The sequence below is a fragment of the candidate division KSB1 bacterium genome, assembly GCA_034506255.1.
Classification (GTDB): Bacteria; Zhuqueibacterota; Zhuqueibacteria; order Zhuqueibacterales; family Zhuqueibacteraceae; genus Coneutiohabitans; species Coneutiohabitans thermophilus.
Map to the genome: position 1 here is coordinate 1 of JAPDPX010000002.1, position 115,343 is coordinate 115,343.

At 60.9% G+C, this 115,343-nt stretch carries 85 protein-coding genes (1 of these 85 running past the window's edge); 56 read left to right on the plus strand and 29 right to left on the minus strand.

The annotated features are described in order from the left end of the window. Positions 1-62: 62 nt before the first annotated feature. From ONB52_03670 to ONB52_03725, 12 genes are all read left to right on the plus strand, one after another. Positions 63-800 carry a hypothetical protein gene (locus ONB52_03670; protein MDZ7415241.1) on the plus strand — a complete coding sequence of 246 codons (738 nt, stop codon included), beginning with the start codon at positions 63-65 and terminating at the stop codon, positions 798-800. Between the two features lie 793 nt (positions 801-1,593). Further along, complete coding sequence (locus tag ONB52_03675; GenBank protein MDZ7415242.1) at positions 1,594-2,142, plus strand: hypothetical protein; 549 nt, start codon at positions 1,594-1,596, stop codon at positions 2,140-2,142. Between the two features lie 9 nt (positions 2,143-2,151). Next, a complete protein-coding gene (locus ONB52_03680; protein ID MDZ7415243.1) occupies positions 2,152-3,006 on the plus strand; it encodes a formylglycine-generating enzyme family protein in 855 nt (284 codons plus the stop codon). Between the two features lie 268 nt (positions 3,007-3,274). Beyond that, positions 3,275-5,794, plus strand: a complete 2,520-nt coding sequence (locus ONB52_03685) for a lamin tail domain-containing protein (protein MDZ7415244.1) — start codon at positions 3,275-3,277, stop codon at positions 5,792-5,794. A gap of 128 nt (positions 5,795-5,922) precedes the next feature. Further along, positions 5,923-6,618 carry a YggS family pyridoxal phosphate-dependent enzyme gene (locus ONB52_03690; GenBank protein MDZ7415245.1) on the plus strand — a complete coding sequence of 232 codons (696 nt, stop codon included), beginning with the start codon at positions 5,923-5,925 and terminating at the stop codon, positions 6,616-6,618. 102 nt (positions 6,619-6,720) lie between these two features. Then, positions 6,721-7,410, plus strand: a complete 690-nt coding sequence (locus ONB52_03695; GenBank protein ID MDZ7415246.1) for a DivIVA domain-containing protein — start codon at positions 6,721-6,723, stop codon at positions 7,408-7,410. A gap of 109 nt (positions 7,411-7,519) precedes the next feature. Beyond that, the gene (locus tag ONB52_03700; protein ID MDZ7415247.1) at positions 7,520-8,047 is read left to right on the plus strand and encodes a hypothetical protein; all 528 of its coding nucleotides are present in this window, start codon (positions 7,520-7,522) and stop codon (positions 8,045-8,047) included. 128 nt (positions 8,048-8,175) lie between these two features. Then, on the plus strand, positions 8,176-8,997 hold the full coding sequence (locus tag ONB52_03705; protein ID MDZ7415248.1) for a purine-nucleoside phosphorylase: 822 nt from the start codon (positions 8,176-8,178) through the stop codon (positions 8,995-8,997). A gap of 106 nt (positions 8,998-9,103) precedes the next feature. Further along, positions 9,104-12,244, plus strand: coding sequence for an isoleucine--tRNA ligase (gene ileS / locus ONB52_03710; protein ID MDZ7415249.1), 3,141 nt, complete (start codon positions 9,104-9,106; stop codon positions 12,242-12,244). 165 nt (positions 12,245-12,409) lie between these two features. Further along, positions 12,410-12,793 (plus strand): TraR/DksA C4-type zinc finger protein, encoded by a 384-nt coding sequence (locus ONB52_03715; GenBank protein MDZ7415250.1) that lies wholly within the window; start codon positions 12,410-12,412, stop codon positions 12,791-12,793. A gap of 79 nt (positions 12,794-12,872) precedes the next feature. Continuing rightward, positions 12,873-13,439, plus strand: coding sequence for a signal peptidase II (gene lspA / locus ONB52_03720; GenBank protein MDZ7415251.1), 567 nt, complete (start codon positions 12,873-12,875; stop codon positions 13,437-13,439). 39 nt (positions 13,440-13,478) lie between these two features. Next, positions 13,479-14,459 (plus strand): RluA family pseudouridine synthase, encoded by a 981-nt coding sequence (locus tag ONB52_03725; protein MDZ7415252.1) that lies wholly within the window; start codon positions 13,479-13,481, stop codon positions 14,457-14,459. Here ONB52_03725 and ONB52_03730 read toward each other — a convergent pair. Both ONB52_03730 and ONB52_03735 read right to left on the minus strand, forming a co-directional pair. Next, a complete protein-coding gene (locus ONB52_03730) occupies positions 14,456-15,007 on the minus strand; it encodes a hypothetical protein (protein ID MDZ7415253.1) in 552 nt (183 codons plus the stop codon). The genes ONB52_03725 and ONB52_03730 overlap by 4 nt on opposite strands. A gap of 85 nt (positions 15,008-15,092) precedes the next feature. After that, a complete protein-coding gene (locus ONB52_03735; protein MDZ7415254.1) occupies positions 15,093-17,921 on the minus strand; it encodes an insulinase family protein in 2,829 nt (942 codons plus the stop codon). A gap of 125 nt (positions 17,922-18,046) precedes the next feature. Between ONB52_03735 and ONB52_03740 the strand changes: the two genes are divergently transcribed. Continuing rightward, a complete protein-coding gene (locus tag ONB52_03740) occupies positions 18,047-18,334 on the plus strand; it encodes a hypothetical protein (GenBank protein MDZ7415255.1) in 288 nt (95 codons plus the stop codon). 62 nt (positions 18,335-18,396) lie between these two features. On the opposite strand, the gene nagB is transcribed toward ONB52_03740, so the two are convergent. From nagB to fumC, 3 genes are read right to left on the minus strand one after another with little or no spacing between them, the layout of a single operon-like run. Then, entirely contained in the window at positions 18,397-19,140 is a 744-nt protein-coding gene (gene nagB, locus ONB52_03745) for a glucosamine-6-phosphate deaminase (GenBank protein ID MDZ7415256.1), read from the minus strand. 12 nt (positions 19,141-19,152) lie between these two features. After that, positions 19,153-19,647, minus strand: a complete 495-nt coding sequence (locus ONB52_03750) for a DUF1572 domain-containing protein (protein ID MDZ7415257.1) — start codon at positions 19,645-19,647, stop codon at positions 19,153-19,155. Positions 19,648-19,700: 53 nt separating this feature from the next. After that, positions 19,701-21,092: a class II fumarate hydratase gene (gene fumC / locus ONB52_03755; GenBank protein ID MDZ7415258.1), complete on the minus strand. Its 1,392-nt coding sequence runs from the start codon at positions 21,090-21,092 to the stop codon at positions 19,701-19,703. Between the two features lie 563 nt (positions 21,093-21,655). On the opposite strand from fumC, the gene gatB reads away from it, so the two are divergent. The 8 genes from gatB to ONB52_03795 all read left to right on the plus strand — a co-directional run bounded on the left by gatB (position 21,656) and on the right by ONB52_03795 (position 33,652). Next, complete coding sequence (gatB, locus tag ONB52_03760; protein MDZ7415259.1) at positions 21,656-23,107, plus strand: Asp-tRNA(Asn)/Glu-tRNA(Gln) amidotransferase subunit GatB; 1,452 nt, start codon at positions 21,656-21,658, stop codon at positions 23,105-23,107. 195 nt (positions 23,108-23,302) lie between these two features. Next, the gene (locus ONB52_03765) at positions 23,303-24,469 is read left to right on the plus strand and encodes a threonine synthase (protein ID MDZ7415260.1); all 1,167 of its coding nucleotides are present in this window, start codon (positions 23,303-23,305) and stop codon (positions 24,467-24,469) included. 1,034 nt (positions 24,470-25,503) lie between these two features. Further along, positions 25,504-26,484 carry a PEGA domain-containing protein gene (locus tag ONB52_03770; GenBank protein MDZ7415261.1) on the plus strand — a complete coding sequence of 327 codons (981 nt, stop codon included), beginning with the start codon at positions 25,504-25,506 and terminating at the stop codon, positions 26,482-26,484. A gap of 234 nt (positions 26,485-26,718) precedes the next feature. Beyond that, entirely contained in the window at positions 26,719-27,537 is an 819-nt protein-coding gene (locus ONB52_03775) for a cytochrome c biogenesis protein (GenBank protein MDZ7415262.1), read from the plus strand. A 71-nt stretch (positions 27,538-27,608) separates the two neighbouring features. Continuing rightward, positions 27,609-29,603: a sigma 54-interacting transcriptional regulator gene (locus ONB52_03780; protein ID MDZ7415263.1), complete on the plus strand. Its 1,995-nt coding sequence runs from the start codon at positions 27,609-27,611 to the stop codon at positions 29,601-29,603. A 552-nt stretch (positions 29,604-30,155) separates the two neighbouring features. Beyond that, complete coding sequence (locus tag ONB52_03785) at positions 30,156-31,280, plus strand: TRAP transporter substrate-binding protein (GenBank protein MDZ7415264.1); 1,125 nt, start codon at positions 30,156-30,158, stop codon at positions 31,278-31,280. A 183-nt stretch (positions 31,281-31,463) separates the two neighbouring features. After that, positions 31,464-33,128 carry a methylmalonyl-CoA mutase family protein gene (locus ONB52_03790; GenBank protein ID MDZ7415265.1) on the plus strand — a complete coding sequence of 555 codons (1,665 nt, stop codon included), beginning with the start codon at positions 31,464-31,466 and terminating at the stop codon, positions 33,126-33,128. A 122-nt stretch (positions 33,129-33,250) separates the two neighbouring features. Further along, positions 33,251-33,652, plus strand: coding sequence for a cobalamin B12-binding domain-containing protein (locus tag ONB52_03795; GenBank protein ID MDZ7415266.1), 402 nt, complete (start codon positions 33,251-33,253; stop codon positions 33,650-33,652). A gap of 258 nt (positions 33,653-33,910) precedes the next feature. On the opposite strand, the gene ONB52_03800 is transcribed toward ONB52_03795, so the two are convergent. Next, on the minus strand, positions 33,911-35,116 hold the full coding sequence (locus tag ONB52_03800) for a PP2C family protein-serine/threonine phosphatase (protein ID MDZ7415267.1): 1,206 nt from the start codon (positions 35,114-35,116) through the stop codon (positions 33,911-33,913). Between the two features lie 166 nt (positions 35,117-35,282). Here ONB52_03800 and ONB52_03805 point away from each other — a divergent pair, with 166 nt between their 5' ends. From ONB52_03805 to ONB52_03875, 15 genes are all read left to right on the plus strand, one after another. Next, the gene (locus ONB52_03805; protein MDZ7415268.1) at positions 35,283-35,969 is read left to right on the plus strand and encodes a haloacid dehalogenase-like hydrolase; all 687 of its coding nucleotides are present in this window, start codon (positions 35,283-35,285) and stop codon (positions 35,967-35,969) included. A 296-nt stretch (positions 35,970-36,265) separates the two neighbouring features. Next, the gene (locus ONB52_03810) at positions 36,266-38,587 is read left to right on the plus strand and encodes a thioredoxin domain-containing protein (protein ID MDZ7415269.1); all 2,322 of its coding nucleotides are present in this window, start codon (positions 36,266-36,268) and stop codon (positions 38,585-38,587) included. 139 nt (positions 38,588-38,726) lie between these two features. Beyond that, entirely contained in the window at positions 38,727-40,223 is a 1,497-nt protein-coding gene (gene glpK / locus ONB52_03815; protein MDZ7415270.1) for a glycerol kinase GlpK, read from the plus strand. Between the two features lie 903 nt (positions 40,224-41,126). Further along, positions 41,127-41,774 carry a cytochrome c family protein gene (locus ONB52_03820; GenBank protein MDZ7415271.1) on the plus strand — a complete coding sequence of 216 codons (648 nt, stop codon included), beginning with the start codon at positions 41,127-41,129 and terminating at the stop codon, positions 41,772-41,774. Positions 41,775-41,779: 5 nt separating this feature from the next. Continuing rightward, entirely contained in the window at positions 41,780-44,761 is a 2,982-nt protein-coding gene (locus ONB52_03825; GenBank protein ID MDZ7415272.1) for a TAT-variant-translocated molybdopterin oxidoreductase, read from the plus strand. A gap of 90 nt (positions 44,762-44,851) precedes the next feature. Beyond that, positions 44,852-46,234: a polysulfide reductase NrfD gene (gene nrfD / locus ONB52_03830; protein MDZ7415273.1), complete on the plus strand. Its 1,383-nt coding sequence runs from the start codon at positions 44,852-44,854 to the stop codon at positions 46,232-46,234. 72 nt (positions 46,235-46,306) lie between these two features. Beyond that, complete coding sequence (locus ONB52_03835) at positions 46,307-46,864, plus strand: DUF3341 domain-containing protein (GenBank protein ID MDZ7415274.1); 558 nt, start codon at positions 46,307-46,309, stop codon at positions 46,862-46,864. A 51-nt stretch (positions 46,865-46,915) separates the two neighbouring features. Further along, entirely contained in the window at positions 46,916-47,512 is a 597-nt protein-coding gene (locus ONB52_03840; GenBank protein ID MDZ7415275.1) for a cytochrome c, read from the plus strand. After that, on the plus strand, positions 47,509-48,693 hold the full coding sequence (locus ONB52_03845; protein ID MDZ7415276.1) for a hypothetical protein: 1,185 nt from the start codon (positions 47,509-47,511) through the stop codon (positions 48,691-48,693). Before ONB52_03840 ends, ONB52_03845 begins: the two co-directional genes overlap by 4 nt. Positions 48,694-48,751: 58 nt before the next feature. Beyond that, positions 48,752-49,186 (plus strand): hypothetical protein, encoded by a 435-nt coding sequence (locus ONB52_03850; GenBank protein MDZ7415277.1) that lies wholly within the window; start codon positions 48,752-48,754, stop codon positions 49,184-49,186. After that, positions 49,183-50,043 (plus strand): SCO family protein, encoded by an 861-nt coding sequence (locus tag ONB52_03855; GenBank protein MDZ7415278.1) that lies wholly within the window; start codon positions 49,183-49,185, stop codon positions 50,041-50,043. The genes ONB52_03850 and ONB52_03855 overlap by 4 nt, the downstream gene beginning before the upstream one ends. A gap of 66 nt (positions 50,044-50,109) precedes the next feature. After that, positions 50,110-51,039, plus strand: a complete 930-nt coding sequence (coxB, locus tag ONB52_03860; GenBank protein MDZ7415279.1) for a cytochrome c oxidase subunit II — start codon at positions 50,110-50,112, stop codon at positions 51,037-51,039. A gap of 236 nt (positions 51,040-51,275) precedes the next feature. After that, the gene (gene ctaD, locus ONB52_03865) at positions 51,276-52,952 is read left to right on the plus strand and encodes a cytochrome c oxidase subunit I (GenBank protein ID MDZ7415280.1); all 1,677 of its coding nucleotides are present in this window, start codon (positions 51,276-51,278) and stop codon (positions 52,950-52,952) included. Next, positions 52,945-53,592, plus strand: coding sequence for a cytochrome c oxidase subunit 3 family protein (locus ONB52_03870; GenBank protein MDZ7415281.1), 648 nt, complete (start codon positions 52,945-52,947; stop codon positions 53,590-53,592). Before ctaD ends, ONB52_03870 begins: the two co-directional genes overlap by 8 nt. After that, a complete protein-coding gene (locus ONB52_03875) occupies positions 53,592-53,900 on the plus strand; it encodes a cytochrome C oxidase subunit IV family protein (GenBank protein ID MDZ7415282.1) in 309 nt (102 codons plus the stop codon). Before ONB52_03870 ends, ONB52_03875 begins: the two co-directional genes overlap by 1 nt. A 234-nt stretch (positions 53,901-54,134) precedes the next feature. Here ONB52_03875 and ONB52_03880 read toward each other — a convergent pair whose 3' ends face one another. The 5 genes from ONB52_03880 to ONB52_03900 all read right to left on the minus strand — a co-directional run bounded on the left by ONB52_03880 (position 54,135) and on the right by ONB52_03900 (position 65,872). Next, the gene (locus ONB52_03880; GenBank protein ID MDZ7415283.1) at positions 54,135-55,868 is read right to left on the minus strand and encodes a fibronectin type III domain-containing protein; all 1,734 of its coding nucleotides are present in this window, start codon (positions 55,866-55,868) and stop codon (positions 54,135-54,137) included. 332 nt (positions 55,869-56,200) lie between these two features. After that, positions 56,201-62,320 (minus strand): DUF4038 domain-containing protein, encoded by a 6,120-nt coding sequence (locus tag ONB52_03885; GenBank protein MDZ7415284.1) that lies wholly within the window; start codon positions 62,318-62,320, stop codon positions 56,201-56,203. Positions 62,321-62,746: 426 nt separating this feature from the next. Further along, positions 62,747-63,619, minus strand: coding sequence for a DUF4384 domain-containing protein (locus ONB52_03890; protein ID MDZ7415285.1), 873 nt, complete (start codon positions 63,617-63,619; stop codon positions 62,747-62,749). A gap of 438 nt (positions 63,620-64,057) precedes the next feature. Continuing rightward, positions 64,058-65,005, minus strand: a complete 948-nt coding sequence (gene meaB, locus ONB52_03895; protein ID MDZ7415286.1) for a methylmalonyl Co-A mutase-associated GTPase MeaB — start codon at positions 65,003-65,005, stop codon at positions 64,058-64,060. A 33-nt stretch (positions 65,006-65,038) separates the two neighbouring features. Beyond that, positions 65,039-65,872 (minus strand): glycosyltransferase family 2 protein, encoded by an 834-nt coding sequence (locus tag ONB52_03900; protein MDZ7415287.1) that lies wholly within the window; start codon positions 65,870-65,872, stop codon positions 65,039-65,041. A 261-nt stretch (positions 65,873-66,133) separates the two neighbouring features. Here ONB52_03900 and ONB52_03905 point away from each other — a divergent pair, with 261 nt between their 5' ends. Continuing rightward, complete coding sequence (locus tag ONB52_03905) at positions 66,134-66,472, plus strand: hypothetical protein (protein MDZ7415288.1); 339 nt, start codon at positions 66,134-66,136, stop codon at positions 66,470-66,472. Between the two features lie 435 nt (positions 66,473-66,907). On the opposite strand, the gene ONB52_03910 is transcribed toward ONB52_03905, so the two are convergent. Next, positions 66,908-68,119 (minus strand): glycosyltransferase family 9 protein, encoded by a 1,212-nt coding sequence (locus ONB52_03910; GenBank protein MDZ7415289.1) that lies wholly within the window; start codon positions 68,117-68,119, stop codon positions 66,908-66,910. 168 nt (positions 68,120-68,287) lie between these two features. Here ONB52_03910 and ONB52_03915 point away from each other — a divergent pair, with 168 nt between their 5' ends. Continuing rightward, positions 68,288-69,226, plus strand: coding sequence for a hypothetical protein (locus tag ONB52_03915; protein ID MDZ7415290.1), 939 nt, complete (start codon positions 68,288-68,290; stop codon positions 69,224-69,226). 46 nt (positions 69,227-69,272) lie between these two features. Here the strand turns inward: ONB52_03915 and ONB52_03920 are convergent, their stop codons facing one another. Both ONB52_03920 and ONB52_03925 read right to left on the minus strand, forming a co-directional pair. Further along, entirely contained in the window at positions 69,273-70,106 is an 834-nt protein-coding gene (locus tag ONB52_03920) for a hypothetical protein (protein ID MDZ7415291.1), read from the minus strand. A gap of 10 nt (positions 70,107-70,116) precedes the next feature. Next, positions 70,117-72,135: a HEAT repeat domain-containing protein gene (locus tag ONB52_03925; GenBank protein MDZ7415292.1), complete on the minus strand. Its 2,019-nt coding sequence runs from the start codon at positions 72,133-72,135 to the stop codon at positions 70,117-70,119. Positions 72,136-72,421: 286 nt separating this feature from the next. Between ONB52_03925 and ONB52_03930 the strand changes: the two genes are divergently transcribed. Continuing rightward, positions 72,422-73,417 carry a Gfo/Idh/MocA family oxidoreductase gene (locus ONB52_03930; GenBank protein ID MDZ7415293.1) on the plus strand — a complete coding sequence of 332 codons (996 nt, stop codon included), beginning with the start codon at positions 72,422-72,424 and terminating at the stop codon, positions 73,415-73,417. A 67-nt stretch (positions 73,418-73,484) separates the two neighbouring features. On the opposite strand, the gene ONB52_03935 is transcribed toward ONB52_03930, so the two are convergent. Continuing rightward, a complete protein-coding gene (locus ONB52_03935; GenBank protein ID MDZ7415294.1) occupies positions 73,485-75,017 on the minus strand; it encodes an AbgT family transporter in 1,533 nt (510 codons plus the stop codon). A gap of 463 nt (positions 75,018-75,480) precedes the next feature. On the opposite strand from ONB52_03935, the gene ONB52_03940 reads away from it, so the two are divergent. After that, positions 75,481-76,116, plus strand: coding sequence for a glycosyltransferase (locus ONB52_03940; GenBank protein MDZ7415295.1), 636 nt, complete (start codon positions 75,481-75,483; stop codon positions 76,114-76,116). Between the two features lie 81 nt (positions 76,117-76,197). Next, positions 76,198-77,253 carry a flippase-like domain-containing protein gene (locus ONB52_03945; GenBank protein ID MDZ7415296.1) on the plus strand — a complete coding sequence of 352 codons (1,056 nt, stop codon included), beginning with the start codon at positions 76,198-76,200 and terminating at the stop codon, positions 77,251-77,253. Here the strand turns inward: ONB52_03945 and ONB52_03950 are convergent. From ONB52_03950 to ONB52_03960, 3 genes are all read right to left on the minus strand, one after another. Further along, complete coding sequence (locus ONB52_03950) at positions 77,246-78,646, minus strand: sigma-54 dependent transcriptional regulator (GenBank protein MDZ7415297.1); 1,401 nt, start codon at positions 78,644-78,646, stop codon at positions 77,246-77,248. The genes ONB52_03945 and ONB52_03950 overlap by 8 nt on opposite strands. 209 nt (positions 78,647-78,855) lie before the next feature. Beyond that, on the minus strand, positions 78,856-79,920 hold the full coding sequence (gene lpxK, locus ONB52_03955; GenBank protein ID MDZ7415298.1) for a tetraacyldisaccharide 4'-kinase: 1,065 nt from the start codon (positions 79,918-79,920) through the stop codon (positions 78,856-78,858). A gap of 10 nt (positions 79,921-79,930) precedes the next feature. After that, on the minus strand, positions 79,931-80,671 hold the full coding sequence (locus ONB52_03960; GenBank protein MDZ7415299.1) for a lysophospholipid acyltransferase family protein: 741 nt from the start codon (positions 80,669-80,671) through the stop codon (positions 79,931-79,933). A 132-nt stretch (positions 80,672-80,803) separates the two neighbouring features. Between ONB52_03960 and ONB52_03965 the strand changes: the two genes are divergently transcribed. Further along, the gene (locus tag ONB52_03965) at positions 80,804-81,169 is read left to right on the plus strand and encodes a hypothetical protein (GenBank protein ID MDZ7415300.1); all 366 of its coding nucleotides are present in this window, start codon (positions 80,804-80,806) and stop codon (positions 81,167-81,169) included. A gap of 23 nt (positions 81,170-81,192) precedes the next feature. Further along, a complete protein-coding gene (locus ONB52_03970) occupies positions 81,193-83,406 on the plus strand; it encodes a S8 family serine peptidase (GenBank protein MDZ7415301.1) in 2,214 nt (737 codons plus the stop codon). Positions 83,407-83,560: 154 nt separating this feature from the next. On the opposite strand, the gene ONB52_03975 is transcribed toward ONB52_03970, so the two are convergent. The 9 genes from ONB52_03975 to ONB52_04015 form a co-directional block, all read right to left on the minus strand. Beyond that, positions 83,561-84,772: a DUF819 family protein gene (locus tag ONB52_03975; protein MDZ7415302.1), complete on the minus strand. Its 1,212-nt coding sequence runs from the start codon at positions 84,770-84,772 to the stop codon at positions 83,561-83,563. Between the two features lie 13 nt (positions 84,773-84,785). Further along, positions 84,786-85,832 carry a YfiM family protein gene (locus tag ONB52_03980; GenBank protein ID MDZ7415303.1) on the minus strand — a complete coding sequence of 349 codons (1,047 nt, stop codon included), beginning with the start codon at positions 85,830-85,832 and terminating at the stop codon, positions 84,786-84,788. 33 nt (positions 85,833-85,865) lie between these two features. Beyond that, complete coding sequence (locus ONB52_03985) at positions 85,866-86,894, minus strand: galactose-1-phosphate uridylyltransferase (protein ID MDZ7415304.1); 1,029 nt, start codon at positions 86,892-86,894, stop codon at positions 85,866-85,868. Between the two features lie 290 nt (positions 86,895-87,184). Then, positions 87,185-87,610, minus strand: a complete 426-nt coding sequence (gene ybeY / locus ONB52_03990) for an rRNA maturation RNase YbeY (GenBank protein MDZ7415305.1) — start codon at positions 87,608-87,610, stop codon at positions 87,185-87,187. Beyond that, positions 87,561-89,963, minus strand: coding sequence for an HDIG domain-containing protein (locus tag ONB52_03995; protein MDZ7415306.1), 2,403 nt, complete (start codon positions 89,961-89,963; stop codon positions 87,561-87,563). Before ONB52_03995 ends, ybeY begins: the two co-directional genes overlap by 50 nt. Before the next feature lie 18 nt (positions 89,964-89,981). Beyond that, on the minus strand, positions 89,982-90,944 hold the full coding sequence (locus ONB52_04000) for a PhoH family protein (protein MDZ7415307.1): 963 nt from the start codon (positions 90,942-90,944) through the stop codon (positions 89,982-89,984). Between the two features lie 107 nt (positions 90,945-91,051). Then, the gene (locus tag ONB52_04005; protein MDZ7415308.1) at positions 91,052-91,801 is read right to left on the minus strand and encodes a LysM peptidoglycan-binding domain-containing protein; all 750 of its coding nucleotides are present in this window, start codon (positions 91,799-91,801) and stop codon (positions 91,052-91,054) included. Between the two features lie 168 nt (positions 91,802-91,969). Continuing rightward, on the minus strand, positions 91,970-92,251 hold the full coding sequence (locus tag ONB52_04010) for a hypothetical protein (GenBank protein MDZ7415309.1): 282 nt from the start codon (positions 92,249-92,251) through the stop codon (positions 91,970-91,972). Between the two features lie 1,052 nt (positions 92,252-93,303). After that, positions 93,304-94,035: an alpha/beta hydrolase-fold protein gene (locus ONB52_04015; GenBank protein MDZ7415310.1), complete on the minus strand. Its 732-nt coding sequence runs from the start codon at positions 94,033-94,035 to the stop codon at positions 93,304-93,306. Between the two features lie 269 nt (positions 94,036-94,304). On the opposite strand from ONB52_04015, the gene ONB52_04020 reads away from it, so the two are divergent. Continuing rightward, positions 94,305-96,434 carry an N-acetylmuramoyl-L-alanine amidase gene (locus tag ONB52_04020; protein ID MDZ7415311.1) on the plus strand — a complete coding sequence of 710 codons (2,130 nt, stop codon included), beginning with the start codon at positions 94,305-94,307 and terminating at the stop codon, positions 96,432-96,434. Between the two features lie 15 nt (positions 96,435-96,449). Here the strand turns inward: ONB52_04020 and ONB52_04025 are convergent, their stop codons facing one another. Further along, a complete protein-coding gene (locus ONB52_04025; protein ID MDZ7415312.1) occupies positions 96,450-98,147 on the minus strand; it encodes a glycosyltransferase family 39 protein in 1,698 nt (565 codons plus the stop codon). A 164-nt stretch (positions 98,148-98,311) separates the two neighbouring features. Between ONB52_04025 and ONB52_04030 the strand changes: the two genes are divergently transcribed. Beyond that, complete coding sequence (locus tag ONB52_04030) at positions 98,312-99,103, plus strand: PhzF family phenazine biosynthesis protein (GenBank protein MDZ7415313.1); 792 nt, start codon at positions 98,312-98,314, stop codon at positions 99,101-99,103. A gap of 81 nt (positions 99,104-99,184) precedes the next feature. On the opposite strand, the gene ONB52_04035 is transcribed toward ONB52_04030, so the two are convergent. Further along, positions 99,185-100,132: a PDZ domain-containing protein gene (locus tag ONB52_04035; protein MDZ7415314.1), complete on the minus strand. Its 948-nt coding sequence runs from the start codon at positions 100,130-100,132 to the stop codon at positions 99,185-99,187. A 270-nt stretch (positions 100,133-100,402) separates the two neighbouring features. Between ONB52_04035 and ONB52_04040 the strand changes: the two genes are divergently transcribed. The 11 genes from ONB52_04040 to ONB52_04090 form a co-directional block, all read left to right on the plus strand. After that, on the plus strand, positions 100,403-100,954 hold the full coding sequence (locus tag ONB52_04040; protein ID MDZ7415315.1) for a sigma-70 family RNA polymerase sigma factor: 552 nt from the start codon (positions 100,403-100,405) through the stop codon (positions 100,952-100,954). A gap of 62 nt (positions 100,955-101,016) precedes the next feature. Further along, positions 101,017-101,607, plus strand: a complete 591-nt coding sequence (locus tag ONB52_04045) for an anti-sigma factor (GenBank protein MDZ7415316.1) — start codon at positions 101,017-101,019, stop codon at positions 101,605-101,607. Between the two features lie 26 nt (positions 101,608-101,633). Further along, complete coding sequence (locus tag ONB52_04050) at positions 101,634-102,521, plus strand: hypothetical protein (GenBank protein ID MDZ7415317.1); 888 nt, start codon at positions 101,634-101,636, stop codon at positions 102,519-102,521. A 198-nt stretch (positions 102,522-102,719) separates the two neighbouring features. Further along, the gene (locus tag ONB52_04055; protein ID MDZ7415318.1) at positions 102,720-105,344 is read left to right on the plus strand and encodes a tetratricopeptide repeat protein; all 2,625 of its coding nucleotides are present in this window, start codon (positions 102,720-102,722) and stop codon (positions 105,342-105,344) included. 51 nt (positions 105,345-105,395) lie between these two features. After that, positions 105,396-106,133, plus strand: a complete 738-nt coding sequence (locus ONB52_04060) for a DUF4159 domain-containing protein (protein ID MDZ7415319.1) — start codon at positions 105,396-105,398, stop codon at positions 106,131-106,133. Between the two features lie 6 nt (positions 106,134-106,139). Further along, positions 106,140-106,895 (plus strand): DUF4159 domain-containing protein, encoded by a 756-nt coding sequence (locus ONB52_04065; GenBank protein ID MDZ7415320.1) that lies wholly within the window; start codon positions 106,140-106,142, stop codon positions 106,893-106,895. A gap of 20 nt (positions 106,896-106,915) precedes the next feature. After that, positions 106,916-107,941, plus strand: coding sequence for an AAA family ATPase (locus ONB52_04070; protein MDZ7415321.1), 1,026 nt, complete (start codon positions 106,916-106,918; stop codon positions 107,939-107,941). A gap of 42 nt (positions 107,942-107,983) precedes the next feature. Beyond that, on the plus strand, positions 107,984-108,631 hold the full coding sequence (locus tag ONB52_04075; GenBank protein ID MDZ7415322.1) for a hypothetical protein: 648 nt from the start codon (positions 107,984-107,986) through the stop codon (positions 108,629-108,631). A 220-nt stretch (positions 108,632-108,851) separates the two neighbouring features. Continuing rightward, positions 108,852-109,769: a DUF58 domain-containing protein gene (locus ONB52_04080; protein MDZ7415323.1), complete on the plus strand. Its 918-nt coding sequence runs from the start codon at positions 108,852-108,854 to the stop codon at positions 109,767-109,769. Positions 109,770-110,013: 244 nt separating this feature from the next. After that, positions 110,014-112,044, plus strand: a complete 2,031-nt coding sequence (locus tag ONB52_04085) for a BatA domain-containing protein (protein MDZ7415324.1) — start codon at positions 110,014-110,016, stop codon at positions 112,042-112,044. 211 nt (positions 112,045-112,255) lie between these two features. Continuing rightward, positions 112,256-115,343: the 5' portion of a hypothetical protein gene (locus ONB52_04090; protein MDZ7415325.1), read on the plus strand. The gene runs 251 nt beyond the window's last position; the window shows 3,088 of its 3,339 coding nt (coding positions 1-3,088); the start codon lies at positions 112,256-112,258; its stop codon lies off the right edge, out of view.

Genomic DNA, 115,343 nt, shown 5'->3' on the forward strand with positions numbered 1-115,343 from the left:
TGTTGCGCCGCTTTGGCGAGGCCACGGAACTGCCGCTGCGCGAGCAAGTGGCAAGGGCGTTGGTGAATAAAGGCTACAGACTCGGCCAACTCAATCGCAGCGAAGAAGAGCTTGCGGCTTATGACGAAGTGTTGCGCCGCTTTGGCGAGGCCACGGAACTGCCGCTGCGCGAGCGAGTGGCAAAGGCGTTGAGGAATAAAGGCATCACGCTTGGCCAACTCAAACGCAGCGAAGAAGCGCTTGCGGCTTATGACGAGGTGTTGCGCCGCTTTGGCGAGGCCACGGAACTGCCGCTGCGCGAGCAAGTGGCAACGGCGTTGGTGAATAAAGGCTACAGACTCGGCCAACTCAAACGCAGCGAAGAAGAGCTTGCGGCTTATGACGAAGTGTTGCGCCGCTTTGGCGAGGCCACGGAACTGCCGCTGCGCGAGCAAGTGGCAATGGCACTGAATGGTATCGGTTTCAAACTGCTCTGTGAAGCCAAACAGATTTGGGCCAATGGTGAAGCCGGGAAAGCCAAACAGCACTTGCTGCTCGCACAAGAAAAGATCGTGGCATCGCTCGAACGCCGCCCGCAGGAACCGGTTGCCCTTGGCAACTACGGGTATATCCAATTCCTCCTGGGCGAAAAAGAGCACGCCCGCGAGCTACTCACACAAGCAATCACCATCGGCGGAGAAAAGATTCGGCAAGGTGAACTCGAGGACGCAGATATCCATCCGTTGCCGCAAGATGAGGAATTTCGCGCACTCGTACAGATCATCCCCTTGCAACAAAAAGGGCAAGTAGGCAGCGCCTGATGGTTTGATCCGCTGCCATCCCGCTTTCTCAATGATCATGGCGGCTCCTTAAACGCCAAATTCCTGGTCATGACTTCTATTATCAAGAACAAACGACTGGTAGTTATAGCGAACAAATTCGGGACGGTTTTCAACACATAAAGGACCGGGCTCGACAGTGCGGCTATGAGCCTTCAGCCCAAAAAGCAAATGGTATCCCACGTACCATCGGCGCTCAATTAGTCGGTTATGAGTGCGCATTAGAAATTTCTGAAGCCATTTCCTGCTTGCAGAATAGCAGTAGACAATATTGCAGCGTTGTATAAGGAGTATCAGCAAGCAGGGGTTATCCATCCAAACGGGACTTTAGAAGAAAAGTCTTGGGGCAGGAAAGAGTTTGTCGCGCTTGATATGGATGGAAACGGGCTCTTTTTCTTTGAAGATGATTAATTCCTGAAAGAATGCCGCCCAACACGCACTCGCACCTGACGCCGCGCAGCGCAGCGGAGCGGCGCAGGTGAAGCGCAAACCGTTGAATTTAAACCACAATGCTGTTGAAACCATTGCGGAATGACTCGAATTCGACAAGAATGCAATTGGGGCCGGCAGCGACGAAGGCGCGGCTATCCGCGAATCCTCATACCGGCGTTGAGGCGTTGCAGAGACGTGGTGATGCCCCGCCGCTGATTTGATGCGCCGCGGGGCCGGCCCGGCTGCGTCGCTACCTCAACACTTTTCCCTTGCACGCCACCGGCAAATGAGGCATATTCTCTGCGCGCATGCCACTCACGCCCAATCCCAGGCAGGAAAAATCATGAACGTGCAAGTGTTGCTGATCCTCATCACCGCGGCCGGCATTCTCATCAGCTTCGCGGTGATCCTTTCCATTTTTCTCGGCAAGAAGATCGAGGATACCGCGGGCCGGCAGAAGCTGAGCCTGTTCGGCAAGCTGGAGCTGGAAGCCAACACTTTGGTGATGCTGCTGGCGCTCGGCATTCTGCAAACGCTCGCACCGGTGGCCGTGATGGTATGGAAGCCGGAACTGTTCCGGCCCGCCGGCGGTGTGATGCCGCTGACGCTCAACATCACCGGCACCGTCAGCACCGCGGATGACGGCGTACCCAGTCCCAATGCGCCGGTGCTGGTGCGGCTCTTTCGCCGCGAAAGCGCGGATTCGCTGCAGTTGCTGCGCCAGGAGGAGGCCGATCCCACCGAGTATGCCTTTTACTTTCAGGAAATTCCCATCCTGAGTGAGACCGACCGCTTTCGCATTGTCGCGCAACAGGGCGACAGCCTGAAGGATTTGAAGGAACTGCGCATCGCCCTGCAGCATGTCAAGATGCAACTGAGAAGAGTGAATTAGGAGCGCGCCATGAGATTGCTCATGCTCCCGGTTGTGCTGCTTACCGGCTGGTTGTGGCTGGCCGGCGGGGAAAAATCGAACCCGCGCAGGGTGCAGCCGGCGCCGCAGACTTATCCCGCCGCCATCCTCGCCAAAGTGGACAGTGTCGAAATGCGGCTGGTGAGCGCGGGGCCTTTCATCTACGGCAGCTCGCCGGCCGAGGTGGAGAATTTGCCCGCCGCCAAACAGCGCGCTTTTTTCAAGACTGAGACCCAGGCGACGGCACGGCAACAGGCGCGCACCGGCGATTTCTACATCGACATTCACGAAGTCACCAACGCGCAGTATGCCAAATTCCTGCAGGCCACCGGGCATCGCCAGCCTGCATTTTGGAATGACCGGCTGCTGCGGCAGCCGCGCTATCCGGTGGTGGGCATCGGCTGGGAAGATGCCCGTGCTTATGCGGCGTGGGCGGGCAAGCGTCTGCCGACGGAGTGGGAGTGGGAGAAGGCGGCGCGCGGCACGGACGGCCGCCGCTGGCCATGGGGCAATCAGTTCGGGGTGGGCAACTGCAACTCCGAAGAAATCGGATTGGGCACCATTGCGGCGGTGGGCAGCTACAAAGGCGTGAGCCCCTTCGGGTTGTTCGACATGGCGGGCAATGTGTGGGAAATGTGCGAGGGCCAGTGGTCGGACGGCCGGCGCAGCGGGCCGGTGATGCGCGGGGGCTGCTTCAACAATGATCGCTATGGCGTGCGCACCACCGTGCGCTGGTCGCCGCGCAGTGAAGCGCAGATTCAGAACGGCACGGCCTGGCTGGGATTTCGCTGTGTGATGGATGCCGCGCAGGTAAAGTTGGGCGTGAACGCAGAGATCGTGGAATAGCGCCGCGCTGCTGAAGTGTTTTGCTGCAGCGTTTCAACTTGGAAACAACGGGCGTGTTTTCGCCATGGCCAGGAAACTCTGCGGCAGGTTTGTCTCTTTGGAGTGAAATCGTTGTTCCAATTGCAATAATCTCCTCCAGCGGATTGACACAACTCAACTGATAAATGGCTTTTTCATCCGCCGGGTTGTTTCTATCCTTTGGCGATTTCCCTTGAGTTGCGGTTGATTCATGTTGGGAGCTTGCTGTTGAATCAAGTCGGGGGTGGGTATGAAGCGCGCGCTGTTGGTGCTGGGGCTGTTGGCCGCCAGAGCCGGGGCCCAGGTCATTCTCTCCGAAGTGATGTTCAATCCCCGCGGCAATGAAAACCACAACGAGTTTGTCGAGTTGTTCAACGCGAGTGTGACCGATTCGGTCAGCCTGGCGGGCTGGCGCATTGGCGACCAGGCGGCTGTCGATAACATCGTGGCCTGGCGGGCGGGCTTGGTGTTGCGGCCGCAGCAATTCGCCGTCATTCTGGATCCCACCTATTTCAGCTCTTCGACGCAATATCAAACTCTCATCCCGGCGGAGGCGCTGGTGGTGACGATCAGCGACAATGCCTTTGGCAGCGGCGGCTTTTCCAACAGCACGGCGGAGACGGTGATCTTGCTGAATGCCGCAGGCGACACGGTGGCGCAATATCTCTACTCGCCCGGCAACCCTGACGGCATATCGGATGAGAAGATCGAGCTGACCGACGATGACGGTCCGGCGAACTGGGCGGATGCTTTGTCGGCCGATGGCACGCCGGGCGCCCGCAACTCCGTGATGCCCGGCCTGCACGATGCCGGCCTGGTGCCGGGCAGCCTGCAGATCGAGCCGGCGGCGCTGCGCGCGGGGACGGCGGCCAGAGTGCGGTTGCGGGTGCGCAATCACGGCCTCGCTGCCATCGCGACGTTCAAGATCACACTGCATCTCATGCCGGCGCGACCGGAATATTTCGCACCGGTCTCCCCGGGAGAGGCGACTTTCGGGCAGAGTCTCGGTCGCGGCGAGGAAACCGAGGTTGCGCTGATGACAGTGCCTCTGCCGGCGGGAGAATATATTTTGCAGGCGCGGTTGAGCTTGGCGGACGACAGCAATGCTCGCAATGATGCCCTCGATCTGCCGGTGGCCATTGGCTGGCCGCGGCAGACCATCGTGATCAACGAGATCATGTTTGCGCCCGCCGGCGGCCGGCCGGAATGGCTCGAGCTGTACAATCCGCAGAGTCACGATGTGCCGTTGCAGGACTGGTGGGCGGTCGATGAAGCGGGCAGCCGGGCGGCAGTCGTTGAAAACTACTCCATCCCGGCGCGCAGCTTGCGCGTGCTCACCGCCTCCCGGGGGTTGGCCGCGCTTTATCATCTCCCCGAACATGCCGTGTTGCTCACACCGGCATTTCCGCTGTTGAACAATGCCGGCGATCTGATCGTGCTGCGCGATTTCAGCGGCGCGGTGATCGACTCCGTCTTTTATGAAGGTGATTGGGGCGAGGCCGGCAAGTCGATCGAAAAGATCTGGTATGAACGCGACAACAGCCGGCGCAACTGGCTGCCGAGTCGCGGTGCACGGGGTGCAACCCCGGCGGATTTCAACAGCGTCAGCCCGCGGGAATACGATTTACAACTCGAGCTTCTGAGTTTTTTGCCAGCCCGTCCGCGCGCCGGCGAGCCGGTGCGGCTGACGGCGGGCGTCTTTAACCGCGGCCGCCGCGCGCTGGAAAATTTCACGGTGCACTTTTTCCATGACCCCGTCGGCACGCAGGATGCGACGCTGCTGGAAGAATTGGGCGCCGTCACCGTTTCGCAAGCACTGGCTGCCGAACAAACGATCATGGTCGGTCTCGACTGGCCGCAGCCGCCCTCCGGAATCAACCGGGTGATGGCGGAGGCGCGTGAGCCGCGTGATTTGGTGATGGACAACAACCGCACCATGGCAGAAGTGCCGGTGGGATATGCCGCGCACACGCTGGTGATCAATGAAATTTATTACGCCCCGCGCAGCGGCGAAGTCGAATGGTTCGAGCTGTTCAATCTCAGCAACGCGCCGGTCAATCTCCGCCGGTGGCGCTGGCGCGACGCGGACGCGGAGGAAACCGCCAGCCTGCCGGACAGCACTTTGATTCTGCTGGCCGGCGGCTTTGCGGTGGTCGCGGCGGCAGGCACTCTGCCCAACCCCGGGAACACGGCTGTGCATGTGGTTCCCAGCCGCTGGTTGACCTTGAACAACGATCGCGAACGGCTGAGCGTGTGGGATTTTAACGGCGGCTGGCAGGACAGTGTGGCCTTCCGCAGCACCTGGGGCGGAGCCGCGGGATTCTCGCTGGAACGCATCAATCCGAGGCTGCCGGCACAGGACAGCAGCAATTGGAGCACCTGTGTCGCAGCCGCCGGTGCAACGCCGGGGCGACAAAATTCGGTTTTCACCGCGATTCTGCCGAGCGCGGCCACATTGAGCATTTCCCCCAATCCCTTCTCTCCCGATGATGACGGCATCGCTGATTTTGCCATCTGCCAGTTGAACCTGCCGGTGGCAACCGCCAGTGTTCATGTCAAGATTTATGATCTGCGCGGCCGTCTGGTGCGGTGGTTGTTGAACAACCGGCCGGTCGGTTCGAATTTTCAGGTGGTGTGGGATGGCCGGGATGAGAATGGCCGGCTGCTGCGCTCGGGCGTTTATTTGGTGTTCCTGCAAGCCGTGCACGGGAATTCAGGCAGGTTGCTTTCGGCAAAAACCACGGTGGTGCTGGCCCGGCCGGTGGACTGAGTCCCGTGCCGGCGTCAATTGTTTGACGGAGGATGATCCGGCGGGCGTGGGAGCCTGAGGTGTCCGCTGCTGGTGCCAAAGAATTCATTGCATTTTAGGGATGTTGCGGTTATATTTTTCGCTCAATTATGGCATTCGCTCAGCAACTTGCCGCGGTCCAGCAGAGGATCGCCGACGCCTGCCAGACCGCCGGTCGTGATCCGGCAGAGATAACCCTGATTGGCGTCACCAAAACGGTTGCCTTTGAAGACATCCTGGCGGCGAGTCAAAGCGGCCTGCGGCACTTTGGTGAGAATCGGGTGCAGGAGGCGGCACGCAAAATCAGTGCGGCTCGTGCCGCCGGGCTGCAGGCGCAATGGCACCTCGTCGGCCATTTGCAAACCAACAAGGCCAAAGAGGCCGTGGCCTTGTTCGACGTGATTCAATCGGTCGATAGCGTGCGGGTGGCGGAGGCGTTGCAGCGCCACGCCGAGAAGGTGCCGCGCCGGCTGGAGGTGCTGCTGCAGGTGAATACTTCGGCGGAGGCGACCAAATTCGGAGTGGCGCCGGCCGAGGCGGCGAAGCTGGCGGCTGAGATTGCGGCGTTTCCCAATTTGCATTTGACCGGCTTGATGACCATCGGCGCACTGACCACCGACAGCGGGATCATCCGCCGCTGCTTTCAAACGCTGCGCGTGCTGTTGCAGGAGCTTGCCGCGCTGCACCTGCCCAACACCAATTTACATCATCTCTCGATGGGCATGACGGATGATTTCGAGCTGGCAATCGCGGAAGGCGCAACCATGGTGCGCATCGGCCGCGCCCTTTTCGGGGAACGCCGCTAGTCCCGCGGCAGCCGGCCGGCAGCGAAAAAGTCGCCGCCGGCGGTGCGCAAACGCAGCCGTGCGGACGTACTAAAGAATTCCACCCAACACGGGAGAAGGAACGTGCGACTCACACCGCTCGACATAAAAAAACAACAGTTCAAGCGCGCCGTGCGCGGCTATGATCGCGACGAGGTCAACACCTTTCTCGAGATGGTGGCTGAGGAGCTGGAGAGTCTGTTGCACGAGCGCAACCGTCAGTCCGACGAAATCATCCGGCTGCGCACGCAGTTGCAGGACTATCAGGATGTCGAACAGACCCTGAAGCATGCGCTGAAAAACACGCAGGAGACGGCACTGCAATCGCTGGAGAATTCCCGGCGCGAAGCCGAGATGATCATCCGCGATGCCGAATTGGAGGCGGAAAAGATCATTCGGGATGCCAAAGTCAGGCTGGCGGAATTGAAGAATGAACTGATGGTGGTAAAGGCGCAAAAAAGTTCGTTTGCACGGCGGTTGCGCCATCTCCTGGAAAGCCAGCTTGAATTGATCGGGGTGCTCGAGTTGGATGATTTGGGTTTCGGCGAAATTGATGCACCATCGGGGAGCACCCGTCCGGCCGCCGAGAATGCGTCGGTCAAAACCAGCCCGGCCGCCGCTCCCTCTGCCGCTCCGGAGGCGCCGCGCCGTGCGCCGGTGCGGCCCGTGGCAGGTCCGGCCAGGGAATTCCGGCCGGTAAGTGAAGCCGCCGCGGCCGCGACCCGCACCACCATTGACAAGAAGGAGACCCGCATTTCAGATTTCATCACCTGACCACCCGCTGCACCTTTCGACTACCGCTTGACACCATCTGGGCATGAATCTGGCAGTGTATGCCCCGCCAGATTTTTCATCATTGACTCTACAACACAAGGACTGCACCATGTCGAAATCGAGGATCCATTGGCAGTGGGGAGCGGTGTGTCTTTGCATCGGCTCTCTGCTTTTTTCCGGTTGCGCCGCGCGCCTGGCATTGCAGGATGATGCCGGCCAGCCGATCAAACGCAGCGAAGTTGAGGCCAAAAAGAAGAACAACAATTTTTGGCTTTACACCCTGGGGGGCGGTGCCTTGAGTTTTGGCGCGAGCTTTTTCACCGGCGCAATGATCGAGCGCGGAGTTGACAGCGACAATCGCGTGGCCCTGTGGTCGATCACCGGCGCCGGCACGGTGTTGGGAACACTGATTTTTTCCCACAATGGCAAAGTGCGTGATTTCAATCTGGCAGTGGAGGCGGTGAAGGATGCCCGCCAGCAGGAGCTGAACGCAAAGATCAAAAACGAGCATGAGCGCCAGGAAAAACTCGCCGCGGAACGCAAACGCATCGAAGAAGAGCGCAAACGCCAGGAAAGTGAACGCCAGCAGTTGCTCGAACAAATTCGTGATAAACAAAAAAAGAAAGACCAACCTTAAACTTTCCGCCGGCCACTCCCGCAGCGGGCAGGCGCCACCCCGCGCCAGCACATGCCCGGTCGGGGAGCCGCCGGCTGCACCTCGAGTCGGACACACAATTTTGATTTGAGGAGGGAAATCGCCTCGCCATGAGCCCCTTATTACAGCAGATCGATGAAGCGGTCGCTGTCATCCGCCAGCACAGCAAGACCCGGCCTGAAATCGGCATTATTTTGGGAACCGGTCTGGGCGCGCTGGCGCGGGAGATCAAAACCGAGGCGACCATCTCCTACGCTGATTTGCCCCATTTCCCCGTTGCGACCGTCGAAAGCCACGCCGGCCGCCTGATCTTCGGCACGCTCGGGAACAAACAGGTGATGGCCATGCAGGGCCGCTTTCATTACTATGAAGGCTACTCCATGAAGCAAATCACCTTCCCGGTGCGCGTGATGAAGGCGATGGGCTGCCACACCCTGGTGGTGTCGAATGCCTGCGGCGGCATGAATCCGCTTTTCGCACCCGGCGACATCATGATCATGACCGATCATATCAACCTGCTGGGTGACAATCCCCTCATTGGCCCCAATGAGGAGGCCCTCGGCCCGCGCTTTCCTGACATGTCGGAGCCCTACACCGCCTCTCTGATTGCGCTGGCCGAGCAGGTGGCCCTGGAAGCCGGCATCCGCGTGCAAAAGGGCGTGTATGTCGCGCTTTCCGGCCCCAATCTCGAAACCCGCGCGGAATACCGCTTCCTGCGCCTGATCGGCGCCGATGTCGTCGGGATGAGCACGGTGCCGGAAGTCATCGTCGCCGTCCATTCCGGCATGAAAGTGCTGGGCCTGTCGGTGATCACTGATTCCTGTCTGCCCGATGCCCTGGAGCCGGTCGATATCGCCAAGATCATCAAAATTGCCGGTGACGCCGAACCCAAGCTCACGTTGATCATGAAACGAGTCATCGAGCGGATGTAGGGAACACGAAGCCGCGCCGGCCGCCACCACCAACGCGCCGGCGTCCCGTGCCTGCGCAACACCTTATTGAATACCTCACGTTCGTTCAGCAACAAGGCAAATCAGGATGTACAAACCCTTTCCCCAGGAACTCAACCTGCCCGCGATTGAGGAAGAAGTGCTGCAATTTTGGCAGCAGGCTGACATCTTCCGCAAGAGCATCAGCTCCCGTCCGGCCGACCGGCCGTTTGTCTTCTATGAAGGCCCGCCCACTGCCAACGGCAGGCCCGGCATTCATCATGTGCTTGCGCGCACCATGAAGGATTTCGGCTGCCGCTTCAAGACCATGCAGGGTTACCGCGTCGAGCGCAAAGCCGGATGGGACACCCACGGCCTGCCGGTCGAGATCGAAGTCGAAAAACAACTCAAATTCACCAAAAAAGATCAGATCCTGTCCTACGGCATCGACAAATTCAACGCCCGCTGCCGGGAAAGCGTGTGGACCTACAAGCAAATGTGGGATCAACTGACCACGCGCATGGGCTACTGGGTCGATCTCGAACATCCCTACATCACCTACGAGAACCAATACATCGAGAGTGTGTGGTGGCTCCTCAAGCAGTTGTGGGAGCGCGATCTGCTTTATCGCGGCCACAAGATTGTGCCTTATTGCCCGCGCTGCGAGACCCCGCTCTCCAGCCATGAAGTGGCGCAGGGCTATGATGACGTCGATGATCCCTCGGTGTTCGTGAAGATGCCCCTGCAACAGGACCCGGCGACCTGCTTCCTGGTGTGGACGACGACGCCGTGGACGCTGATTTCCAACGTCGCACTCGCCCTGCATCCCCATGTCTTTTATGTCAAGGTGCGGCATCGCGGCGAGCAGCTCATCCTCGCCGAGCCCCGCCTGGAAGTGCTCGACGGCGAGTATGAGATTCTCGAACGCCAGCCGGGCCGGGCGCTGGCCGGCATCGCCTACCAGCCGTTGTTCCGCTTTCTGCACAGCCCGAAACGCTCGCATTACACCGTGCTGGCCGATTTTGTGACCACCACCGACGGCAGCGGCATCGTGCATTTGGCCCCCGCCTTCGGCCAGGACGATTATCAAGCCGGCGTGCAGTATGATTTGCCGTTCTTCCAGCCGATCGACAAGAGCGGCCGCTTCACCAGCGAGGTCACGCCCTGGCAGGGCCGGTTCTTCAAAGACGCCGATCCCGAAATCATTGCGACACTGCAGCAGCAGGGCCGGCTCTACAAGGTTGAAACCTACCGCCACAGCTATCCGCATTGCTGGCGCGACGACACGCCGCTGATCTATTATGCCAGGGAATCGTGGTACATCCGCACCACCCGTTTCAAGGATCGCTTCGTCGAATTGAACCGGCAAATCAAATGGTATCCACCGGAGGTGGGCGCGGGCCGCTTTGGCGAGTGGCTGGCCAACAATGTCGACTGGGCCCTGTCACGCGACCGCTTCTGGGGAACCCCGCTGCCGATCTGGCTGGATGAAGACGGCGCGGCGCACTGCGTCGGCTCGGTGCAGGAGCTCGCCGAGCTGAGCGGCCGCGATCTCTCCGGGCTCGATCTGCACCGCCCCCATGTCGATGACATCACCTTCCGCAACCCCAAGAACGGCAAACTCATGCGCCGCACGCCGGAGGTGATCGATGTCTGGTTCGACAGCGGCGCCATGCCGGTGGCGCAGTGGCACTACCCCTTCGAGAACCGCGAGCTTTTCGCACGCAATTTCCCCGCGGATTTCATCAGCGAGGCCATTGACCAGACGCGCGGCTGGTTTTACTCGCTGCTCGCCATCGCGGCGATGCTGTTCGACAAACCCTGCTTCAAGAACTGCGTCGTGCTCGAGATGGTGCTCGACAAGGACGGCAAGAAGATGTCGAAATCGCGCGGCAACGTCGTCGATCCCTTCGAAGTGATCAACCGCCACGGCGCCGATGCCGTGCGCTGGTATCTGATGACCGTGAATCCGCCGTGGCAAACCACCCGTTTCGACGTCAAGGGGGTCGAGGAAACGGTCAGCCGGTTCTTCGGCACACTGCTCAACACTTATGTGTTTTTCGCAATGTATGCCAACCTCGACCAGTATGTTTATCCGCCCTCGCCGCCGCCGGTAAGCGAGCGCCCCGAGATCGACCGCTGGTTGATTTCCACCCTCAACCGGCTGGTGGCACGGGTGGGGGAGAATTTCAACGCCTTCGAGGTGACGCGCGGCGGCCGTGCCATCGCCGATTTTGTGGTTGACGATCTTTCCAACTGGTACGTGCGCCGCTGCCGGCGCCGCTTTTGGAAATCCGGCATGGCGCAGGACAAGCACGCCGCGTTTGCCACGCTCTACGAAGCGTTGCTCACCGTTTGCAAGCTGGCCGCGCCGCTGGCGCCCTTCCTCAGCGAGGCCATCTATCGCCGTCTGCTCGCGCCGCAGCGGGAGGGCCGCGAGAGCGTGCATCTCTGCGATTTTCCCGCCAGCACGGACGCCGCGTTTCATTTTCGCCAACCCGAGCTGGAAAATCAGATGGAAGCCGTGCGGGCGGTGGTGAATGCCGGCCGGGCGCTGCGCGCCGAGCGCAATCTCAAAATCCGGCAGCCGCTCCGCCGCCTTTTCGTGGTCGCCGATGACGACGCCAGGCGTGCCGCGCTCACCACGGGCGCGCAGCTCATTCAGGATGAATTGAATGTCAAGGCGGTTGTCGTGGTTGCCAGCGCAGACGAGCTGACCGCGGTCAAGCCGGAACCGGTGTTCAAATCGCTCGGCCCGAAGTTTGGCAAGCTCGCCAACCAGGTCGCGGCGGCCATTCGCGCGCTGACGCCCGCACAACTAGACGTCCTGGCAGCGCACGGCCGCGTCGAGCTCGAGCTGGAGCAGCAAAAAATTGCCCTGACCCCGGAAGATGTCCGCCTGGTGCGGCAGCAATCCGAAGGACTGGTGGTGGGCAGTTCGGGCGGCTGGACTGTCGCGCTCGATACCGTTTTGAGCGAGGAATTGATCACCGAAGGTCTGGCGCGCGATTTTGTCAATCGCGTGCAAAACATGCGAAAGCAGGCCGGTTTCAACGTGGTGGATCGCATTCATATCCGCTACCAAGGTTCACCCCGTCTGCACCAGGCCATTCAGAAAATGGCGGATTACATTAAGCAGGAGACCCTGGCCGAACAACTGGAACCGGCGGCTGCCGGCGAGCATCTCGCCCATGTCGAAACCTGGAGTGTGGGCGAGGAGCAGGTTGTGCTCAGCGTTGCCCGCCGCTGAGCGTGCCGGCTGCCGGCGCAGGAATGAGGAAACCGGCAGGGTACATTTTCTGGTCAATGTGTTGTCGCTGTTCGGTTGCTGTGATCAGCAATCCAAACTTCCCGTGTCAGTGCCGGGGCCGCCACCTTACACGGCCGGGAAGGTCCAAACCGCAGGAGGGCGTTCATGAAATCTCAAGACCTGCAGTATTTCAAGCGGCTGCTGTTGGAGCGGCGCAGCGAGTTGCTGAAAGAGCTGGATCATTTCAAGAACGGGCAGGGCGCCACCACCATCAAGGACGCCTCGGGAGAAAACACCTCCTATGCCTTTCACATGGCGGATCAGGCCACCGACAACATGGAACGGGAGAAAGCCTACTACTTCGCCACCCGGGAAGGCCGCCTGCTTTATCATATCGATCAAGCGCTCGAGCGTGTGGAAGATGGCACCTACGGCCTGTGCCACAATTGCAACCAGCCGATTGCCCGGGAACGGCTGGAGGCCGTGCCGCATGCGCGGTTGTGCATAAGCTGTAAAATGAAAGAGGAAAGCGGCGTCTCTCTCGATTGAGGGCCGGGGGCGCCGCGCCGCGTTCGTCAGGCCGCTGCCGCCCCCGCACAGGATGGTCATCAACCGAACAAAGGCTGGCATGAACATATTGCAAGGCATGGGCGTGCTGTTGATCTCGGCGGTCATCGTGGCGCTCGATCAAATCACCAAGCTCATCGTGAAATCCCGCTTCTTTCTGGAAGAGAGCATGCCCGTGCTGGGTGACGTGCTGCGCTTCACCTACATCGAGAATCCCGGCATGGCCTTCGGCATCCGCTTCGGGGGCCGGTATTTCTTCACGGTTTTTTCCGCGCTGGCCACGCTCGTGATCCTGGTCTATTTGTACCGCATTCGCCGCGAGCGGCTGCCCGCGCGGCTGTCGCTTGCGCTGATTCTGGGCGGTGCAATCGGCAATCTCATCGACCGTTTTGCCTACGGTCAGGTCATCGATTTCATCGATGTCGGCCTCGACACGCTGCGCTGGCCGGTGTTCAACCTCGCGGACAGCGCGGTGTCCATTGGCATGGTGATGCTCGTGCTCCTGGTGTTTTTCGAGAAAGAAAAAGCCGGGGTCGCGCCCGCGGAGGTCCCTTCCTTTCCCAAAACCAAACCTTCGCCCAGCGAGGAACACGACAACTGGCAGGAGGCGCGCCCGCCCTCCGCCTGAGGGCTACGCTGAACCCCAATCTGCACCTGCGTTCGCATCGTGTCCACCCCCCGCTTTCAAATCCTCACCGTGGATCCGCATCAGCGCCGCCTGCGGCTGGACAAATATCTCGCCAACCAGGTGGCCGACCTGACGCGCTCACGGTTGCAGCAACTGATTGCCGCCGGTGAGATCACAGTCAACGGCCGGCCTGTCAAAGCCAGCCATCCGGTGGCACCCGGGGAAGTGATTCAAATCAACATTCCGCCCAAAGCGCCGGCCGAGCTGGTGCCGCAGAACATCCCGCTGCGCATCGTCTACGAAGATGCCCATCTCATCGTGATTGACAAGCCGGCGGGCTTGGTGGTGCATCCGGCTTATGGCCATGCCGACGGCACCCTGGCCAATGCCGTGTTGTATCACTTTCAGGAAGTTTCAAAAGTGGGGGGGAGTGAACGGCCCGGCATCGTGCACCGGCTGGACAAGGACACTTCCGGGCTGCTGGTGGTCGCGCGCGATGATCGCACGCATGCGGCGCTGGCTGCACAATTCAAGGAGAAGACGACGCAGCGCGAATATCTCGCGGTGGTGTGGGGCACGCCCTCCCCCGCGCGCGGCTGCATCGAGAGCTATCTGACCCGCAGCACCAAAGACCGGCGCAAAGTCACGGTCAGCAGGGAGCACGGCAAGTGGGCAGTCACTCATTATGCAGTGATCGAGCGCTTTCCCCGCCACAGCCTCCTGCGCCTGCGCCTGGAGACCGGCCGCACGCATCAGATTCGCGTGCATCTCAGCCATCGCGGCCATCCGGTTTTCGGTGATCCCACCTATCACGGCCGCACCAGCCAGCTCCGCGGCTTGAAGCAGGCGGAAACGCGTTTCCTCACAGAGTTGCTGGCGCATTTTCCCCGCCAGGCCCTGCACGCACACACCCTGGGCTTCGTTCACCCCGTCACCGGCGAAAGGATTTTTCTGCAAAGTGAATTGCCGGCGGACATGCAGGCATTGTTGCAGGCTCTGCGCACCACCACTCTGCGTTAGTCCTGGTGGCGGTGGGCGGGTGGCGGAGGAACGGCCGGGGCATAACCCCGCAGCTCATCATACTTCGTCACCTGCGCGGCAGTGAGAATTTTCCTAATTTCCACATGCGCCTGCAAATGGGCCAGCCGCAGTTCCCCCTGCAAGGTGGCGATCCCGGTGACCAGCGCGTGCAACTGTTGTGCGGTGATCGTTTGCGTCGCGAACAGGCTGTCCAGCGCCTGGTCGCTGGCGAGAATCATCGCGCCCAGCCGCACGGCACGCGCATGCATGTGGTCGTATGCCCGCTGCGCCTGTGCCAATTGCGTGGCGGAAAGCCCGAGCTGCCGGGCCAGCTCCAGCACGTGTTTCGGCCCGGGGTAGTGGTTCAACTCCGCAGCTTTGGCCAAACCCATGCCGTGCCCCTCCCGATAGCCCTGGATTTCCGCCGGCGAAAGTGCTTTCAAGCTGCGCAGATGCTGGCCGGCGTATGGCGAAGACGTCTGGTGCTGTGCCCCTGCCATCCACGGTGCCAGCAGCGCGCACCAAAACAGCAGAGAGATTTTGTTCAAGGTTGCTCTTGGCAGTTTATTCGAGCCGGGCGGGCGCGGCGGTTCCGTTGCACGCGCGCCTGCCCGGTATTGTTTGTGCTTGTTCTCAGTTCACAGGATTGCCGTCTTTGTCCAGCAAAATTGGATCGCCCAAGCCCAACTGCTTGAGACCCTCCAGTTGCGTGGCGGCATCGCCGACGACGAGATAAATCATGCGCTCGGGATCGATGTATTGCCGCGCCAGCGCCTGGTGCCGCGCCGGGCTCATCTCCGCCAGCATCTTTTCCCGTTGCTTGATGTAGTCGAAGGGCAGGCCATAGAGCGCGATTTGATCGAGCATGCCGCGCAGCGCGCCCAGGGTTTCGAAACGCAGGGCATTGGCATTCAGCAGGGCGTTCCTGGTGAAGGCGAAATCCTCCTGTGAGATGCCCTGGCGATACTTCGCCATCTCATCTTTGAAGATTTGCACCGACTCCTGTGTGGCGTTGGAGCGCACGCCGGCGGAGGCGACAAACGGACCGGGAACCAGGCTGCCCAGGAATGCCGAGCGCGCGCCATAGGTGTAGCCTTTTTGCTCGCGCAGAATGAGATTCAACACGCCGTTGAAACTCCCGCCCAGCTTGTAATTCATCACGGTGGCGGCATAATAGTCCGGGTGGGTGAAAGGCAGTGCCAGATAGCCGATGCGGATTTGCGACTGCTTCGCGCTGGGCATGTCCACGAAGTACAAGCGCGCTTTCTCCACCGCCGGCGGCAGGGGATAGTCGGGGAATCTCACCTCCTTCGCCGGCCATTTTTGTTCCAGCGGGGCAAACAGTTTGATCGCCCTGTCCCGGGAGAGGTTGCCCACCACGGCGATATGCGCAACCGTGGGGGAATAGTTGCGCTGGTAGAAGGCCTTCAAATCCGCAACGGTGATCTGTTCGACCATCGCCGGTTCGCCCAGCGTGGTGTGGGAGAGAATGTGGCGCGGGCCGTAGATCAGCTTGCGGTGCACTTTTTCCGCCACGCTGGCGGGATCGACATTGCGGCGGTTGATGGTCTCGAGGGTTTCCTGCTTGAGCCGGGCGAATTCCTTCTCATCCCAGCGCGGCTCCAGCAGCATCTCCTCGAAGAGCGCATAGGTTTGCTCGAGCTTGGAGGCAAGCGTGTTCGCCTGAATGACGATGGTTTCGTCCGTGGTGTACATCTGAATAGTGGCGCCCAGCGCTTCGATGGCCTCCTGGAGTTCCAGCGGCGTTTTGTTTTTGGTGCCCTCCATCATGAGGTCCGTGATCAAATTGGCCACACCCACCCGGCCGGGGTCATCCAGCAGCAGGCCGCCTTTGAGGGTGAGGGAAAAATCGACGAGCGGCAATTCCTTGTGCTCGATGCCATAAAGGCGCAGACCGTTCTTGTACGTGTGTGTCCAAATCTTCGGCAGCGTGAGAGCCGGCGGGGGGCCGGCGGGCGGCTCCACGGAGCGATCGAAACTCGAAGGCAGTTTTTCTGCGGGCACCGCCGCGGCCGCTGCCTCCGGCGTGGCGGGTTTCGCTTCGGTAATGGCCTCCTCCACCACCGGAAAACGTTCGGAGTTTTCCGCCACCAGTTCCACTTTGCCCTTCGGCACGAAGCTGGTCAGCACATAGGGTTTGTTTTTGAGATACTGGTGGTAGACGCGCCAGATGTCCTCCGTCGTGACGGCCAGCGAGTTTTGAATGTCCTGCGTGAGGAAATCCGGCGAGCCGGCCAGTTCGTTGTAGGTGGCGAGCTGAAAGGCCTTGCTCAGGATGCTCGCAATCCCGTTGTAAAAGTCGGTCTCGATTTTGGCCTTGATGCGCGCCAGATCCTGCGCGGTGAATTTCTCCTGCTCGAAACGCGCAAAGGCTTCGTGAATGGCTTTTTCGACCTCGGTCAGATTTTTGTCGGGAAAAGTGCGCACCCGGCATTGGAAGTAGCCGGCAATTTCCATGCTGCGCTGATTGGCCGAGACCGCGGGCGCGAGCTTCTTTTCCTCGACGATCACCTTATAAAGCGGCGCTTTCTTGCCGCTCGCCAGCAGCTCGGCCAGCAACTCCAGGGCATAGGCATCCCTGTGGTATTGCGGCACCGTCGGGAAGGTCATGGTCAATTCCGGCGAGCGGGCAAAATTGTCCTCGTGAAAGGCGCGTTTGGTTTTTTCCAGGCTCACCGGCATGGGCCGGGGATCGGCCACCGGCGGCGGGGAAGGCAGCTCGCCGAAATATTTCGCCACCCATCTTTGCGTCTGTGCCCGGTCGAAATCGCCGGCGATGACCAGCGTGGCATTGTTGGGGCCGTACCATTTCTGGAAGAATTTCCGCACATCTTCCAGCGTGGCATTTTTGAGATCCTCGAACGACCCAATGACCTGCCAGTTGTAGGGATGATCTTCCGGGAAAAGCAATTTGTGAATGACATAGCTGGTGTGGCCGTAAGGCACGTTGTCAACGCGCTGCCGCTTTTCATTCTGCACCACATCCTGTTGATTGGCAAAGGCGGCGGCCGTCACCGTGGGCAGCAGATAGCCCATGCGGTCCGACTCCAGCCACAGGCACATTTCCAAATGGTTGCGCGGCACGATCTCGAAATAGCCGGTGTAGTCGTGGGTGGTGAAACCGTTGAGGGTGCCGCCCACGCCCTGAATCTTTTTGAAGAACTGGTCCTGCCCGACATGCTGCGACTCCTGAAACAGCATGTGTTCGAACAAATGCGCGAAACCGGTGCGCCCCTTCTCCTCGCGGTTGGACCCGACGTGGTAGAAAATGGCCACCGCCACGATGGGATCCGATTTGTCCTCATGCAAAATGACTTCCAGGCCGTTGGGGAGTTTGTACTTCTCATAATCAATTTTCAGGGCCGGCTGGTCACCGGCGTGCAAGCCGGTGAGACCCAGCACCGCGACCAGCCCCACCGCCATCAATCCGGCATGTCGCATCTACTGCCTCCTCTCGGGAAGATGGGTTGAACAACGGGTCGTGATCTGTTGCATGCCCTCGCCAAAATGCGTTTTGGCTGTTGTGCTGCATGACAGGTGGTACAGTATTACCCGGGAAAACTATCATGACCGCGAAGATTTGTAGCGCAGGCATCCTGCCTGCATTGGTTTGCAGACAGGATGTCTGCGTTACGGCATTGCCACGCAAACGCTGTCGCGCAGGCTCCCGGCCTGCTGATTTTTTAGAAAGACAAAACCCCTGTTTTCACCGCGATGTCGCCATGTCGGCGAAGCGCAATGCCTGGTTGCAAGAGTTGTCATCAAACTTGGTTGGCCGGCTGGTCGCCCTCCCAACCAAACGAGACCGGGTTCTCGCAACCTTCGCATGTTGCGGCGGCGCGGTTCTGAAATAATTCCGGCAAAAAAGTCAGCGCCCTCGGACTGGCAGTCTGTTTGCGGGGCGGCATCACCCGGCTCAGTCCGTGTAGATCATTTTCAATTTCGAGGCCGCTGCCTTGTCGACGATCACGATCGCATAGCGGTGCAATTGTACGATGGAGGCGGGACAGGCGGCAGTGATGGGGCCTTCGCAGGTGGCGGCAATGGCGTCCGCCTTGCCCGCACCGCTGGCGAGCAGGAGCAACTGCCTGGCATCCATGATGGTCCCCACGCCCATCGTGATCGCGAATTTGGGCACTTCCTCCGGTTTTTTGAAGAAGCGCGCATTGGCTTCGCGCGTCGTGCCGGTGAGTGTTTTGATGCGGGTGCGCGAGCCGAGCGAGGAGCCAGGCTCGTTGAACGCGATGTGGCCGTTGGCGCCGATGCCCAGGATTTGCAAATCGATACCGCCCGCTTTTTTGATCCGTTCTTCATACCACTCGCAATGTGCCGCGATGTCATCGGCCATGCCCATGGGAATGTGCACGAAGCGCCGGTCGACATTGACGTGCTTGAACAAATTCTCCCACATGAAGTAGTGATAGCTCTGGTCGTGCTCGGGTGGCAGGCCGACGTACTCATCCAAATTGAAAGTCGTGACCTTCGAGAAGTCCAGGCCTTCGTTCTGGTGCATGCGAATCAGTTCCTTGTACAGTCCCAGCGGCGTGCTGCCCGTGGCAAAACCCAGCACACAATCCGGTTTGCGGCGCAGCAACTGCGCGACGATTTGCGCGGCGGCGCGGCTGAGCTCTTCATAGTTCTCTTTGATGTGAACCAGCATGGCGGCAAGCTCCTAAAGATTCCAAAATTTCAAATCCACACCGGTGCGCAACTTGGTCAGATAGATGATTTGGCCGGTGTGATAGGAAAAATGTTCGACCACGTGAAAAACCGCGCGCAGCACGGTTTGATCGAAGCCCTGAATGCGGCGCGGCTGCGGCAAATCCTCTGCGGTGAGGTGTTGCAGCACACCGTCGACTTCGGCGAGGGTGGTCTCGAGCTGCTGCAGCAATTCCGCTTTGGGCAGCGGGCCGGAGGCGGCAAACTCGGCCTCGCGCACGCGCACATCCGGCCGGCCGGCTATGCCGTGCAGAATCCATTGCCGCACATTGCCGCACAAATGCAGAAGCAAATTGCCCGCGCTGTTGCTGGCGGCATTGGGCCGCCACCAGATGTCCTCCTCCGGCAATTGTGCCAGGCAGGCGCGCAGCCAGGGCAAATATTGCTGCAGGAGGTGAAAACGGGCTGCTTCGAGGAAAAGCCGGGTGAGGGCGGTGGCATCGTTCATGGCAGAGTCCGTGAGTGAGGTCTGCAACCAAAGCATTCGCGGTGATTGTGGCTTCAGGCCTGCGGCCCCAGCATTTTTTCCGGACGGACGTAGGCATCAAACTGCTCGGCGGTCAACAGACCCAGCTCGAGAGCGGCTTCGCGCAGCGTTTTGTTCTCCTGGTGTGCCTTCTTTGCAATCCTGGCGGCATTGTCGTAACCGATATAAGGATTGAGCGCGGTGACCAGCATCAGGGAATTTTCCAGATGTTTTTGCAGGTTGCGGTGGTTGGGGGCAATGCCGGCGGCACAGTGTTCTTCGAAGCTCGCGCAGGCATCCGCCAGCAGCCGGATGGACTGCAGCAGATTGTAAATGATCACCGGCTTGAAAACGTTCAACTCGAAATTGCCGGAGGCGCCGGCGAGGTTGATGGTCACATCATTGCCCAAAACCTGCGCCGCCACCATCGTCATCGCCTCCGATTGCGTGGGATTGACCTTGCCCGGCATGATCGAGCTGCCCGGCTCGTTTTCGGGAATCGTGATTTCGCCGATGCCGCTGCGCGGGCCGGAGGCCAGCCAGCGGATGTCGTTGGCAATTTTCATCAACGAGCAGGCGATGGTTTTCAAGGCGCCGCTGGCCATCACCAGCGCATCGTGGCTGGCGAGCGCTTCGAATTTGTTGGCGGCACTCACGAAGGGGTAGCCGGTCAATTCCGCGATTTTGGCGGCGGCTTTCTCCGCGAATTGCGGATGGGTGTTCAGGCCGGTGCCCACCGCCGTGCCGCCCAGCGCCAGCTCATACAAATCCGGCAGCACGGCGTGAATCCGGCGCACGCCCTGATCGAGCTGCCGCACATAGCCGGAAAACTCCTGGCCCAGGGTGAGCGGCACGGCATCCATCAAATGCGTGCGGCCGATTTTGATGACGTCCTTGAAAGCCGCGGACTTGGCGGCCAGCGTGTCGCGCAGCCGCCTCAGGGCGGGCAGCAGCCGGTGATGCAGTTCGTGCACCGCGGCAATGTGCATGGCCGTGGGAAACGTGTCATTGGACGATTGCGCCTTGTTGACGTCATCGTTGGGATGAATCGGCTGCTTGCTGCCCAGCTTGCCGCCGCTGATTTCGATGGCACGATTCGAGATGACTTCATTCACATTCATGTTGGTCTGCGTGCCGCTGCCGGTTTGCCACACCACCAGCGGAAAATGATCGTCGAGCTTGCCGGCAATGACTTCCTCGGCGGCCTGCACGATCAGCCCGGCCTTTTCCGCGGGCAGCAGGCCCAGCTCCTGATTCACCAGTGCGGCCGCCTTTTTGAGAATGCCGAAGGCCCAGATCAATTCCCGCGGCATGCGCTCCGTCCCGATCTTGAAGTGTTGCAGCGAGCGCGCGGTTTGCGCGCCATAATACCGGTCGGCCGGCACCTGTACTTCTCCCAGGCTGTCGGTTTCAATACGATAATTCATGTTCTTCTCCATGAAGGGCAGGAAGGATGGCTCGCGTTGGTTCTAAAACGACGCAGGCAATATAACCAGGAAAGAGAGTGGGACACAAGCACGTTTTGCCGACCAGCGTGACGCTGCGGGTGTACGGCATTGCCCCCCGGATAAGCTCTCGCGACCGCGCCGTTTGGGATGACAGAGTTTTTCGCAGATGAGCGCAGTTGCAGAAATAAGTGTTGATCAACGTTCCTCCGATTTCGAATGCGGAGCAACGCCGACTGCGAAATTCGCCCGTTCGCCGAAGACGTCCCGTTTTTTTCCTCTCATCATGGAAATAGCCCGCCTGGCGGCCTTCGCCCAAAGTCTCCGGCAAAGCCGCTTCTCCCGGTGCACTCTGCGACGCGGAGAGGCGGACAGGGTCGCATTGCGCTTGCTGGCAACAACCGGCGTGCGTTGCACCGGCCGGGTTTTCGCGGGCAAGGCCGCGGCAGTTGCGCTGTACGATTTTCTTTTGTATGTTGCCCCACCGGCGAAACGGCAATTGGTGCCGGCGCCCGAGTTTCGCTCTTCAACACCGACGCAGCCTCATGCCCTACGAACCTGTCATTGGCCTGGAAGTGCACGCGCAACTGCTGACGGAATCCAAGCTGTTCTCGCCCGCCAGCACCAAATTCGGCGCGGCACCCAACACCCAGGTGACGCCCGTTTGCGCCGGCCTGCCCGGCGTGCTGCCCGTGCTCAATCGCAAGGCGGTCGAGCTTGCCATCAAAATGGGGCTGGCCACCCATTGCACGATTGCGCCGGTTTCCCTGTTCGCGCGCAAGCATTATTTCTATCCCGATTTGCCCAAGGGTTATCAAATCTCACAATATGAAGAGCCGCTGTGTGAGCACGGCTGGCTGGAGATCGAGCCGGAGGAAGGCGGCGGCAAGCGTGTGCGCATCGTGCGCATTCATCTCGAGGAAGATGCCGGCAAGCTGATTCACGCCGAGCCATTCGTCGACCCCGAGGAAACGCTGGTCGATCTCAACCGCTGCGGCGTGCCTTTGATCGAGATTGTCAGCGGGCCGGATCTCTCCTCGCCACGCGAGGCCGCGCTTTACCTGCAGCGCATCCGCCAGCTCGTGCGCTATCTCGGCATTTGCGACGGCAACATGGAGGAGGGCAGCCTGCGCTGCGATGCCAACGTCTCGGTGCGGCCCGCCGGTCAGCGGGAGCTCGGCACCAAAACCGAAATCAAAAACATGAACTCCGTGCGCCAACTCGAACGCGCACTCGAGGTCGAGATTCGTCGTCAAATCGATCTTCTCACGAGTGGCGCTACCGTGGCGCAGGAGACGCGGTTGTGGGATGCCGGCCGCGGCCAGACCATGGCGATGCGCTCCAAGGAGGAGGCGCATGATTATCGTTATTTCCCCGAGCCTGATCTTGTGCCGTTGCACATCGACGCTGCCTGGCGCCAGCGGGTGCTGGCCAGCCTGCCGGAGCTGCCCTGGACGCGGTGTGAGCGGTTCCGCGCGCAGTATCAGCTCTCCCGGGCGCACGCGGAGGTGCTCACCGAGGAACGCGAGTTGGCCGATTACTTCGAGGCGGTGGCGGCCGGCGTGCGGGAGGTGCAGCAGGCCGCCAATTGGGTGATGGGTGAAGTCCTGCGCGTGCTGCGCGAGCAGAAAATCGCAATCACCGCCTTCCCGCTGGCGCCCGCGGCGCTGGCTGAACTGATTCGATTGGTGGAGCAGGGCACCATCAACAACAAGACTGCCAAGGAAGTGTTCGAGCAAATGCTTTCGACCGGCAAAAGCGCGGCGGCGATTGTACAGGAGCGGGGATTGGAACAAGTCTCCGATCAGGCTGAGATTGCACAAGCCGTGGCAGCGGTGCTGGCGGCGCATCCCGGGGAAGTTGCGCGCTATCGCGCCGGTGAAACCAGAGTCTTTGGTTTTTTGGTGGGACAATTAATGAAGGCCACGCGTGGCAGGCTGAATCCCCAGCTCGCCAACGAATTGCTGCGTGCCAAACTCCTCACGCCGCCAACCTGACGCCCGTTGCCCCGCCATCGCAGACTCGCAAGTGCGGGGCCTCTGCCGCCGTCCGGCTGTTGCAGTACACTCTTGCGAGTTTCCGCCGTGCCCACAGTTGCTGAGGCCCGGCCCAGCCATGACGGAAATCTTTTGGGAGGCCAGCGTTTTGACAATCTCTCACCTGCCGCCCGCTGAGTGACAATGAGGCATTCTTTGCGATCTTTTTTCACCCATCTCGCCTGCACGCGTTGTGACCGAACTTTCGACCGGCACGAACGCTGCGAGTTGTGCGGGTGTGGCGCGCCGCTGTTTGCCTGCTATGACATTGCCGCCGCGCGCCGGCATTGGTCGAAAGCCGATTTGTTGCATGCACCGGCCAGTTTATGGCGTTACGCGCCCATGCTGCCGGTGTTGGAGGACAAGCACCGCATCTCCCTCGGTGAAGGCTGGACGCCGCTGCTGCCGGTGGAGAGGCTCGCCGCCCAGTTTGGTCTGGCGCATTTGTGGATCAAGGACGAATCACCGAATCCCACCGCCTCGTTCAAGGCACGCGGCATGTCTCTGGCGATTTCCCGCGCCCGGGAATTGGGGGTGCAGCAAGTCGCCGTGCCCTCCGCCGGCAATGCCGGCAGTGCCGTCGCTGCTTATGCCGCGGCCGCGGGCATGCCGGCGTATGTCTTCATGCCCAAAGACGTGCCTGCCGCCTTCCGCCACGAATGCGAATTCTATGGCGCGCATTTGGAGCTGGTCGAGGGGTTGATCACCGATTGTGCGAAGCAGGTGCTGGCGGGCAAAGCCACCCAGGGCTGGTTCGATCTCTCGACGCTGAAAGAACCCTATCGCGTGGAAGGCAAGAAGACGATGGGCTACGAACTGGCCGAGCAATTCGACTGGCAGCTTCCCGATGTGATCATTTACCCCACCGGCGGCGGCACCGGTTTGATCGGCATGTGGAAGGCCTTCGATGAGCTGGAAGGCCTGGGCTGGATCGGAGCCCGGCGTCCGCGCATGGTGGCGGTGCAGTCGCAGGGCTGCGCGCCCATCATTCGCGCATTCGAGAAAGGCCTGGATTACGCGCCGGAGTGGCCGCATGCCGCGACGGTGGCGTCAGGCCTGCGGGTGCCGCGCGCGGTGGGGGATTTTCTCATGCTGCACATTCTGCGCGCCAGCCATGGCACGGCGGTGGCCGTGGCGGAAGATGCCATTGCCCCGGCAACCCGCGCCTATTCGCGTGCCACCGGCATTTTCTTTTGCCCGGAAGGCGCCGCCGCGCTGGAGGCCGCGCGCATGCTTGCAGCCGCCGGCTGGATCAAACCACAGGAGCGGGTGGTGGTTTTCAACACCGGCTCCGGCTTGAAATATGCTGATGCCCTGTCCTGAGGGCGGCAGGGACACCAATCTCTTCGAAGTTGTTTCGTTGCAAAAAAGCAAAGATTTTTCGGTTCTATGTCGATTTGTGTGGGCAAATCGTAGCGCGGCACGCGGCCTTGAACCAATTGCCGGGACGCTGATCGACGCAGTGTCGCGCTGATTTTTATCAGTGGCAAACTGGACAAAGCGACGCCGCCAAAATCTCTGCGGCCAAAATGGTGTCTTTGAGGTGAGTTGCCATGCCGCATGCGGCAGCCATCAGAATGAAAATGAATTTTCGTAGTGATGCCTTCAGGCACTGACATCACGATGAAAATGTAGCGCAGACCTCTTGTCTGCAGGCAGACTGGAAGCCTGCGCTACGACATCTTCGTGGTAATTTGCCATGCCTGTGTGGCCTCCCATCGGGATGAAAGCGTCGCGCAGACCTCTTGTCTGCCTGCAGGTCGGCGGCCTGTGCCACGGCATTTTTACGGCATGCGATGACAAGGCAAACGCTGGTCTGGGGAAACACTCTTGTGCAGCACCCGCGGTCGAAGTCTTGCCATTCAGTACCCACAAAAATCAACATAGAGCCGATTATTCCAAGGATAAAATCTTTTCGGTGGGGTTTTGCACTCCGTTGGGGATTTTCTTTTTGGCGGTGGCGTGTTCACCTTGGCGAAGGGGATGGCAATCCCGCTCTCGTGACCGAGTCGTTTCATGCACTGTCCGCGGCGCAGCTTGCCTGGAACAACACCGGCAGCGCCGAGCGGCAGCATACGCAGAGAATGCCGGCCGTCATCCCGCAATAAAATGTGTGGCCTAGCACCGGTGTCCCTGCCTGCAATCAAGATGTTTGCGCCATGTCCCCACGCGTCACCGAGGCATTACCGCCGGCCGTCTGCGATCACATCAGGACGGTGCCTGAAGGCTAAAAAAGCCGCCCAAAATTCCCGTGAACTTTGACGGAAGGTGCGTTGTTCAATGGATGTCCGTTTCCCATTCCAGGGTTCGAGATGCCAGCCTGCATGACAATAAACTTCAACGCATCGGAGGATACCATGCCAGCCCCCAGCCGTTACGCCTTTCATGCTGTCACAGCCTGGTTCGCGACATCGCTCGTGGCGCTGCTGTGGTCTGCCGGACTGTTGGGATGTGCCAGCGGGCGCTTGACCACCGATCGCGCCTATGCCAGGCTCAAGCCCAAACAGCAACTGCCGGAACGCGAATTGCGCGAGCAGCCGGAAAATTTGCTGATCAAGATCACCAATGTCGCCGATGCCGGCAGGAGCTACCGCAACTTTGTGGTGCTGCGTATCAATGGCCAGGAAATCTCTCCCATCGAAAAACTCTCGAATTTCACTTCCACCTATACCTATCCGTTGCGGCTGCAGCACGGAATTTACGAAGTCAAAGCCGAGTATCATGTCGTGGGCTTTTGGCGTGAACAAGTGTTTGACATCGTCACGGATGAGGAAGTGAAGGTGCTGCCGGGACAGCGCACGGTTTTGCAGGTGGCGCTCGACAAAGACAGCCGCGGCTGGCTGCGCCAAAACCCGGCCCGCTTCCAACTGCGTTATGAGCCGTTGCTGGCGGACAAGAAACCCGTGGAAGAAAAGGCGTCCTCCGGGCAGGCTGCAGTCACGACACCACGGCCTTTCATCATTGAGCCCGCGCCCGAAAAGCCTGATCCCCGACCCATCATCACCCGGCCGGCACCCGAGGTGATCGCACCCGCGCCGAGCCAGCCGGTGGCACAAGCCCCGCAGGCGACACCCGCCGCTTCGCAACCGGCGCCTGCCGATGTCGTCACGGTGCAGATCAATACCAGCCCTGCGGGTGCCGAGGTGATCGTGGATGACCGCTATTATGGGCAATCGCCGCTGAAGATCACCCTGACCAACACGCAAAACCACATCCTGCAAATCTCGCGACCCGGCTACCGGGAAGTCGTGAAGATTCTCAATGCCGCGGAATTGCGGGAGCAGCCCTTGCTGCAGCTTCTGATCAAGATGGAGCCGGTCGAAAAGACCCGGGAGTAGGAGCGAGGCATCGGCGCAAGCCGCCGTGCTGATTCATGTGAAGAAGCCCCGGCCTTTGCCGGGTATGCTTCACCTCTGTTGAGCCAGCCTGTCAGGCGACGGGCTGGCTTTTGTGTTTGAATTCTTGCAAGTCAGAAATATTTGCCTATCTTTAGCCATCCTGCAGCCGCTGTGCCCGGACGGTGGTGACCTTTGCTCGACGCGGTTTGATGGCTTTGCAAGGCTGGTGTGATCATGATTCCATTGTTGCAGTGGCTGGTGGGTGTTCTCTATGCGGCCGCCGCCAGCCATTACATTTACACCTTTCGCCAGGCGAAGGAACAGGCGGGCCGCGGGCTGAATCCCTTCGCGGTGATGGCCGTGAGCGTGCATTTGGGGTATCTCGTGGCGCTCACTCTGAGGCTCGGGCATTTGCCTGTCACCAGCGTGTTCGAAGCCCTCACCACCTGTGCCTGGCTGTTCGGCGTGGTCTATCTCAGTCTGGAATGGCGGCTGCGCGAGCGCTCGCTGGGCATGTTTATCCAGCCGATCATCATCGTCCTGCACCTGTTTTCGAATTTCGGCATCGCTCTCGACCGCGAGCTGCCGGCCCTGCTGCTGCATGAAATCGTTTATGAAATCCACGTCATCGTGCTGCTGTTTGCCTATTCCGCCTTTGCGATTTCCTTCATCGCCAGCGTGCTTTATCTGTTGCTGTCACACGAGCTGCAAAAGAAAAGCACCGGCCTGTTTTACCGCCGGCTGCCCTCGCTCGCCTTCTTCGAATCTCTGAGCAATCGTGCCATCAACATCGGTCTGGTGTTTTTGACGGTTGGCATCGCGCTCGGCCTCTACGAGGCCAGCAAGATCGCCGAATATTTCCTGACCTGGGATGCCAAGTTTCTCGCGGTCGGGCTGACCTGGTTGATTTACTTCTGGCATTGGGCCAGCCGCCTGTCGGCGGGATGGCAGGGCCGGCGTGCGGCGCTGGTTTCGCTTTTCGGCTTTGGCTGGTTGATGTTTTCTTTTTTGATCGTGTCGCTCGCCTTCACCCGGGTTCACAGCTTTCACTGAGTCACCCAACTCGCGCCCGGCCGCGCTCCCCGGGCCTGGTTTGCGACCATCTCAGATTTGCCGTTCAACATATGTGGCTGCACGTTTTTTATCTCCCCTTTTCTTCCACACCGGCTGGCACACCGGACGAGGAAGCGCCAGCCGCGCCCGAGCTTGGCCGGCAGTTGCAGCAGTGCGGTGGCGATGAATGGCTGCTGGTGCGCGGCCCGGAGTTGCTGGAGCTGTATTTGGCCTGCAATGCCCGCACCGCTGTCGCTGCGGCACCCGGCGTGAAAAAAATCCATGCCGTTCTCCAGCCTCTGCTTGCCGGTGCCGCAACCGGGCCGGTCACCGCCTTGCAGGCAGGAGAGGCGGCTGCGCATTTCCTGCGTTCCGCACTGGGAGGGATGCCCGGCGGCCATGTGCAGCAGCAACACGCGGTGGCCCTGCGCAAGGCGTTCGCAACCGCGCAGGAGAACGGCCATGTCGGGGTCCTGCTCAATCGCCTGTTTCAACGTGCGCTGTGGCTCTCCGAAAAGGTGCGCAGCGAAACCGCCTGGTATGAAGGCACAACGGCGCTGGCTCCTGCCATTATCGAAGTCACCGGCAAAATTTTTGGCACATTGCGCGATCGCCAGGCTCTGCTGATCGGCAGCACCGCCGAAGCGATTGCCACCGCGCAGGCACTGCAGCAGGCCGGTCTCGGCCGGTTCTGTTTCGTTGCGGCTGATGCCCGCGAGGAAATGCGCATGAGCAGGACCCTGCCGGCAGCCGTGCCCGTCCCGCTCGAAAACGGCAACTCTCTGCCGCGCGTCGATCTGATCCTGATTTTTTCCGTGCCCCCGTCTGTGGTGGAGGGCAAATTGCTCTCCCGGCTGATCACGCAGCGGCAGCATGCCACCCTGCTGCTCGCCGATCTCACCGCCGAGCTGGCCGGCGAGGCGCTGGCGAAAGCGGATAATCTTTTTTACTTCACGCGCGCCGATCTCCATCGGATTTTGGAGCGCAGCCAGCCCGACCGCCGCGCCATCGAGCAAAAAGTCGCCGGCTGGATTGCGCGCGAGGCGGAGCAATTCCTGGCGTGGGCCAATTCGGATGAACCGTTTCATTTCGGCGCGATGGTGGGCAGCAGCCGGCCCATGCAAAAAGTGTTTGAGCTGATCGCACGGGTGGCCCGCACCGACATCACCATTCTGATTCAGGGGGAGAGCGGCACCGGCAAGGAATTGGTGGCGCGCGCCATTCATGACGAAAGCACGCGCGCCCGCCAGCCGTTCGTCGTGGTCAACTGCGGCGCCATTCCGGAAAACCTGCTGGAGAGTGAATTGTTCGGCCACGTGCGCGGTGCCTTTACCGGCGCCCTGCGCGACAAAAAAGGCCTGTTCGAGGAGGCCCATACCGGCACCATCTTCCTGGATGAAATCGGCGAGCTGCCGGTCGCGCTGCAGGTCAAGCTTCTGCGCTTTTTGCAGGAGGGCGAGATCAAACGCGTGGGCAGCAATCACACCCTGCTGCTCAACGTGCGCGTCATTGCCGCCACCAATCGCGATTTGGAGGAGATGGTTGAGCAGGGCCGGTTCCGCAGCGATTTGTTCTATCGCCTCAACGTCATTCGTCTGGAGTTGCCGCCGCTGCGCGAACGGCCGGAGGATATACCCCTGCTGGCCCGTCATTTCCTGCAGAAATTTGCCACCCGTTTGCGCCGGCCGGCGCGCGCTTTCACCAGCGCGGCGCTCGCCCGGCTCACCAGTTATGACTGGCCGGGCAACGTGCGCGAACTCGAGAACGCCATCGAACGCGCCGTCGCGCTCTCGCTCGACGAGGAAATCGACGTGCTCGAATTGCCCGAGTCCCTGCGGAAAAGCGCGGGCCGGCCCCTCGCCGCCTTGAACGGCCGGTTGACTTTGGAGGAAGTCGAGAAACGGCACATCTTGGAAACGCTGGACTATTGTCAGGGCAACTATGATGAAGCCGCGCGTTTGCTCGCCATCGGCCGCACCACCTTGTGGCGCAAGCTGAAAAAGTATCAGGAAGAGATGGCAAAGCCGGCTGCTTCCGCCGCACTGTCTGAAACCGGGCCCGGATGAAGCACGGCGGGCAAGCCCTTCAGAAGTGGCACGATTCTCACAGTTTGCAAACCCACTCGGCCGTGGCATTCCTTGCAGAGAGTATCTGCCGGATCGCAATATAAAGTCACGGTCAAACCGTGGCAGAACGGTTACCCTTTGTGAAACTCCCGCTGCTTTGCGCCTTTTCGTGTTTTGGATCTGGGATTCTTATCGCTTCGAAAAGGTTGGCAGCATTGGGCTGCAAGCCTGTGCTGCGGCATTGTCATGACAAAAGAAAGGCCGGTTTGTATTGCCTTGCGTTCCGCGCGTCTTTGCGGCTCAAGAAAACCGTTGCGCTTGTGATGGTTTTCCCGGAATCATTGTCATGTCCGCTGGCGCAGCCCTCGCCATGAAAATGCCGCGCTCCCTGCCATGCTGGCTGGAAGGCTGCGCCCCGGCATGTTTGGAGGCATTACAAACCGTCTTGCAAACATTCACGTGTCGGTCTGCTTATGCCGGCTTCCTGAACGATGCCGGTCTGCCTGCTTTGCTGTCTTGTCGTGGTTCCAAACTCTACTGACTGGATCTCCCATGAAAACTGTCGATCGTCGCGGCTTCCTCAAGCATGCTTCCTCCGCAGCCCTGGCCGGCGGCGCCTGGCTGGCAGGCTGCCGCTCCCGGCCGGAAACACAATCACCCGCCGGCGCGCCCGCTGTGCATACCCGCAAAGCCTACGAGTGGAAAATGGTGACGACCTGGCCGCCGCATTTTCCCGTGATGGGCGAAGGCGCCGATCTCATCGCACAATGGATCGCGGAAATGTCGGAGGGCCGCCTGCGGATTCAAGTTTATGGCGGGGGCGAGCTGGTGCCGCCGTTCGAAGCGTTCGAGGCGGTTTGGCAGGGCATTGCAGAGATGAGTCATGGCGTGTCCTATTACTGGACTGGCAAATGCCCGGCGGCGCCCTTCTTCTCCGCGGTGCCGTTCGGCATGAATGCCCAGCAAATGAACGCCTGGTTGTTTTGCGGAGGCGGCCTGGCGCTCTGGGAGGATGCCTATGCGCCGTTCAACCTCATCCCCATGCCCGCCGGCAACACCGGCGTGCAAATGGGCGGCTGGTTCAACAAAGAGATCAACTCCCTCGCCGACCTCAAGGGCTTGAAGATGCGCATTCCGGGTCTGGGTGGCAAAGTGATCGACCAGGCCGGTGGCAACGGTTTGTCGACGCCGGGTTCGGAAATCTACACCAATCTCGAACGCGGCGTGATCGACGCCACGGAATGGGTGGGGCCCTACCACGATTATCTGCTCGGCCTGCACAAGATCGCCAAATACTACTACTACCCCGGCTGGCATGAGCCGGGTCCGGTGCTGGAACTGGCCGTCAACAAGTCTGCCTTTGAAAAACTGCCGTCCGATCTGCAGGCCATCATTCGCACTGCCGCGGCCCGCGCCAATGCCTGGATGCTGAGCGAATTCGAAGCCAGGAACAACCTCTATTTGCAGAAGCTCATCCAGGAGCATCATGTCATCATCAAGAAATTCCCGGACGAAGTGCTCGCCTCCTTTCGCCGCCTCTCCGCCGAGGTCATCGACGAAATCATTGCACGGGACGCGATGAGCAGGAAGGTCTACACTTCCTTCGAGCAGTTCCGCAAGCAGGTCGCCTCCTGGGCGGAGATTTCCGAGAAAGTCTATTATCAGCTTGCCGGCTGAGGCAACCGGCGCGCTCGACGCGGTTTTGCCGCAACGAGGCGGGGAAGCCGGTGCCTTGACTTTTCCGGCGGTTTGGCGTATTTTAGCCGCGCCTGACCCGGGAAGCGCGCCGCCTTGCCCTGCATCCGTTCAAAATGCATCATCGCCTCCGGCGATCACCAACCCCTTGCAGCGGAGCCTGTCATGTCGAACCCAAAATCGCAATACGCGCAAGAACGCGAACGTTGGCAGCGGGAAACCCGGTCGAAGTTCAAAGACCGGCCGGGCAAATTCATGACCACCTCCGGCGTGCCGGTCAAGGATCTCTACGGTCCCGATGACATCGCGCACATTGATCCGCTCCGCGACATCGGTTTTCCCGGCGAGTTTCCCTACACGCGCGGCATTCACGCCAACATGCACCGTGGCCGGTTGTGGACCATGCGCCAGTTTGCCGGCTTCGGCACGCCGGTGGACACCAACAAACGCTTCAAATATCTGCTCGAAAACGGCCAAACCGGCCTGTCCGTTGCCTTCGATCTGCCCACCCTCATGGGCCGCGACTCCGATGACCCGCTCTCCGAAGGGGAAGTGGGTGTTTGCGGCGTCGCCATTTCCTCGTTGCGCGACATGGAAGTGTTGTTCGACGGCATTCCGCTCGACAAGGTCAGCACCTCGATGACGATCAACTCGCCGGCGGCGGTGTTGCTGGCCTTTTACATTTGCGTCGGCAAAAAACAGGGCGTGCCCGAGAGCAAATTGCGCGGCACCCTGCAAAACGACATTTTAAAGGAGTACATCGCACAAAAGGAGTTCATCTTCCCGCCCGAGCCCTCGATGAAGATCGTGGTGGACACCATCGAGTATTGCACGCGCCATGTGCCGGAATGGAACACCATCTCGATCAGCGGCTATCACATTCGCGAAGCCGGCAGCACCGCAGTGCAGGAGCTCGCCTTCACCCTGGCGGACGGCTTTGCCTATGTCGAAGCGGCGATGAAGGCCGGCCTGGCGGTGGACGAGTTCGCGCCGCGCCTGTCCTTCTTCTTCAATTCCCATCTCGATTTCTTCGAGGAGATCGCCAAGTTTCGCGCCGCCCGCCGCATATGGGCGCGCCGCATGCGTGACCGCTACGGCGCCAAAGACGAACGCTCCTGGAAGCTGCGCTTTCACACCCAAACCGCGGGCTGTTCCCTCACCGGCCAGCAGCCGATGAACAACATCGTGCGCACCGCTTTCGAGGCGCTCGCCGGCGTGCTGGGCGGCACGCAGTCACTGCACACCAATTCGCTGGATGAAACCTGGGCGTTGCCCACGGAATTCGCCGCCAAAATCGCACTCCGCACCCAGCAGATTATCGCGTATGAAACGGGCGTGACCAACACCGTCGATCCGCTCGCCGGCTCCTACTTCGTCGAGCAGCTCACCAGCCAGATGGAGCAGGAGGCGGAGGAATATTTCCGCAAGATCGACGCGCTCGGCGGCGTGATTCCCGCCATCAAGGAGGGTTTCTTCCAGCGTGAAATCGCGGCCGCCGCACGGCGCTATCAGGAAGAAATTGAAAAGAAGGAAAGGCTGATCGTGGGGGTGAATGCCTTCGTCGAGCCGGACGAAAAGCTGGAGATCCCGATTCTCAAGATCGATCCCAGCGTTGAGAAGCTGCAGGCGCAAAATCTCGCCCGGTTGCGCGCCGAGCGCAACAACACCGCGGTGCGGCAGACCCTGGCGAAACTCAAAGAAGCGGCGCAGGAGGGCCGCAACATCATGCCGGCCTTGATTGACTGCAGCATGGCTTACTGCACACTCGGCGAGATCATCAACGAGCTCAAAGCCGTCTACGGCACCTGGCGGGAGGAACCGGTGTTTTGAGATTGCCGCGGCGCTTCCTGCCGGTGACCGGGCAGCCAGAGGGGAAGTTGGGGGCACAACATTGAAGAAAACATTCTGGAAAAAAGAAAACACCATTATTTGAACAGGGAGCATGCCGTTTCATGGAGCGCAAAATTCGTGTGCTGGTGGGCAAGCTCGGACTTGATGGTCATGACCGCGGCGCCAAAATCATCGCCAGCGCCCTGCGGGATGCCGGCTTCGAAGTGATCTATTCCGGGCTGCATCAAACCCCGGAGATGATCGTCGAAGCCGCGCTGCAGGAGGACGTCGAAGTCATCGGCATCTCGATGCTCTCCGGCGCGCATATGACGCTGTTTCCGCGTGTGCTGGAGCTGATGAAAAAGAACGACATGTCCGACGTGCTCCTGCTTGCCGGCGGCACCATCCCGCCGGATGACGCGGCCGCGCTGGAGCGCATGGGTGTCGCACGCGTTTTCGGCCCGGGCACCGACACCCGTGACATCATCGCCCTGATCCGCGAGTGGGCGGCCAGGCGCAATTGAAGTGTTGCCGACTGCGCAACGGTCCGTGTGCCATGCGATGAAAAGCATGTGCGCCCGGCAGCCGTGGCCCGAAGCTCTCCAGAGTCATGTGTTATCGCAGAAGGAATGCCGCAGATCCCGCAAAAGCAACAGGGCCTGAACGTGCGGTTGTCCAGTCCTCTGCATTCCCCCTCGTGACCGTCGCCGCGCCGGCGACTGAATGCGCGGCTGCCATTTTCCCGCGCGTGCAGATGGGAATGCGGCAGCAGCGGTTTGATTTCACGCCGCCAGGCGTTTGATGATCACCAGCGTGGCGTCGTCCTCCCACTTGGCGTTTTCGCCGAATGCGAACACGGTATTGAACACCGTCTCGAGAATTTCGGCAGCGCTTTTTTCCTGGTTGGTCATGATCAAGCTCTGCAGCCGTTCCAGGCCGAACGCCTCGCCCTCGGGGTTGCGGCGTTCGAAGATGCCGTCGCTGTACATCGCCATGACCGCGCCCGGCTCGAAGTTGGCCAGGGAACGATGAATCGCGAGCTCGGGCAGCGCACCCAGAATGATGCCGGTGGGCCGCAGTTCCGTCACCGCGGTGCCGCGAATGAGCAGCGGCGAAGGATGGCCGGCATTGGCATAGATGATGTGGCCATTGCTTTCGATTTCACCATAAAACAGCGACACGAAGCGGGTGGAATAAGTGCTGCGATGAATCACCCGGTTGAGCTTCTTGAGCGTGTGCACCATTTTCATTTGCTCTTCCAAACCCATGCGCAAGCCGGTCACCACATCCCGCACCAGCAGCGCGGCCGGCAGGCCGTGGCCGCTGGCATCGCCAATGCTGACGCCGAACATTTCATTGCTGAACGGAAAATAGTCGAACAAATCCCCGCCCACCAGCTCCGCCGGCTGGGAACGGCCGGCGATCTCATAGCCCTGAATGTGCGGCGGGGTCTGCGGCAGCAGGCTGTTCTGAATGTGCGCCGCCTGCTCCAGCCCGCTTTTGACGGCATCGGAGAACAGGCGGTAATTCAACGCCGCGCGCACGGCATTCATGCAGAACTCGATTTCCTCGCGCACCCAGCCGGCCTTGAGCTCGAACACCACGATCCAGCGTTCGTTGGGGCTGCGCCCCACGGTGAAGGCCGCGGGAATGGCGTATTCCTCCTGCTGGCTGATGGCGCGGTCGATGCTGAGCGCGGGATCATCATAAATGTAGCTGCCGTATTTGAGCAGCAGTTTCACCGCCTCGGCGTCGGCGGCCAGCCGGACCGCGCCGCGCATGCTTTTGGACTGTCCGGGGCGACGCACCTGGACGAATTCATCTCCCACTTCTTCATAGATGCGGCCGTTGCTGATGTGCAAATCCACACTGAAATTCTGTTCGATGGCGCGCAAAATGGTAAACAAAAAATTCTTGCCGGATTTCTCCCGGCCAATGGTAGTCAGCAGGGCATCGAGTTTGCGATAAAATGTCTTTGGCTCGAGCATGACATTCCTTTCGTGAAAGCATCGGCAGCAATGGTATCATTTTTGGCCGCCACATGCAAGCAGCAAAAAGCCGTTTTGCTTCGCCCTGCAATGTCTTATATTGCTGGCCATTCGTGTCATGGTAAACAGCTTGCTCGTTTCTGGCAACACAGGAGTCACAGCCGAGGTGAAGATTCTTCTGTTCGATATCGACGGTACGCTCATTCATTCCGGCGGCTCGGGCATGCACGGCATGACCCTGGCCTTCGAAGAGCTGTACGGCATTGCCAATGCGTTCGACGGCATCGTGGTCTCCGGCCGCACCGACACGCTGATTTTCCGTGATGCGCTCGCGAAACATGGCCTGCCCTGGCGCGAGCAGGAGCTGGAACGCTACAAACAACGCTATTTCATTCATCTCGCCGCCGACCTGCAGCGGCCGCGGCCCCAACGCCGCCTCATGCCGGGCTTTCCCGAAGTGCTCGAACGCTTGCGCGCCCTGCCGCAATTTCATCTCGGCCTGCTCACCGGCAATTGGTACAAGGCGGCTGAAATCAAGCTGCAGCATTTCGATTTGTGGAAGTACTTTGAGTTTGGTGCCTTCAGCGATGACGAAAGCGACCGCAACAAGCTGGTGCCGCATGCGCTGCGCCGGGTGCGGGAGCGATACCACTTTGTTCCCCGCAATCATGACGTTTATGTCATTGGCGACACCCCGCGCGACGTCGCGTGCGCCCGGCCGCATGGCGTCGTCGCCATCGCAGTGGCCACCGGCGACTACAGCCTCGAACAACTGCGCGCCGCGGAGCCTGATCATTTGTTTCAGGATTTCTCCCGGCCCGGGGAATTCCTGAAGATTTTTCTGGACGGGTAACTTGACCGGGCCTGTTGGCATGCGCCGTCTGTGGCGCCGCGCCAGGGAGGCGTGGCGGCTGCCCAACGTGTTGCTGTTTCGACCCGGCCGGAGGCAACACGACGAAGACCTGGGGAAACGTAATGCTCGCGAAGGGACGGCCGGTTTATTGCGGGAACCCTGGCGACAAGGGTCGCACCCAAAACACCACCGTCCGGGCGCTTCCTCAAGAGCTGGCTTTGCCGGGCGTGTGTGAACTTCGGGGCTGAGCGCCCGGGTGGTTTCTGCCTCACCGATCGGACTCTTGCAAGGTGCTCGTGAGAATTTCAAACGGACACGCGGTCGTCTTCGCCTTTGCCGTGCTCGCGCTTGCCGGTCTGGTCGCGAGCCATTTCAAGCTGCATCACGTGGTTCTGCCGCCCCCGCCACTTGCCGTTGCTCAACAGCTAGCCGAGGATGACATGAACCCTTTCGCTGCCGACTTTGCCGAACATCTGGCGCATGGCCGCAAACCCAACCGCCTGATTCATGAGAAAAGCCCCTATCTCCTGCAGCATGCCTTCAATCCGGTGGACTGGTATCCCTGGGGCGAGGAGGCGTTCGCCAAAGCGCGGCGCGAGAACAAGCCCATCTTTCTCTCCATCGGCTATGCCACCTGCCATTGGTGCCACGTCATGGAGCGCGAGTCCTTCGAGAACGACAGCATTGCGGCCCTCATGAACGAGCACTACGTCTGCATCAAGGTCGATCGCGAGGAGCGTCCGGATGTCGATCGTGTTTACATGGCAGTGGTGCAGGCCCTGACGGGCGCCGGCGGCTGGCCGCTCTCGGCGTGGCTGACACCGGAGCTCAAGCCGTTCTACGCCGGCACCTATTTCCCGCCGGAGCCGCGCCATGGCCGGCCGGGTTTCCCGCAGCTTTTGTTGCAGCTCAGCCGTGTCTGGCGGGAGCAGCGCGCACAGGTGCTGGCGACGAGCACGCAAATCATTCAGGCCATGCAGCAGGAGGTTGCCGCGGCAGAGGCGGCGCGGCCGGTGGATTTCGCCGCCCTGGCACGCCATGCTTTTGCACAATTCCGTCAAAGCTATGATGAACGTCTGGGCGGTTTTGGCGGCGCGCCCAAATTTCCGCGGCCGGCGGTGTTCCATTTTCTCCTGCGCTATTATGCCCGCACGCAGGAGAAAAGCGCGCTCGCCATGACGCTGCACACACTGCGCTGTATGTGGGCTGGCGGCATCTATGACCATCTCGGCGGCGGCTTTCACCGCTACGCCGTGGATGCCTATTGGCGCGTGCCGCATTTCGAAAAAATGTTGTATGATCAGGCACAACTGGCATGCGCTTATTTGGAAGCTTATCAGCTCACCCGGGAGGAATTTTATGCCCGGGTGGCCCGCGAGGTGCTGGATTACGTGCTGCGCGACATGACGCATCCCGAAGGCGGCTTCTATTCGGCGGAGGATGCCGACAGCGCGCCGGATCCCGCGCATCCCGCGGAAAAGGAGGAAGGCGCATGCTATCTGTGGCGCAAGCAGGAAATTGTGAACCTGCTCGGCGGTAAACAGGCCGAAATTTTCTGTTATCTCTACGGCGTGAGTGACAGCGGCAACACGATCAGTGATCCCCACGGTGAGTTCCGCGACCGCAACGTGCTGTATGCCGCCCGCACGCCGGCGGAAGCGGCGGCGCATTTTGCCCTGCCGGAAACGGCGATCAACGAAATCCGCGCACGCGGCCGGGCGCAATTATTCGCTGCGCGTCTGCAGCGACCGCGGCCGCTGCGTGATGACAAGATCATCACCGCCTGGAACGGCCTGATGATCTCGGCATTTGCCCGCGCTTATCAGGTGCTGGAGGAGCGCGTTTACCTCGAAGCGGCGCAGCGGGCAGCCGCATTCGTGCTCGCCCGCAACTTTGACCCCGCCGGCGCCACACTCAAACGCCGCTACCGGGACGGCGAGTCCAGGCACCCGGCGCAGCTCGAGGACTATGCCTTCTTCGTGCAGGGGCTGCTGGATTTGTATGAAGCCGGTTTCGAAATTGCCTGGTTGCAACTGGCCGAGCAGTTGACGGAAACGCAAAACCGCATTTTTTACGATGCCGCGGGCGGCGGCTTTTTCGATACGGCCGGGGATGATGACCGCATCCTGCTGCGCATGAAAGACGAGTATGACGGCGCCGAACCTTCCGGCAATGCGGTGGCGGCGGCCAACCTTCTCCGTCTCGCGCAAATGCTCGACAAACCGCAATGGTGGGAACTCGCCCTGCAAACCCTGCAACGCTTTGCCACCCGGCTGGAGAAAATTCCGCAGGCCGCGCCACAAATGCTCGCCACCATGGATTTCAGCCGGAACCAACCGGCGCAAATCATTCTCGCCGGCGATCCGCAGGCGGAGGATACGCGCACGCTGTTGCGCGCGGTGCAGCAACGCTTTCGACCCAACAAGATTTTGTTGCTGGCCGGCGGCGACGGGTGGGAGTATTTGTGCGAAAAATTGCCCGTCTTGAACGCGATGACCATGCACGATGGCCGGGCGACGGCCTACGTCTGCGAAAACTACGCCTGCCAGTTGCCGACCACTGACGCGGCCGTGCTCACCCGGCTTTTGTCAGGATCGGAAAAGCCGGCTGCGGAATGACCGGCAGGAGAAGCCGTGTGGCTCCCCAGGCGCCGGTCGCGGCAAGGGCCAAGCCTTGCCACAAAGCCGGCAGGCCACGCTCGTGTCATGAAAGATTGCCGACAGGTTTCTTCGAGTGAAGCAAGCAGGGAGAGAAGCGATGAAATACCTCCTGGCGTTGGATCAGGGCACCACCAGCAGCCGCAGTATCATCTTCGATCAGGAGGGGAACATGCGGGCCTGGTCGCAGCAGGAATTCACGCAGTACTATCCGCAGCCTGGCTGGGTGGAGCATGACCCCGAAGAAATCTGGCAAACGCAACTGGCCACTGCGCGCGCGGCATTGCAAAAAGCCGGGCTGAGTGCAAAGGACATTGCGGCGATAGGCATCACCAATCAACGCGAGACCACCCTGCTGTGGGAGCGCAAGACCGGAAAGGCCGTGCATCCCGCCATCGTCTGGCAGGATCGGCGCACCGCTGCGCTCTGCGATGAGATTCGCGCCACCAAGTGGCGCCAGGAAATTTCCCGGCGCACCGGCCTGGTGGCGGATCCCTATTTCTCCGCCACCAAAATCAAATGGCTGCTGGACAACGTCGCCGGACTGCGGCCGCGCGCCCGGCAGGGCGAACTCGCCTTCGGCACGATTGACACCTGGCTGTTGTGGAAGCTGACCGGCGGCAAAGTTCATGCGACGGATTGCTCGAATGCCTCCCGCACGCTGCTGTTCAACATTCATGAGTGCGATTGGGATCGCGAACTGCTGGCACTTTTCGACATCCCGGCGGCGTTGCTGCCCAAAGTGCGGCCCAGCAGCGGCCTGTTTGGGCTGGCGGCGGCGGAGTGGCTGGGCGCGGAGATTCCGATTGCCGGCATCGCCGGCGATCAACAAGCCGCGTTGTTCGGGCAAACCTGTTTCAAACCCGGCATGCTGAAAAACACTTATGGCACCGGCTGCTTCATGCTGATGCAAACCGGCGCACAGGCGTTTGCTTCGCAGCATGGTTTGCTGACCACGATTGCCTGGCAGATTGGCGGCGGCCAGGTGCAATACGCGCTCGAAGGCTCGGTGTTTGTCGCGGGCGCCGTGGTGCAGTGGCTGCGTGATGAGTTGCAGATCATCAAGTCAGCGTCGGAGATCGAGCACCTGGCGGCACAAGTAAAGGACAACGGCGGGGTCTATCTCGTGCCGGCTTTTGCCGGGCTGGGTTCGCCGTATTGGGATGCCGGGGCGCGTGGCACAATCGTGGGCTTGACCCGCGGCACCAATCGTGGTCACCTGGCGCGCGCGGCGCTGGAGGCGATTGCCTATCAGTCGCGCGACCTGGCCGAGGCCATGCAGGAAGACGCCGGCATCACCCTCACGGAATTGCGGGTGGATGGTGGCGCTGTGGGCAATGATTTGCTCATGCAGTTTCAGGCGGATATTGTGCCCACGCCGGTGGTGCGTCCGGCGGTGACCGAGACCACGGCGCTGGGCGCGGCTTATCTGGCGGGCCTGGCGGTGGGATGCTGGCGCGATCTCGATGATCTCAGCCGGCACTGGCGCGCACAGACACGCTTTTCCCCCTCGATGCCGGAGGCCGAGCGCCGGCAGCTTTATCATAACTGGCGCCGGGCCGTGGGCCGTGCCGCGGGATGGTTGCAAAACGACTGAAGCAAGCGTTTGAAATCCAAAGGGGACGCGTCACAATCAAATAAAGGCCGGCCCCCAACAGGCAAGTTCCTCGGTTGTCGCCGGGGAAAGCAGGGCAGAAGCCGCCGTCTGTAACCGCGATGGCCTGCCCTGCTCCACAGGATGGCACGCGGCACCGACGACGTATGGCCTGGGCTGCGTGTCGGGACGTAGCGCAGAGCTCTTGTCCAATGCTGCCAACTTTTTCGAAGCGATAAAATTCAAAAGCCAGAACACGCAAGGACGGCAGGACGCCGGGGTTTCGCAAAGGATCACCGTTCCGCCACGGTTTGACCGTGGCCTTCTCTTGCGACCCTGCGGATGCTCTCTGCAGGAATGCCACGGCCATGCCGTGGCAGATCAAAAAGGGGACGGAACTGCCACCGCGAAGATTTTTGAATCATGCAACCCACCAAGAGCACGAGGAGAAACCCGGTGGTCTGTGTGATTTTTGTGGTGCGGAGGTTTATTGTCGGGCAATTGCTGCAGAAAAACTCCTGGCGTGAGAGTTTTTGCTTCGTTTGAAAAGTTGGTGACCATTGAACATCTTGTCCACAGGCAGGAAGGCCTGCCCTGCTCCACACGCAGCCGGGATGATTACCCGTCAACGAGAAAATTGCTTGACAATAGATGAATCTTTTCTATTTTTGCCACCTGTTTTCAATTACGTGATGTGTCATCAGGCTTTTCGGTGCGCTTGCAGAGATGGGCACGCTCGCCCGCGTCAGCCCGCTTTGCTTGTCCAAGCCAGGAAGGGTTAGGGAGCTTTCCCGCCAACTTGTCGCATCTGCCCGATAAATCCCTCGAGGCTCAGGCGTGTCCGACTGCAGTTTGCCTGGCAATTTGAAAACAGCTTTCCGCCTGATCATCGATTCGAGAATTCTGATGGCTCAGATTTTTCACCCGAGTACGAACACTCTTTCCAAAGTCAGTATTTTCGGAGCAGTTTTTTTCGTGGGCGGCTTCCTGTGGTTGATGCTGGTGCTGGAGCGTTCCGCCTACGTGACGCAGGCCAATGTCGTGCGCGAGCAGCCGGTGGCGTTCAGCCATCGCCACCATGTCGGCCAGCTCGGCATTGACTGCCGTTACTGTCACACCTCCGTGGAAGAAAGTGCTTTCGCCGGCATTCCCGCCACCAAAACCTGCATGACCTGCCACTCCCAGATTCATACCACCGCCCCGATTCTCGAACCGGTGCGTGAGAGTTGGCGCAGCGATCGCGCGATCGCCTGGGTGCGGGTCAATGATCTCCCCGATTTCGTTTACTTCAACCACAGCATCCACCTGAAAAAGGGCGTAGGCTGCGTCACCTGTCACGGCCCGATTCAGGAGATGGCACTCACCTGGCGCGAAAACCCGCTGGAAATGGCCTGGTGCCTGCAATGCCATCGCCATCCGGAAAAATACGTCCGGCCGCGCGACCAGGTCTTCAGCACCACCTGGCAGGCCGGGGATCAGGAGAAACTGGGCGCCCAACTGGTGCAGGAATACCAGATCCGCAAACTAACCGATTGTTCCATTTGCCATCGATGAGCACGATGATGGACACGCCTCACCTCGATTTGGAGGAAATCCGCCGGCGTTTGAACGGCAAACAGGGCAGACACTATTGGCGCAGCCTGGAAGAGCTGGCTGAGACGCCGGCCTTTCAGCAGTTCGTGGAGAATGAATTCGCGCCCGGCGTGGTGGATTACTCCAACGCGGTCAGTCGCCGTAATTTTCTCAAGTTCATGGGCGCTTCGCTGGCGCTCGCCGGTTTGAATGCGTGCACACGCCAGCCGGTGGAGAAGATCTTTCCCTATGTACAGCCGCCCGAACAACTGGTGCCCGGCAACCCGGTCTACTTTGCCACGGCCATGGTGCAGCGCGGTTTTGCGCGGGGTCTGTTGGCGGAGAGCCACATGGGCCGGCCCACCAAAGTCGAAGGCAATCCCGAGCATCCGGCCAGCCTGGGCGCCACGGACATCTTCGCGCAGGCCTCGGTGCTCACGCTTTATGATCCCGACCGGGCGCAGGTGGTCACGCGCACCGGCCGGGTCAGCACCTGGGACGCTTTTCTCTCCGATTTCAACCTCAAACTGGAGGCGCAGCGTCAAAAGCAGGGTGCGGGCTTGCGCGTGCTTACCGAGACTGTCACTTCGCCCACGCTGGCGGACCAATTGCAACGTCTGCACGCGGCTTTCCCGGCGGCGAAATGGCATCAATACGAACCCACCAGTCGCGATCAGGCGCGCGCCGGTGCCGCGCTGGCATTTGGGGAAGTGGTTGAGACGCATTACCGCTTTGATCGCGCCGCCGTGATTCTTGCCCTCGATGCCGATTTTCTCATCGATCATCCCAACAGTGTGCGTTACGCCCGTGATTTTTCCAGGCAGCGCCGCGTGGTTGACGGTGAAATGAAGATGAACCGGCTGTACATGATCGAAAGCACGCCGACCCTGACCGGCAGCATGGCGGATCATCGCCTGGCTCTGCCACCGGCAGCGCTCGAGCATTTCTCGCGGGCAGTGGCGGCAGAATGTGGGGTGGGCGGCAAACCGGCCGGAATCAGCCGCGCGCACGAGAAATGGATCAAAGCGATTGCCGAGGATTTGAAGGCTCATCGCGGAGCGGGGTTGGTAATCGCCGGCGATACCCAACCGCCGGTGGTGCATCTGCTGGCACATGCCCTCAATCACGCGCTGGGCAATGCCGGCAACACCGTCGTGTACACCGCGCCGGTGGAGGCGGAGCCGGTGGAGCAAATGGCGTCGCTGCGCGAACTGGTCGCTGACATGAAGGCCGGCGCCGTTGAAGTGCTGGTGATCCTGGGTGGCAACCCCGTGTTTACCGCGCCCGCCGATCTGGATTTCGCCGGCGCGCTTGCCAAAGTCGGCATGCGGGTGCAGCTCAGCCTGTATGAAGATGAAACCGCGGCGTTTTGCCACTGGCATATCCCCGAATCCCACTACCTCGAAGCGTGGAGTGACTGCCGTGCCTTCGACGGCACGGTGACCATCCTGCAGCCGCTGATTGCGCCACTGTACAACAGCAAATCGGCGCATGAGATACTGGCCGTCATGCTCGGCCAGAGCGGCTTGAGCAGTTATGAGGTGGTGCGGGAGTATTGGCAAAGGCATCATAATACACCGGACTTTGAAACCTTCTGGCAGGTGTCGGTGCATGACGGGGTGGTGGCCAATACCGCCCTGCCGCTGAAGTCAGTCAACTTTACCGGCCAGGTGCCGCCGCCCGCCGAACCGCTCGCCAGCCCGGGCCTCGCCATTTGCTTCCGGCCGGATCCCAGCGTGGGGGATGGCCGCTTCGCCAACAACGGTTGGTTGCAAGAACTACCGAAGCCGCTTACCAAGCTGACGTGGGATAATGCGGCGTTGCTCAGTCCGGCAACTGCACAGCGGCTGAAATTGCAGAATGAAGACGTTGTGGAACTGCATTATCAGGGCCGCACCGTGAAGGCGCCGGTGTGGATCATGCCCGGCCACCCCGAAGAAACCGTAACCGTTCACTTCGGCTATGGCCGCACCCGCGGCGGTCAGCTAGCCAACGGCACCGGCTTCAACGCCTATGCCCTGCGCACCTCGGCCGCGCCCTGGTTTGGCCACGGTCTGGAAATCCGCAAAACCGGCGACCGCTACCGGCTGGCCACCAGCCAGATGCATCACAGCATGGAGAATCGCCATCTCGTGCGCGTGGGTACACTGGCGGAATTCGTGGCGCATCCGGAGTTTGTCCACGAGATGGGGCACGAACCGCCGCCGGAAATGTCGCTCTATCCCGAGCACAAATACGACGGCAACTCCTGGGGCATGGTGATCGATTTGAATGCCTGCCTGGGCTGCAACGCCTGCACCATCGCCTGCCAGGCGGAGAACAATATCGCCGTGGTCGGCAAGGAGCAGGTGTTGATCGGCCGTGAGATGCACTGGATTCGGGTGGACCGCTACTACGAAGGCGATCTCGATCATCCCGACACCTATCATCAGCCGGTGCCGTGCATGCACTGTGAAAAGGCGCCCTGCGAGCCGGTGTGCCCGGTGGGCGCGACGGTGCACAGCTCCGAAGGCCTGAATGACATGGTCTACAACCGCTGCGTCGGGACACGCTACTGCGCCAACAACTGCCCCTACAAAGTGCGGCGCTTCAATTTCCTGCTCTATTCCGATTTCGAGACCCCGATTCTCAAACTGCAGCGCAACCCTGATGTCACGGTGCGCTCACGCGGGGTGATGGAAAAATGCACCTACTGCGTGCAACGCATCAACGCGGCGCGCATCGAAGCCAAAAAGGAAGATCGCGCCATCGCTGACGGCGAAATTCTCACCGCCTGCCAGCAGGTGTGTCCGGCGCAGGCGATCAGCTTCGGCAATCTCAATGACCCGAACAGCCGCGTGGCCAAACTGAAACAAAGCCCGCTCAACTACGGCCTGCTCGCCGAGTTGAACACCCGGCCGCGCACCACCTATCTCGCGCGGCTGCGCAATCCCAATCCGGCCTTACAGGAGGAAGGCAGCCCGGCGTGAGTTGCATGCGGACCAAGCGAAGGCTGTGCCGCATGCCGCAACGAAGTGACTGCCAGGCACAGGCGGGACGATAATCATCGCGCAAGAAACATGGCACAAACTGAAACGCTGCTCAACAAGCTGGCCAAATACCGCCAGGAGGCACCGGTCCTCGCGCCCGGCCACACCTACGGCTCGATCACCGACAAGGTGAGCGCGATCGTGCTCACCCGCAAGACGCCCAAAGGCTGGATCCTCGGCTTCACCATCACGTTTGCCGGCGTGATGATGCTGTTCGCGGCTCTGGCCTATCTCTTCGTCAAGGGCGTGGGCATTTGGGGCATCAACAATCCCGTGGGCTGGGGCTTTGCCATCATCAACCTGGTCTGGTGGATCGGCATCGGCCATGCCGGCACGTTGATCTCCGCCATCCTGTTGTTGTTTCGGCAGACATGGCGCACTTCGATCAACCGCTTTGCCGAAGCCATGACCCTGTTCGCGGTGGCTTGCGCCGGTATCTTTCCCCTCATTCACGTCGGCCGGCCGTGGCTGGCTTACTGGCTGTTGCCCTATCCCAACACCATGGCGCTCTGGCCGCAAACCCGCAGCCCGCTGGCCTGGGACGTGTTCGCCATCAGCACCTATGCCTCGGTGTCGGCGCTGTTCTGGTATATCGGATTGCTGCCCGATCTCGCCACGCTGCGCGATCGCACCAAGAACCGGTGGGTGCGCCTGATCTACGGCGTTCTTGCCATGGGCTGGCGCGGCTCGGCGGTGCACTGGTCGCGCTATGAAACCACCTACCTGCTGCTCGCCGGTCTGGCCACGCCGCTGGTGTTGTCGGTGCACACGGTGATCAGCTTCGACTTTGCGATGTCCATCATCCCCGGCTGGCACGCCACGATTTTTCCACCCTATTTCGTGGCGGGCGCCATCTATGCCGGGTTCGCGATGGTTTTGATTCTCGCCATCCCGCTGCGCGCGATCTACGGCCTGGAAGACTTCATCACCACCGTGCATCTCCGCAACATGGCGAAAATCATGCTGGCCACCGGCCTGATCGTCTGTTATGGTTATGCCGTGGAAGCGTTCATGGCCTGGTACAGCGCCAACGAATATGAATGGTACATGATGTGGAATCGGTGGACCGGCCCCTATGCCCCGGCTTATTGGGCCCTGCTCTTCTGCAACCTGGTGGTGCCGCAGTTGCTGTGGATCGAAAAGGTGCAGAGCAGCCCCCTCTGGCTGTTCGTGATCGCCATTGTGGTCAGCGTCGGCATGTGGCTGGAACGTTTCGTGATCGTCGTCACCAGTTTGCATCGCGATTTCCTGCCCTCCGCCTGGGGCATGTATTATCCCACTCCCTGGGACTGGGCAACGTATCTCGGCACCATCGGCTTGTTCTTCGCGCTCATCTTTCTGTTCGTGCGCGTGCTGCCCGCCATCTCGATCTTCGAGATGCGCACCCTGGTGCCCGTGGAAGAACACAAATAAAACCGCGCCGGCGGACGGAAGCCGAAGCGCCGTGCTTCGCCGTTGCTTTACTCCAGAAGTGAATGTGAGCCTATGAACACCGGCACCCAATCAACCAACAACAGCGCGCTCTACGGTTTGCTGGCCGAGTTCGAGACGCCCGGCGCGCTGCTGGAAGCTGCCAGGCGCACGCATGCCGAGGGCTACCGCAAAATTGACGCCTACTCGCCGTTTCCGATCGAAGGCCTGGCCGAAGCGATTCATGTGCATCGCAACCGCCTGCCGCGCATCGTGTTGCTCGGCGGACTGGTGGGCTGCTTCGTCGGCTTCTTTTTTCAATACTACGCCGCGGTGATCGACTACCCGCTCAATGTCGGCGGCCGGCCCTTCAACAGTTGGCCCTCGTTCATCCCGATCACCTTCGAGACCACGATTTTGTTCGCCGCCTTTACCGCGGTGCTGGCAATGTTTGCGCTCAACGGCCTGCCCCAGCCTTATCACCCGGTATTCAATGTCGAGCGCTTCGAACACGCCTCGCGTGACCGCTTCTTTTTGTGCATCGAGGCCGGGGACCCCAAGTTCGATGCGTTAGCCACCCGCGCCTTTTTGGAGAGCCTGCAGCCCGAGGCGGTGCACGAAGTCGAGCCGTGAGGCCACTGTTGCGACACATTTGAAGCGAGTGATTAAAAACAACCGTATCGCATGATCTGCAAAAAGAACTCGTTTTGGCGCCCGGTCACCACACTTGCGCTGCTGATGCTGGCTGCGTTCCTCACCGGCTGCCGGCAGGATATGCACGATCAGCCCCGTCTGGAACCGCTGGAGGGCAGCACGGTTTTCGCGGATGGCCGCGCCTCGCGGCCCCAGGTGCCCGGCACCATTGCCCGCGGCCAGCTCCGCACCGATGCCGCGCTTCACACTGGCAAAGCCGGCAACCAGTTGGTGGATCGCCTGCCGGTGGCCCTCACGCCGGAACTGCTGGCGCGCGGACGGGAGCGTTACAACATCTTCTGTGCGCCCTGTCATTCCCGTGTCGGTGACGGCAATGGCATGATCGTGCAGCGTGGCATGCGCCGGCCCCCCTCGTTCCATATTCAGCGGCTGCGCGAAGCGCCAGTGGGATATTTTTTCGATGTGATCACCAATGGTTTTGGAACAATGTACAGCTATGCCGATCGTGTGCCGGTGAAGGATCGCTGGGCCATCGTGGCATACATTCGTGCCCTGCAACTGAGCCAAAATGCCACGCTTGACGACGTGCCGGCCGGCCAGCGCGCGCAGTTGGGAGTGACGCCATGAACCTTGCCGATACCCTGACGCCGGGTCTGGCGCGCTGGCAGCGAACCGCCCTGCTGGTCGGCGTGCCGGCGCTGGCACTGTGTGGCGTGGGTGCCACGCTCGGCACCACGCCGTTTTTTCAAGCATACCTGCTCGGTTATCTTTTCTGGCTCGGCCTCACCCTCGGCTGTTTTGCGCTGCTGGCGCTGCACCATCTGGTGGGAGGCGGCTGGGGCTTCTCGATTCAGCGTGTGCTCGAAGCCGGTTCCCGCACACTGCCGCTGATGATCGTGCTGGGCGTGCCGCTCGCCTTTGGCCTGCAGGAATTGTATGTGTGGGCGCGGCCCGAGGTGGTCAGCCATGACGCCATTTTGCAGCACAAAGCGCGCTATCTCAACGTCCCGTTCTTCACCGTCCGCACGCTCGTTTATTTTGCCCTGTGGGCGGTGCTCATCTTTTTTCTCAACCGCTGGTCGAAGCAGCAGGATCACAGCGGCGACCTGCTGCTCACCCGCCGGCTGCGGCAGGTGAGCGGGCCAAGCCTGGTGATCTACGTGCTCACGCTCACCTTCGCCTCGGTGGATTGGGTGATGTCGCTCGATCCTCATTGGTACTCCACCATCTACGGTGTGCTGTTCGTGGTGGGGCAGGGGCTGCTCACGTTGGCCTTCGCCATCGTGGTGGTGGCGCGCCTGGTGCGGCACCAACCGCTGGCCGAGGTGGTGGCGGCCAAGCATTTCCACGATCTCGGCAACCTGATGTTTGCCTTCGTGCTGCTGTGGGCCTATGTCTCGTTCTCGCAATTTCTCATCATCTGGTCCGGCAATCTGCCCGAGGAAATTCCGTGGTACCTGCACCGGCTGCACGGCGGCTGGCAGTGGCTCTCGCTGGCGCTCGTGGTTTTTCATTTCGCGCTGCCCTTCGTGTTGCTGCTGTCACGCAAAATGAAGCGGCGGGTTGAACTGCTGGTCAAAGTCGCGCTGGGGATGATCGTGATGCGTTTCGCGGATCTCTTCTGGCTGGTCGTACCGAGCCTTCGCTCCGAAGGCTTCGCCCTGCACTGGCTGGACCTGGCGGCGCCGGTCGGCATCGGCGGGCTGTGGCTGGCCTGGTTCGTCTGGCAGCTCAGGGATCGCCCCCTGTTGCCGTTGCACGATCCCCGCGTCGCAATCGCCTTCAGTCACAAGGACCATTCGCATTGAAAAACCCCGGCTCGCTGCTGCACCGCGGTGCCGGGTGTTTCATACAGAATCGAGTGGGATGATGCATACCAACCAGGACAATCATCGCGGTTACGAAGTCAGCGATGCCAATGCGCGTTCGCTGGCGCTTTCCGGCATAGGACTGTTCGCCATCATTCTCGCCGCGCTGGCGTTGATGTATGGCGCCCTGGTGTTCTTCGAGCGTCGGCACGAGAAGACGGCCGAGCCGCCCCATGTGCTGGCTGAAGCCCGGCAAATTCCGCCGGCGCCCCGGCTGCAAATCACGCCGGAGCGTGATCTGCAGGCGTTCCTTGCCGCGGAAGATTCCGTGTTGCACGGTTATGGCTGGGTCGCGCGGGAAGCCGGCATCGTGCGCATTCCGATCGACAGCGCCATGGCGTTGTTGCTCAGGCGCGGTCTGCCGGTGCGACCTGCAACCGCCGGGCTGGCAGCGCCGGCCGGGCCCCGCGCCGCGCAGGAGGAAAGGCCATGAACGCTCTGCTCACCCCCGTGTCCCGGTGGCCGGCGCTTCCGGGTTGGCTCGTGCTGGGCCTGCTGCTTGCCGGCACACCAGAGCTGTGCAGCCAGGGTTTGAATGCCGGCAACCAGCCGGAGATTCTCAAACGCATCGGCATCGACCAAAAGCTCGGTGATCAGGTGCCGTTGACGCTGCAGTTTTTCGATGAAAGCGGTGCCCAAGTGCCGCTGCAGCACTATTTCGGCGAAAAGCCCGCGATTCTCGCCCTCATTTATTACAATTGCCCGATGTTGTGCAACCTGGTGTTGAATGGCTTGAATCGCAGTCTCAAGGCGGTGTCGTTTGACGCCGGCGATCAATTCAACATCATCGTGGTGAGCTTTGATCCGCGCGAAACCTCGGCGCTGGCTGCGGAAAAAAAGAAGAATTATGTGCGGGACTACGGCCGGCCGGGCGCGGAACGCGGCTGGCATTTTCTCACCGGCGATTCCCTGGCGATCAAACAACTCACCGAAGCGGTGGGCTTCCGCCATGCCTTCGATCCGGTTTCGCAACAATATGCGCATGCCGGCGGCCTGATGATTTTGACGCCCGCAGGCCGGCTGGCGCGCTATTTTTACGGCGTCGATTATTCCAGCCGCGATCTGCGACTGAGCCTGATCGAAGCCTCGCAAAACGAGATTGGCTCACCGGTCGATCAAGTGCTGCTCTATTGTTTTCACTACGATCCCCGCACCGGCAAATACGGTCTGGTGATCATGAATGTGCTGCGTCTGGCGGGTGTGACCACGGTGGTCGTGCTGGCAGGTTTCGTGCTGACCATGTTGTGGCGCGACCGGCGCAACAAGCTGGCGGGCGTCAAAGCCGGGTAAACGCTGTCCGGAACGGCAGCCCGCTCCCCGGCTGATCATTTGGATGAGTAGAAATCGTACGGAATCATGGACAAAGGCTTTCAACTGTTCCCGGAACAGGCCACACGACTGGCAGCGGAAGTGGACTTGTTGTACTACTTTCTCGTTGGTCTCTCGGTGTTTTTCTCGCTGCTGGTTTTTTTCCTGATTTATGTGTTCGCCGTGCGCTATCGCCGCCGCTCGGAAGACGAAGCGCCGATGCAAATCCCCGGCTTGCTCAAACTCGAACTGGCCTGGTCGATCATTCCCTTTATCCTCACCGTGATCGTCTTCTGGTGGGGCGCGAGTCTTTACTTCAAGGCCTATTCCGCGCCGCCCGGGGATGCCATGGAGATTTATGTCGTCGGCAAGCAGTGGATGTGGTACATTCAGCATCCCAATGGCCAGCGCGAGATCAACCAGTTGCACGTGCCGGTCGGCCAGGCGGTCAAACTCACCATGACCACCGAGGATGTCATTCACAGTTTCTACATTCCGGCGTTTCGCATCAAGAAGGACGTGGTGCCGGGTCGCTATAGCCACTTGTGGTTCGAAGCCACCAAAACCGGCGTCTATCATCTCTTCTGTGCGGAATACTGCGGCACCAAGCATTCGGAGATGATCGGCAGCGTGGTGGTGATGGAACCGGCGCAATTCGAAAAGTGGCTGAGTGGCAGCGAAAGCGGTGAAACCCTGGCAGCTGCCGGCGAAAAGAAGTTCAACCAGCTTGGCTGCGGCACCTGCCATGCCAACGTTGCCGGCGCGCGCGGACCTTCGTTGGTGGGCCTGTACGGCGGGCAAGTGAAACTCGCCGATGGCCGTACGGTGGTGGCGGATGAAGCCTATATTCGCGAATCGATCTTGAATCCCGCCGCCAAGCTCACCGCTGGCTACAATCCGCTCATGCCCACGTTTCAGGGACAGATCAACGAGGCGGGTCTGCTGCAGATCACGGCCTATCTCAAAACGTTGAAATAGTGACTGTCGCAACGGCGCACGCCAGGCGATCGTTTCAAGAACGGCCCGGCCGTCGCCTCACAATGCCTGCCGTTTTTTGACACGCGACCTGCCGTGAACGCCGGCGCAGCCGGTGGGTGAAATTTTTTGGGACAGAGTCACTTGGCATTGCACAAGCAGGCGCTGGCAGAGTGCCTGCGCGTTTTGGCGTCGGCGCGTTCCCGCCCCGGCATCACCAATCTGAGAGAAGAACAACAATGGCTACTGCTGTTTTTCGACCGTTTGATCATCAAATCGCCGAGCCGCACGAGATACCCAAACGGCATTATCTCAATGCCGGCTTCAGTGCCAAATCCTGGCTGTTCACCGTCGATCACAAACGCATCGCGATTCTCTATCTGATCACGGTGACCCTGTTCTTTCTGCTCGGTGGGCTGTTCGCCGTGTTCGTGCGCCTGGAACTCATGACGCCGGCCGCCGACTTGATGCAGTCGGAAACCTACAACAAAATGTTCACGATGCACGGCATCATGATGGTGTTCTTTTTCCTGATCCCGGCGATCCCCGCCATCCTCGGCAACTTTTTGGTGCCGCTGATGATTGGCGCCAAAGATTTGGCCTTCCCGCGCATCAACCTGCTGAGCTGGTACATTTACATAATTGGCGGCTTGTTCACTTTTGCTGCCGTGCTCTTCGGCGGGGTGGACACCGGTTGGACGTTTTACACGCCCTACAGTAGCACGTATTCCAACACCAACGTCATTCTGGCGGCAGTTGGCATTTTCATCACCGGCTTTTCCTCGATTTTGACCGGCCTGAACTTCATCGTCACCATCCACAAAATGCGCGCGCCCGGCATGACCTGGTTCCGCATGCCGCTGTTCATCTGGGCGCATTATGCCACCAGTCTCATTCAAGTGCTGGGCACGCCGGTGGTGGCCATCACCATCGTGCTGGTCGGCTTGGAGCGTCTGTTTCACATCGGCATCTTCGATCCCGCGGTCGGCGGCGATCCGCTGCTGTTTCAGCATTTGTTTTGGTTCTACTCACACCCGGCGGTCTACATCATGGTGCTGCCCGCCATGGGCGTGATGAGCGAACTCGTCACTTGCTTCTCGCGCAAGAAAATCTTCGGATACGAATTCGTCGCCTTCTCCAGCTTGGCCATTGCGGTGATCAGTTTTCTGGTGTGGGGCCATCACATGTTCACTACCGGCCAGTCGATTTATGCCGGCATGGTGTTCTCGTTCCTGAGTTTTCTGGTGGCCATCCCTTCGGCCATCAAGGTGTTCAACTGGACCGCGACGCTGTACAAAGGCTCGGTGTCTTATCAAGCGCCGATGTTGTATGCGATCGGATTCATCGGATTGTTTACCATCGGCGGCCTGACCGGCATGTTTTTGTCGACGCTGGCGGTCGATGTGCACGTGCATGACACCTATTTTGTTGTCGCCCATTTTCACTACATCATGGTGGGCGGCACGATCATGGCCTATCTCGGCGGCCTGCATTTTTGGTGGCCGAAAATCACCGGCCGGCTCTATCCTGAGGGCTGGGCGCGTTTCGCAGCGCTGGTGGTGTTCGTCGGCTTCAACCTCACTTTCTTTCCGCAGTTCGTGCTCGGCTACCTCGGCATGCCGCGGCGCTATCATGTTTACCCCGAGGAGTTCCAGGTGTTGAACGTGATGTCGTCCGCGGGAGCGACGATTTTGGGCGTGGGTTACCTGATTCCGCTCATCTATTTCATCTGGTCGCTCAAGAGCGGCCCGCATGCCAGCGCCAACCCCTGGAGCGCCACCGGCCTGGAGTGGCAGACCACCTCGCCGCCGCCCACGCATAATTTTGACAAGACGCCGGAGGTGACGGAAGAGGCCTACGACTACGCGAAATTCGCCCGGGAGCACGCCAAAGAAGAGGAGGCCGCCCTTGTCTGAGCAGCATCATCCCGCGCTCGCCCATCACTTCGAAGACCTGGACCAGCAATTCGAAGCTGCCGGTCTGGGTATGTGGGCTTTCCTGATTCAGGAAATTCTGTTCTTCGGCGGTTTATTTGCCGCCTACCTGGTGTACCGCATGAGTTATCCGGAGGCCTTCATCCAGGGCAGCCATTATCTCGACATTACGCTGGGTGGCGTCAATACCGCCATTCTGATCTGCAGCAGTTTGACCATGGCGCTGGCAGTGTTCCACGGCCAGCAGGGCAACCGCCGGCAGTTGATTCTATTTTTGTTTCTCACCATCGTGCTGGGCGCGGCCTTTTTGGGAATCAAAGCAGTCGAATACACGCACAAGTATCACGAGCATCTCATCCCCGGCCCCTTGTTTCAACCGGCGGAAGCGCACCCGCCGCAGATGCAGATTTTCTTTGCCCTGTATTTTGCCATGACCGGCATGCATGCGCTGCACATGGTGATTGGCATCGGCATTCTCTTCTTCCTCATCTACCAAGCGCGGCAGGGCCGCTACTCCCGCGAGTACAATTCGCCCATTGAAATCTTCGGGCTGTACTGGCACTTCGTTGACATCGTCTGGATTTTCCTGTTCCCCTTACTTTATCTCATAGGTCGTCATTGATGGGTCCCCATCTCGTTCCCAAGCGTGTGTACTATGCAGTGTTCGCGGCGTTGATGGTTTTGACGGCCGTGACGGTGATCGTGGCTTTTATCGATCTCGGGCCGTTCAACAACCTGATCGCCATGAGCATCGCGGTCGCCAAAGCCACGCTGGTGGTGCTCTACTTTATGCACGTGCGCTACAGCAGCAAGCTCACCTGGGTTTTTGCCGGGGCCGGTTTCATTTGGTTGATCATTTTGTTCGTGTTCATGCTCAACGATTATCTCACGCGCGAAGCCTGGAGCAATTTGCTCACCGGCCAGCCGTAGCGCCACTCCGCGCGCCTGCTGCGCCGCCCTTCACCGGCGGGGGTGGCAGGGATCCGGGCACGGCATGATCACGATGAATCGCAGTTCTGCCTGCCGGCTTTCGTGTGCCGCGTGAAGATGACTCAAGCACTGTGCTGCAGCACACCAAAACCCGCATAAAAAGAAATCCCCCTGGCGGGGCAAAACCTCGGCAGGGGGATTTTTATTGCGGAGTCGAAGACTTGCCTGGCCCGCTCAGCGCGCCAGGATCATGCGGCGCGTGAACAACTCCCGGCGGCCGTTTTCCCCCTCAAAAAGAATGCGCAGGAAATACATGCCAGTGCTGGCCTGACCGGCAGTGGTGGTGCCATTCCAGTGCAGCGCATGCGTGCCCGTGTTCAGTTGGCCGTCAAACAGGCGCAACACCTCCTGACCATGCAGGTTGTAGATGACCGCCTGCGCATGGCCCGCCTCCGGCAGGTGCAACCACAGGCGGGTGTCGTGGCGGAAGGGGTTGGGGTGGTTGGGTGAGAGGGAAAACTGTTGCGGCACAGTTGCCCCCCCCTCTGCCAAAAGCGCGGGTGCGGCCGCCCCGCCGGGCCGGCGCACGTAGGTGATCTGGAAATCATCGACCTCGTTGTTCATCTCCTCGCCGCGCAGAAAGAAGCCGACATACCATTGCTCCGATTTGGGGAAATGCCGGACGGGATCATGCGCAGTGGCGGAGTAATTGCCGTTGATGTAGTAATCGAAATGGTTGCCGTCACTCTCCTGCCGGATCTTGATGGTGACAACATCCCCGGCGCCGGGATCGGACAGGCCGTACCAGCGCCCGAGATCGAGCCCGCCGACATATTCCCCGTTCTTGATGGTCCACAGCCAGACCTGGCCGTAACGATGCCAAATCCAATAGCCATTCGCATGCGGGCTGTCTTCGTCGACCATGAGCGCGAGCGCGCCCTCGCGTACACCCAGGGCCGTGACGTTTTTGCCCCAGCGGTAGGATACTTCGATGATCTCGCGGCCGGCGCCATTGCTCAACGCATTGTACACCGTGAGGTAGCGCCATGACTTCCAGGCCTCGGGCGTGTGATCCAGCTCGCCGTTGGTGATGGTCCAATATTGTGGCTCACGTGTCCAGTTGGGGCCGAGATCCGTGCGTTCGAAATCATCATGGACGGTGAGCGTATCCGGGGCATTGAGCGGGGTGGTGAAGGTGAAATCTGGCGAGGCCGCCGTGTTGCCGGCTGCATCCGATGCCAGGATGCGATAGTGATAAAGCGTGTTCGGCAGCAAATTCAGCAATTGCACTGTGTGCGCGGTGGCCAGCTCAGTGCTTGCGGTTGTGCTGCTGTCATAGGCGGGGGTGGCGCCGTATTCCACCCGCGTCACTGCCGGTTCATCGGTTTCCCACCGCAGCGCGATACTGGTTGGCGAGGTATGCAACAACTGCAGCCCGCTGATCGCGGGTGCAATGGCATCATACAGGGCCGGGCTTTCCTCCCCGCCCTTGCCACTGTCGCGAACGTGCGAGCCATCGACATATGATTCATAGCCGGCATGCCAGCCTTCAATGGGGCCCGGTGGCTTGTCAAAGACAAGCTCGGCGGCAAAGGGTGCCAGTCGGGCGGGCGTGGGTTCGGCCCGTTTGCCGCCCACGGAACCGTGCAGCAGATATTGCTTGTCGTGCTGCAGTCGCAGATAGGGATTGACGAGATAATCATCGCCGGCTTTGCCCTCCCCCAGGTCCACGCGCGCGGACACCTGTAACCGGCCGTCGGACAGTTCCCGCACGGTGAAAGAAATGATCGCCTCGTCGAAGCGATTGGCGCCGCCAGCCGCGTCGGAGCGCCATTCAAATGTGCCGAGAAGTTGTGAAACTGTGGGATGAGCGGGTTGCGCCGGCGCCGGTGCAGCGCCGCTGGGATTCAATGAAATGACCAGGGCGAGCAGCGCAGCCCGTCTCCCGTTGATGCCGTGCAGATTCATGGGGCCTCCTCGGGGAGACAGTGGCAGGTCAAGCAGTCAGCAACTGGACGACACGCCGCGGCACCGCCTCCGGTACCAACGGTTCGCACGAATGATGCCCGGAGCAGTAGCGGAAACGCAATGAGTTTCAGCGAGCGGGAGAAAAAGGTGGGGCCGTCCCTGGGAGGTGGGTCGCCATGCCGCGACAAGGTTTGCTGACGGAATCATGCAGAAAAATACAAACCGCCGTGACTGCCTGCAGAATTCGGGTGATGGGAAGCAGGCGCTGCTGCGGCGCGAGTGCACAGGCAGCGCCCGGGCGTGACGCTTGGGAGCGAGGAGTGCCCCGTCCTTCACTTCAAATACAGTATTCGCCTGGTCATTACTTCCCGGCTGTGGTTGGGAGAGGCATAAATCACGCGCAGCAGATAGATGCCACTGCTCAGATTGCCGCCGGCAGCATGCTTGCCGTTCCAACGCAGCAGGTGATAACCCGGCGGCAAATGGCCGTCATACAACCGCGTGATTTCCCGGCCGGCCAGATCGTAGATCACCACTTCGACCCGGCCCTGCTCCGGCAACGCCAGTGTGATCGCCGTTTCGTTGTGGAAGGGATTGGGATAGTTCTGCGCCAGCTCGAAGCATTCCGGCAAACCGAGGGTTGCAGCCGCGGTGGAAGGCTGGCATTTCATGCTCGACGCGCTGCCGGTATTGCTGCTCAGAAAGGCGGCATAACCGGCCGCCGGCGGTGCCAGCGCAAAAGTGTCGCTGGCCACGCCAAAGATCGGCGCGCCCCATTCGCCGGTGCGGGTGTTGAACCACTGGCCGCTGAGGGTGCCGCTGGCATCGGATAGATTGACGCGGAAGGGTTGTGCGTTCTCGACATACACGACGTATTCCACCCCCGGTTCACCGGCCAGCCAGCGCTCGTTCGCCAGTGCCTCGAAGCGGGTATAGCGCCACCAGTTGATGGCGTAGCGGCCGTTGTTGGTCCAAAAGGTCTTGAGAATCGCCAGGAAACGGGCGCCGGCAGAGTGAAGATTCTCCGGTGACATCAGCGCGTCGTGATGAAAGGTGGCTGTGTTGCCGTAGACCAGGAAGCCGCCCCGCAGCAGGATCTGCCAGGCATCCTTGCGCACCTCCTCTGCTGACTGATCGCCCTCGTAGCCGAATTCGGCATTGATCACCGGTTTGTTGTAGCGCCGGTCGGTGGTGATCCGGCCGGGATCGAAGAGCTGCTGGTAGATCACCGTCAGCCAGTCTGCCGTGCCGAAATCATCGGCATTGGTATCGATCGTATGGGTGGTGATGGGATGATGATAGGGATCATTGGCCGCGAGCAATTCGCCCAGGCGGGCAAACCCGCCCGGCACGGACGCTTCTTCATACTCACCCGCCAGAATCCAAATGAGATGGTAGGCGGCATAGCGGTTGATCAGATACTGCACGTAGCGATCGATTTGTGCCGTGGTGGCGAAGCGCTGCCAGCCCTCATTCGCCCAGGCGAACATCAGGCCTGCGGTCAGGCCCTTCTCATTCAGGTAGGCCAGCCGCCGGTCAAAGGCCTGCCAGTAGCCGGGATTGAGACGATCGACCTCGCGATTGATGAATGCCTGGCCGCCTTCGTTGAAATCATTGCTGTCGGGGCGCAGCGCATAAAGCTGGCCGTGCACATAATTGAAGCCCTGGGCCGCGCGCGCATCAACATAGGTTTTGAATTCCCCGGGCCAGGATACTTTCGCGCTCGCGAACGACCATTGCGTGTCGCCCATCAGGAAGAAGGGCTGGCCCTCCGCCGTTTCCAGGGTGTAGGGAAAGGTGGCGGACTGGCGCAGCGGGCCGTTGCAGCCGGCATGACTCGCGGGCAGACGGCCTTCACAGATCAACTTGCCGGTTTTGCCATGCAACCCGGAATCACTCGAGGCGGATGACCACAGCCATTCTCCCCAAGCCGGCGGCGAGAAACGCACACGATAAACGGTGCCGCCATCCCAGAAACCATTCACGCGCGAGGTCCTGCCCCGGGCGGCGCTGGTCGTGCCGGTGAACGTCACCGTGACAGACGGGCCATCGACATAGGGATTCGTGCCGACCTGCCTGGCATGCAATGTTATCTCGTGCACGCCATAGAGCGGCACGGAAGGCACGCTGGCCTCAAAGCCCTGCTGCGTGACGAGCAATTCCGGTTGGTGGTTCGGGGATTCCCGCGAATCAAAGGACACAAAATCCGGCCCCTGGCCGATCAGCGCAAAGTTGAAGGTGCCGTTGCCGCTGACGGCCGCGGTGACGTCGGCGTTGTGCCATGCCTTCTCCTGCACGAGGGGGATGCTGTCCAAAATGGCGCCGGAGACAATGGGCTTGGTGAGCCAGGTCACGTTTCTTTCCTTCCAGGCACCGTTCAGGACGCGCACCAGGTTGTTGCCAACGCCGGATTGACGGCCGTGCAGCCGCAAGGTGGCCGTGGCCACGGTTGAATCCAACCCCGTCACGGTGAAGCGCAGATAACATTCGCGGCCTCTGCCCGCGCCCAAATTCATCCAACCGTAATTGCCGTGGTTGCGATGAGTGCCGTACAAACCCGCGGTTTCGACGTAGGTGTCGGCTGCCGGTTTGAAAACATACCGGCCGCGCGTCATGGTGATGAAGGTTTGTCCGCTGCTGGTGAAGCGGTTGCCGGCGTTGTCTGTGGCGGTGATGCGGTAGTAATAGGTTTGATTGGGCCGCAAATCCGCCAGCGTGACACTGAAGCTGGAATCCGGCGGACCCAACACCGGTGTTTTTTGACCAAAAGCAGGTGTCGGGCCATATTCCACGAAGCAGACGGCTGCTTCATTGGTGGACCACGACAGCCGCACGCCGTTGGCATAACGCTCCCGAATCGTCACCGCGGAGATTTGTGGCGGGGTGGCATCCTCGGCGGGGAGATTGGCGGTGACGAGCAGGTTCGAATAAATCGGCCCGATCATCGCGCCATATTGATTGTTGTTGAAGCCGGTGACGAGATCGGTGGCCACAGTGAGATCGCGGCCGAGAAAAACGTAGCGCAACTGCATGGGTGCGGCATGGGTGTGCGCGGCTTGCAGCACGCCATCCCGATGGTAAGTCAGGCGGTTGCCCTCCCAGGTGACTTTGATGCGATGCGTCTGGTCTCGCGGCCAATCCTCCAGGATCGTGGTATTCTGCTCCTGTTGATCATAGGCCCACGACAGCATTTTCACGCCGGGAGCATAGCGCGTGCCGGTGTGGAAATCCCACACGGTCTCCTGATTCTCCACCGGGTGATGATTGCCCCAGGGATTGCGAAACATGCTGACGATATGATGGCGCGGGAAGGAATTCTGCTCTTTGGGGCTGAAATTGCGCAGCTCCAATTCCAGCGAACCGTTTTCCACATAGAAGCCGAGGTCATAGACAATCATGTCCGCCGCGCCAGTCACCTGCCAGCCGCCGCCGGCAACGAACTGCCCGCCGCTGCGGCTGCCGGCTGTGCGGCCGGTGAGGGAATCGGCCAGCAAAACCCGGACACGCCAGGCACTGCCAACTGTACGGAAGGTGGAATCACGACTCACCGCCAGATTACCGGCGGCATCACGCGACCGAACACGATAGTGATAGAGTGTGCCGGGATTCAAATTGGTGAGCGCGACTGCATGTGACGTCCGCAGGTTGGGATCGAGAGGTGACAGTGAGCCATAGGCCTCCGTCAGGCCATACTCCACCTGGGTGTCGCTGGCCTCGTTGGTCTGCCAGGTGAGCAGGGCACGATTGGTTTCCACCTCGGCCAGGTTGAGGTTGAAAATCTGCGGGGCGGTGGCATCGCCTTTGGCAAGCGTCTCGGCGGAATAGATGGCGAAATCATCCACCAGCCACTGGCCCTTCACCGGGGTGTTGTAGGCCGCCAGCTCGAAGGCAAACTCGTTGTCCAGCGTGTAGCCCGGCAATGCAAAGGCCTCGGCGTAGGCACGCTGCCAGACGATGCTGTCAAAGGAGTATTCGAAGGCAATGGAATCGGTGGTCGTGCGCAGCCGCAGATAGAACTCCCGGTCAAAGCGCACACCGCTGGTCACATCGATTCCTCCCGCAACCCCGGCTTTGTTCCACTGCACATGCAGTTTGTAAGGCTCGGCGCTGCTGTTGCGGTAATTGTAGAAACGGTACCAGTTGGCCTCGTTGTAGAAGCCATGCGGCGCGTTGAGATTGACGGTGGGCGACATGCCGAGCGCGCCGTCATTATTGGGTTGTATGACTTTCACCTGAATGATCTTGCTGCGGCCGACAAAGCGGTCGCGCGTGCAGAGCCAGCCGCTGCTTGAACCGCTGGAGCGCAACCGCAGAACTCCGCCCTCCACGGTCGTGGCATTACCAGGATGGGCGCCCACCTGCCATTTTGCCGTATTCAACGCGGCACTGTTGAAATCGTCCGCACACAACGGGCCGTCGGGCGTGGTGAAGGTGAAGTTCGCACTCACGCTGAGATTGCCGGCGCGATCGCGCGATTTGACGCGGCCGTGATAGGTTGTGGCCGGCACGAGATCCGCAAGTTCGATGGCATGCGCCGTCACCCATGCCGTCTCAAGTTGTGTGCTAAAGCCGTAGGCCGGCGAGCGGCCATATTCGACCTGGGAATCGCCGGCCTCATTCGTGTTCCATGAAATCAGCGCCGTCACCGGCGTCAGACCGCTTACCATCACGTTCGAAATGACCGGTGGGGTTTGATCGGGCGTGGTGAAAGTGAAATTGCCGCTGAGCGCCAGGTTGCCGGCCGCATCGCGGGATTTGACACGATAGTGGTATGTCACGCCCTCCTGCAAGCCGGTGAGGGTCAGACGATGTGCGGTGACCAGGTCCGTCAGCACCGGCGTGATGAAACCGTAGGCCGGGCTTGCACCGAATTCGACCTGCGAATCGCTTGCTTCATTCGTCTCCCAGCAGATTTGCGCGGAGGAGGAAGTGAGACTGTCGCTGCGCACGCTGGTGATCACCGGCGGAGTTTGATCCGGCGTGGCAAAGGTGAAATCCCCGCTCACACTCAGGTTGCCGGCCTGGTCGCGCGACTTGACCCGAAAGTGATAAAGTTTGCCCTCCTGTAAGCCGGGTAATTCAATCCGATGTGCGGTTGCGGCCGTTGCCGTCACCCGGGAAGAAAGACCGTAGCCTTCTGTCAAGCCATATTCCACCCGGGCATCACATGCTTCGTCCGTGTTCCAGGTGATGACGGCGCTGTTGCGCGTCAGCTCGCTGCTGCGCACTGCGAAAAGGACAGGCGACATGGTATCCGTCGCCGCCGGCCGACTCGAACCCAGCAAGAAATCATCGACGATCCAGTCGCCTTTGGAAGGCGTGCTGTAGGCTGCCAGCTCGAAGACGAACAGACTGTCCAGCGTGTAACCCGGCAAAGAGAAAACTTCCGCGTAAGCGGTCACCCAGGTTTGGGCGTCGAATGAATATTCAAAGAAAATCGAATCGGCTGCCGTGCGCAGGCGCAGATGGTAATCGCGTTCGAATTGGACGCCGGCGGCAACATCCCATCCGTCGGAAACGCCATTTTTGCTCCACTGCACATGCAGCCGGTAGGGCTCATTGCCGCGGTTGCGGTAATTGTAAAAACGATACCAATTCGGCTCGCTGTAACATCCGAAGCTGGCGCTGGGGGTGACGGTCGGCGACATGCCCAGGGCACCGTCGTCATTGGGCTGCACGACTTTGACCTGCACTATGCGGTCGCGGCCGGAGAATTTTTCGCGTGTGTAGATCCAGCCGCTTTTGCCGCTGGTCGAGCGCAGGCGCAGGCCGCCATTCACCACCGCCGACAGGTTGTGCGCGGGTACACCCAGTTGCCATTTGTCGGGATCAAGCGTGCTCCCGGTGAAATCATCGCTGTGCGTTGGAATGCTGGTGGTGAAAGTGTCGTCCGCACTGTAGGCGGCCACGCCCGCCGCATCCATGGAAATTACGCGAAAATGATAAGTGGTGCCTGGCGTCAATTCCGTTAGAATGATGGCATGGGCCGTTACCCGTGCCGTGTCGCGGGACGAGAACTGGCCGTATGCTGTCGTGCGACCGAACTCCACCCGGGAATCGCCGGGTTGATCCGTTTGCCATTTGATGGTGGCGGTGGTGGGTGAGAAATTGCCGCTGGCGACATTGAAGATGAGCAGGGGCACGCGATTCACCTGCCCCGCCTTGGCTTTCGCCCGGGGAGTAACCTCCAATGGTTGTTCGAAATCCCCTTCTGAAGCCAGTGCCGGAGTTTCCTCTGCCACGGCACCCGCGCCCTTTGTCAGGCTTGTTGCGCCGCGCGCAGCACCGGTGTCATGCTTCTCGACCAGCGCAAATGCGTGGGCGCTGCCCTCGCCGGAGGGGAGCAACATTCCCGGGGACAGGCCGGGGAGGTTGGTCGCCGTAGCGAAGTTGTAAAAGACGAGCAGCGACATCGTCCCAAGACCAGGTGCGTGCAGACGGGAATCTTTCATGATGCCATTCCCTTTGTGAAAAAGGCTCAACTCGAATGTTCCTCGCTTGTAGAAATGGATTTCCTGCGCTCCCCCGAACACTTCATTGAAAACCCCGGAAAAACGGCACCGGCAGCGAGAATATCGCCAGCGGCGGCGCGGTTGGAGGCTCTTGACCAGCACTTGGTCTAAAAACAAAAATCCGCCATCCCAATATGGAGCCCAGGCGCGCAGAGGTTTCAAATTGAGAAGGCGGATTGATGTAAGCAAAGCCGTCAATCGCAGGGAGCTGTGAAGCCTCACCTACCCGATGACGGTCCCACAGTAGAGGATTTTTTCGAAATTGTCAAGGTGAGATTTCGGACCGGCTCCCGTCGCGACCAGCACAATTCCGTTGTCCAGTCCTTGTGAGTTGCAAGGGTAATTCAGGCAAAAGGACTGCGCCTGTCAGTTGCGCTCACGGCTTTTGGCGTTGCGCTGCCTGTCCGTTGCACGGCCGGTAGGCGGCGGCGTCTTCTGTTTTCCTGGCGTTAAGAAATCCGGACGAGAGAGCTTTGCAGGAACGCTGACGGTATCACGGGGTTTGCTGCGCAACTCTGGCACAGGTTGGTGTTGTGGTTCGAACGCGTTCACACCCGCGCTGCCCGGGGACCGGCCAAACAAAGGTGGCGTCAATGCAGGCTGCTTTGCTCTTGCTGAAAAAGCGCGGGATGGTTGCCCAGCCTGCACCGGGCGGGTTGAATCGCCAGTCTCCTGCGCCAAACCGGGCGGCAAACCAAAGGGAATCGCGGCGACCGCGAATGCCGGCCGTGCGGAGATGCCCAGTCGGTATTGCATGTCCGCTTCCAAATCTGCGATCACCCGTTGCGGATCCGGCGCTGTACCTGTCAAATTGCCCCTGCCGGAGGACAAACCCTGTGCACGCAAGGCCTGCTCCACCCAGGGGACGATATGCGTCGCGCGTGCCGTGAAAATGGCGCCCACATAGGCGTTGCCGGCCATGCTTTCATACTGCAGGCGCACATCCTCCGCCAATTCCTGCAGCCGGTAGCTCCGGCCGGCCTCCAGCGCCCGCCAGCAGTGATGGGGTTTGGGATAGAGAATTTCGAAGCCGCCGGTGGAAGTGACTTGATACAACGTCAGGTAGCCGCGGCTGCTGGTGCGAATGGTCAAATCGATTTCACCCCCGCCCGCAGGTTCGGCTGCCGGCCGCGGTTGTGCGGTGATTTCCACCTGCGCCGCGTTGCGGGATTGCGCGCCTGCGCCGAGCCAGCCGGTCAGCACCGCGGCAAGGGTGAAGGTCAGCATGCTTCGGTTCACTTTTTCAAACTCCAGGAGAACTTCAACATGACAACATAAGCGGAAGACAGCCTCTATGATCTGAAGTTGATTGGTTCAGAGATGCCGGCCTGTACGTGCTGTCTTCCGCTGCATGCCACACGATGGGCGGTTGATATTGCGGTGTAATATCACCAACCCATTCACCGACATGCAAGGCACATGCCATGCGCCAACTTTCCTGGCATTTTCGTTACCGCGGTCAAACCCGGAATCCCGCTTTTGCCGGCGCACACCACTCCGGGCAACTAGTCACTGATTTTCAAGACCTAAGCACCGGGACAGCGAACGCTGTTTCGCTTTGGTCAAGAGCTCGGGTTGACCATGCAGTTTTACCGCGGATTGCTGCACTCCCTTTGCCATCCCCGTCTGTGGTGATCCTACTCAATCATTGGCAAGCCGCTTGCCATGTGCGAGTCATCATTTTCTGGCTGCGGCGTTTTGCATGAGCAGGTCCACCACTTCGTAGGGCGAGAGGCCGTTTTCGTGAAAATTGCGCAAATGATCCTGCAAAAGCTGCTCGGCACGGGCATCCCAAAACTCCTGCTGCAAGCGGCGTATGACCAATTCGCGAATCATGATTTCGCGGCGGTGGCGGCGCTTGACATGAAGCTGGCCCTGCCGCTCGAGGAACTCACGATGCGCGGTCACTTGTTGCCAAATTTCCTCCAGCCCCCTGCCTTCCGAGGCCGTGGCCGCCACCACCGGTGGCTGCCAGGGTGCGGGCGGACGCAGATGCAAAATCGTCTGCAGCTCGTGCAGTGCGCGTGCGGCGCCGGCGCGATCCGATTTGTTCATCACAAAAATATCGGCGATTTCCATCAGACCGGCTTTCATGGCCTGCACGGCATCGCCACTCTCCGGCACCAGCACCACGATTACGGTGTCCGCGGTTTCGACGATATCCAGCTCCGACTGGCCGACCCCGACGGTTTCGTAGATGACGAAGTCCTTGCCGAAGGCGTCCAGCACATCGCCGGCTTCCTGCGCCTTTTGTGAGAGACCGCCGAGCGAGCCGCGGGTGGCCATGCTGCGGATAAACACTCCGGGATCGACGCTGATATCGGCCATGCGCACACGATCGCCGAGCAGGGCGCCGCCGGTAAACGGGCTGGAGGGATCCACCGCCACGATGCCGACGGTGAAGTTCTGGCGGCGCAGCAGCTTGGTGAGTTCATCCACGATGGTGGATTTACCGGCGCCCGGCGGGCCGGTGATGCCCAGGCGATAGGCTTTGCCGACGCGGCCGTAGACCGCGTGCAGCAGCTCCGCCACCCCCGGCGTTTCGTTCTCCACCGCTGAAATGACCTTGGCCAGCGCCCGGCGTGAGCCGGCAAAGAATGATTCGAGCAGAACAGAAGGCTGCATGCGTGTTGGATTCCAGCTTGGTTGTGCCGTGTTTCAGCGCACGGCCGCATTTTTTTCCAGTTCCCACAACTTGGCGTATTTCGTGAAGACATACGCACTCGACAGGCAGGCGAGGATGAAACCGGGCAGGCCGTCGAGAAAACCGGTTTTGAACACATACATGCGCAAAAACATCCATGGCGGCCGGAACAACAAATCCCACCAATGGAAGCGCCGGCCGCTTTGCTGCAGCTCTTCGGCGGCCAGGGAGGTGTAGCGGTTGAATTTCTCGAAGTAATGCCGCAGGTCGCGATCAGTGTAGTGCAGGAGATGGTTCTGCAACCGGCCGATCCTGCCGCGGACTTCCACGCCCTCGTGAATGCGGCGATGGTTGAAGTCCGCCAGCTCGCGGCGGAACAGTCGCACAACATGGCCGGGATACCAGCCGCCGTGCATTATCCAGCGGCCCAGGAAGTTCGCCAGGCGCGGCAGCTCGTAGGCGGCACACGCCGGCGTGCCGGAGAGCAGGGCGCAAATTTCCTCGCGCAGTTCCACCGGCACACGCTCATCGGCGTCAACCCACAGCACCCATTCGCCATGGCACTGTTCCAGTGCAAACTGCCTGGCCGCGGCATAGCCCTGCCATTTGCGCACGAAAACCTTGTTGGTAAATTTGTGCGCCAGGGCGGCGGTGTTGTCCTCGCTCTCGGCATCCACCACGATGATCTCCTGCACCCAATGCAATGAAGCCAGACATTCCTGAATGTTGCCGGCCTCGTTTTTGGTGATCACCAGGGCCGAGAGGCGAATGCGGTCTTCGCCGAGTGTGATCGGCAACAACCGGCTGGCGGGTTCAGCCGTGATCGTTTCCGCTGGGGGTGTGCTCATGCGGTCGGTAAAAACGGATCACTGACTTCGAGTCCTGTTGGAATGCCGTGGCAATGGCCTGGTTGCAGCCGCAGCAATTTCGCAAAAGTTGGCACCTTCTGACACGGGGGCATTTCAACATCCCATGCCAGGGCCGTGGCGCGGACTGCCAGCCCGATGCTGTCAACTTTTTCGAAGCGATAAAATCCAAAAGCCAGGACACACAAGGACGCGGAGCCGCGGGGGCTTCGCAAAGGGTAACCGTTCCGCCACGGTTTGACCGTGGCTTTATTCTGCGATCCTGCCGATGCGCTCTGCAGGGATGCCACGACCAAGCCGTGGCAGATCAAAAAGCGGACAGAACTGTCACCACGAAGGTTATCGAACCACGCAACCCGCCAAGAGCACGAGGGAAAATTTTACGGCCATGATGAACTTTGTGGTGATGAGGCTCGTGTGTGGCAATTCCTGCAGAAAAATTCTTTGCCTCGCGGCGACTTTGTGTTTGTTTTTGTCCACGCATTTTATCGCTTCAAAAATGCCGGCAACATTGGCCTTCCAGCATGCCGGCAGACAACATTTTTCCGCTGTGTTTCCTCTGAGAATAACTTTTGTGCCTGAATTTTGTACCCAGATTGATCTCCTCTGCGAAAAACGCCGCTTTGATCGCGACGGCCAACCACCCAAGCGGGGTACATAAAAAATTTTGCAGGCCAACGTGCTGTTAACTCCAGTAAAGCTGCACTTCACACACGCCATTTCTTCCGGGCAACAGCAAACCGGCATGCAAAATTCAGGTATTGCAAACCCCGTCAGGGGTAAAAAATGTATAGAACGGAAACATGCTCCACCCAGAAACCCTGTAAGGGTGAAATGTTAATCGGGCTGGTCCGCATGTCACCTCTGACGGGGTTGGGGTGTTCTGGCATGGGCGTGTTTATAAGCATTTCACGCCTTTGGCGTTGAGCGATTTGCCATCCACGTGTAGATCAATGTCCGGGTGCAGCTCGTCGTGCGGGCCACTCAGTCCAATCGCTCAGTTTAGGTTTATGTTCGTCACAGGGCGGGCGGTACACCCTGACTGACCGGCCGGCGCGCAGGCATGTGGCGGGCGAGCTGGCGCCGCGCTTCGTGCACCCCCGCCACAATCCACTCCGGCTGGAATTCCGTCACGCAAATCGGGCCGTGTGGCAGATCGCAGGCTTTTTTCCAGCACGGCGCACAGGGCAACTCGCGGATGATCTTGACGCCACGGTCGTAGAGATCAATTTCCGCCGCACAGGACAATCCAAACCAGGCTACTACATGCTTTTTCAGTCCGATCGCGAGATGCATCCCCAAACTGTCGCCGCTCACCACGATGTCCGCGAGATTCTCCAGCACGATGCCCTGGCGCAGGCCGAGGGTCGTGGGCGTGGGCAAGGCCAGGCCGTCGCACAACGCGGCGAGGCGTTGATTGCGTTCGGTATCTTCCCGGCCCCCCAGCAAAATGATCCTGGCGCGCGGCAATTCGGTCGCAAGTTGCCGGATCGCTGCCGCCTGGGTTTCGAGTTCCAGTTTCTTTAATGGAAAAAGTGTCGAACAGCCGGTGTTGAAGCCGATGACCAGCTCAGCCTCCTGCAGCCCCAGTTCCCGGCGCCAGCGTGCGGTGGCGGCCTGTTCCTCGGCCGTCAAGTGCAGAACATATTCGTCACGGCGATACTCGAGCTCCCACGTCTGCGCCAGGATGTCGTTGCCGGTGCGCCGGTTCTCACGGAATTTGAAATGATCGTCGATGCCCAGGCGGTAACTGTACTCGGCGCCGGCATTGAGCGGCACGATGGCACCGTTTTCATTCAACCCGAAGCCGCGCTTGCCGGCCGCCTGCACCAGATTCATGAAAGCCGCGGCCGGCCGGCTTTTGTCGGCATTCAGGGCGATCTCGAAACGCTGCTGCAGCAGCACCATGCGGTTCTCCTCATTCCACTCGACGAGATGATCGATGAAAGGATTGTGTTGCAGCAGCGGCACGGCATTCGGCCGGGTGATCCAGGTTATGTGGCAGTCCGGGTAAGCGCGCTTGAGGGCGGGCAACTGCGCGGTGGTGGCCAGCACGGTGCCGAGTGCATCGAGATTTACGATTAAAATCCGCGTGCCCATGGCGATACGGTCCTGGCAGCCGGCGCACAATTTGTAAGGGACACACGGTTTGTAGCCGGAAAACAGGCGGCAATCCGGTATGATCGCCGGGCTGGAATAGCAGGGACTCGAAGACACGTTGGAGGTCATGCGAAAAACTTACGGCATCACGGTCTGAAGTGCAAGCGGAAATTCGCCGTCGTGCGCCGCGATTTTCCGCTTGAATGCCAGCAGAGATTTTTTGACCTTGCGCCAAGCGGTTGTGCGTTGGGATTCATTCAGAGTTGCTGCCATTGCATCAATCAAAGGAGAAATCTCTTGCAACCCACCGGAAAGATGCTCCGTGCGTGCGCAAATGCGATACTGCTGGCGGCAGCCGCCCTCGCTTTCGGCCAGGAGACGGCAGGCTTCAGCGCCGGCACGGTGCTGGTCATCACACACGGCATTACGGCGAACGGCGTGGTCACGCGCGCGTGGCATGCGGCGATTCGCGGCCGGCATGATCCCGAGTTGCTGCCGCAGGTTCTCGCCGGCAAGCCAAAATGGTCGCAAGCAGAAGCGGACTGGGCGAATCTGATTCACCGCCGGGCGGTGGCCTGGCCCGCGATGATCGATTCGTTGCGCATTCCCTTCGTGAACCTCCCGCCGCCTGGTACGATTGCAATTCTGCTGGGCAATCGCGGCGGCGAAGATGCTTTTCTCTTCGCCGATTCGATCATCTGCTTCGACTTGCACAAGCTGCAGCGTCAGTACGGCCCGGCCACGGCTGCCGCCAATCACGACAAGATCGACAGATTGTTCGCGCATGAATTTACCCATGTTTTGCACAAAGCCTGGCGCCGGCAGAAAGGCTTGATCCTGCAATCGCCGTTCGAGGCGGCCTTGTGGGAATGCCTCACTGAGGGGTTGGGCAACTATCGTTCGCTTTCCAGCAAATGGCTGAGTGCAGGAGGGGAATTGACGCCGCATGCGCAGGAAGTGCTGGCCCGGCTGCAACCCATTTTGGTCGAGCGCTTGGCGGCATTGGCGCAGGCGAGGCCGGAGGAATCCGGCGCGCTCATGAAGGGCCTTTCCAGCGGGCCCTTTGATCAGAAGTGGGGCGCATTACCGGTGGCGCTTTGGCTCGCTCAGGAAGCCCGGGGAGATGAACGCAATCTGCGCCAGTGGGTGGAGGCGGGGCCGCCGGGCGTTCTGCAGCTCGCGCAAAAATATCTTCCGGCCTCTCTCAAAAAAAAGATGCCGGCGAACAGTCGGTAGAAAATTTACTGTGACTTTGAAACTAACGCCACGCTGCCGCTGCCTCTCAGCGCTGTCCCGCACCAATTTGTGATGGGACTTCGAAGATGGTGCTGTCCACCTCGGCCGCCGCCATGATGTTGGTGAAAACAATACGGCGATTGCTGCCTTCCATCTTTCGCTCTGTCGCCAGCTTGAACTCGCCGAAATCCTGCCAGTTTTCCCACACTGCCGCGACCGGGGTGGCGCCGGCGACCGGCATGTATTCCCAGCGCCGGAGCAGGTAGGTGGCGGGATCTATGAAGAGGCGATAAACATTGTCCGGCGTCAAACCGACCCTCTCAATAAAACTCAAACGCAAAACCTCATAGCGCACACCCTGCACTTCCTGCGTGCCTTCATATTGCAGGCGGGCGCCGGGATCCATCAGTTTGAAGGGGCACAGCAGCCAGTAGGTGTCGTTGATAAAGCGTGAGTAGGCCATGCCGAGCAGGCTGTGGGCTTCTTCCACGCCGGCGCGCCGGCCGTTGGTGAACACGGCACCCTCCTGCTGTGAGTTGAGATTGAAATAGACCACGATCTGATCCTGGCCCAGGCGGCCGGCCAGGCGATAGCGGTTCGTCTGGCGATCCCAATCGTGACTCCAATCCACGATGATGCCGGTGTCTGATTGCACCGTGTAGTGAAAGGAAAGTTGTTTGACTTGTGCGAGTTTTTCACTGCCAACCGCCCGGCTTATTTCCCGGGCGATGCGCACGGCGGCGGAGTCTGATTGCGAGGGATCAAAGGCGAGCGCATAAGACTTGTTTGGTTGCTCCGGCCGGGGCTCCGGCTGGCAGGCCGGCAGCAAAAGGCTGGCAAGCATGAGCACTGCCGTCGGGGTGCGACAAAATCCTTTCATGGCTGCTTCCTTAACGGTGAATCGTGATCCGTTTGATGCGATGGCCGACTTGCAACTCATCCACCACCTCCATACCCTTGCGCACACGCGCGAAAATCGTGTAGCGGCCGTCGAGATGCGGCTGGTCGGAATGGGTGATGAACCATTGCGAGCCTTCGGTGTCCGGCCCGACGCTGGCCATGCCCACCATGCCGCGGGTGTAGCGCAACCGGTTGAACTCTGAGCGCAGAGAGTAGCCGGGGGAGCCCCACATGTCGCCGCGCGGGTCACCGGTTTGTATCACAAAATTCGGCACCACGCGATGAATGAGCAGACCGTTGAAGAATCCGCGCTGTGCCAGCCGCACGAAATTGAGCGTCACCAACGGCGCTTCCTCCGGGAAAAATTGCAGCTCAAATGTGCCGGCATCGGTTTCCACTGTGGCCCAGGCACCATGGAGCTTGCTGATTTCGCGATATTCGAAATCCCAGGAGGGCCTGGTTTCGCGGGGCAACTTGTCGCTGTAATCCCGGCCGGTGAGTTGTCGCAAGGCTGCAGCCGCAGCCGCGGCAAAAGGCTTGTCCGGCACCTGCACCGCCGCCTCCAGCAGCGGCACGGCTGCCGGATTGCGGCAATCCGCCAGCGCTTTGAAAATCATCTGCGCCACTTCCACATCGATGGGCGCCGGCAACTTTTCATAGGCCTGGATGATGGCGAGCGCGTGCTCCTGGCGCCGGCTGGAATCGGCCGCGAGATTTTGCGCGGCAATGGCGGTCAGCACCTGATCACCGCTGGCGAGGGCGCTTAGATATATCGGCAATGCTTGGGCTGGTGCAGAAATTTTGGGCAGGGCTTCCAGGGCGGCGATGCGCACCAGCAGGGCTGTGTCACCGGCGAGTTTTTCCAGCAGGGGCAGGGCGCCGGGTGCGCGGGTGGCGGCCAGCGCCGGCGCCAGGCCGGCTCGGACAAAGACTTCAGAACTGGCGGCCAGGGGCGCGAGAGGTGTCACGGCTTCCGGCCCGAGTGCCGTGGCCAGTGCCTGCGCTGCAGCCACTTGTTCCTGCCAGGTGGGGGTGAATTCGCCATCGGCTGCCGCGCCTTTGATGCGATTCCGCAGCAGGGGGATGGCAGGTGAATGTGCCGGGCGCTGCGAGCTGTGTTCGTAGGCGGTGCCAAGGGCGCGCAAGGCGGTCACCCGGACGTGCAGGTTGGAATCGTTCAGGGGAAGCAGCGCCGTCAGGGTGGTATCGCGCTGCGGGTCGAGCAGGTTGCCGAGCGCCTGCGCCGCACTGACGCGCACGCGCCAGTCCGGGTCATGCCGTGCGAGCTGGCTGAGAGGGAGGATGGCCTTTTGGTCGTTGATGACACCGAGTGCGCGTGCCGCCTGCATTTGCACGCGGCTGCTGCGATCCTGCAGTGCCTGCTCCAGAGCCGGTGCCGTGGCAGCATCGGCCAGACGAAACAAGGCATATGCACAACGCCAGCGCACCTCCTCACTGTCATCTTGCAACAGGGCAGTGAGTTTTGCGCCCCAGCCCGGCTGGGAAAAGCGGCGATGCGCCAGCCGGGCGATGGTGAGCGCCGCCTCCGCGCGCATGATGGGGATGTCGTCCTGCAGCAAATGCACCAGGGTGGAATCGATGCGGCGCAGGGATGAATCGCTGGCAACCTTGCCGAGCGCTTCGAGCAAATGCAGGCGCACTTCCAGATCTTTTTCCGTGGCGAGAAAAGCCAGCACCACGCTGGCGGTGTTGGCCTGCGCCAGTTGGCCGAGCGCAAAGGCTGCCTCCACCCGCACGGTGGGATTGCCCGAGCGCAACAGCTCCACCAGCGCCGGCACGGCATCCGGATCCTGCGAACGGCCCAGGGCAATGGCCGCGCGCTTGCGCACCTCCTCCTTCGGATGCATCACGAACTTGACCAGCTCGCGAGCCGCCACCCGCCGGTTTTCGAGCCGGATGATCTCCGCAATTTCCCGGTGAGAATTGCGGCAGCTTTGGCAAAGCAGGGCGGGGAGAAGCAGAAGCAGGACAGCAGTTCTTTTCAGCATAAGCAGAGAGTGATGCAGGTTATATGGCCCGGGGAGAAAGGGTTCGACAAAACAGGGGCATAATACCTCGGCTCATGCAAAGATGCAAGTTTTTTGGCTCCGATGACCGGCCCGGCGGCATCGCACGCAGGCACGGCCTGCCGGCACGCACGCGCAGCGCAGCCACGGTCAGCCAGTGTTCGAAATTACGATTGCGTCACAACGTGGGCTGACCTACATTGCCCGGAGATACAGGAAGCGTGCCATCCTTGCACGCGAGCTGTTGACCCTTTTGACCGGAGAAGCCATGGCTGTGATTCGCATAGGTGTCGCCGGCGTTGGCCGGCTGGGAGCGCTGCACGCGGCGCGTTTACGCGAAATTGCGGGTGTCGAGCTGGCGGGCGTGTTTGATGTCAATCAACAACGCGCCCGACAAGTGGCAGCCGAACATGGCACCCGTGCCTTCGCCACTCTGCCGGAGTTGCTGGCGAGCTGTGAGGCCTTGACCATCGCGGTGCCGACCAGCGAGCATTTTGCCACGGCACAAGTCGCGCTGCAAGCCGGCCGCCACGTGCTCATTGAAAAACCCGTCACCGCCACCAGCGCGCAGGCGCGGCAGCTCATCGCCCTGGCGCAGGCGCACAACCTGATTTTGCAGGTGGGCCACATTGAGCGATTCAATGGCGCGTTGCGTGCGCTGGCGGGATTCCCGCTGGCACCGCGCTTCATCGAATCTCACCGCATGGCATCCTTTGATCCGCGCGGCACGGATGTCGCCGTGGTGCTCGATCTCATGATTCACGACATCGACATCATCCTGAACCTGGTGCGGAGCACTCTCACCCGCGTGGATGCCAACGGCGTGGCCGTGGTTTCCCACGAGCCGGACATTGCCAACGCGCGGCTGCAGTTTGCCAATGGCTGTGTCGCCAACGTCACTGCCAGCCGCATCTCACAGAAAAAGATGCGCAAACTGCGCCTGTTTCAACGCGATGCCTATATTTCCGTGGATTTCCTGCAGGGCTTCAGTGAAATTTTTCGCCTGACGGCACCGGAGGAGAGCGTGCCCGGACAGGCTTTTCCCCTGGTGCTGGGCCGGCTCGATCAGGGGGCGCGGCCGCGACAGATCATCTATGAAAAACGCGAAGCGCCCGAAGGCAATGCCCTGCGCCTGGAGCTGGAGAGCTTTGCCCGCGCCATCAGAGGCGAAGCCCCGCCACCGGTCACTGGTGAGGACGGTCTGCGCGCCCTCGAAGTGGCCAGCGCAATTACAGAAATGATCAAGGCGGAGCCACCGGCGTAATTTCCCCCTGATGGCTCGGCCTGCGTGCCCGGTTTTGGCGGATTGCCGGCACCGTCTCATGCGGGATTCACTGTGCGAGCCGCAGACCGGCACCCGGGCCCACCGGCAGATCCAGCGCAAACCACAACACCAGCAGGCCCGACCAGGTTATCAGGAAGACGATTGTGAAGGGCATCATGGTGGCGATCACTGTGCCCATGCCGGCATCCTTGCTGTAGCGCTGCACGAATGCGACAATCAATGCAAAATAAGACATCATCGGCGAGATGATGTTGCTGCAGGAATCTCCGATGCGATAGGTGGCCTGGGTCAGCTCCGGGGTGTAGCCCAGCAGCATGAACATGGGCACGAACACCGGTGCCATGATCGCCCATTTTGCCGAAGCGCTGCCCATGAACAGATTCAGGGTGGTTGACAACAGCACGAAACTGAGCAGCAAGGGAATGCCGTCGAAACCGACCGCTTTGAGGAATTCCGCACCCTTCACCGCCACGATCAAGCCGAGATTCGTCCACGAGAAGTAGGCGACAAACTGCGCCGCAAAGAAGACCAGCGTGATGTAGGAGGCCAGTGTGCCCATGGCTTTGCTCATGGCCTCGACGACGGTGGCCTCGCGGCGCACCGTGCCCGCGCCCACGCCATAGGCGATGCCCATCACCGTAGCGGAGAGAAACACGATCGCGACGATGCCGGACAGAAAGGGGGAATGCAGGAAATCAGGATTCCTGGGATCGCGCAAGACCCCGTCTTCGGGAACCACGGCCCACAACAGCAACAACACGATGACCACGCCGGTGGCAAAGGCATACCACAGGCCGCGCTTTTCCGCGGGGGAAAGCGGCTGCAACTCCATGGTCTTCTCCGAACCGCCGTATGCTCCCAGGCGGGGCTCGACGATCTTTTCCGACACCCAGGTGCCAACCAGCGTCAGCACGAAGGTGGAAACGACCATGAAATAATAGTTGCAGGCGGGGTTGACGAGATAGTCCGCATCGATGATGCGCGCGGCCTCCTGCGAGAGACCGGCCAACAGCGGGTCTACCGTGCCGAGCAGAAGATTGGCGCTGTAGCCACCCGAGACGCCGGCAAAGGCCGCGGCCAGCCCGGCGAGTGGATGGCGGCCAACCGCCAGAAAAATGACGGCACCCAGCGGCACCAGCAACACATAGCCGATTTCAGAAGCAGCATTTGACATGATGCCGGCGAAGACAATCACCATGGTCAACAGCCGCCGTGGGGCGGAGAGCACCAGCAGCCGGATCGCCGCACCCAGCAAGCCCGAGCCTTCGGCCACGCCGATGCCGAGCAGCGCCACCAGAACGGTGCCGAGCGGCGCAAAGTTGGTGAAGTTGCGTACCATCTCGGTAACGATGCGCCGCAAACCTTCACCGCTGAGCAGGCTCACCGCTTCAATCGTCTTGCCGGTGCCGGGATGAATCGCCGAGACCTCGAAGGCGGCGGCCAGCGCGGAGAGCAGAATGACCAGCCCGGCGAAAAGGGCAAACAGGCTCGTGGGATGCGGCAGCAGGTTGCCGACTTTCTCAACAAAGTCCAAAGCGCGGTGGAAGAATTGGCTGCTGAAGCGAAACCGCCATTTCATGAGTCGCCTCCGGTTGGTGAAGTATCACGCGGAAGATGCACAAGCAGAAAAACAGCGCGCGGTTGATTGGTGGGGTAACGAATGACAAGACCCGGCCGCCGGAGCAGCTTTTGCCACCGGCGCGGTCAACGCCGTCGCCATTACGTCTTCGACTTTCATTCTTGTAAGTCTCTCCCCCGCACACACCCTGCAAGTTCCGCTTGCCCTGGCGCTGAAATTCCGGCCGCAGGAAAATCAGTGCTCTGGCATTCACATGATTACGACACCTCTGCGCGCCGGGTCTGCGCGCCAATGGTTTGAATTTTGCCTGAAAGGCGCGGGATGATACAGGCCTTTGCCGCCCGGCGACGCTGCAAGGCGGCCGCCGGCGCGCAAACGCCCAGATTGCCACGTTCACAAAGGATTGTGACGGATTACCTCAGAGTCAGAACAACTCTGTGACACTTATAGAAAGGATGCTCCCATGCGGGTTGCCTATTTTCTCGAAAATCTCTCAGCCACGGCACCGGCACCTGCGTTTGCCCGGCTGATTCCCCACCTGAAGCAGGCCCGGATCGACTTTCGTTGTTTCACCAGCTCGCCGCTCGCCGGGCTGGCAGCAAGTGATGAAGTGATCAGCCTGCAACCTTTTTCCGCCACCCTCTTTCCCGATCAGGAAGCCGCCCAGGCCCTGTCGGACAGTGTCTCGCGGCGACTGGCGGCATTCCAGCCGCAGGTGATTCATCTCGGCGATACCTCCCTGCTCAGCCTGCTGGGCCTGGGCTACGCCCGCAGCGAGCAACTGCCGCTGGTGGCCACGTATTCGCCGCAGGAAGACGATGGGGCGGAGGCCGGCTATCTCCGCTGGTTCTATGGCGCCTGCCAGTTGGTTCTGGTGGAAAATGACCGGGCCGCCCAGGCGCTGCAGCGCCTGGGTTTGACACATGCTCGGATCGCGCGCCTCACCGCCGGCAACGCACTCGTCCGCAGCCGCCAACTCAGCGTGTACTATCAACGCCTGCGGCGCGGCTCTGTTGTTGTGCCCGATGACGTCACACGGCCCCTGCGCCGGCGGACTGCGGAGCATGTCGTGGCTGTTCCCCAATTGGCTGCGATCTGAATCTCCCTGACAACCTTTGTGTGATGTGCAAACCCGGCCCCCGGCCGTTGTGCCTGGTTGCTGACCTGCCCGTCTTTTTTCATGCCTTTGATCATTGTTCTCAGCCTCGGTCTGCTGATCACCTCAGTCTATTCCGTCTGCACGATCGATCAGCCGGCCCTCGAGGCCTTGCGCCATTTTCCGCCGTTTCTCGCACTCTTGCTGCTGGGGATGGCACTGGCGCCGTGGTTGCTGAGCGCTCTGCGGCTTTCCGTCTGGATGAGCTTTCTGCGCCATCCTGCACGTTTCCGCGAAATTCTGCGTGTAGTCATCGCCGCCGAGGCGGTGGCCGCGATCACGCCGACCGCGGCAGGCGGCGGCTATTTCAAGTTCGGCTGGCTGGTCAAACGCGGCATGCCGGCGGGCACGGCGGCCTCCCTGATGCTCCTGGGGACGCTGGAAGAGTATTGCTTCTTTTTAATCAGCCTGCCGGCCGTTTTGTCGTTTTCCCCGGCAGCGCGCGAGCTGTTCTCCCGCGCTGCCGGGTGGAATCTGTTGCTCTCGCCCGATTGGCAGCGCCGCGACCTTTTGCTCACCGCGCTAATCGCCGTTGCAATCGTGGTGGCTGCCGGATGGCTGGCCTGGCGCAATTTGCCCGAGCGGCACCAGAGCAAGGTGGTGCAATGCTGCCGGCGCTGCGTGCAGCAGTGCCGCCTGGGCGGCCAGACTTTGCGGCAGGTGATCAGGCACGGCGGCTGGCGTTTCTTTGCAACCGTCGGGCTGGCGGGAGGGTATTGGGTGTGCCGGTGCAGCCTGTTGGTGGTTTTGTTGGAAGGCTTGCGCCAAAACCTTGACGCGGTGCAGGTGATGGTTTCGCAATGGCTGCTCTTCATGGTGATGAATTTCATGCCCTCGCCGGGCGCGGTGGGCGGCGCCGAGTTCGGCTTTTTGCTCCTCTATCGTGGGATACTGCCGCCAAATTTTGTGGGTGTGCTTTCCGCCGCCTGGCGGGTGTTGACCTTCACCCTGCCGGTGGGCCTGGCGGCGCTGGTGTTCATGTGGCATGCCCGCCAGCGAAACAAAAAGGGCATCCCACCTGACTGCGGCAGGGTGGATGCCCTCGTGGCGAGTGGCCGGAACGCCGGTGCGGTTATTTGACCATCGGCAAACCGTACTTCTTGGCTTTGCGGTAGATGGTGGCGCGGCCGATACCGAGCTTCTTCGCCGTCTGTGAAATGTTCCCGCCGTTTTCCAGCAGCGCGTTGCGCAGCGCTTCCTCCTCCAGTTTTTCAATCCAGCTCGACAGCGTGTTGTCCGATTCGTAGATGCGTTTCTCGCCGATGGCGCGCACGGTGTTCGGCAGATCCTTGGGCGTGATTTCCCGGGTGGAAGCGAGCACCACCGCGCGCTCGATGGCATTTTCCAGCTCGCGCACGTTACCGGGCCAGTTGTAGGCCATCAGCAGCTCCAGCGCATCCGGCGCGATGCCCTCCACTTCCTTGTTCTCCTGGCGGGCGAACTTGTCGATGAAATGCGCCGCCAGCAGCGGAATGTCCTCGCGGCGTTCGCGCAGCGGCGGCAGTTTGATGGGGAAGACCGAGATGCGGTAGAACAGGTCTTCGCGGAATTCATTGGCGCGCACCGCCTCTTCCAGATCACGGTTGGTCGCCGAGATCACGCGCACATCCACCTTCACCAGCTCGTTGCCGCCGACGCGCTCGAATTCGCGCTCCTGCAGGATGCGCAGCATCTTCGCCTGGGTGGCGGGTGTCATCAGGCCGATCTCATCGAGAAAAATGCTGCCGCCGTTGGCCACCTCGAATTTGCCGATGCGCTTGCCGGTGGCGCCGGTGAAAGCGCCCTTCTCGTGGCCGAACAATTCGCTTTCCAGCAGCGATTCCGGCAGCGCCGAGCAGTTCACGGCGACGAACGGCTTGTTGCAGCGCTGGGGATTGTGGTAGTGAATGGCGCGCGCGATCAGCTCCTTGCCGGTGCCGCTCTCGCCTTGAATCAACACCGTGACATTGCTGTTGACCACTTTCTCCAGCGCCCGGAAAACTTCCTGCATGACGCCGGATTGTCCGATGATATTTTTGAACTGAAAGCGATCCTTCAGCTCCGAACGCAGCGAGTCGATTTCCTGGCGGAGCGAGCTGGTGGTGAGCGCGTTGCGCACCGTCACCAGCAAACGGTCGCTGGGAAACGGCTTTTGAATGAAATCATACGCGCCCAGCTTCATCGACTTCACCGCCTTTTCGATGGTGCCGTGCGCCGACATCATCACCACCGGGATGCGTGGCTCCTCATTGCGAATGCGCGTGAGGGTTTCGATGCCATCGATTCCCGGCATTTGGATGTCGAGCAGAATCAAATCCGGCACATTTTCCCGGATCATCTTCAGGCAGGCTTCGCCGCTGTTGGCGGTTTCGACGACGTATTCCTTTTCCTTGCGCAAGTTGATCTCGATCATCTTGCAAATGTTGCGATCGTCGTCGACCACGAGAATCGAATATTTCCGGGCCCTCCGGCCGATGGCATTCTCTTCGGTCATGGCTTTCACTTTATTTGAATCAAACGCTGCGGCATGATGCGATGATGAGAAGATACGAATTGGTGAAAGTGTGGCGGCCTGTGTGTCATGGGAGAGATAAGGCTTGGCGGCGGCTAAAAACCATTTTTCCCTTGAGTTGCGGCCGCCAAAATACAAAACCGGCCAGTGAATCGCAAGGCTTTTCTCGTGCGGCGCGGCCGCGGGCGTGCTCAACTTTCGTGCGCTCGGGCAGTCAGGGCGTGGAAACCGAGCGCCTGTCTCACTGCCGGCAGGAAATCCGGGGAAGGCAGCGCTTGTATTTCGAGCGCGTAAGCTGGCAGCCGGTGCAGGCAGTCAAAGTGCCGCAACTTCACTGCGTCCTTGCCGGTCGTGATCAGAAAATCACTGCGTGATTGCAACAGTCTTTCCGCGAGGGCATGCGCGTCGCTGGCGCGATAGTTGTAATGATCGGGAAAACACGAAACCTCCACTGGTTCGATGCCGAGGCCCCGAACCATGGCAACAAAGCGCGCGGGATTGGCAATGCCGCTCACCAGCACCGCACGGCAGCCGGACACGGCTGACAGCGGCAGGTCTTCATTGCCGGTCAACGGGCGCAAGTGGCGCGGCTGAAACTCCAGCGCAAAAGTCTTGACGCCGAAATGATCCCGGCAGCGGGCCTGCACCGCTTCCTGCTCCGTGACGGAAAGTGCCTTTAGCCCGGTGAGCAGCAGCAGATGCGCCCGCCGCAGATTGTGCCGCGGCTCACGCCAGGGGCCGGCGGGCAACAGCCACGCCGGATCACGCAAAAAGTCCGCCGGAGCCAACACAATATCGAGATCGCGGTGCAAACGGCGATGCTGAAAACCGTCATCGAGCACCACCACCTCCGGCTGAAACCGCACCACGGCGACTGCGGCTGCATGGGTTTTGCTGGCATCAACAATCACCGGGGTTGCCGGACAGGCGGCCGCCAGGACTTGCGGCTCATCCCCGCTGGCGTGCAGATCGGCGAGCAGGTGCCGACCATCACTGACAATGCAGGTGCCGCGGCGGGAGCGGCCATAACCGCGCGCCACAATTGCGACGCGTCGACCCTCCTGCTGCAGAGCATTCGCCAGGAAAATCGTGAGCGGCGTTTTACCGGTGCCGCCCACCGTCAGGTTGCCGACGCTCAGCACCCGCGCCGGCAGCCGGCGCACCGCAAAGATACCCTTATCGTAACCGTGGTTACGCAGTTGTACCAGGCCACGATACAGCCAGGCGAGCGGCAGGAGGACGGGATAGTGGATCATGGCTTCGGTTTCAAGTGACTGTCGGGGAGGTTTGCGGAGGTGCCGGCAGGAACAGTTGCCTCTCCGCTTCGGCCTCCAGCGCCAGCATGTCCTGCTCCATTTGTTGCCGCAGGGCCTCCAGTTGTTGGTCGCCGGCGGAGGCCGCGATGGCCCGCGGCTCGCCATAGAGCACGATTGTGCGGCTGAAGGGTTTGGGAATGATGAATTGATCCCAGCTTTTGAGCCGCCAGCAGGAGGAGCTGGCGAAAGTCAAGGGCAGCAGGCAGGCCCCGGCCTTTTGTGCAATGGCAATGGCGCCGGCTTTGAAATGATGGCGCGGGCCTTTCGGGCCGTCCGGCATGATGGCGCCGGCGGCGCCGCTGCGCAAGGCACGAATCATTGCGATCATCGCACGGCTGCCGCCCCGCGTGCTGGAGCCGCGCACCGTGCGGTAGCCCAGGCGATGCAGCGTCTGTGCGATCATTTCGCCGTCGCTGTGTTCGCTCACCATGCCGCACAGGTTTTCCCGGCGATGAACGAAGATGGGAATGAGAATCTTGCCATGCCACGTGCAGATGAGAAAGGGCGTGCCGCTGGCACGCAGGCGCTCGAAATGTTGCCGGCCCACCAAGCGGATGCGTGTCCAGTGACCGATCAACAGCAGCGCCAGCCACCCGAAACGGGTCGCAAGCCAAAACGTTATGCGCCGCCAGCGGGAAAGCCGCAGCCCGCGCGGGGCAGCGCCGACGGACCGATTGTTGATCTTCAACATGCTCTCAAAGAATCGTCTTGCAAAAATTGGGAAATCTCCGCACCATCCGCAGTCACGGCATTTTGATCACGCCGGCGGGGTTCACTGCCGGCCGGGTTTGCTCACCGTTGTTTGAAGCAGGGGAAGAAAATCATGCCACGCCTGCCGCTGTTTCTTCTCATCGCAATGCCCTTTCTCGTTTTTTCCTGCGCCTCGCACGGTTCCCGCACTGCTGCCGGCGCCGCCGCCAAACTGGATCCCCGCCTGCACAGCCGGCTGCAGGAGCCCGCCGCCGCAAATACCGCTGAGCTTGCAGTGCTGATCAAATTCCAGCAGCCCCTGACCCCGGCACAGCAGATGCAACTGCAGGAGCGCGGCGTGAAACTCATCGCCCACACCGGCACCGTGGCCACCGCCACCCTGCCGCCCGCCGCCTTGCTGCCGCTCGCGGAACTTGATTTCGTCCGTTATGTCGAACCATCAAAAGAGTATCGCCTGCAACAGGAAACTGTGCATTAACTTTTGTCAAGGAGACTCGATTCATGCGCAAACCTCAAGAGTGGCTCTGCACCGCTGCCGTTTTCCTGCTCCCGCTCGCCCCGCTGTTTGCCGGAGACCTGCCGCGGGCGGTGGCCGCCAAGCTCGATCCCCGACTGCGTCTGTTGTTGGAGCAGCCGGAATTTCAAAAAGGCCGTCTCAGAGAAACAGGGGCGTTGTGGGCAACCGCCGCGGGGGAGTGCACCAGCGTGCTGGTCAAAACCCGTGGCACGCGTGAGGAACTGACCGCCAGCGGCGCCCGCGTTCTGGCAAGGATCGGCGAAATCGCCGTGATCGAAGCACCGGTGGCGCAGTTGGAGAAGATTGCCCGCCTGCCCAACGTTGTCTATCTGGAAGCTGCACGCGCGATGCGCTTCAGCAACGATGTGGGCGTGGTGGAGGCCGGGGGCCGGGCGGTGGCGCAGCAATTCAATCTCACCGGCCAGGGCGTGATCGTCGGTGTGATCGATTCCGGGATTGATTGGCGCCATGGTGATTTTCGCACGGCCGGGGGCCAGACCCGCATCAAATACCTGCTCGATCTCAGCCAGGGCGGCAGAGTCTACACCGAGACGGAGATCAACGCGGCACTCAGCGGCGGGACGGCGCTCTCCACGGCGGATCGCAACGGCCATGGGTCGCACGTGACCGGCAGTGCAGCCGGCAACGGGCGGGGCACCGGTGCCAATATTCCCGCGGGAACCTATGCCGGCATGGCACCGCAGGCCGACATCATTTTTGTCAAATCAAAGAACGGCGACAACGGCAACATTTCCGACACCGATGCGGTGCGCGGCCTGAGCTTCATCGACAGTGTGGCCGGCCGCCTGGGCAAACCCTATGTCGTCAATCTGAGTTTCGGCGGTCACAGCGGGGCGCATGACGGCAGCAGTCTGCAGGAGCAGGCGATTGATGATCTCGTGGGCGCGGGCAAGCCCGGCAAGGTGATCGTGGTGGCGGCCGGCAATGACGGCGACAACGACATTCATGCCGGCGGCGCGGTCAGCAACTCCGTCACCATCAATTTCAATGTGCCCACATTTACCGCAATCGGCGGCACGCAAAACGACTATCTCGAAATGAATGCCTGGTATCCCGGCAACGCCACGCTCAGCCTTCGGTTGACCGCACCGAACAATGCGCAATACACCGCCAACAGCGGCGTGCGTTTTGCGCAGGACACGCCCAACGGCGCCGTCATCATCGATAATGCTTCCACCGGTACCAATCCGCTCAACAACGACAAGGAAGTCCTGATTCAGATTTTCGATTTCAGCAGCAATCTGCCGGCAACGGGCACGTGGAAATTGACCATCACCGGCAATAGCAGCCGCTACGATCTCTGGATGGTCGGCTCCAGCATGGGTGCGACGCTGACTTCCAACCTCGATACCACCCGCACCGTGACCATCCCGGCGACCGCGAAGAATGCGATCACGGTGGGCGCGTGGAACACCAAGCGCAGCTGGGTGGATTTGGACAACAACGCATTGCAGAGCCCCGGCGTGGTGCTGGGTGCCGCCGGCTCGTTTTCGGGCAGCGGGCCGACCCGCGACGGCCGCCTCAAACCGGAAATCTCTGCGCCCGGACAGATGATCGCCTCGACGCTCTCCGCGGACGCCAGCCCCAGCAGCACCTTCAGCATCTGGAAGGGCACCTCCTCGTTTCCGAATGCGTTCATCCTGCGGGATAATCGCCATGCCGTGGGCCGCGGCACCAGCTTCGCCGCGCCCCTGGTTGCTGGTGGCATCGCCCTGCTGCTGGAAAGAAACCCCAATCTCGATGCCCTGCAGCTTCGCAACGCCCTGACGGCCAGCGCACGACGCGATAACTTCACCGGCACGGTCCCGAATTACAAGTGGGGCCACGGCAAGGTCGATTTTCTCGCCGCCCTCGCCATCACCGCCGTGAGCGCATCCGCAACTGCTGCGGCACCACCGGCTGCTTTTGCCTTGCTGCCCAATTACCCCAATCCCTTCAATCCCGCCACCACGATCACCTTTCACCTGCCGGCAGCCAGCGCGGTCGATTTGGCCGTTTATGACGCCGCCGGCCGGCGTGTGCAGCGTTTGCTCACGGGTGAATTGCCCGCCGGCATTCATCGCGCCCGCTGGGAGGGCAGGGATGAACAGGGCATTGCCGTGTCCACCGGCGTGTATTTCTGCAGGCTGGTCGCGGGCAAGTGGCAGGCTTCGCAAAAACTGCTGTTGCTGCAGTAACCTGTGCCGACCGCTGCGGGGTCTGCGTCAGCCCATTTCTTCAGGACGCGGCCCCGCACGGGTCGCGGCTGCGATAACGACCCGAAGCGGTGGCGCACATCGCAACGAACGCTTGCAGTGAAGCACCCGCCGCCGCGGTGCCATGTCTCCCTTCTCATTCCGCTAACAGGCGCAACAGCAACGCGCACAACAATCCGCCATAATTTCCCAGCAGATAGCCGAGCACCCCCATGAGCACGCCCGCCGGCGCCATGGCTTCGTAGTAGGCAGCGGCAACGATGGGAGCGCTGGCCGGCCCGCCGATATTGGCTTGGCTGCCAATCGCCACCAAAAACATCGGCGCTCTGATCAACCGCGCACCGGCAAAGAGGACGAAAATGTGAAACAGGATCCACACCACACCGGCGAGCAGCAACACCGGCGCGGCCAGCAAGCCGGCCAGACTGGCTTTGGCCCCGATCGAGGTGAGGAAAAGATAAAGCGCAGCATATCCCACCTTGGAGGCGCCGGCCGCTTCAAGCTGGCGCAGCGGCGTGAAGGAAAGCAAAATGCCGGCGGTCGAGATGATGATGACCAGCCAGGTGAATTCGGTGAAAATCGAATCGATCAGCGGAAGGTTTTGCTGCCACGCCGCGTGGCTCAGGCTGTGCAGTTGGCCCGCCAGGCTGCGGCCGAGCACGGCACCGCCAAAGCCCAGGGCGAGAATCAAAAACAGATCGGGCACGGCCAGCGGGCGCTGCCGGCTCTCGTGGTAATCCTTCATGCGACGGTTGAGATCCTGTAGCACCTCCGAGCTGCCGCCCAGCAGCCGGTCGAGGGGGTGCTGGTAGTTGGCGAGAAAAAGCAGCACGCCCATCCAACTGTAGGCCACGATGGTGTCAACGACAATGATGGGGCCAATGATGCTGTTGGGTGCGCTTACCGCTTCTTTGATGGCGGCGAAATTGCCGCTGCCACCGATCCAACTGCCGGCGAGCGCAGCCATGCCCTTCCAGGTCTCGGGCGGCAGCCATTTTTCGAAAATGACATAGGCCAGCACGCCGCCGAGAATGACACCCAACGAACCGAACAGCATCATGGCCAGTGCTTGCGGACCGACTTTCATGATGGCCGGCAGGTCGGCGGTCATCATCAAAATGAACAGGCTGAAGGGCAGCAGATAATCGCGCATCCAGTCATACAGCGGCGAGACCGCGGGCAGCAGGCCGAAGGTGGTGGCCAGCGTCGGCAGGAAGTAAACGAAGAGAATTGCCGGCACGATGCTGAAGAAACGACGCGCCCAGGGTTGCACGCTGGTCCAAAAAACCAGGGCACACAGGCCGGCACACACGGCCAGGATCGCCATCGGACTTTGCAGCAGGGGCATCACAGACTCCGCATTAGAATTGCAGCGGTACCAAACGCAGCGCCGGTTGAAATTGCACTGCCGGCAGAGGAAGATGAATGTATGACAGCAGCAGTCGCAGCGGCAGCAGGGCGGGCGAGCGTGATTTGAGCAGCACCTCGCCGTTGACATCCAACGCCAGATAGGCCTGCAAGCGGCCGTGGCGCAGGCGGTCGGTGCCATAGCCGGCAGCGAGATGGAGCCAGCCCGGCCACACTCGCTGCGCGGCTGCGGGCAGCCACGGGCGCACTGGAAAACTCACCCAGAAAGTCATGGCATTGTAGCTTTTGATCCAGGAATCATCTTCGATGGGGGCGAATGGGTCGTAGCTGATTTTGAAACGCAGTGCACGCAGCCCGGCCGAATGTCGCTGGGCCGTGGCCCACAAAATGCCCAGCTCATTGGCGAGAAAGTCCCCCAGGCTGAAGCCCCATTCGGCGAAGAAACCATCATAAATTTCCACTTCGAGCAGCAGCGCAGTTGCCACCACGGCACTCCAGCGTTCCGCCCCGGTCTGCGAGAATCCCACCCAACGATTGATTGCAAACAGCGATTCCGTCATGAAAACACCGGCGAGCAAATGGCAGGCTTTGTCGAGATGATAGTAGAAGCTGTCATGCCAGCCCAGGTCATACGCGCCATGGGTGCGGCGGTAGCCTTTGTAGAAATGAAAGCCGCTGCGCTGCTCCCGCCACCAGGCCTCATTGAGTTGATGATAGACGATCCAGTTTGCCGTCACCAATGCGCCGCCGGCGAGCAGCAGGCGATTTCGCGAGACGGAATGCGGCAGCGCGTGCGCCGGTGGCGGCACACTGTCGGGGCTGTTGCGCAGCGCGCGGGGAGAGAAGGGCGCCGGCTGCAGAGTTGCCGCGGCGCGGCTGCCCGCGAAAAAGCCTGTCTGGCTGAAGCAAAATGGCAGGCGAAGGGAGGGCGGCGGGATTGCCGCGCTGTCTGGCTGCGGGGCCGCGGCGGAGGCCAGCGACAGCGCAAACAGGGCGGCCGGCATCCTCGGCCGGCGCGAATGCGAGTGGGTGCGCTTCATGGCGGGAGCGTGCGGCGAGCGGAGCGGCGGCTTTCAGGCAGCCACGGTGAGGCGCATGAGTTCCGCCGCTTTCTCCGGCGGCATGGGATTGACGGGAAAGCCGAACCCCATCTCGAATGAGGTGTAGCTGCGCAGGCGGGGGGTGATCTCCAGATGCCAGTGGAAATCGCGCTCCACAGTTTTCCAATAGCCCCGCTGCTTGCCGGCATTCACGTTTGGACCGGAATGAATCTCCATCACATAATTGGGATCACCCAGCAGGGTGCGCATCTGGCCGAGCACGGCCAGCAACATTTTGGCCAGGCCGGGCATCCGGTCTTGCCCCTCGAAGAAGGTCTCATGGCGCCGCGGCAAAATCCAGGTCTCGAAAGGGGCGCGGCCGGCAAACGGGCAAAGCGCGATGAAATCACCGTTTTCGGCGACTAGGCGCTGGCTGTCTTCCAGTTCCTGGCGGATGATGTCGCAAAACAGGCAGCGCTCTTTGAGATTGAAGAACTGCTGGGCATTGGTGAATTCCTCGCGCACCCGTTGCGGCGTGATGGGGGTGGCGAGAATGTTGCTGTGGGCGTGACGGAAGTGCGGATCATTGCCGCTGCGCAGGCTCTTGTGCAACAACACGTAGCGGAAGCGCACGTCTTTTTTGAGATCGAGAATGCGGTCTTTATAGGTGTTCAACACCTCGGTGACCGCGCTTTCGGGCAAATCCACCAGGCGGCGGTTGTGTTCCGGGGTTTCGATGATGACTTCATGAGCGCCAATGCCATCAAACATGTCGTACAGGCCCAAACCGCGGTTGTTGAGATCCCCGTGGATTTGCAGCACCGGCATCTTTTCGGGCACGACGCGCACCCGCCAACCGGGCTCGTTGCGGTTGGACCCGGGCGACCGCACCGCGAAAATCTCGCCGGGGGTTTCGTGTTCCTGGCCCTGGCAGTAGGAGCAGGATTCGCCGGCGACGGTGCGCACCGCCTGGACATCCGGTTTCAAATCCGCCACGGTCACGCCATCTTGAATGACGATGGTCCAAATGCCGGTGACCGGGTCGCGACGCAGTTGATTCATGTGCAGCTCTCCACGGTGCTTGGGGTGCAAACGGTTGCCTGCGGGAAGTACTTGTTGCCCTGCGGGAATCCGAGCGAGGGTGGACAGCCTGCGCAGCAGTGTGAGGCAGTAGATTTGGGTTGTTGGCGGCTGTTCTTCAAGGCCGAGAATGGTAGAAAAAATTCCCCAATTAGTCAAGCGGCAAGCCTGGCCCCCCGGTGAGGCGGCCACTGCTGCGCCGCCGCAGTGCCACGGGCCACGGCGCGGCCACTTGCGACACAGTTGGCGTGGGGCAGCCGGGAGCGGGTGGCTCAAATCGCCAGTTGGCGCAGCACGATGCGTTCGCGCTCGCGCATGCGACGACGGCCGGCAGGATCATGATCATCGTAACCGAGCAGATGCAGAATGCCGTGGACGATCAGGCGGTGCAGCTCGTGGCGCAGCGTGGTGCGAAAACGGCGCGCATGCCGGGCCGCCACCGCCGGGCAGAGGCACAGTTGCGCCAGCCTAGTGCCGGCGGGCGTGACCCCCAAATCGAAGGTGATAATGTCGGTTGGCGAAGGGTCTTGCAGGAACTGTTCATGCAGGCGGCAGATCATCGCCTCGTCGACGAACTGCACCTCCACTTCTGCAGCCGGCGCGCCGTGCCTCTGCCAGAGCTGCTGCAGCAGAACCAGGAGCTCGGGCTCAATAGCGCCGCGGCTTTTCGCGGCCGGGCGGATTCCCCTCAGCTTCAAGCGGCCATTCGTTGCCGTTGCTTTGCTCACCCGCGAGGGTGCCGCTTTCCGTGCTGCGGCCTGCCGGTTTGTCGCTGCTGTCTTCACTCTCTGTCTCGCTGGATTTTTCCGTGCCGCCGGGATATTGCAGCCGGCCGTGGAAAATACCGGTCAGGGTACGTTCGAAACTTTCCTTGATTTGATTGAGATCGCGCAGAGTCAGCGGGCATTCGTCCAATTCGCCGGCGGTGAAGCGCTGCGCGATGATCTGGCTGACCAGCGCGCGGATGCGTGACACCGAGGGCTCGCGCAGCGAGCGCGCTGCGGCCTCCACGCCGTCGGCCAGCATCACGATGCCGGTCTCCTTGGTTTGCGGTTTGGGGCCGGGATAACGAAAGGAGGTTTCCTGGATTTCGCTTTCGTTGTTGCGTTCCTGCGCCTTGCGATAGAAGTAGGAAATCAAATTCGTGCCATGATGCTGCGGAATGAAATCGCGCAGCTCGCGCGGCAGGCCGTTGCTTTCGGCGATTTCGATGCCGCGCTTGACGTGATTGATGATGATCAGCCGGCTCATGGTGGGGGCCAGCTTGTCATGGGGATTCTTGCCGCCCCTCTGGTTTTCCACGAAATATTCCGGCTTCTCCAGTTTGCCGATGTCGTGATAGTAGGCGCCCACACGCGCCAGCAGCGAATTCGCACCAATCGCTTCGGCCGCCGCCTCCGAGAGTGTGCCGACCACGATGCTGTGATGATAGGTTCCGGGGGCGCGCACAGCCAGCTCGCGCAACAACGGCCGGTTGAGATCGGACAGCTCCAGCAGCGTGGCGTCGGTGGTGATGTCGAAAAGATATTCGAAGATGATCATCATCCCGTAGGTCAGAATCGGGGTGACGGCGGCACTCAACAAGCCGCTGAGGATGTTGCCCGACAGCCGCGAACCGGGGGAATGCAGCAAAAACGCCAGCGCCGAGGCCGCCAGAATGTAGGCCAGGCCGAGAAACAGAAAGGCTTTGAAGATCCACGTGCGCGAGCGCACTTTGCGCACCGACAGGATACTGGCCATCCCCACGATGATGCAGAGAAAGGTGGCGGCGAATTCGTTGCCGCGCAGGCTGCCCAGCAGGATCGCCAGTGCGGTGGTGCCCACGAACGCCAGCCGGGCATCGAAAAAGATCGTCAGCAGCATGGGCGCCAGGGCATAGGGAATGAGAAATTCCGACTCGCTCATCCGGCGCACGGCATGCGCCAGAAAGACCACCAGCAGCAAAATCAGCGCGATCAGGATGACCCGCGAGATGTCTTCGTAAACCGCCGCCCGCCAATAGCGCAGAAAAACAATGAGCACAGTCAACGACAGCACGGTCATGAGCAGCTTGCCGGCGGTGGGCAGCAGCCGGGCGAGCGGGCCCTCCGACATTTTGCGCTCGACCAGCGCGCCCGCCAGCGAGTTCAGCTTCTGGATGTGCTCCCTGGTGATCTTTTCGTGACTTTCGATGATTTTCTCATTCTCCAGCACCGAGCCGCGCGCCAGCGGCACCCGCGCCAGCGCTTCGTTGATGCGCGCCTCGGTTTCGAGCTGCTCGAAAAACAAATTGGGCGTGACGAACGAGGTCACGATCTGGTAGCCCAGGTTGATGGCGGGTTCGCTGATCCTTGCAATCTCGCGCAGCTTCTGCAGCACCGCATTGTGCACCGTGCCGAGATGATGGAGATCATCCAGCTCCTCGACGATTTCGTCGGAGCCCGTGCGCAGCGCCACCTTGCGGACATGGTCGGGCAGGGCGCTGCGTTCCAGGTTGATGAGGCCGATGGTGTAGACGTCACGCAGGATGCGCTCCAGCTCTTGGCGATAGGCGGCGAAACTCAACAGTTTGCCATTGCCCGCCGGCCGCGGGGTGAAGCCGGTGAGCAGAAAGCGCAGGCCGTCCGTGGAAATGCTGTTTTTTTGCTGATCGAAGAGCTGGCGGATTTGCACGGCTTTCACCGAATCGGGCGCCAGCGAGGCCAGGATGCCCTCCAGTTGGTTGAGAAAGCCGGCGAGTGCGGTGTTGCGGGCCTCGGCCACGCTGTCGCGCCGCACGAAAATGGGATAGACACTCTCGCGGGCCGCCTGTTTGTCCCGCTCATACTCCTCCGGGGTTTTGTTGATCGGGAAGGTGAAGGGTGCGATGATGGGCTCGCCGATGTAAATGTCGCCTTCACGCAAATCGGCAAAACGGAAAGTGGCCTCCTGCGGGAACAGCAGCACGCAGACGGTCGTGAACAGCGCCATCACCAGGAATTGCCAGCGATGCCGGTACCATCGGGCAGCGGAGAGCTGGATTTTCGGCAGGGCGCGAATTCGAAGAAACGGCTTGGTTGGTGGTTGTTTCACGCGAAAACTCCGCGGGCCTCAGCGCTGATGCTGGTCATAGGCCCTGATGATCTCGCGCACGAGCTTGTGCCGGACGACGTCCTTGTCATCCAGGTAGACGAAGGCAATGCCTTCGATGCCGGCGAGGATCTCCCGGATCTCCACCAGGCCGGAGGTGGTGGAGCTGGGCAGATCGATTTGGGTGATGTCGCCGGTGATGATTGCCTTGGAGTTGATGCCCAGTCGGGTGAGGAACATCTTCATCTGGGAGGGCATGGTGTTTTGCGCCTCGTCGAGAATGACAAAGGCGTTGTGCAGGGTGCGGCCGCGCATGTAGGCCAGCGGCACGATTTCAATGACGTCGGTCTCGAGATAGCGCCGCAGCTTTTCCGCGGGAATCATGTCATGGAGCGCATCATAGAGCGGCCGCAGGTAGGGATCGACCTTCTCGCGCAAATCGCCGGGCAAAAAGCCCAGGCTTTCGCCCGCTTCCACCGCCGGCCGTGCCAGCACGATGCGATCGACCTGGCGGTCGCGCAAATGCGCCACGGCAATGGCCACCGCCAGGTAGGTTTTGCCCGTGCCGGCCGGTCCGATCACGAAAACGATGTCGTTTTTGAGGGTCGCCTGATAAAACTCGCTCTGGCCCGCGGTGCGCGGTTTAATGGCGGCGCTTTTGGTGTAAACGATCACCGGCTGGGTGGGGGCGGCCGGCAGCGGCGGGGCCGCCTCGCCGCGTTTGACCATCTGCACCACGGTTTCGACATCGGCGGCGCGCAGTTCGCCGTTGCGGGTGAGCATTACGATCAGCTCGGTGAACACGCGGTCGAGCAGTTTTACCTCCTGCTCCCCGCCGCGCAGCGTGATTTCGCTGCCGCGCACGGTGATGCGCGCCTCGAAGTGGCGGGCAATTTCCTTGAGGTGGCAGTCGCCCTGCCCGAGCAGTTCGAGCGGGTCAACGCCGCGAATGGGAATTTTTTGTTCGAGAATGGTCGACTCCACGGATGGCATCCTCGCAAGGCACGGCTTCACCTGTAAAAGAAAAAGCAGGTCATGAGTTGCGCGCGGCAAACTCACAACCTGCTTGTCCTCACAACCAAACGGGCAACTCAGCGCGGAATGCGCAAAACCGTGTAGGGATAAAGCTTGCTGGGATCATCGCCGATGATGTTCTTGTTGGCCTCATAGAGGCGGCGCCACATCGTGGGGTCGCCCATGCCCTTGGCGATCTTGCCGAGAAAATCGCCTTTTGCCACCAGATACTCATCCGGTCCCACTTCGCGCTGAATCTTGAAAATTTGCTGCGGATAGATCAGGTCGGGATCCTTGATCTGGTCGCGGTTGTAGGAATAAATCCGCATCCACTGATAGGGATCGCCGTAGATGTCCTGTTTGCCGGAAATTTTCCAGAGATAGTCGCCGCGCTGGACATTGTATTCGGTGTAGATGGCTTTCGGCATGCGGCTGCGCAGTTGCGTGATTTTGCCTTCGATGCGGGCAATGATATCCTGCATCTCGGAAAGCAGGCCGATCTTGCTCTTTTTCATCTCATTCAGCCGCGCTTGCATGGCGTCGAGTTCAGCGCGGCGCTTAAACAACTCCTCGGGGGAGAGCGCCATCAAACCATCGACTTCGGCTTCCAGGTTCTTCAGGTCATTGCGATAGGCCTCCACGCCGGCACGATCGGTGCCCAACATGGCATAGATATCATCCCACTCTTTATTGATCTGTTGATCGAGTGAGGCCAGCTCCGCCTTGAGCGCGGCGATCTCCGCATCGACCTTGGGAATTTCGGCCTTGGCGTCGGCTTCACGCTTCTGCCATTCCGCCAGTTGCTGGCGATATTCATCCATCGTCATCTTTTTCTGGGCAACCACCGTCCCGTTAAGCGCTGTGAGCAGAAGGCCGAAAGAGAGGACAAGCACTATCTTGGAGAAAGCTTTCATCATTCCCCTCCTCAGGGTTGATTGGGTCAGTCGCATGTTTCATGATCTCTTTTGCTGGTGATCCATTGCCGGTCGCGCGGCTCAGTTGGGCATCTGGCTGAGGCGGGCAGATACCGTGGTTTTCTCCTGTTGAGCCTTGGCCAATTCCGCCTTCTTCTGCTCAACTTGTCTCTGCAGATCGTCACGTTCTTTGCGCTTCTGCGCCAGCAGGTCTTCGGCTGCGAGCGCCGCCTTCTTTTGCTCTTCCAGGGCCTGCAGTTGTTTCTCGTTCGGGTGTTTCGTACAGGCCACCATGCCGAGCGAGAAGGATACTGCAGCGACGAGCATGCCCTTGGTCAGGTACGACTTGAGCGAATTTCTCATGAGCCTTACACCTCCATCTTAGGGTTTGCAACCGGAAAAAAACAACTTCACATTGCCTCACGCCATGCTGTGTTTCTTGTTGTGGTGCTAAGATTTTGTCCGCTCAATACTTGCTGCCAGCGCGGCGGATAATATACAAAAATGCCCCTGATTGTCAAGCGAAAACTCATGTGAAAAAGTAATCCCTTGGTTAAGTCTGGGGACGCAGCGCACAAATCTTGCCGCAAGGCAAGAAAGATCAATCGCACCAATTTTCCCACCCGAATTATCAGCACTGCAAAGCCGCAAAAAGTGTGAAGTTTGAAAAAACCGGTTTTGTTTGGTTGGCACCGCGACCAGCCGGCAAGCCATTTTTGATAACAGCCTTTATGGCTGGGCACTGTGCCTCGCGGACGCGGTGCTCCCGCGGTAAAAACAAGTGTTTTACTTCGTACAAAAAATTAGCAGCATCAGGCAGAAATGTTTGTACCACTTCACACGCAATTGAGGCATTACTGTGAAAACTCTCTGGCTCGCCGTGAGGCCGAAGATTGATGGTGGGAGAAACTCAGGGCCTCCGCCGGGCTCGTCACGGGTCACCTGAATGACGGGCGCCATGAAATTTCACCCTCGAAAACGGTCACGAGCACGATGCCTTGTTTTGCTGCACACGCCGTGCGCATGCCTTCGTTTGCAGACCGGGATCCGCGCTGCGTCCGGGGTGGGGCGGAAGTAGCAGCATGACCCGCCAGCGGAGGCGTTTTACCGCCGCGGTCGGTATCACCGGGTGATGGGTGACATGATGGCTCACAAAAAAAACTCCTGCAGCGACCAGGTTGAACCTTGACCGTCTGGGGGGAAACGGAGAAGGTTCCTGCTGCAGGAGATTGTGCGCAAAAGATAGCAAAAAAGTTGAGCAGTGCAACGACAATTTTGGTTGAATGGCTGCCGGTCGCTGGAGAACAACCGGTTCGCTTCACCCCGGCAGCGCGCAGGAACCGTGTGACGTACCGGGCGCCGGGGAGGAGCTGCCACCGCCGGAATTGTTTCTCCTTGCCCGAGGCGGGAATCCCTCAAAACCGCGTGCCGAGATAATGCGGCAGCATGCGCCGCCATGTCGGCCAGTCGTGACCCATGTCATGGCCCCACACGTCGAGGTAGTGCGGGATGCCCTTGGCCGCCAGCACCGCGGCGAGATCGCGCGAACGGTCGGGCGCTTCGTAGGGGCCCTGGCCGGTGAGAATATAAAGGTGGTGCTTGGCACGCAACAGGGAGAGGTAGCGGTCGTCATTGAGGCCGGGCAGGTAATCCATCGGGCTGTTGAAGTAGCAATTGTCGTCGTAATAGCCCTTGGTGTAGTATTTGAGGTCGTAGATGCCGCTCATCGCGATCATGCCGTCGATCAAATCCGGCCGTTTGAACAGCAGGTTGGCGGCATGCAGCGCGCCCACGCTCGCCCCGCAGGTGATGGTCATCACCCGGCCGTGGCAATGGTTGTGGATGAAGGGGATGACTTCGTTGAACACATAGTCGTTGAATTGCTGGTGGCGGATGGCCTTGTACGGCGGGGCCACGTGATCGTTGAACCAGCTTTCATTGTTCACGGTGTTGATGGAAAAAACCTTCACCCTGCCGGCATCGAGGAAACCCGCAATCGCGTCGATCAGGTGAAACCGTTCGTATTCCAGAAAATCGGCCGCCGCAGTTGGAATCATCAGCAGGGCGAAGCCGTAATGCCCGTAGACCGCCAGGTCCATGTGCTTGTTCAAAGCGGGGCTCCACCACCCATGAATCTCTCGGTTCATGCCGTCTTCCTCCAGAGGGCCGCGTGTCGGGATGCTGCGGCAAGTCAGAGTGAGCACAGTCAGGATGATTTGGCGGGTGGGAATATAGTGTTTTTCCGCCTGAAGTCAAGCACACTCTCCCGCCACTCCTGGCCCCGGCTGTTGGCCGCCCTGCCGGCGAGAATCCGCTTGACAAGAGCGCCGGCGATTTTGTACCATGCGCTGCCATAGCCGGCGCGACAACTCATGTGAACCACACCTGTTTCTCCATCAGAGCCTGCTCCCCTGTCATGATCGATCGCAACATACTACGCGCCTCCCTGCTGCTGTCCTGCTTTTTTCTGCACTGCGGCGGCGCGAAATTGGTGCTGCGCGAGTGGACTGAACTGCCCGCGGAACACTATACCATTCCCCCTCATGCACAATACCTGGCTGCATACAAAATTGCCCTTGATCCCGGGCACGGCGGTTTGAGCCATTTGCCCGGCTACAAGCGCGGACCGAGCGGCAAACAGGAGGCGGTGATGAACCTCAACGTGGCGCTGGAACTCCGGCACTTTCTCGAACGCGCCGGTGCCACGGTGGTGCTGACCCGCCCCGATGATCGCTACGTTTCGCTGGCCGAACGCGCGGCAATTGCCGAACGCGCAGGTTGCGACTTTCTCATCTCTCTCCATCACAACGCCGCCGACGATCCCCGGGTCAACTACGTTTCGGTCTACTACCATCTCTATCCCGACTATTCGCCCGCCAGCATGGACCTGGCGCGCAATATTTACTTCGGCCTGGTGGAGGCACTGCGCCTGCCGCAAGTGGCCAACGACGGCCTGCTGAGCGACAAAATGATTTATCCCGACGGCTTCGGCCTGCTGCGCCGGATCCGTCTGCCGGCGGTCCTGCTGGAATCGTCCTTCTTTTCCAATCCTGCGGAAGAAAAGCGGTTGATGGATCGCCGCTACAACCGCCGCGAAGCCTATGGCATTTTTCTCGGTTTGGCGCGCTGGGCTGCCGGGGGGGTGCCGAGTGCAAGGCGTTTGCAGCCTGCGAAGATTGCACGCGATCCACAGCCGGAAGTCGTTTACCAGTTGGCCGACGGCATCACCGAGCGTGGCGGCCGGGGCGCGGGGCAGTTGCTGTTGTTTTCCAACAGCGTTTCCCTGCGCGTCGACGGCCGGCCGGTGCCCGCGCATGTCGATCTCACCAAAGGCCGGCTTTGGTTCCGGCCCGATTCGGCCTGGCGCAACGGCGTGCACGTGGTGCAGATCGAGCTGCAAAACCTGTTCAAGAATCACAACCTGCCGGTGCGGGATACGCTCATCATCGCGGCGCCGGCAGCGGCAATCGCATTCGCGGCGCCGATGCTGCAACTCCCCGCGGATGGCGTGGCCGTCCTGCCGATTACGCTCACGCTGCGCGATGGCCGGGGCGAGGCCGTGTGGGATGGCACGCCGGTATCGGTGCGTGCCGAGCGCGGCCAGCTTCTCGACTCACTGCGCTTGCACGAGGGCAGCGGAACCATCTACTATCAAGCCGCGAATGAACCCGGGCCGGTGCAGTTGATTGCGGCAGCGGACGGCCACCAAGACACACTCCGTCTGGAGTTGGTGCCCGCCGGTCAGCTCGTTTTTTTCAGCGGCCTGGTGCGCGATGATTCCACCGCTGCAGCGCTGGCGGGCGTGGCGATTTCCCTGAATGATGCGGTGTGGGCCACTACGGATGCCAATGGCGGCTTCTTTTTGACCGGGGTGCCGGCTGGCTCCTATCGCTTCGCCGCAACGAAAGCCGGCTATTCCCCGGCGGTGGAGATGATGGCGGTGGACTCCCTGCGCAGCGTGTTTGTGCGTCCCTCGTTGCGGCCGGTTTTGCGCGGCGTGCTGCATCAGCAGACCATCATTGTCGATGCGGCTTTGGGCGGGAAGGCAAGGGGCGATCGTTTCACCGGTGGGGTGACGGCCGCGGCCGCCAATTTTGCCGCCATGGCGGCCCTGGCAGACAGCTTGCGCTGGACCGGCGCGAATGCGATCCTGGTGCGCACCAACGACACCACCGACCTTGCGCTGGATGCCCGCATCGCCCTCGTCAATCAGGTGCCGCAGGGCTGGTATTTGAAATGGGAGTATCGCCGGTGGGATTCCGATTCGCTGCTGGTGCAGACCACGATCTATCCCGGCAATCAACAAGGCGAGCAATTGGCACTGGCGATCAATCAAGCATTTGCGGCGCTGCCCAACACGCGGGTGGTGCTGCGCCGCAACACGGACGTGCCGGAAGTCTTGTTGACCAATAAAACCGCAGTGGCGGTGCAGGTGCGCTGCCGGGCGCCGCAGGTGCATGACCGCGAGGTGCCGGCGCTGTTTCGTGGCATCGTGAATTTCCATGCGGCGCGGCGCCGGCAGGCCGCCCTGCCGGAGGAGCTGTGAGCAGCGCCGCGACAATTACTCACGGCGGCGATAGATCTCGAAATCTCCGAACACTTGTTCGAGATGGAAATGGGGCTGAATCACCCGGCGGGCGGGCTCGCGTTGATCATAGGGTCCCACCACCACGTAGGTGATGGCGCCGGAGGCATTGATGGCTGCGAAGTCGGCTTGCATCTGCGCGTATTCGCTGCGAAACATCGGATACCACCAGTGTACCTTTGCGAGGCCCGGCATGCCGTTGAGGTAGTAGCCGATGTCCTTGCGCACCACCAGCTCATCTTTGGGCTGCACCCGCCGGGCGAGGTACGCAATCGTTTGTGCCAGGCCGCGCTCGCCATAGTTGTTCCAAGAAGGCGAGGTGGTGTAATCGGACATTTGTCTGGCGGTGACGTGGGCATTCTGCGGCAGCACCACCAGGCCGGCGGCCAGCGCCAGGCTGCGGCCCCAGGTGAAAGTCGGTTGCAATTTCTTGAGCGCCAGCATTATCACCGGCAGGGGCAGGATCAACAGCAGACTCGTGCGGCTGCGGAAGCGCAGGGTGTTGGTGGCAACGGCCAGCAGGGGATCAGGCAGATGGCAGAGCCAGTAGCAGCCGAGCAGCGCCCCGCCCGCCAGTAGAAACAAACCGACCGTTTTGGCTGTGAGTGGCGGCGACACCCGATGCAGGCCTGCTGCGGCGGCCAGAACCATTATGGAAACCGCCGGGTAATCGTATTTTTGCAGGGGATTGGTGGTGGCGCTGGGAATATACAGCATCGTGTAGCAGAACATCAGCCCGACGTACACCAGCAGGAAATCCGCAGGTTCCAGGCGCCGCGAGACACGCAGGGTTTTGATTCTGCCCGCAACAAAACAGCAGAACAACACCACCAGCGGCGGTGAGAGCCAGTACAGCATTGACTTGATCTTCATTCCGGCGGTGGGGAGGTGCGAGAACGGGGTGGCGGCTGCGCCCTTGTTCAGAATCGTGAATTCCACAAAACTCAGCGGCGGGACGTTGGTGCCGGCGCAGAACAGGCTCCACGTGAGGATGAACCCGCCCACGCCGATGGCTGTGAGCGCCGCAGTTTCCCGCAGCGCCTGCCGCAGCCCGGCATGAAACCAGAGAAAAAGAAAAATGGCGGCCAACAGGATCGGCGGCGTCATTTCCTTGGCCCAAAAACTGGCGACGAGGCCCAGGCCGGTGGCAAACAAATACCGCCGCCGGCCGGTTTGCAACCTGCGGATGAAGAGATAAATCGTGGCGGTCAGGCAGGTCGTCAGAATCGAGTTGTCGATATCGACCAGCAGGGCATATTGCATGAGATAGGGATTGATGACGATCAGCATCACGGCGATCAGCCAGATGCGACAGGCCGCCGCCCGATTGAACACCTGGCGCGCAATCAATCCCAACAGGCCGATGGTGAGCAACAGGCAGAAGACGCCGATCAGGCGGGCGTGAGCGGTCTGCTCACCAAAAAGTTCGAAGCTGAGGGCCAGCAGCAGGGTGTACAGCGGGGGGTGGGAAATTTCCAGCAGGGTCGTCTTGCTGTGGGGTGCGGTGCGTTTTCCCAGCACCTTGATCCCCTCGACCGTGATGGCGCGGGCATTCCAGGCGAACGGCATGGCCTCATCGAGGGCGAGCGGTTTGTTGGCGGACTTGATCACGGTGAGGGCGGCCAAAAACAAGGCAATGGCGAGTGGCAGCGCACCGCATGCTTTCCCCGGCATATGAGCCTCCCCAAGGGGCAATCCCTGATTTGTCAAGGTGTGAGAAACTCCCCCTCGCTTTCTGCTTGGCAATGTACGCTGCAGGCGGGATGATTGCAGAAATGCCGGTCTCGCCACAGGCACAAAAGAATCTCCGGACCCCTCGTCAAAAGGAAGGAGGCAGCATGCGAGTGACACTCTTGCAGGTTGATGCCTTTACCGACAAACCGTTTCACGGCAACTCCGCCGCGGTGTGCCTGCTGCCGGTGGCGCGTGAAGAACGCTGGATGCAACAGGTGGCGGCGGAAATGAATCTTTCCGAAACCGCCTTTGTGGTGCGGCGGGAGGAAGGTTTCAATTTGCGCTGGTTCACGCCGACGGTCGAAGTGGAATTATGCGGCCATGCCACGCTGGCGAGTGCACATGCGTTGTGGGAGACCGGCCAGCTTTCCCCGCATGAGCCGGCGCGTTTTCACACCCGCAGTGGCTGGCTCACCGCGGTGCGCCAGGGCGAGTGGATTCAACTGGATTTCCCCGCCACGGTCGCGACTCCGGCAGAGGCCCCTGCCGGCTTGTTGGAGGCACTCGGCCTGATCCCGCGGTTCATCGGCCGCAGCAAGTTCGACTATCTGATCGAGGTGGAAAAGGAAGAGCAGGTGCGCCAGCTTCAGCCGGACTTCCACCGGTTGCGCCAGATTCCCGTGCGCGGCGTGATGGTGACCAGCCGGGCGCAGGGCAGTGATTGTGATTTCGTCTCGCGCTTCTTTGCGCCCGGCTCGGGAATCGATGAAGATCCGGTGACCGGTTCGGCGCATTGTTGTTTGGGGCCGTTTTGGAGCGAACGTCTTAACAAGCGGGATTTGATTGCCCGGCAGGTTTCCGCGCGGGGCGGGCGGTTGCTGGTGGGGGTGCGGGGCGAGCGTGTGCTGCTCAGCGGCCAGGCGATTACTGTGCTGCGCGGCGAACTCCTGGCGTAAAAAAAAGTGCCGGAGCTTGTGCAAGCTTCCGGCACTTTGGACCGCGTCAGGAGTGACTCACCGCAGCAACGGTTCTGACGCTCAGATGGAATTCCAATCCGTATGAATGCGTATTTTGCGAATCAATTTCCGCTCTGGAGAATCGGAGCGCAGGAGAACCTCGGGAACTTCGAGATCGAGTTCCTCCCACTCCACCTTCTCCGGCGCTGAGAAGTGGTGTTGGAATGGATTCGGCATGTACCTGAAATGTCCGGCTCCCACCTTTTCCAATTCCACCTCAACGGCGGCGGTTTGGCCCTGGCGCACGTATGCAATCCTGACTTTGTCGCCCTCGTCATAGTCGCGCAGCGCCGCGATCAAATCATCGGGATCGCGCACGACTTCTTCGCCCACCTTGAGGATCACATCGCCGGCTTTCAAACCGGCTTTGGCCGCGGGGCTGTTTTTGGTAACCGCCAGGATCAGCGCGCCGGCCTTGGGCTCGACTTTGAAATAAGGCGCCAGATCATTGTTCAACTCGTGCACTTGCACTCCCAGGCGCGGCCGCCCGGGAAAAACCGGAACGGCGGGATGACTGCCGCTCCACGAAAAGCTGCGCCACGGTCCGCTGCTGTGCTCGCGGCGATACTTGCCCACCGTCACTGCGTATTCCTTGCGGTTGCCCTCCCGCAGCACAACGACTTTGACCTTCTTCTCCGGTTCGGTCTGGCGGACAGCCCGCGTCAAGTCCTCCACCTTTTCGACCTTCCGGCCGGCGAACTCGATGATGACATCCTCCTCACGAATGCCGGCCTCGTCCGCCGGGCTCCCCTTGACGACACCGGTCACCAGCAGCCCGGTCTGGTTGCCGACTTTCAGCGCCTCTCGCAAGGAGGGGGTCAACTCCTGCACATTGACACCGAGCCAGCCCCTGTCGGATTCGTCACGGGCAGGTCCCGCCGCCACCTCCGAAAGCGACAGACTGCCAAGCAAGGTCAAAGCCGCGGCGGTGACCAGCGCCACTTTGGCGGTATAAAATTTTTGGATCATACACCGCTCCTGAAAATAGCGCCCCGCGACGGCCTGCGGCAGCTGTGCCGCGCGTGGGCATTGACAAACAAGTTACTTTCTTGGCGGTCGCTGGCATAGACGCGGCAGCCGCCAAAAAAGTTTTAGCATTCGCGGGATATTTTCTTATATTTCGCTTAAACAGAAAACCCGCGTGCGCGTCTTAATCATTGTATGAACATGAACCTGGCCCTCAAATTGGCGGGCACAGCCGCCGTCCGCGCAGGCTCATCGGCCCACGACGAAACTGAATTGGTCCTGCTCGCACAGCAGGGCGATCAGGCTGCCTTTCAGCAATTGTACCGTCGCTGGGCGCGCAACCTCTATGCGCTGGCGTACCACATGCTCGGCAATCACCAGGATGCCGACGAAGTGCTGCAGGAAACTTTCCTCCGCGTCTTCCGGCACATAGCGCGGCTGCGCAGCCCGGAAGCCTTCCCGGCGTGGATTTATCAGATCACGGTGAACCTGTGCATGGATTTTCGCAAGCTGCGCACACGGGTGCGCTGGCAGCCGCTCGAGCATGATGCCGACGGCCCCTCGCCGTTTGAACTGGCCACCACCAAGTGGGTGCGCAACCCGCACCAGGTGCTCGAAAACAAAGAGCTGCTTGCCGAGATTACCGCGGCGATCGCCGAGCTGCCCGAGCAGCAGAAGGCGGTCATCCTCATGCACGAGGTCGAGGGCCTCTCGAAGAAAATGATCGCCGAAGTGCTGCAATGCTCGCTGGTCACCGTGCGCACCAACTTGCACCATGCCCGCAAGAAGCTGCGCAAGCGGCTTGCCCTCTATCTGAAAGCATGAGTTGAAACGGGAGGCACGAAGGGATTTGCCCGGGTATCGTGGCGCCTCTGGAGACTGGAACAATGCCTTGCTGCGAAATCAAAGAACATCTGTTGGACTATCTGGACAACGAACTGCCCGCCACGCTGCATGACGAGGTTGAGCAGCATTTGCGCACCTGTTTGGACTGCCGCACCGAGCTGGAAAGCTACCGCACCACCACCCTGTTGCTGCAACTGCGGGCCGTCCCCGAACCATCGGCGGGATACTGGGACCAAACCTGGGAGAAAATCCGCCGCCGGACCCAGGCCCGCGTGTTCCCGCTGCACGCCGCACCCCACCTGCCGGTGCCGCGGTGGCAGCGGTTGCTGCAAACCGCCTGGCGGCCGCTGCTGCTCACCGCCGCCGGCTTCCTGCTTGCCGCCCTCGGTGTGACGACCTGGCAACAACACCAGCGCGAGCACCAGCCCCCGCAATGGTGGAGCGAGCAGCACCGGCCGCTGGCCCGCGAGTTGACGCTTCATCCCGTGAGCCATGCCATTCATGATGAAGACATGCCCGCAGAGTTGCGCCGCCAAATCGAGTTGATGAACCTCTCGCGCGGCACCATGGGCGCGATGGATCCGATTTCCAAAAGCACGATGATGCTTACCCTGGAGGGCACACCGCGATGACACGCCGGCCGGTCCCTGGGCGTCTCATGCTGACGGTGCTTGTGATCCTCACGTCGGGCTGCGACAGAAGCTCCCTTTCTTCCGGCCCGATTTTTTTTGAGTTCAAGCAGCAGCCGGGGGACAAGTATGTCTATAAAATCCATGACCAGGTCGAATGGCGGGTCTATCGCGATGACACGCTGTATTACACCATGCAGCACTGGCAGGAGCAAACCTCGGTGATGCAATTCATCCGCATCGATTCCACGGCGGTCCGCCACCTCGACATCTCCTTCCGCATCGAACGCGACTCCGTTCATTGTGCCGCGGAACTGGCCTGGCTCAAAAAGCGTAAATCACCTGTCGGCCGCCTGCTGGAATATCGCCTGCGCATGCGGCCCAACGGGGAGATCCTCTCGGTGGAAAACCCCAGTGACCGCCGCACGTTCTTTTACAACAAAAGCTACCGCCCCAGCCAGCCGGTGTTTCCGATGACGGCCATTGCGCCGGGTTATTCCTGGGAATTCCGCTTCACCATCGACGTGCCGCCCGACACTTCGGCGATCGTGACCTCGCGCTACAAGTTTCGCACGGTCGAGCGCGTCGGCGCATTCGATTGTGCGGTGATCGACTTCCGCGGCGAACTCGATTACCTCAAAACCTTCGACGCCTCCAATGACTCGACCATCAAAGATGAAAGCATCACCCAGGAGTATTGGACCCGCACGGTGAGCGAGGGCCGGCTCTATTTCGCCTATCGCGAAGGTTTCGTGGTCAAGAAGGTCAATCTCATCACCTCCACCGCCAAAACCCGGGAGTGCAAAGCCGGGGTCGTGCAAAAGCATTCGCGCACGGAAATCCGTGATCACGAAACCATCACGCTGCGGGAAATCCACCACAGCGGCGGTGAGAAGATGACGTATTGGATCCAGTGAATACCGTGAAGTGCTGCCCGGTCCCGCCAGCCGCAGCACCACGGGGCAGCTCCCCGCAACGCGCCCTTGTCCCGGGGCAAAATTGCAGCCGGCACCTGCAGCGACGATCAGTTCAGCCGTGCCGTCGTCGTGCAGGTGCGGTTGTCATTCTCGTGGCTTTAGGATGAGGTGGTCACCCAACGAGATTGCAAGACATACATGCGCGTATTCCTGCTCCTTTCAATTTTGCTGCTCGTTTGCCCGCCCGAAGGTTTCGCCCAAGACGAGCTTGCCGCCGGCTGGTCGGCCTTTCAGCGCGGAGACTATGCCGCCGCCGTCGATTTTTTTGCCGCTGCCTCGTCGCAGCCGGAGGCGGTTGTTGGCTTGAGTCTTGCCTGCCAGGAGCTGGGCCGCTATGAAGAAAGCCGCGCGGTGGTGACGGCGGCGCTGGCGAAAAAACGCGCGGCCGTATTGCATCTGCGCCTGGGCGAATTGGAATGGTTCTGCGGCGAGCAACCCGCGGCCCTGCGCCAGTTTGCCGCGGCGCTCGAACTCGCCCCGCAGGACCCCGTTTGTCAAGTGCAGCATGCCGCGCTGCAGTGGCATTTTGGCGAGCGGGTGGCCGCGCGCCGCGTGTTTGAAGCCCTGCTGCAGCGCTATCGCACTGCGACCCGCCTGCCGGCGCCTGAAATCGCACTGGTGGCGCGCGCCTGCATTTTTCTCGAACGCTTTCATGAGGCCAACCGCCTGTTTGAGCAGGCCGTCAAACTGGCCCCGCAAGACTGGCGGCTCTACCTGCCCTGGGGCGAGCTTTTTCTCGAAAAATACAATCAGGGCGAAGCCGCCGCGATTTTTCGCGAAGCGCTGCAGCAAAACCCGCAGTGTGTGCCGGCGCAATTGGGGCTGGCGCGCTGCCAGGCTGCCGATGATCTCCAGGCCGCCCTCGAAATGACAAAGGCCATTCTCGTCAAGCACCCCAACGATCCGGCGGCCCATGTCCTGGCCGCCGAGTTGCTGCTCATGGCCAATCACGAGCAGGAGGCCGCCGGGCATGTCGCCACCGTGCTGAAGGCCTTTCCGAACCACCGCCAGGCGCTCGGCTTGCAGGCCGTGCTGGCTGACCGCCGCATGGATCAAACCGCGGTCTCCCACCTCCTGGCGCAAGTCGCCGCCCTCAACCCCCGCGATCCGGTGGTGCTGATGAGCCTGGCGACGGACGCGGCACGGCGTTATTTGTTCAAGGAGTCGGTGGATTATTACCGCCGCGCGCTGGCGTTGGATGACCAGAATTGGGCGGCTGTTACCGGGCTGGGCATCAGCCTGTCGCGGCTGGGGCAGGAGCAGGAAGCGAAGCAATTGCTGGAAACGGCTTATCGTCATGATCCCTTTCATGTGCCCACCGTCAATTTGCTCAATCTCTTCGACGAATATGAGCAGTACGACACGCTGCGCACGCCGCATTTCCTGATTCGTTTGCATCGCGATGACCGACCCGTCATCGGCGCCCAGGCCGCGGCGCTGTGCGAAGCCGCCTATCAGGCCATGGCGCCGCGCTATCGCGTCCGGCCGCCGCTGCCCATCACCGTCGAAATTTTCCCCAAACATGATGATTTTGCCGTGCGCTGTTTCGGCCTGCCGGGCGCGGAATATTTTCTCGGCATTTGTTTTGGCCCGCTGGTCGCCATGAATTCACCCCGTGCCCGCGCGCGCGGCGAGTTCAACTGGCAGGAAACGCTGTGGCATGAGATCGCGCACGTCATGCACCTCGAACGCAGCGGCAACCGCATTCCACGTTCGTTTGCCGAGGGCCTGGCGGTTTATGAGGCGGCGCAGGCCCGCAGTGAATGGGGCATGAACATGGAGCTGGCCATGATCCGCGCTTTGCGCGCCGGCCAGGTGTTGCCCCTGCACGAGCTGGACGAAAGCTTTACCGGCCAGGCGGAGCGAGTTGCGCTGGCCTACTATCAAGCCGCGCAGATGGTGGAATTCATCACGCAACACCACGGTTTTGACAAAGTGCTGGCGCTGCTGCCGGAGTTCAAACAGGGCCGCAAGACGGAAGCGGCGATGCAAGCCGTGCTGCGGCAATCCAGCGCCGAATTCGATCGCGCCTTTCAGCAGTTTTTGCGGGAAAAATTTCAGCCGGAGCGCGTGCAGACCGAATTGCTCCCCGCCCCGCCCGGGGACAGGATGCTGGCCAGCCCGGTCGCGCTTCCGCCGCAGGCATCGCTGATGCCAGATGACGACCGCTTGCGACGCCTCGCGGAAAATCAGCCGAATAATTTTTTCGCAACGCTGCTCTATGGCAAGTACCTCGCCGCGCACAAGCAACCGGCGCTGGCGGAAAAGTATCTGCGCCAGGCCAAGGCGCTTCTGCCGGCCTATGTCGGCGCCGATAATCCCTACCAATTGCTGGCCGACTTGTATTGGCAGCAGGGCCGGCAGCAGGAAGCGGTGGCAGAGCTGGAGGTTTTGACCAGCCGCAACGGCGAGGCGCTCGACGCGGCGCTGCTGCTGGCAGACTGGCAGCTCGCGCGGCGTGATTCCGTCGCTGCCGCCGCGGCGCTGGCACGCGCCCTGGCGATTTATCCCTACGACTTGCAACGACAGCGCCAGTTCGGTCAACTCGCGCTGGCCTTGCGCCAGCCGGCACGGGCGGCGATGGCTTTCGAAGCGGTGCTCGGTTTGCAGCCCCCCGACCGCGCCGGTGCCCATTGCGAGCTGGCCGCCGCCTATCTGCAACTCGGCAAACGGGACCTGGCCCGCAAACATGCCCGGCTCTCGCTGGAAATCGCGCCGGACTATGAGCGCGCCCAGGAGATTTTGCTGCGCGCGGTGGAATGAAACCGGCCGGCGTTGATTTGTCCGTGATGAACAAGCGGTGGTGAATCTTCTATGCAGCATTTTTGCCTCGCCGTTTTCCTGCTCGGCCTCGCGCCGCTGTCCGGCTGGACGCAAATCCCGCATGCCGCGGCCGGCGGCAATGGCACGTCACTACCCGATGCCATGGCCTTCACGTTCACACGGGTGGAGTGGGAGTCGGGCCGCCGCGGTTTCGGCCTGGGCTTTGGCAGCCGCGGCCCGCTGTGGGCCCACGACTATCCCACCGCCGAGCAAAATCTTTACCTCGCACTGCAGACGCTCACCACCCTGCCGCTGACCTTCGAAAACCGCGTCGTGCGCCTGCAAGACCAGGCGATTTTCGATTTGCCCCTGCTGTACCTGTGTGAGCCGGGCTATTGGACCCCCGCGGAGGGGGAAGTCCAACAATTGCGCGAATACCTGCGCCGCGGCGGCTTTCTGCTCGTCGATGATTTTCGCAACGAGCATGAGTGGTACAACTTCGTGCACCAGATGGAGCGCGTCGTGCCCGAGCCGCCGCAGGAGCTGGCGCTCGAACATCCGGTGTTTCATTGCTTTTTCGAATTCCAGCAGGTGGGTCGGCATGCCCCCTACTTCGGTCTGCAACCGCGCTTCTATGCGATTTTTGACGAGCAGGGCCGCATGATGGCCCTGATCAACTACAACAATGACATCGGCGACGGCTGGGAATGGCCGCAGTATGACCCCGAGTTTTCCACCGAAGCCTTCAAACTCGGCATCAACTATCTGATTTATGCCATGACGCATTGATTGTGTATGAAGAAACTCTCCCTCAGCCTGTTGCTCCTCGGCCTGCTGCCGGACGGGCCCGCTGCGGCACAAACGCTGCAGCCTGACGCCTTCACCTTCGTCCGCCTGAAATACAGCTCGGGCAAATTCTCCTACGGTTTTCGCCTGCGTTTTCAAATGTGGGACAGTTGGGAAGTGGATTATCCCACCGCCGAGGAGAACTTCCTTAGCGTCTTTGAAGAAGTGACGCGGCTGCCGGTGAATGATCAGGCCATCGCGATTTCGCTCACCGACCCGCAGCTCTTCGATTGCTCGTTTGCCTACATTCTGGAGGTCGGCTTCATGCAGCTCACCCCCGCCGAAGCCGATTCGCTGCGGGAATGGTGCCTGCGCGGCGGCTTCCTCATGATCGACGATTTCCACGGCTCGGCGCAGTGGGAAAATTTTCTCAGCGAGTTTCGCCGCGTCTTCCCGGACCGGCAGCCGGTGCGCCTGCAGCCCGATCATCCCGTGTTTCACTGCTATTTCGACTTCACCCAGGCACCGCCCCCCGTGCCCGGGCTGGCCCCCATCATGCGCGGCACCACCTACGAGTATGACGGCGTCGAGCCGCAATGCTGGGGCTTTTTCGACGACAACAATCGTCTGATGGTGCTGGTGAATTTCAATGTCGACATCGGCGACAGTTGGGAACATTCGGCCGACCCCAAATATCCCAGACAGTATTCGCTGGTGGGGCACCGCCTGGGCATCAACTACGTCATCTATGCCATGACCCATTGAACGAAAGACAAAGACACGACATGGACCCGCACGTCTCCACGGCCAATCTCGAGGAACGCCAGCTTGCGGCGCGCTTGCAACAGGCGCGGGACGCCATTCTCGGCGAAATCCGCAAACTCATCATCGGACAGGACGACACCATCGAGCTGGTGCTGATCGCCCTGTTCACCGGCGGCCATTGCCTGATCACCGGTGTGCCCGGTCTGGCCAAGACCCTGCTCATCCGCACCCTGGCGAAAATTCTCGATCTCGATTTCAAGCGCATTCAATTCACCCCCGATTTGATGCCGGCCGACATCACCGGCATCGACGTCATCGAGGAAGACCGCACCTCCGGCAAGCGCGTGCTGAAGTTCATCAAAGGCCCGCTTTTCGCCAACATCATCCTCGCGGACGAGATCAACCGCACCCCGCCCAAGACCCAGGCCGCACTGCTGGAGGCGATGCAGGAACATCACATCACCGCCGGCGGCGTCACCTATCGACTGGAAGAGCCGTTTTTCGTGCTGGCCACGCAAAACCCCATCGAGCTGGAAGGCACCTACCCGCTGCCCGAGGCCCAGCTTGACCGCTTCATGTTCAATCTGGTGATGGATTATCTGCCGGAAGAGCAGGAGGTGGAAGTGGCCACCGCCACCACCGGCAACCGCAATCCCGTGCTGCAGCAGGTGGTGAGGGGGGAGGACGTGCTGGCATTTCAAGCGCTGGTGCGCAAGGTTTTCATCTCCCAGGAAGTGGCCCGCTATGCGGTGCAGCTCGTGCGCGCCACCCGGCCGACCACACCCACGGCGCCGGACTTTGTGAAAAACTGGGTCACCTGGGGCGCGGGCCTGCGCGCCTCGCAGTATCTCGTTTTGGGTGGCAAGGCGCGCGCCCTGCTGCATGGTCGTGTCAATGTCTCCGTCAAGGATATTCAAGCCCTGGCGCTGCCGGTGCTGCGTCACCGTGTGCTCACCAATTTCTTCGCGGAGTCGGAGAAGGTCAAAGCCGAGGACATCATCCGGCGGCTGTTGGAAATCGTGCCGCCGCCCAAGTCGGGATTGTGACGGCGGACCGGGTTGCGCCCCGGCACGTGATGGCCGAGACTCATGTTGCACTCGAATGCGTTGTTGCTCAGCAGCATGGCAGGAATTGGGTTGATCGTATCCGCCTGCCAACCGGCTTCCAACCACACGGCGCAGATTGCCCGGGCGGTGCGTGAAGAATTGCGGCTGCATCCCGCCGCCACGCTGCCGGATCTCTACAAATTTTTCTTTCAGGGCGCCTACGGCCCCGGCCACCTGATTCCCGATCCGGCTGCCGCCCGGCGTTTTTTGGAAATGGAACTGCATGCCAGCGCTGCGTTCGACAGCGTGTTGTGGCAGCCGGTGGGTGTGCACGGCGAATACCTGCGCATCAATCTCAAACTGGTCAAGGATGGGATTTTGCCCGCGGAAGAGCTGCTGGCCGCGTTCGTGCAAAGCGCCAATGCCACCGCACCGCCGGCGCTGGCAGAGTGGCAGAAAGAGTGGGAGAAAATTCTGGCGGTGATCGCCACGGTGGCGCCGGCGCTGCCGGCTTTCGCGGAAGAAAAAGCCGCCTTGCAGCAGAAACTGGCGCGCGGGGAAATCATCGGCCATCACAGCAAAGCGTATGAGCAGCACCATCATCCCCACTATCGCCTGGTGAGCCGGCGGCATTTTGAACGATTGTACCGGCAGTTCCTGGCGCCGGCCAGGGCCGCCGGCCGGATTTAATCCGCCGCAACGATGCCGGCCAGCGCGCGGCCATGATTCACTGCGGGAACAACTTTGCTGCGTTTACCCCGCCAGTACCGTAGTGCAGGCTTGCAGCCGGCAGGCCGACAGGAGGTTTGCGCGATATTCACCGCCAAAAAAAAGCCGCGGCGCCGGCATCTGGCGAGCTTGGTTGGCAGAGAGGAGGGGTGTGCTGTCGTGTTGCAGGAGAGAAAGGTTGATGACCCCGCGTCCGAACCTGCGCTTCATCGATCCTGAAATTCTGTCGCGCCTGAAAGGCATGGAGCTGCGCGCGCGCACGGTGGTGGAGGGTTTTCTCAGCGGCCTGCATCGCAGCCCCTACACCGGCTTCAGCATCGAATTCGCCGAATACCGGCAATACACGCCCGGAGATGATCCGCGTCACATCGATTGGAAAGTCTTCGCCCGCAGCGACCGCTTTTACGTCAAGCGCTATGAAGACGAGACCAATCTGCACTGCCTCATCCTGCTGGATCTCTCCGGCAGCATGGCGGGCACCGCCGGCCCGCGCCAGCCGGCGCGGCTGTCCAAGTTCGATTATGCGCGTTATCTCACCGCCGCGCTGGCGTACTTCATCTTTCAGCAGCGCGATGCGCTCGGCCTGCTGGCCTTTGACGACGAGGTCCGCCTGCAGATTCCCGCGAAATTCCGGCCGGGCCACCTGCTCAATTTGTTGTGCGAGCTGGAAACCCTGCAGCCCGGCAGCGGCCGCGGCAGCAACCTGCGCGTCTTGCATCAGGTGGCCGAGGGCATGAAACGCAAGGGCATGGTGATTGTGGTGAGTGATTTCTTTTGCGACCTGCCACCGCTGGCCAGCGCCTTCGAACATTTGCGCTTTCGCGGCCATGACGTCATCGCCCTGCAGGTCATGGACGATTTTGAATTGCATTTCGACTTCAACCGCCTGACGCGTTTCGTCGGCTGGGAAAACGAACCGGCGCTGCTCGGCATGCCGCAGACGCTGCGCGACCAGTATCTGCGCAATCTGCAGGCACATCAAAGCGAGCTGAAGCGCATTTGCGGCCTGAATCGCATTGATTACACCCTGCTGCACACCTCGCAGCCGCTGGATTTCGCGCTGCATGCCTATCTGGCGGCGCGCAGCGGAAAAAAGTGAACGGCCGATGCATGCCGCGCTGTTGCGGACCAAAAGTCCGGGAGCAGCGGGCTTCCGCCAACCCCGCCGTGTCGCGGGGAGGAAGTGCCTCCCCGGCGGCAGGGAGCAAGCCGGCGCGGGCGAAACGCCCCGGCCCGCTGTGGCCAAACGCGGCGCGGCGGGATGACAGGGCAAAGGCCGTTGCCGCTGCGATGCCATCCCGGGGCACAAGTTTGCGACCTGGTTCGACGGACTGCAGGAGATCATGCTCAGCTTTCTCACCCTTCCTTATCTCTGGCTTGGCCTGGCCGCCGCCGCGATTCCGGTGATCATACACTTGATTCATCGCAATCGCGCCGAGACGGTTCATTTTGCCGCCATGCGTTTTCTCGAACGCACGCCCGCGCATTTGTTGCGGCGCCAAAAACTGAAGCAGATGCTTCTGCTCGCCCTGCGCATACTCGCATTGGCGCTGCTCGGGCTGGCCTTTGCCCGGCCTCTGCTCACCGGCGCGCAGGGGCAAAGCATGCTCGTCTCTGAAGCGCGCAGTCTGGCGTTGGTGATTGACATTTCCGCGAGCATGGCAGCCGGCCATCATCTGGCGGAAGCCGTGGCCGCCGCCGGCGACGTGCTGCGCCAGGCCCGGCCCCGGGATCAGGTCAGCCTCATTGCTGCCGGTGCGGCGGTTGAGGTGCTGGCGGAGAATGTCACGCCCGCCGAGGCGCTCGCAGCGCTGGCGCGCGTGCAGCAGCGGCAATCCGCGGGCAACCTGCGTGAAGCGGTGCAATTCGCCGACAACTTGCTGCAACAGGCACCCGGCCGGCAGCGACAGCTTCATTTGTTTTCGGATTTGCAGGCCAGCAATCTGCCGCTCGGTAATTTGACCCTGCACAGCGCGGCACATCTGATCCCGCATGCTTTCGAGGCACGCTGGTCAAACGTCGCGCTGCTGGCGGGTGAGCGTTTCGACAGCGATGGCCGGGTTGTCTACGCCTGCCGCGTGCGCAATTTCGCGGAGCAGGAGCAGGAGATCGAGGTGCGGCTGCTGCCGGCGGGGGCCGGCCGCCGGCCGCTGGCGGTGCAGCGCGTCATACTCGCGCCCGGTGCCGAGCAGACCATTCACTTTGCGGCTGCCGGCCTCGCGCTCGGGGAAACGCAGGAGGGGGCAAGAGTATTCGAGATCAGCGCGGCGCTGGACGAGTTTGCCGCGGATAATCGTTTTTATGTTGTGCCGCCCGCCGCGCCGCGCAACCGTGTGCTCCTGGTGGTGGGAGAAGGCGGGGCGGAGCGCTATTTGCGTTCCGCCCTGGAACTGCCCGGCTCGGATTGGAAGGTCACAACCAGTTCCCCCAATACTGTCGCAGCGATGCTGACCGGCGATTTTACCGCCATGGTGCTGGCCGGCGTGACGGGCATGAGCCCCGACGCCGCGCAAAAGCTGCGCGCCTATGTCGAACAAGGCGGCGGTTTGATTATCGCCCTGGGCAACCGGCCGCCGGGCGAGACTTTCAATCAGTTGCTCGCAGCGGTGCTGCCCGGTCGCGTTCTTGCCACGGTGGCTGATGCCCGGGCGTCCGTGGCCCTGACCGACATCGATTTTGCGCATCCGGTGTTCAGCATCTTTCGCGATCCCGCCAACGGTGATCCCAGCTCGATTCAGGTGAGCAGGCGCTATCACATTCAACCCAGGGCAGAAGCCGGCCGGCTGGCTGGTTTTGAAGACGGCCTGCCGGCGTTGCTCGAACTGGCGGTGGGCAGGGGCAGGGTGTTGCTGTGGGCCTCGACGTTCGATTTGAGCGGCGGCACCTTGCCGGTGCGCGGCATCTTCGTGCCGTTGCTGCACCAGTGGCTCTCCTACGTGCGCCGTGCCGCAGCGCAAAACGCGGTGACGCTGGTCGGCCAGCCGATTTTGATCGAGGGCGAATTTGACGCCGGCTCCACCATTACGGTGACTTTGCCCGACGGCAGCCGGCAGGAGCAAAGCTTTGCCACGCCTGCGGTGTTCACGGAAACCACCGCACCGGGGCATTATCTTTTTGAACAGCAGGGCAAGCGCATCTGGCGGGCCGTCAACCTCGATGGCCGCGAATCTGATCCGCTGGCGCTGCCGCCGGAAGACCTGCTGGCGCGCTGTAATCGACCGCAGGAGGAGACACAGCTCAGCGGCGTCTTCGGTGTGGCGGCACCTTCAGCACGCGAGCTCGAGCGGCAACAAAGGCTCTGGCGTCTGGCCTTGTGGGCGGTGCTTGCGCTTTTGCTGTGCGAAGGCTGGCTGGCAAGTCGCACGCCGCGCTGAGACGAGGGCGAGGGCAAGGGGCAAGTATCCACAGAGTTTCGGCGCGCTGCGGGCATTGCACCCCGGGTCAGCCGCAGTTGCAATTTTTGCGGGCAGACGGACAGTGCCGGTGCACGAGTAAAGCGCCGCCTGCCTCCCGAGAGGCAGGCGCGATGAGGCCGCAGACATTTGGCGATTACACTGAACCAGCTTGGGATTTGCCGGTCTGAAGATGAACGATCAATATCGCAAACTCGAAGACAGCCTGGCCGCCGGTCTGGCAGCCTGGCGGCGCAGCCGCTGGCAGCGCGGTGCCGGTTTGGGATTGCTGGGATTGCTGGCGTTGGCGGGGCTGGCCCTGCTGCTGCGGCCGTTCTATCACCAGGCCACCATTTGGTGGTGGCTGGTGATGGCGCCGGGCACACTGGCCTGGCTGATTTTGTTGTGGCAATATTTGATCCTGCCGTTGCGCCGGCGTCCCACCATCATGCAAGTGGCACGGCGTCTCGAGGAGATGAATCCGGATTGGGAAGATCGTTTGGCGACAGCGGTGGAGTTTGGCAGACACCCCGACAGCGCGGAGAATCCGCTGTGGGACCGGCTGGTGGAAGATGCGGCGGCGCAGGCGGCCCGGGTGAATTTCCCCGCACAATTGCAGCTTCGCTTCGCCGCCTGGTGGCGTGCGCTGGCGCTGGCAACCGCAGGGCTGGCGGCCTTGTTGGTCCTGCGCCTTGCCGATCTCTACCAATCGCAGGGCCTGCACTATTTTGACCGCAGCACCGGCGGCGGCAATGTGGAGGGGCTGCAGGTTGAACCGGGCGATGCACGGGTGCCGGCGGGTGAAACCGTGGAAGTGATCGTCACCACGCCGGAAGTCGAGGCGACCGGTGCCACGATCTATCTGGAACAGGGCCGTGAGCACTGGCAACCCTTTGCCATGAATGCCACCACCCGCCTGGGCACCTTCAACTATCATCTTTACGACGTGGTCGATACGCTGCGCTACTATGTGCGCGTAGGTGAGGAGATCTCCCCGATCTTCACCATTGTTGCGCTGGCGGCACCAGCGGTGAAGGGGTTGCGCGTCACCTACTTCTATCCGCGCGAAATTGCCCGGCCGCCCAAAACCGAGGAGAACGGCGGCGACATCTATGCCCCGGCTGGGACGGAAGTGCAGATTGAAGTCACCGCCACACAGGCGCTGGCAAAGGCGGAGTGGAAGTTGCGCGGCGGCCATTTCGCGGAAATGATGCGGCGCAGTGACACGCTGGCAACCGCCGGCTTCACCGTCACAGAAGAGGGTTCCTATCTGCTGCGCCTGACCAATCATGACGGCCTGAGCAACAAGCCGGTGGAATACTTCATTCACGTCCTGCCCGATGAGCCGCCGCTCATCACGCTCCTGCGGCCCGGGCGCGATCTGCGGCCGACCATGCTCGAAGAAGTGACGCTGGAAACACTGGTGCGCGAAGATTTCGGCCTGCAGCAACTGACCTTGATCTACACGCACAACAATCAGCCCGGCGTGCGCATGGATTTGCTGCCGCAGGCCACGCGTGTGCAGAAGCCGGAAGCCACCGCCGTCGAGTACACCGCTTCGACCGTGCTCTATTTGGAAGAGCTCGGTGTGCAGCCGGGCGATTTCATCTCCTACTACTACCAAGCCCGCGATGCCAGGCAAGTGGCCACCAGTGATCTCTACTTCTTCGAGATTCGGCCCTTCGAAGAGGAATTCTATCGTGCGCTGAGCCAGGCTGGCGGGAGTGCCCAGCCCGACGGCGGCCTGGCGATTTCGCAAAAGGAAATCATCACCGCCACCTGGAAACTGCTGCAACGGCGGGAGCTGATTTCAGCGGAGGAGTTCAACCGCGGCAGCACCGCGCTCGCCGAAACGCAGGCCGGGCTGCAGCACTCGCTGGAACGCATGACGGCCAATGCCGCAACGCGCGGCCAGTTTACCGGTGAAAACAGCACCGGCAAAATGACCGCCTATTTTTCCCGGGCTGCGGAAGCCATGCAGCAGGCGGTGCCTCTGCTGCATGCCGGCAGCCTGGCGGAAGCCCTTGTGCCGGAGCGGGAAGCCTACCGCCTTCTGTTGCAGGCAGAGGCGGAGCTGCGGCGCCGCGAGATCATGCAAGGCGCGGGCAGCGGCTCCAGCTTCACCCAACTGCAGAGCCGGGAGGAGCTGGCGCAGCTTTTCAAGGACGAACTCGACAAGATGCAGTCGCAGTACGAAACGCAGCAACAGCAGCGGCAGCAGGAAATGCGCAGCGGGCTGACCGAGGCACAACAGAAGGTGCGGGAACTGGCACAGCGACAGGAGCGGCTGGTCGAGCTCAACCGCCAGCTCAGCCGCGAATCACCGCCGCCCCAGGAGCGCCGGCGCCAGCTTGAACGACTGCGTCGTGAGCAGGAACAAATCAACCGCGAGCTGCAGAACCTGAGCCGGCAAATGCGCCAGTTCAACTCCCGCAGTGCAACCGGAGAACGCCAGGAGGCGCGGCTGTGCGAAAGCCTGGAACAGGCCACCCGGGAACTGCAGCGCTCGCTGGACAATCTGCGCCGTGACGATCCCGCGCATGCCGCGGCCGAGGGCGACCGCGCCGTGGAGAGCCTGCGCCAGTTGCAGGACCGGCTCGCGCAGCAGCACACCGGCTCGCTGCGCGAGCAGCTCAAAGCGTTGCGCGATGAATTTCAGCAGCTCGCCGAACAACAGGGCCGGTTGAGCGCGGCCGTCGAAGACCTGCAGACGCAATCATCCCCCGCACCGTCCTCATTGCAGGGCACGCAGGAGTCTTTGCGCGCGCAAAGTGAACAGGCGCTGGAGAGACTGCGTCACCTGCAGGAAAGCGCAACGGACCAGCCACAATCCGCGGGCCTGGCGCGCGAGCTCCGCAATGTGACGAATGAGCTGGAGCAGCGCCGTCTGTCCGAACGCATGGCGCAGGCGGCCCGGGCGCTGGCACAAAACGAACTCGAACGTGCGCTGGCGGAGCAAAACGAAGCGCGGCAGGCGTTGCAACGCGCCGAGAAAGCCCTGCAGCGCAGTCTGAGCCAGCTCGCCGGCAATCCCGAAGAACAACTCGATTTGGCATTGCAGGAAACGCAACGCGTGCGCCGCAACCTGGAGGAACGCCTGACGGAAAGCCGCGCCTCGGCGGAGGCCGCGCTGCCGCCGGGGCAGAACCCCGGCCGCTCAGCTTCCGGTGAGCGGCTGCCGCCCGAAGACATGGCGCAATGGCAGCAGCAACTGTGGAGCGACGTGCGACATCTGGAGGAGATCGGGCAGTTTTTGCGCGGGGATACGGCCCTGGTTGACG

Coding starts and splice junctions, on each gene's coding strand:
- ONB52_03675 (MDZ7415242.1), top strand. CDS start 1,594: ATGAACGTGCAAGTGTTGCTGATCCTCATCACCGCGGCCGGCATTCTC.
- ONB52_03680 (MDZ7415243.1), top strand. CDS start 2,152: ATGAGATTGCTCATGCTCCCGGTTGTGCTGCTTACCGGCTGGTTGTGG.
- ONB52_03685 (MDZ7415244.1), top strand. CDS start 3,275: ATGAAGCGCGCGCTGTTGGTGCTGGGGCTGTTGGCCGCCAGAGCCGGG.
- ONB52_03690 (MDZ7415245.1), top strand. CDS start 5,923: ATGGCATTCGCTCAGCAACTTGCCGCGGTCCAGCAGAGGATCGCCGAC.
- ONB52_03700 (MDZ7415247.1), top strand. CDS start 7,520: ATGTCGAAATCGAGGATCCATTGGCAGTGGGGAGCGGTGTGTCTTTGC.
- ONB52_03705 (MDZ7415248.1), top strand. CDS start 8,176: ATGAGCCCCTTATTACAGCAGATCGATGAAGCGGTCGCTGTCATCCGC.
- ileS (MDZ7415249.1), top strand. CDS start 9,104: ATGTACAAACCCTTTCCCCAGGAACTCAACCTGCCCGCGATTGAGGAA.
- ONB52_03715 (MDZ7415250.1), top strand. CDS start 12,410: ATGAAATCTCAAGACCTGCAGTATTTCAAGCGGCTGCTGTTGGAGCGG.
- lspA (MDZ7415251.1), top strand. CDS start 12,873: ATGAACATATTGCAAGGCATGGGCGTGCTGTTGATCTCGGCGGTCATC.
- ONB52_03735 (MDZ7415254.1), bottom strand. CDS start 17,921: ATGCGACATGCCGGATTGATGGCGGTGGGGCTGGTCGCGGTGCTGGGT.
- ONB52_03740 (MDZ7415255.1), top strand. CDS start 18,047: ATGACCGCGAAGATTTGTAGCGCAGGCATCCTGCCTGCATTGGTTTGC.
- nagB (MDZ7415256.1), bottom strand. CDS start 19,140: ATGCTGGTTCACATCAAAGAGAACTATGAAGAGCTCAGCCGCGCCGCC.
- ONB52_03750 (MDZ7415257.1), bottom strand. CDS start 19,647: ATGAACGATGCCACCGCCCTCACCCGGCTTTTCCTCGAAGCAGCCCGT.
- fumC (MDZ7415258.1), bottom strand. CDS start 21,092: ATGAATTATCGTATTGAAACCGACAGCCTGGGAGAAGTACAGGTGCCG.
- gatB (MDZ7415259.1), top strand. CDS start 21,656: ATGCCCTACGAACCTGTCATTGGCCTGGAAGTGCACGCGCAACTGCTG.
- ONB52_03770 (MDZ7415261.1), top strand. CDS start 25,504: ATGCCAGCCCCCAGCCGTTACGCCTTTCATGCTGTCACAGCCTGGTTC.
- ONB52_03775 (MDZ7415262.1), top strand. CDS start 26,719: ATGATTCCATTGTTGCAGTGGCTGGTGGGTGTTCTCTATGCGGCCGCC.
- ONB52_03780 (MDZ7415263.1), top strand. CDS start 27,609: ATGTGGCTGCACGTTTTTTATCTCCCCTTTTCTTCCACACCGGCTGGC.
- ONB52_03785 (MDZ7415264.1), top strand. CDS start 30,156: ATGAAAACTGTCGATCGTCGCGGCTTCCTCAAGCATGCTTCCTCCGCA.
- ONB52_03790 (MDZ7415265.1), top strand. CDS start 31,464: ATGTCGAACCCAAAATCGCAATACGCGCAAGAACGCGAACGTTGGCAG.
- ONB52_03795 (MDZ7415266.1), top strand. CDS start 33,251: ATGGAGCGCAAAATTCGTGTGCTGGTGGGCAAGCTCGGACTTGATGGT.
- ONB52_03800 (MDZ7415267.1), bottom strand. CDS start 35,116: ATGCTCGAGCCAAAGACATTTTATCGCAAACTCGATGCCCTGCTGACT.
- glpK (MDZ7415270.1), top strand. CDS start 38,727: ATGAAATACCTCCTGGCGTTGGATCAGGGCACCACCAGCAGCCGCAGT.
- ONB52_03820 (MDZ7415271.1), top strand. CDS start 41,127: ATGGCTCAGATTTTTCACCCGAGTACGAACACTCTTTCCAAAGTCAGT.
- ONB52_03825 (MDZ7415272.1), top strand. CDS start 41,780: ATGATGGACACGCCTCACCTCGATTTGGAGGAAATCCGCCGGCGTTTG.
- nrfD (MDZ7415273.1), top strand. CDS start 44,852: ATGGCACAAACTGAAACGCTGCTCAACAAGCTGGCCAAATACCGCCAG.
- ONB52_03835 (MDZ7415274.1), top strand. CDS start 46,307: ATGAACACCGGCACCCAATCAACCAACAACAGCGCGCTCTACGGTTTG.
- ONB52_03840 (MDZ7415275.1), top strand. CDS start 46,916: ATGATCTGCAAAAAGAACTCGTTTTGGCGCCCGGTCACCACACTTGCG.
- ONB52_03845 (MDZ7415276.1), top strand. CDS start 47,509: ATGAACCTTGCCGATACCCTGACGCCGGGTCTGGCGCGCTGGCAGCGA.
- ONB52_03850 (MDZ7415277.1), top strand. CDS start 48,752: ATGATGCATACCAACCAGGACAATCATCGCGGTTACGAAGTCAGCGAT.
- ONB52_03855 (MDZ7415278.1), top strand. CDS start 49,183: ATGAACGCTCTGCTCACCCCCGTGTCCCGGTGGCCGGCGCTTCCGGGT.
- coxB (MDZ7415279.1), top strand. CDS start 50,110: ATGGACAAAGGCTTTCAACTGTTCCCGGAACAGGCCACACGACTGGCA.
- ctaD (MDZ7415280.1), top strand. CDS start 51,276: ATGGCTACTGCTGTTTTTCGACCGTTTGATCATCAAATCGCCGAGCCG.
- ONB52_03875 (MDZ7415282.1), top strand. CDS start 53,592: ATGGGTCCCCATCTCGTTCCCAAGCGTGTGTACTATGCAGTGTTCGCG.
- ONB52_03880 (MDZ7415283.1), bottom strand. CDS start 55,868: ATGAATCTGCACGGCATCAACGGGAGACGGGCTGCGCTGCTCGCCCTG.
- ONB52_03885 (MDZ7415284.1), bottom strand. CDS start 62,320: ATGAAAGATTCCCGTCTGCACGCACCTGGTCTTGGGACGATGTCGCTG.
- meaB (MDZ7415286.1), bottom strand. CDS start 65,005: ATGCAGCCTTCTGTTCTGCTCGAATCATTCTTTGCCGGCTCACGCCGG.
- ONB52_03900 (MDZ7415287.1), bottom strand. CDS start 65,872: ATGAGCACACCCCCAGCGGAAACGATCACGGCTGAACCCGCCAGCCGG.
- ONB52_03910 (MDZ7415289.1), bottom strand. CDS start 68,119: ATGACCTCCAACGTGTCTTCGAGTCCCTGCTATTCCAGCCCGGCGATC.
- ONB52_03920 (MDZ7415291.1), bottom strand. CDS start 70,106: ATGAAAGGATTTTGTCGCACCCCGACGGCAGTGCTCATGCTTGCCAGC.
- ONB52_03925 (MDZ7415292.1), bottom strand. CDS start 72,135: ATGCTGAAAAGAACTGCTGTCCTGCTTCTGCTTCTCCCCGCCCTGCTT.
- ONB52_03930 (MDZ7415293.1), top strand. CDS start 72,422: ATGGCTGTGATTCGCATAGGTGTCGCCGGCGTTGGCCGGCTGGGAGCG.
- ONB52_03935 (MDZ7415294.1), bottom strand. CDS start 75,017: ATGAAATGGCGGTTTCGCTTCAGCAGCCAATTCTTCCACCGCGCTTTG.
- ONB52_03940 (MDZ7415295.1), top strand. CDS start 75,481: ATGCGGGTTGCCTATTTTCTCGAAAATCTCTCAGCCACGGCACCGGCA.
- ONB52_03945 (MDZ7415296.1), top strand. CDS start 76,198: ATGCCTTTGATCATTGTTCTCAGCCTCGGTCTGCTGATCACCTCAGTC.
- ONB52_03950 (MDZ7415297.1), bottom strand. CDS start 78,646: ATGACCGAAGAGAATGCCATCGGCCGGAGGGCCCGGAAATATTCGATT.
- lpxK (MDZ7415298.1), bottom strand. CDS start 79,920: ATGATCCACTATCCCGTCCTCCTGCCGCTCGCCTGGCTGTATCGTGGC.
- ONB52_03960 (MDZ7415299.1), bottom strand. CDS start 80,671: ATGTTGAAGATCAACAATCGGTCCGTCGGCGCTGCCCCGCGCGGGCTG.
- ONB52_03965 (MDZ7415300.1), top strand. CDS start 80,804: ATGCCACGCCTGCCGCTGTTTCTTCTCATCGCAATGCCCTTTCTCGTT.
- ONB52_03970 (MDZ7415301.1), top strand. CDS start 81,193: ATGCGCAAACCTCAAGAGTGGCTCTGCACCGCTGCCGTTTTCCTGCTC.
- ONB52_03975 (MDZ7415302.1), bottom strand. CDS start 84,772: ATGCCCCTGCTGCAAAGTCCGATGGCGATCCTGGCCGTGTGTGCCGGC.
- ONB52_03980 (MDZ7415303.1), bottom strand. CDS start 85,832: ATGAAGCGCACCCACTCGCATTCGCGCCGGCCGAGGATGCCGGCCGCC.
- ONB52_03985 (MDZ7415304.1), bottom strand. CDS start 86,894: ATGAATCAACTGCGTCGCGACCCGGTCACCGGCATTTGGACCATCGTC.
- ONB52_04005 (MDZ7415308.1), bottom strand. CDS start 91,801: ATGACGATGGATGAATATCGCCAGCAACTGGCGGAATGGCAGAAGCGT.
- ONB52_04010 (MDZ7415309.1), bottom strand. CDS start 92,251: ATGAGAAATTCGCTCAAGTCGTACCTGACCAAGGGCATGCTCGTCGCT.
- ONB52_04015 (MDZ7415310.1), bottom strand. CDS start 94,035: ATGAACCGAGAGATTCATGGGTGGTGGAGCCCCGCTTTGAACAAGCAC.
- ONB52_04020 (MDZ7415311.1), top strand. CDS start 94,305: ATGATCGATCGCAACATACTACGCGCCTCCCTGCTGCTGTCCTGCTTT.
- ONB52_04025 (MDZ7415312.1), bottom strand. CDS start 98,147: ATGCCGGGGAAAGCATGCGGTGCGCTGCCACTCGCCATTGCCTTGTTT.
- ONB52_04030 (MDZ7415313.1), top strand. CDS start 98,312: ATGCGAGTGACACTCTTGCAGGTTGATGCCTTTACCGACAAACCGTTT.
- ONB52_04035 (MDZ7415314.1), bottom strand. CDS start 100,132: ATGATCCAAAAATTTTATACCGCCAAAGTGGCGCTGGTCACCGCCGCG.
- ONB52_04045 (MDZ7415316.1), top strand. CDS start 101,017: ATGCCTTGCTGCGAAATCAAAGAACATCTGTTGGACTATCTGGACAAC.
- ONB52_04050 (MDZ7415317.1), top strand. CDS start 101,634: ATGCTGACGGTGCTTGTGATCCTCACGTCGGGCTGCGACAGAAGCTCC.
- ONB52_04055 (MDZ7415318.1), top strand. CDS start 102,720: ATGCGCGTATTCCTGCTCCTTTCAATTTTGCTGCTCGTTTGCCCGCCC.
- ONB52_04060 (MDZ7415319.1), top strand. CDS start 105,396: ATGCAGCATTTTTGCCTCGCCGTTTTCCTGCTCGGCCTCGCGCCGCTG.
- ONB52_04065 (MDZ7415320.1), top strand. CDS start 106,140: ATGAAGAAACTCTCCCTCAGCCTGTTGCTCCTCGGCCTGCTGCCGGAC.
- ONB52_04070 (MDZ7415321.1), top strand. CDS start 106,916: ATGGACCCGCACGTCTCCACGGCCAATCTCGAGGAACGCCAGCTTGCG.
- ONB52_04075 (MDZ7415322.1), top strand. CDS start 107,984: ATGTTGCACTCGAATGCGTTGTTGCTCAGCAGCATGGCAGGAATTGGG.
- ONB52_04080 (MDZ7415323.1), top strand. CDS start 108,852: ATGACCCCGCGTCCGAACCTGCGCTTCATCGATCCTGAAATTCTGTCG.
- ONB52_04085 (MDZ7415324.1), top strand. CDS start 110,014: ATGCTCAGCTTTCTCACCCTTCCTTATCTCTGGCTTGGCCTGGCCGCC.